Source organism: Luteibacter sp. UNC138MFCol5.1 (genome assembly GCF_900110505.1).
GTDB lineage: Bacteria > Pseudomonadota > Gammaproteobacteria > Xanthomonadales > Rhodanobacteraceae > Luteibacter.
On the sequence record NZ_FODZ01000005.1, the window covers coordinates 284,198 to 366,649 of the forward strand.

At 67.6% G+C, this 82,452-nt stretch carries 70 protein-coding genes and 2 rRNA genes (1 of these 72 running past the window's edge); 34 read left to right on the forward strand and 38 right to left on the reverse strand.

Going from position 1 to position 82,452, the window contains the following annotated elements; genetic code table 11:
* The 3 genes from arfB to BMY69_RS15480 all read left to right on the forward strand — a co-directional run.
* On the forward strand, positions 1–382 hold the 3' portion of the coding sequence (gene arfB / locus BMY69_RS15470; protein WP_090179865.1) for an alternative ribosome rescue aminoacyl-tRNA hydrolase ArfB. It extends 41 nt beyond the left edge of the window; 382 of the gene's 423 nt are visible here — the last part of the coding sequence; its start codon lies off the left edge, out of view; the stop codon is at positions 380–382.
* Positions 379–966 (forward strand): 1-acyl-sn-glycerol-3-phosphate acyltransferase, encoded by a 588-nt coding sequence (locus BMY69_RS15475; RefSeq protein ID WP_255364578.1) that lies wholly within the window; start codon positions 379–381, stop codon positions 964–966. Before arfB ends, BMY69_RS15475 begins: the two co-directional genes overlap by 4 nt.
* Positions 967–1,771: 805 nt before the next feature.
* Positions 1,772–2,197 carry a hypothetical protein gene (locus tag BMY69_RS15480; protein ID WP_090179871.1) on the forward strand — a complete coding sequence of 142 codons (426 nt, stop codon included), beginning with the start codon at positions 1,772–1,774 and terminating at the stop codon, positions 2,195–2,197.
* Positions 2,198–2,213: 16 nt separating this feature from the next.
* On the opposite strand, the gene BMY69_RS15485 is transcribed toward BMY69_RS15480, so the two are convergent.
* Positions 2,214–3,233 carry a LysR family transcriptional regulator gene (locus BMY69_RS15485; RefSeq protein WP_177191199.1) on the reverse strand — a complete coding sequence of 340 codons (1,020 nt, stop codon included), beginning with the start codon at positions 3,231–3,233 and terminating at the stop codon, positions 2,214–2,216.
* A gap of 146 nt (positions 3,234–3,379) precedes the next feature.
* On the opposite strand from BMY69_RS15485, the gene aceB reads away from it, so the two are divergent.
* Both aceB and aceA read left to right on the forward strand, forming a co-directional pair.
* Positions 3,380–4,978 (forward strand): malate synthase A, encoded by a 1,599-nt coding sequence (aceB, locus tag BMY69_RS15490; protein WP_090179876.1) that lies wholly within the window; start codon positions 3,380–3,382, stop codon positions 4,976–4,978.
* A 26-nt stretch (positions 4,979–5,004) separates the two neighbouring features.
* On the forward strand, positions 5,005–6,294 hold the full coding sequence (gene aceA, locus BMY69_RS15495; RefSeq protein ID WP_090179877.1) for an isocitrate lyase: 1,290 nt from the start codon (positions 5,005–5,007) through the stop codon (positions 6,292–6,294).
* 247 nt (positions 6,295–6,541) lie between these two features.
* Here the strand turns inward: aceA and BMY69_RS15500 are convergent, their stop codons facing one another.
* On the reverse strand, positions 6,542–7,525 hold the full coding sequence (locus BMY69_RS15500) for an amidohydrolase family protein (RefSeq protein ID WP_090179880.1): 984 nt from the start codon (positions 7,523–7,525) through the stop codon (positions 6,542–6,544).
* A 119-nt stretch (positions 7,526–7,644) separates the two neighbouring features.
* On the opposite strand from BMY69_RS15500, the gene BMY69_RS15505 reads away from it, so the two are divergent.
* A complete protein-coding gene (locus BMY69_RS15505; RefSeq protein WP_090179883.1) occupies positions 7,645–8,559 on the forward strand; it encodes a LysR family transcriptional regulator in 915 nt (304 codons plus the stop codon).
* 5 nt (positions 8,560–8,564) lie between these two features.
* On the opposite strand, the gene BMY69_RS15510 is transcribed toward BMY69_RS15505, so the two are convergent.
* Positions 8,565–9,608: an alpha/beta fold hydrolase gene (locus BMY69_RS15510; RefSeq protein WP_218143207.1), complete on the reverse strand. Its 1,044-nt coding sequence runs from the start codon at positions 9,606–9,608 to the stop codon at positions 8,565–8,567.
* 106 nt (positions 9,609–9,714) lie between these two features.
* Here BMY69_RS15510 and BMY69_RS15515 point away from each other — a divergent pair, with 106 nt between their 5' ends.
* Entirely contained in the window at positions 9,715–10,584 is an 870-nt protein-coding gene (locus BMY69_RS15515; RefSeq protein ID WP_090179885.1) for a LysR family transcriptional regulator, read from the forward strand.
* A 9-nt stretch (positions 10,585–10,593) separates the two neighbouring features.
* Here BMY69_RS15515 and BMY69_RS15520 read toward each other — a convergent pair whose 3' ends face one another.
* Both BMY69_RS15520 and BMY69_RS15525 read right to left on the reverse strand, forming a co-directional pair.
* Positions 10,594–10,896 carry an EthD family reductase gene (locus BMY69_RS15520; RefSeq protein ID WP_090057691.1) on the reverse strand — a complete coding sequence of 101 codons (303 nt, stop codon included), beginning with the start codon at positions 10,894–10,896 and terminating at the stop codon, positions 10,594–10,596.
* A gap of 29 nt (positions 10,897–10,925) precedes the next feature.
* A complete protein-coding gene (locus tag BMY69_RS15525; RefSeq protein ID WP_090179888.1) occupies positions 10,926–11,678 on the reverse strand; it encodes an SDR family oxidoreductase in 753 nt (250 codons plus the stop codon).
* Positions 11,679–11,791: 113 nt separating this feature from the next.
* Between BMY69_RS15525 and BMY69_RS15530 the strand changes: the two genes are divergently transcribed.
* Positions 11,792–12,424 carry a TetR/AcrR family transcriptional regulator gene (locus tag BMY69_RS15530; RefSeq protein ID WP_090179890.1) on the forward strand — a complete coding sequence of 211 codons (633 nt, stop codon included), beginning with the start codon at positions 11,792–11,794 and terminating at the stop codon, positions 12,422–12,424.
* Here the strand turns inward: BMY69_RS15530 and BMY69_RS15535 are convergent.
* Positions 12,405–13,724: a retropepsin-like aspartic protease gene (locus BMY69_RS15535; RefSeq protein WP_177191200.1), complete on the reverse strand. Its 1,320-nt coding sequence runs from the start codon at positions 13,722–13,724 to the stop codon at positions 12,405–12,407. The genes BMY69_RS15530 and BMY69_RS15535 overlap by 20 nt on opposite strands.
* A gap of 183 nt (positions 13,725–13,907) precedes the next feature.
* Here BMY69_RS15535 and BMY69_RS15540 point away from each other — a divergent pair, with 183 nt between their 5' ends.
* Both BMY69_RS15540 and BMY69_RS15545 read left to right on the forward strand, forming a co-directional pair.
* Positions 13,908–14,390 carry a DUF2975 domain-containing protein gene (locus BMY69_RS15540; protein WP_177191201.1) on the forward strand — a complete coding sequence of 161 codons (483 nt, stop codon included), beginning with the start codon at positions 13,908–13,910 and terminating at the stop codon, positions 14,388–14,390.
* Between the two features lie 8 nt (positions 14,391–14,398).
* Entirely contained in the window at positions 14,399–14,638 is a 240-nt protein-coding gene (locus BMY69_RS15545) for a helix-turn-helix domain-containing protein (RefSeq protein ID WP_090057704.1), read from the forward strand.
* A gap of 48 nt (positions 14,639–14,686) precedes the next feature.
* On the opposite strand, the gene BMY69_RS15550 is transcribed toward BMY69_RS15545, so the two are convergent.
* The 4 genes from BMY69_RS15550 to BMY69_RS15570 form a co-directional block, all read right to left on the reverse strand.
* Complete coding sequence (locus tag BMY69_RS15550) at positions 14,687–14,932, reverse strand: hypothetical protein (protein WP_090179898.1); 246 nt, start codon at positions 14,930–14,932, stop codon at positions 14,687–14,689.
* 395 nt (positions 14,933–15,327) lie between these two features.
* Positions 15,328–15,615 (reverse strand): hypothetical protein, encoded by a 288-nt coding sequence (locus BMY69_RS19410; protein WP_143070493.1) that lies wholly within the window; start codon positions 15,613–15,615, stop codon positions 15,328–15,330.
* Between the two features lie 149 nt (positions 15,616–15,764).
* Entirely contained in the window at positions 15,765–17,264 is a 1,500-nt protein-coding gene (locus BMY69_RS15565) for a YifB family Mg chelatase-like AAA ATPase (RefSeq protein WP_090179906.1), read from the reverse strand.
* Between the two features lie 174 nt (positions 17,265–17,438).
* A complete protein-coding gene (locus BMY69_RS15570; RefSeq protein ID WP_090057710.1) occupies positions 17,439–17,693 on the reverse strand; it encodes an accessory factor UbiK family protein in 255 nt (84 codons plus the stop codon).
* A gap of 180 nt (positions 17,694–17,873) precedes the next feature.
* On the opposite strand from BMY69_RS15570, the gene glnK reads away from it, so the two are divergent.
* Complete coding sequence (gene glnK / locus BMY69_RS15575) at positions 17,874–18,212, forward strand: P-II family nitrogen regulator (protein WP_089981492.1); 339 nt, start codon at positions 17,874–17,876, stop codon at positions 18,210–18,212.
* 18 nt (positions 18,213–18,230) lie between these two features.
* Here glnK and BMY69_RS15580 read toward each other — a convergent pair whose 3' ends face one another.
* Together BMY69_RS15580 and gpmA are read right to left on the reverse strand one after the other, a co-directional pair.
* Entirely contained in the window at positions 18,231–18,764 is a 534-nt protein-coding gene (locus BMY69_RS15580; protein ID WP_090179909.1) for a CcdC protein domain-containing protein, read from the reverse strand.
* Positions 18,765–18,871: 107 nt separating this feature from the next.
* Positions 18,872–19,606 carry a 2,3-diphosphoglycerate-dependent phosphoglycerate mutase gene (gpmA, locus tag BMY69_RS15585; protein ID WP_090057716.1) on the reverse strand — a complete coding sequence of 245 codons (735 nt, stop codon included), beginning with the start codon at positions 19,604–19,606 and terminating at the stop codon, positions 18,872–18,874.
* 158 nt (positions 19,607–19,764) lie between these two features.
* Here gpmA and BMY69_RS15590 point away from each other — a divergent pair, with 158 nt between their 5' ends.
* Positions 19,765–20,418, forward strand: a complete 654-nt coding sequence (locus BMY69_RS15590; protein ID WP_090179911.1) for a DUF4097 family beta strand repeat-containing protein — start codon at positions 19,765–19,767, stop codon at positions 20,416–20,418.
* A gap of 13 nt (positions 20,419–20,431) precedes the next feature.
* Here the strand turns inward: BMY69_RS15590 and hemF are convergent, their stop codons facing one another.
* Together hemF and BMY69_RS15600 are read right to left on the reverse strand one after the other, a co-directional pair.
* Positions 20,432–21,334, reverse strand: coding sequence for an oxygen-dependent coproporphyrinogen oxidase (gene hemF, locus BMY69_RS15595; RefSeq protein ID WP_090179914.1), 903 nt, complete (start codon positions 21,332–21,334; stop codon positions 20,432–20,434).
* Positions 21,335–21,415: 81 nt separating this feature from the next.
* Entirely contained in the window at positions 21,416–22,126 is a 711-nt protein-coding gene (locus tag BMY69_RS15600; protein ID WP_090179915.1) for a YdcF family protein, read from the reverse strand.
* Between the two features lie 114 nt (positions 22,127–22,240).
* On the opposite strand from BMY69_RS15600, the gene BMY69_RS15605 reads away from it, so the two are divergent.
* Genes BMY69_RS15605 through BMY69_RS15620 form a run of 4 tightly spaced genes read left to right on the forward strand, consistent with a single transcriptional unit; the run spans position 22,241 to position 26,625 of the window.
* The gene (locus tag BMY69_RS15605; RefSeq protein ID WP_255364580.1) at positions 22,241–23,443 is read left to right on the forward strand and encodes a beta-ketoacyl-[acyl-carrier-protein] synthase family protein; all 1,203 of its coding nucleotides are present in this window, start codon (positions 22,241–22,243) and stop codon (positions 23,441–23,443) included.
* Complete coding sequence (locus BMY69_RS15610) at positions 23,440–24,240, forward strand: beta-ketoacyl synthase chain length factor (protein WP_090179919.1); 801 nt, start codon at positions 23,440–23,442, stop codon at positions 24,238–24,240. Before BMY69_RS15605 ends, BMY69_RS15610 begins: the two co-directional genes overlap by 4 nt.
* Complete coding sequence (locus tag BMY69_RS15615; RefSeq protein ID WP_090057729.1) at positions 24,237–24,998, forward strand: glycosyltransferase family 2 protein; 762 nt, start codon at positions 24,237–24,239, stop codon at positions 24,996–24,998. Before BMY69_RS15610 ends, BMY69_RS15615 begins: the two co-directional genes overlap by 4 nt.
* A gap of 31 nt (positions 24,999–25,029) precedes the next feature.
* A complete protein-coding gene (locus BMY69_RS15620) occupies positions 25,030–26,625 on the forward strand; it encodes an NAD(P)/FAD-dependent oxidoreductase (protein ID WP_090179922.1) in 1,596 nt (531 codons plus the stop codon).
* A 187-nt stretch (positions 26,626–26,812) separates the two neighbouring features.
* Here BMY69_RS15620 and BMY69_RS15625 read toward each other — a convergent pair whose 3' ends face one another.
* The 6 genes from BMY69_RS15625 to BMY69_RS15650 all read right to left on the reverse strand — a co-directional run bounded on the left by BMY69_RS15625 (position 26,813) and on the right by BMY69_RS15650 (position 31,731).
* Positions 26,813–27,247, reverse strand: a complete 435-nt coding sequence (locus BMY69_RS15625; RefSeq protein WP_090179925.1) for a hotdog family protein — start codon at positions 27,245–27,247, stop codon at positions 26,813–26,815.
* On the reverse strand, positions 27,231–29,546 hold the full coding sequence (locus tag BMY69_RS15630) for an MMPL family transporter (protein ID WP_255364581.1): 2,316 nt from the start codon (positions 29,544–29,546) through the stop codon (positions 27,231–27,233). The genes BMY69_RS15625 and BMY69_RS15630 overlap by 17 nt, the downstream gene beginning before the upstream one ends.
* Positions 29,543–30,190 (reverse strand): LolA-related protein, encoded by a 648-nt coding sequence (locus tag BMY69_RS15635; protein WP_090179930.1) that lies wholly within the window; start codon positions 30,188–30,190, stop codon positions 29,543–29,545. The genes BMY69_RS15630 and BMY69_RS15635 overlap by 4 nt, the downstream gene beginning before the upstream one ends.
* On the reverse strand, positions 30,111–31,061 hold the full coding sequence (locus BMY69_RS15640) for an LpxL/LpxP family acyltransferase (RefSeq protein WP_090057741.1): 951 nt from the start codon (positions 31,059–31,061) through the stop codon (positions 30,111–30,113). The genes BMY69_RS15635 and BMY69_RS15640 overlap by 80 nt, the downstream gene beginning before the upstream one ends.
* Positions 31,061–31,372: an ApeI family dehydratase gene (locus tag BMY69_RS15645; RefSeq protein ID WP_090180037.1), complete on the reverse strand. Its 312-nt coding sequence runs from the start codon at positions 31,370–31,372 to the stop codon at positions 31,061–31,063. The genes BMY69_RS15640 and BMY69_RS15645 overlap by 1 nt, the downstream gene beginning before the upstream one ends.
* 86 nt (positions 31,373–31,458) lie before the next feature.
* Entirely contained in the window at positions 31,459–31,731 is a 273-nt protein-coding gene (locus BMY69_RS15650) for a phosphopantetheine-binding protein (RefSeq protein ID WP_090057743.1), read from the reverse strand.
* Positions 31,732–31,906: 175 nt separating this feature from the next.
* On the opposite strand from BMY69_RS15650, the gene BMY69_RS15655 reads away from it, so the two are divergent.
* Entirely contained in the window at positions 31,907–32,893 is a 987-nt protein-coding gene (locus BMY69_RS15655; RefSeq protein ID WP_255364582.1) for a chorismate transformation FkbO/Hyg5 family protein, read from the forward strand.
* Between the two features lie 4 nt (positions 32,894–32,897).
* On the opposite strand, the gene glmU is transcribed toward BMY69_RS15655, so the two are convergent.
* Positions 32,898–34,277: a bifunctional UDP-N-acetylglucosamine diphosphorylase/glucosamine-1-phosphate N-acetyltransferase GlmU gene (gene glmU, locus BMY69_RS15660; RefSeq protein WP_090179932.1), complete on the reverse strand. Its 1,380-nt coding sequence runs from the start codon at positions 34,275–34,277 to the stop codon at positions 32,898–32,900.
* 67 nt (positions 34,278–34,344) lie between these two features.
* Positions 34,345–35,421, reverse strand: coding sequence for an AsmA family protein (locus BMY69_RS15665; RefSeq protein ID WP_090057749.1), 1,077 nt, complete (start codon positions 35,419–35,421; stop codon positions 34,345–34,347).
* 215 nt (positions 35,422–35,636) lie between these two features.
* Between BMY69_RS15665 and ubiA the strand changes: the two genes are divergently transcribed.
* From ubiA to BMY69_RS15680, 3 genes are all read left to right on the forward strand, one after another.
* Positions 35,637–36,527: a 4-hydroxybenzoate octaprenyltransferase gene (ubiA, locus tag BMY69_RS15670; protein ID WP_255364584.1), complete on the forward strand. Its 891-nt coding sequence runs from the start codon at positions 35,637–35,639 to the stop codon at positions 36,525–36,527.
* 192 nt (positions 36,528–36,719) lie between these two features.
* A complete protein-coding gene (locus BMY69_RS15675; protein WP_090179937.1) occupies positions 36,720–39,209 on the forward strand; it encodes a TonB-dependent receptor in 2,490 nt (829 codons plus the stop codon).
* On the forward strand, positions 39,209–40,702 hold the full coding sequence (locus BMY69_RS15680; protein ID WP_090179939.1) for a CehA/McbA family metallohydrolase: 1,494 nt from the start codon (positions 39,209–39,211) through the stop codon (positions 40,700–40,702). The genes BMY69_RS15675 and BMY69_RS15680 overlap by 1 nt, the downstream gene beginning before the upstream one ends.
* Before the next feature lie 23 nt (positions 40,703–40,725).
* Here the strand turns inward: BMY69_RS15680 and BMY69_RS15685 are convergent, their stop codons facing one another.
* Positions 40,726–41,439, reverse strand: a complete 714-nt coding sequence (locus BMY69_RS15685) for a ComF family protein (protein ID WP_090179942.1) — start codon at positions 41,437–41,439, stop codon at positions 40,726–40,728.
* A 13-nt stretch (positions 41,440–41,452) separates the two neighbouring features.
* On the reverse strand, positions 41,453–41,656 hold the full coding sequence (locus BMY69_RS15690) for a hypothetical protein (protein ID WP_090057763.1): 204 nt from the start codon (positions 41,654–41,656) through the stop codon (positions 41,453–41,455).
* A gap of 136 nt (positions 41,657–41,792) precedes the next feature.
* Between BMY69_RS15690 and bioB the strand changes: the two genes are divergently transcribed.
* The 5 genes from bioB to bioC are packed head-to-tail and all read left to right on the forward strand — an operon-like array spanning position 41,793 to position 46,434.
* Positions 41,793–42,797 (forward strand): biotin synthase BioB, encoded by a 1,005-nt coding sequence (bioB, locus tag BMY69_RS15695; protein ID WP_090057766.1) that lies wholly within the window; start codon positions 41,793–41,795, stop codon positions 42,795–42,797.
* Entirely contained in the window at positions 42,794–44,014 is a 1,221-nt protein-coding gene (locus tag BMY69_RS15700) for an aminotransferase class I/II-fold pyridoxal phosphate-dependent enzyme (RefSeq protein ID WP_090179944.1), read from the forward strand. The genes bioB and BMY69_RS15700 overlap by 4 nt, the downstream gene beginning before the upstream one ends.
* Positions 44,015–44,042: 28 nt before the next feature.
* Positions 44,043–44,780: a sulfurtransferase gene (locus BMY69_RS15705; protein WP_090179947.1), complete on the forward strand. Its 738-nt coding sequence runs from the start codon at positions 44,043–44,045 to the stop codon at positions 44,778–44,780.
* Positions 44,777–45,550 (forward strand): pimeloyl-ACP methyl ester esterase BioH, encoded by a 774-nt coding sequence (bioH, locus tag BMY69_RS15710; protein ID WP_090179950.1) that lies wholly within the window; start codon positions 44,777–44,779, stop codon positions 45,548–45,550. The genes BMY69_RS15705 and bioH overlap by 4 nt, the downstream gene beginning before the upstream one ends.
* Positions 45,547–46,434, forward strand: a complete 888-nt coding sequence (bioC, locus tag BMY69_RS15715; protein WP_090179952.1) for a malonyl-ACP O-methyltransferase BioC — start codon at positions 45,547–45,549, stop codon at positions 46,432–46,434. Before bioH ends, bioC begins: the two co-directional genes overlap by 4 nt.
* Before the next feature lie 99 nt (positions 46,435–46,533).
* Here the strand turns inward: bioC and BMY69_RS15720 are convergent, their stop codons facing one another.
* From BMY69_RS15720 to BMY69_RS15735, 4 genes are all read right to left on the reverse strand, one after another.
* A complete protein-coding gene (locus BMY69_RS15720) occupies positions 46,534–47,397 on the reverse strand; it encodes a DUF72 domain-containing protein (RefSeq protein WP_090179956.1) in 864 nt (287 codons plus the stop codon).
* A 46-nt stretch (positions 47,398–47,443) separates the two neighbouring features.
* On the reverse strand, positions 47,444–47,992 hold the full coding sequence (locus tag BMY69_RS15725; protein ID WP_090179958.1) for a DNA-3-methyladenine glycosylase I: 549 nt from the start codon (positions 47,990–47,992) through the stop codon (positions 47,444–47,446).
* Between the two features lie 159 nt (positions 47,993–48,151).
* A complete protein-coding gene (locus tag BMY69_RS15730; protein WP_090179961.1) occupies positions 48,152–49,096 on the reverse strand; it encodes a pyridoxal-phosphate dependent enzyme in 945 nt (314 codons plus the stop codon).
* Positions 49,093–50,094 (reverse strand): aldose 1-epimerase, encoded by a 1,002-nt coding sequence (locus BMY69_RS15735; RefSeq protein ID WP_090179964.1) that lies wholly within the window; start codon positions 50,092–50,094, stop codon positions 49,093–49,095. The genes BMY69_RS15730 and BMY69_RS15735 overlap by 4 nt, the downstream gene beginning before the upstream one ends.
* Before the next feature lie 75 nt (positions 50,095–50,169).
* On the opposite strand from BMY69_RS15735, the gene pepN reads away from it, so the two are divergent.
* The 5 genes from pepN to BMY69_RS15760 all read left to right on the forward strand — a co-directional run bounded on the left by pepN (position 50,170) and on the right by BMY69_RS15760 (position 60,461).
* Positions 50,170–52,818 carry an aminopeptidase N gene (pepN, locus tag BMY69_RS15740; protein WP_090179967.1) on the forward strand — a complete coding sequence of 883 codons (2,649 nt, stop codon included), beginning with the start codon at positions 50,170–50,172 and terminating at the stop codon, positions 52,816–52,818.
* A gap of 493 nt (positions 52,819–53,311) precedes the next feature.
* Positions 53,312–55,186 (forward strand): tRNA uridine-5-carboxymethylaminomethyl(34) synthesis enzyme MnmG, encoded by a 1,875-nt coding sequence (gene mnmG, locus BMY69_RS15745; protein ID WP_090179971.1) that lies wholly within the window; start codon positions 53,312–53,314, stop codon positions 55,184–55,186.
* Between the two features lie 82 nt (positions 55,187–55,268).
* Positions 55,269–56,030 carry an RDD family protein gene (locus tag BMY69_RS15750; protein ID WP_090179973.1) on the forward strand — a complete coding sequence of 254 codons (762 nt, stop codon included), beginning with the start codon at positions 55,269–55,271 and terminating at the stop codon, positions 56,028–56,030.
* A 102-nt stretch (positions 56,031–56,132) separates the two neighbouring features.
* Positions 56,133–58,463 carry a Tex family protein gene (locus BMY69_RS15755; protein WP_090179974.1) on the forward strand — a complete coding sequence of 777 codons (2,331 nt, stop codon included), beginning with the start codon at positions 56,133–56,135 and terminating at the stop codon, positions 58,461–58,463.
* Positions 58,464–58,664: 201 nt separating this feature from the next.
* On the forward strand, positions 58,665–60,461 hold the full coding sequence (locus tag BMY69_RS15760) for an autotransporter outer membrane beta-barrel domain-containing protein (RefSeq protein ID WP_090179977.1): 1,797 nt from the start codon (positions 58,665–58,667) through the stop codon (positions 60,459–60,461).
* Between the two features lie 200 nt (positions 60,462–60,661).
* Here the strand turns inward: BMY69_RS15760 and BMY69_RS15765 are convergent, their stop codons facing one another.
* Entirely contained in the window at positions 60,662–61,528 is an 867-nt protein-coding gene (locus tag BMY69_RS15765) for a DUF1481 domain-containing protein (RefSeq protein ID WP_090057797.1), read from the reverse strand.
* 357 nt (positions 61,529–61,885) lie between these two features.
* Between BMY69_RS15765 and BMY69_RS15770 the strand changes: the two genes are divergently transcribed.
* Complete coding sequence (locus BMY69_RS15770) at positions 61,886–62,263, forward strand: hypothetical protein (protein ID WP_090179980.1); 378 nt, start codon at positions 61,886–61,888, stop codon at positions 62,261–62,263.
* A gap of 147 nt (positions 62,264–62,410) precedes the next feature.
* Here the strand turns inward: BMY69_RS15770 and BMY69_RS15775 are convergent, their stop codons facing one another.
* The 3 genes from BMY69_RS15775 to BMY69_RS15785 all read right to left on the reverse strand — a co-directional run bounded on the left by BMY69_RS15775 (position 62,411) and on the right by BMY69_RS15785 (position 72,556).
* Positions 62,411–65,455, reverse strand: a complete 3,045-nt coding sequence (locus BMY69_RS15775) for a TonB-dependent receptor (RefSeq protein WP_090179983.1) — start codon at positions 65,453–65,455, stop codon at positions 62,411–62,413.
* A 508-nt stretch (positions 65,456–65,963) separates the two neighbouring features.
* Positions 65,964–68,993, reverse strand: coding sequence for a TonB-dependent receptor (locus BMY69_RS15780; RefSeq protein WP_090179985.1), 3,030 nt, complete (start codon positions 68,991–68,993; stop codon positions 65,964–65,966).
* A 485-nt stretch (positions 68,994–69,478) separates the two neighbouring features.
* Positions 69,479–72,556 carry a TonB-dependent receptor gene (locus tag BMY69_RS15785; protein WP_090179988.1) on the reverse strand — a complete coding sequence of 1,026 codons (3,078 nt, stop codon included), beginning with the start codon at positions 72,554–72,556 and terminating at the stop codon, positions 69,479–69,481.
* 552 nt (positions 72,557–73,108) lie between these two features.
* On the opposite strand from BMY69_RS15785, the gene BMY69_RS15790 reads away from it, so the two are divergent.
* Positions 73,109–73,702, forward strand: coding sequence for a helix-turn-helix domain-containing protein (locus tag BMY69_RS15790; RefSeq protein ID WP_255364583.1), 594 nt, complete (start codon positions 73,109–73,111; stop codon positions 73,700–73,702).
* Between the two features lie 48 nt (positions 73,703–73,750).
* Here BMY69_RS15790 and glyS read toward each other — a convergent pair whose 3' ends face one another.
* Positions 73,751–75,895: a glycine--tRNA ligase subunit beta gene (gene glyS / locus BMY69_RS15795; protein ID WP_090179990.1), complete on the reverse strand. Its 2,145-nt coding sequence runs from the start codon at positions 75,893–75,895 to the stop codon at positions 73,751–73,753.
* Entirely contained in the window at positions 75,885–76,799 is a 915-nt protein-coding gene (glyQ, locus tag BMY69_RS15800) for a glycine--tRNA ligase subunit alpha (protein ID WP_090057809.1), read from the reverse strand. The genes glyS and glyQ overlap by 11 nt, the downstream gene beginning before the upstream one ends.
* Before the next feature lie 66 nt (positions 76,800–76,865).
* Between glyQ and BMY69_RS15805 the strand changes: the two genes are divergently transcribed.
* Positions 76,866–78,680, forward strand: a complete 1,815-nt coding sequence (locus BMY69_RS15805; RefSeq protein ID WP_090179993.1) for a type IV pilus assembly ATPase TfpB — start codon at positions 76,866–76,868, stop codon at positions 78,678–78,680.
* Positions 78,677–79,414, forward strand: coding sequence for a glutamine amidotransferase (locus BMY69_RS15810; RefSeq protein ID WP_090179995.1), 738 nt, complete (start codon positions 78,677–78,679; stop codon positions 79,412–79,414). The genes BMY69_RS15805 and BMY69_RS15810 overlap by 4 nt, the downstream gene beginning before the upstream one ends.
* Here the strand turns inward: BMY69_RS15810 and BMY69_RS15815 are convergent.
* From BMY69_RS15815 to BMY69_RS15830, 4 genes are all read right to left on the reverse strand, one after another.
* Positions 79,403–80,086, reverse strand: coding sequence for a rhomboid family intramembrane serine protease (locus BMY69_RS15815; RefSeq protein ID WP_090057817.1), 684 nt, complete (start codon positions 80,084–80,086; stop codon positions 79,403–79,405). The genes BMY69_RS15810 and BMY69_RS15815 overlap by 12 nt on opposite strands.
* Positions 80,087–80,088: 2 nt before the next feature.
* Entirely contained in the window at positions 80,089–81,693 is a 1,605-nt protein-coding gene (locus BMY69_RS15820; protein WP_090179998.1) for an ExeA family protein, read from the reverse strand.
* Between the two features lie 412 nt (positions 81,694–82,105).
* Positions 82,106–82,220 (reverse strand): 5S ribosomal RNA (gene rrf / locus BMY69_RS15825).
* A 114-nt stretch (positions 82,221–82,334) separates the two neighbouring features.
* A 23S ribosomal RNA gene (locus BMY69_RS15830) occupies positions 82,335–82,452 on the reverse strand; the annotation flags it as partial.

An 82,452-nucleotide genomic window follows, 5' to 3' on the forward strand; every position in this document is an offset into this window, starting at 1 on the left:
ACTCGTCGAACGCTTCACGCGCGCCGATGGCCCCGGCGGCCAGCACGTGAACCGGACGGAGAGCGCGGTCGAACTACGCTTCGACGTCGCCGGATCGCCGTCGCTGCCGGAGGACGTGCGCGCGCGCCTGCTCGCGCGCAAGGACCGGCGCATGACGGATGCCGGCGTGCTGGTGATCCAGGCGCGGCGCTTTCGCGACCAGGCGCGCAACCGCGACGACGCGCGCGACCGCCTCGCGGAGATCCTCCGGGAGGGCACCGTGGTGGCGAAGAAGCGCGTCGCCACCAAGCCCACGCGCGCATCGAAGGAGCGTCGCCTGACGGGCAAGGCGCAACGCGGTCAGACCAAGCGCGCACGCTCGCGCGACTGGAGCCACGATTGACTCCGTATCCCGAACGGCTCGGTCCGGAGATCCCGTCGCTTCCCGACTCGTGGTGGAAGCGCTTCAGCCGCTGGGCGATCCGGCGCAGCGGCTGGCGGCTCGTCGGCGAACTGCCGAACCTACCGAAGGTGATCGTGATCGGCGCTCCGCATTCGTCCTATTGGGACGGCGTGTGGGGCCTGCTGATGAAGTCCGCGATGGGCCTGGACCTCGGCGTGATGATCAAACGCGAGGTGCTCAACGGCCCCTTCGGCCCGATCGTCCGCCGTCTCGGCATGGTGCCGATCGATCGCAAGGCCGCGACGGATGTCGTCGCGCAGATGGTGGACCGCTTCGCGACCCGCGACCGCATGTGGCTCGGCATCGCGCCCGAAGGCACGCGCAAACCGGTGAAGCAATGGAAGTCGGGCTTCCTCCGCATCGCCCGCGCAGCCGGCGTCCCCATCCTCCCCATCTTCATCGATTACCCGTCGAAGACGTTCACGGTCGGCCCGCTGGTCCACGCCACCGACACGCCAGACGCCGACATGTCGCGCATCCGCGCGATGTTCGTCGGCTACACCGGCAAACACCGCGGCGCCTGAGCAAGGTTGTTTGCGTCGGGGCAGGAACGCACCCTGAGCCACCGAGTGCCGCGAGACGTACGACAGAAAGCGTTCGTCGCGACGTGGCGCAATCGCATCTTACCGTCGCTCAACCCATACCACGTCGATGCTTCACCGCGAAATCGGTGGCATTGAACATGAGATTCCTCACAACGATTCGATACGTCCCCGGCCCGAGCGATGGCACGTACGCGGAGACCCCCGATGACTTCATTTCCCAACCCCTCGCGGTACGCTCTTCGACGGTGACTACGACGCCACCCGTCGCAGAAGCATAGAAGGCACTCGTGCATGTAGTGGTCCATGCAAGGACTTCCTGCTGCCCTTGGCCGGGAACCGTGCCCCGTATCGTCATTTCGGGTAGATAGCCGATGCAGTTGATCCCTCGCCCATGAGAAGGATTTCGGGCACCAGCTGTAGGCATAGTCGCCATCAGCGCCACGCTGACCGCCATGCATAGTAGAGATCGAATGGTCATGGAGCTTCTCCCGGCCGCGCGGAGGTGCGCTCGAGAAAAATTACGCGCAGGGCCGTAGCGGTGACAGCGGTAAGAGCCTTCCCATCATGTAGGACGTGCCAAGGCGCCAGGCGTGGAGCGCCCTCAATCAAGTCGCGGCCGAAACGGACACAAGTCAGGAGCTGCCTGAGTGCACACCGGACTCGGACGGCCGAAAGTGACAGCCTGGGGCGACATACTCCGCCTCGCAAAGTGCCGATCCTTACGACTGGCAAATCTGGCGAGATGTAACTCGTGGTCATTCCGTCCTGGTTCGCACGTTTCGAAATGCAGCCCAAGAAGGTGGATCCGCTAGGCAAGCTGGGGCAACGCCGTAGTGACCCGGCTAAAGTCGCGCAGAACCTTTCACAGGGCTTGCAGCAGACCATCAGGCAACTTGACCTCACGAACGTTCGCCCGTCGGAGCTGGTGCAGATCGCCGGAGCTCTTCGCCGCGAGGGACTGATGTCACGCGATGTTTACTGGCAGTTCCGCAACTCGGCGACTCAACCCGATGGAACGCCGCGACCCGATGCGCCGATCGATTTCCTGCGGGAAGTCCGGGATCGGGCAAGGGAGGTCAAAGCCATGTCTCGCGGCTCGGGAAGTCTGGAGGCTGAGCAGATTTACGCGGAGTTCTCGTTCAGCGCACGCGGGCTGAACCTACTTGCGGCTTCGATGAAAGGCATCAAGGTCGTGGATATTCGCGTCTAGCCGAACGCGGAGCGGCTCACCGTTCCGAGTGCCCCGGCTCGTCGTAGTCGCGGTGTGTCAGGAGTCCCGGGCGGATCAGGTCGATGAACGCGCGTGCTTCGGGGCTGAGGAATTTTCCCTTACGCATCACGACGCCGTAGCTGCGCTGGGGGAAGTAGCGGCGCAGGTTGCGCACGGCGAGCCGCTCGCGATCGGCATCGGTGATGCAGATGCCGGTGACGATCGAGATGCCGAGACCCATCGCCACGTATTGCTTGATCACGTCCCAGCCGCCGACCTCGATCGCGACCGTGTACGGCACACGGCGTTGCTGAAAGACCATGTCGACGAGACGGAACGTGGTGAGGCGTTGCGGCGGGAGGATCAGGCCGTAGGGTGAAAGATCTTCGAGGCGGATGTCGTCGCGCGCGGCCAGCGGATGGTCGGGCGGCATGATGAGCATCGGGTCGTAGTGGTAGACGGGCGCCCATGCGATGTCGTTCGGCACGTCGAGCATCGAGCCGATGGCGATGTCCGCTTCGTCGGCACGTAGCAGCGCCAGCCCGTCCTTGCCCGTCACGTTGGCGAGCTGCAGGTGGACCGTGGGATACCGTTCGCGGTACGCCTTCACCAGTTCCGGAAGCAGGTACTGGATCGTCGACGATCCCGCCGCCACGGTGAGCTTGCCCGCCTGTGCGCCGCGCGTTTTCGTGTGGAACTCCCGGTCGAGCCCCTCGAATCCTTCCACCAGCGGGCGTGCCATCTCGTAGAGCGCCTCGCCGGCATCCGTCAGCGTCACGCGCCGCCGGGTGCGCTCGAGCAGGACCGCGCCGAGCTCGCGCTCGAGCGCCTTGATCTGGAGGCTGATCGACGGCTGGGACAGGAACAGCGCTTCGGCGGCGCGGCTCAATGTGCCCAGGCGGGTGGTGTAGACGAATGCCCTGAGCTGCTTGAGGCGGTTGCCCTTGTAGTAGAACCGGCCAGCCTCGTCCCCGGCGCCGCGCGGCGCCGGCGTCGCTGTCGGAGGCCGCGAGGCACTCTTTCTGGCTGGATTCACCTTTCGGACCACTCTTTTTCCTCTATTGAGACAATGGCTTGCACTAGTTATTTATTTCGTTAATGCATCCCTTTGAAACATATGCTTTGTCAAAAGCATAGCGCCGGTCCTAGCGTGACCTCCAGACCCGATCCGGAGACACGTCCATGGCAGTTCCCCAGAGCGCGATCGATCCGCTGGCCGGCACCCGCTTCGGCGACGGGACCGACGCCTATGCCGACATCCTGACGCCGGGCGCGGTGGGCTTCGTCGCCGACCTCCACCGTCGCTTCGAACGCCGTCGTCTCGCCCTGCTCACCGAGCGCGCCGCCCGCCAGCAGCGCTACGACGCCGGCGACCTCCCGGACTTCCGCCCGGACACGGTCGCCATCCGCGAGGGCGACTGGACCGTCGCCCCCATTCCGGCGGCCCTGCAGGATCGTCGCGTGGAGATCACCGGTCCCGTCGAGCGCAAGATGATCATCAACGCGCTGAATTCCGGCGCGAAAGTGTTCATGGCCGACTTCGAGGATTCCAGCGCGCCGACCTGGGCGAACCAGATGGAGGGCCAGCGCAACCTGCGCGACGCGGTCGACGGCAGCATCGAATTCGTCAATGCCGACGGCAAGCAATATCGCGTGGGCGACAATCCGGCCGTGCTGGTGGTGCGCCCGCGCGGGTGGCACCTGCCGGAGCGCCACGCCGAGGTGGATGGCGACACGATGTCCGGCTCGCTGGTCGACTTCGGCTTCTTCGCGTTCCTCAACGCGAAGACGCTGCACGAGCGCGACCGGGGCCCCTACTTCTACCTGCCCAAGCTGCAGAGCATGGAAGAGGCGGCGCTCTGGAACGACGTGATGGCGCACTCGGAAAGCGTGCTCGGGCTGCCGCGCGGAACCATGAAGGTGACGGTGCTCATCGAGACGCTGCCGGCCGTGTTCCAGATGCACGAGATCCTGCATGCGCTGCGCGAACGCGTCGTCGGCCTCAACTGCGGGCGCTGGGACTACATCTTCTCGTACCTGAAAACGTTCCGCGCGCACGCCGACCGCCTGCTTCCCGAGCGCGGCCAGGTGCTGATGACGGTGCCCTTCCTCAAGGCGTACTCCGAACTGCTCATCCGCACGTGCCACCGCCGTGGCGCCTTCGCGATGGGTGGCATGGCGGCGCAGATTCCCATCAAGGGCGACGACGCGGCGAACGAGGCCGCGATGGCGAAGGTTCGCGCGGACAAGCTGCGCGAGGTCACGGCGGGCCACGACGGTACCTGGGTCGCCCACCCCGCCCTCGTTCCCATCGCGCAGGCGATCTTCGACGCGCACATGCCGACGCCGAACCAGCTGCACGTCACACGCGACGATGTCGAGGTCAGCCGCGACCAGCTGATCGCGCCGGCCATCGGCACGATCACTCGCCAGGGCTTCGACAACAACGTGGAAGTCTGCCTGCGCTACACGGCCGCGTGGCTCGATGGCCTCGGTTGCGTGCCGATCCACAACCTCATGGAGGATGCCGCCACGGCGGAGATCGCGCGCGCGCAGCTCTGGCAATGGCTGCATCACGGCCCGGTGGAATTCAGCGACCACGCGCCGATCACGCGCAGCCTTTTCGACCACGCGCTCGCGCGACACGCACACCTGCTCGCCGGCAGCACGCACCCCGGTGCCGCCCGGGCGAAGGAGGCGGCGGAACTGATCGCCGCGCTCACGCACGCCGACGAGTTCCGCGACTTCCTCACCCTGCCCGCCTACGAACACCTCGCCTGATCACCCGTTTCCCCAAGGAGCCTTCGATGAAGACGCATACCGCCGAACAGATCACGCTCGACTGGACCAACAACGACCGCTGGAACGGCGTCGAGCGCCCTTACACCGCCGAGGACGTCGTCCGTCTGCGCGGCACCGTGCAGGTGGAGTACACCCTCGCCCGTCGCGGCGCCGAACGCCTGTGGCGCTCGATCCACGACAAACCGTACGTCAACGCGCTGGGCGCATTGACGGGCAACCAGGCCATGCAGCAGGTGAAGGCCGGCCTCCAGGCGATCTATCTCTCCGGCTGGCAGGTGGCCGCCGACGCCAATACCGCTGGCACGATGTACCCCGATCAGTCGTTGTATCCGGTCGACTCCGTGCCGAACGTCGTGCGCAAGATCAACAAGACGCTGCTTCGCGCCGACCAGATCCATCACGCGGAAGGCAAGGACGGCATCGACTGGCTCGTGCCGATCGTCGCCGACGCGGAGGCCGGCTTCGGCGGTGTGCTCAACGCGTACGAGCTGATGTCGCACATGATCGAAGCCGGTGCGGCAGGGGTGCATTTCGAAGACCAGCTCGCCAGCGCGAAGAAGTGCGGCCACATGGGGGGCAAGGTGCTGGTGCCGACGCAGGAAGCGGTGCAGAAACTGGTCGCCGCGCGTCTCGCCGCCGACGTCGCCGGCGTGCCGACCCTCATCGTGGCGCGCACGGACGCGATGGGCGCCGGCCTCGTCACGTCCGACGTCGACGATCACGACAAGCCGTTCCTCACCGGCAAGCGCACGGTGGAAGGCTTTTACGAATCGCGCCAGGGCATCGACCAGGCGATCAGCCGCGGCCTCGCCTATGCGCCCTACGCGGACCTGATCTGGTGCGAGACCTCCACGCCGGACATGGACGAGGCGCGCCGCTTCGCCGAGGCGATCCACGCGAAGTACCCGGGCAAGAAGCTCGCGTACAACTGCTCGCCGAGCTTCAACTGGAAGAAGAACCTGGACGAAACCACGATCGCCCAGTTCCAGAAGCGCCTGGGCGAGATGGGCTACGCGTTCCAGTTCATCACCCTCGCCGGCTTCCACGCGCTGAACTACTCGATGTTCCAGCTCGCGCGCGGCTACCGCGATCGTCAGATGGCGGCCTACGTCGAACTGCAGGAAGCGGAATTCGCGGCCGAGAAGGACGGCTACACCGCGGCCAAGCATCAGCGCGAGGTGGGCACGGGCTACTTCGACACGGTCAACCAGGTCATCGCCGGTTCGCTCAGCTCGTTGTCGGCACTCACGGGCTCGACCGAGGAAGACCAGTTCCACCCCGCCTCGGCGGCGTGATCCCGGACCCCAAAAGGAAAAATCGGCCGGCGCCAAGGATGGCGGGCCGATATGCGGGCGAAGGGGTGGCCGCTCGAAGAAGGCCGGGCTCCGGTGCTGGAGCGGGGGGAGGGAGGGGTATCCAGCACCGGAGCGGGGCGGGCAGCCCTTTAGAGAACCGCCTGGTACAGAATTCTCCGCCCCGACCCCCTATTTGTCAACTATCCAGTACATGAAATAAGTATTAACTCTTTCGGGGCATGCCGGATCACCGCACCATCGCCGCCGTCAGGCGCTCCCAGTTGCCGGAGGCGAATGCGGCCATGTCCTCGGGGGCAAGGCCGCAGCGCTCGAGAAACGATCTCGCATCGTTGCCTTCGCGGTACTGATACGGAAAGTCCGTCGAGAACAGCAGGCGGTCGGTGCCCACGATGTCGGCGGCGCGCCTCAGATAGTGCGGAAGGAACATGCCGCTGGCCGTGACGTACAGGTTGTTCCGCAGGTAATACGCGATGGGGTGCGCCAGCCCGGAAACGCGGTCCATCGCCGCCAGCCGTTCGGCGTAGAAGAGCACCACCTCGCCCCAGTGCCCGAGGATCACCTGCAGCTTCGGCAGGCGATCGAAGGTACCGGCGAGCACGAGCCGGACGAACTGGAGCCCCGCGTCGTAGTGCCAGCCGAGGCCATACGTGGCGAAGGCGGCGTCGACCGTCGGCGCGAATCCCGAGTAGCAGGCCTCGCGCACCGCGGCGTCCGGCGTGCGCGGATGAATCAGGATCGGCGCACCCAACGCCTCCGCGCTCTGGAAGATCGGGAAAAGACTGGCGTCGTCGAGATGGCGCCGGCCGACCTTGCCGCACAGCACCGTGCCCTTGAAGCCGAGCGTCCGAACGCAGCGATCCAGTTCGAGGGCCGCCTCCTCCGGCATCGAGACCGGCAACGTGGCCATCGCCTGGAAGCGGTCCGGGTGACGTGCCACCGCGGCGGCCAGCGCGTCGTTGGTCCGCCGCGCCAGCTCGACGCTCTCGGGACCGAGATCGTGCAGCGCCGGGGTGGTGAGCGACAGCACCTGAACGTCCAGCCCGGTCTCGTCCATCAACGCGAGGCGGCCCTGCGCGAGGTCGAGAAGCCGCCCCTCGATCGGACCGGCGTGGAAGGCCACGCTCGGATCGGTCGCTTCCAGACCCGCGGCCCTCCATGCGTGGAGGACCTCCGTCGTCACGAAGTGCTCTTCGATGCCAACTCGTTTCATGGGACCTCCTCGGTGCGGACGAAACCAGTCTGCGTCCGCCCTCGTCGTTGCACCAGACGCGCGGCGAGCAATGGTAGATTGCGTCGGACGCAAGGCTCGGGCGCTTTCGGGGACATGGCATGCAGGACGTGGATCTGAATCTGCTCACGACGCTCGACGTGCTGCTGACCGAGCGCAGCGTGACGAAGGCCGCGCAGCGCCTGGGACTGAGCCCGTCGGCCATGAGCCGGGCGCTGTCGCGGCTGCGGGACGCCACCGGCGATCCGCTGCTCGTGCTCGCGGGCCGGACGCTGGTGCCGACGCCCTACGCCGAACGGATCGCGGGACGGGTGCACGACATCACGCGCGATGCGCGCGCGGTGCTCCAGCCAGCGAGCGATGTCCTGGACCTGGCGTCGCTGGAGCGGACGTTCACCATCCGCGCCAACGACAGCTTCGTCGGGCTGGTCGGTCCGATGCTCATGGCCAGGATCGTGACCGTCGCACCGCACGTGCTCGTCCGGTTCGTGCCGAAGCCCGACAAGGACGCGCTCCCGCTTCGGGACGGCACGATCGATCTGGAAATCGGCGTGCTCGGTAGCGCGGCGCCCGAGCTGAAAACGCGCATGCTGTTCCGCGACCGTTTCGTCGGCGTGTGCCGCACCGGGCACCCGCTGCTCACGAAGCTGACCGCGAAACGCTACGTCGCCTATCCGCATGTGGTGGTGTCGCGTAAAGCGTCGTTCGCCAGTCCCGTCGACGACGCGCTGGCGCGACTCGGCCTCCGGCGGAACGTCGCGATGGTGGTGCCTTCGCATGCGAATGCGATCGATATCGCCCGGCGCTCCGACGTGCTGGGGCTCGTACCGCGGTCGGCGCTCCTCGGCGGCTTCGGCGACATCCACCGCCCTCCCCTCGACGGCGTCGCGCCGTTCGAACTGCCCGTGACGACGCCCGACATCACGGTGACGGCCATCTGGCATCCCCGCCTCCATGCGGACGCCGCGCATCGCTGGCTGCGCGAAACGATCTTCGATCTCTGCGCCGTGGAATGAACCGGTCAGCGGGTGCGAAGACCGTCGAGCCACGCGAGCACGACGGCGAGCACGTCGTCGGAATTCTTTTCGTAGATCATCCCGTGCCCGTTTCCGCGGATGCCATGCGCGGGCATGTGCAGATGGTCGACACGCGCGCCCGCGTGCTCCAGGAAACCGATGATGGACGGGGCGAAGGTCGCGAACACCGACGTTTCCCCGGTGACCAGCGCGACGGGCAATCCGGTGAGCGACGGGATGCGCAGCGTCTCCGCCGCGGCCGCGCGCACCTCGTCCGGCGTGGCGCGCGGAGGATCGAAGCGCATGGGCGCCGCGGTCAGGCCCCAGGTGAGCGTGCCGATACCGGGCGTGTGTCCGAACGCCGGCCCCATGGGCTCGACGGTGACGATCGCGCGGACGAGATCCGGGCGCCGATCCACCAGCAGCCAGCCATCGGGCCCCGAAGCGGAATGCGTCACGACGATGGCCGGGCCGATGCGATCGAGCAGACGCGCGAGGCGATCGGCGTCGAGGCTTTGCGCATGCGCGAGATCGGCGGGCATGGGACCGTACGCCGCGATGAACGCGTCGAAGGCGTCCGCATCGGACGGATCGAACGGCCACTGCGTTTCGCCACCGCCCTCGGGAAAATACACGGCACGGCCGCGCTCGTAGGAGAACGGTGGACTGGTCGGCCCGAGGATGTCCGGATGGTACGGCGAGCGGCCGTGACCGGGCCGGTCGACGACGAACACGGCATGACCCGCTTCGACGAATCGCTGCGCCCAGCCCGGACGCCCGTCGGGCGTGTCGCCCCATTCGGTTCCCTGCAGCGTGCCGCCGTGGACGAGCACGATCGGCAGTGCCTGCGTGACATCGACGGGCGCCTCCCAGGCGACGTACATCGGGCCCGCCTGGTAGTGCGCGCCATCCTTCTCGACGCGATCGCCCGTGATCCAGAAGTCGCCGCGGCGCGACGTGCGCGCGGGCACGTCGGCCCAGACCGGTGTGGTCGGCGAGCCCGGATGTGGCCGCGCCGGAGAACGTCCGGCATTCGATGCGGATGGCATGGTGACCTCGGCGAAAGAAACGGTGCGAACCATGTTGGCGCGTACAGGATTGTCCGGGCACTGCCATTGCTGCATATTCATCGTTCACTTTTGAACGGCCGACGAGATGGAATGGAGCGATGTCCGGATCTTCCTGGCGGTGACCCGCGGTGGGTCCCTTGGCGAAGCGGCGCGCCGTCTCGGCGTCAGCCATCCGACCGTCGGCCGCCGGGTGAAGGCGCTGGAGGACGAAGCGGGACAGCCCCTCTTCCGCCGCACGCGCGACGGGCTCCTGCTCACGGACGCGGGCGACGCCGTCATGGCCCTCGCCGAGTCCATGGAGAACGCCGCCCTGTCGATGGAGCGGCGCCTCGCCGGTAACCAGGAACGCCTCGAGGGCATCCTGCGGATATCGTCCGCGGAGTGGTTCGCCGGCTACGTCCTCGCACCCGTCCTTAGCGAGATGAGCCGGCTGCATCCGGCCGTCGTGCCCGAGGTCATCGCGAGCTATCGGTTGCTGGATCTCTCTCGTCGCGACGCCGACGTCGCGTTCCGCATCGTGCCCTTCAGCGAACCGGACATCGTGCAGCGCCGCCTGATGACGATGCCTTACGGTCTCTACGGTTCGGCGGAGACCGTGCGCGCCATGCATGACGATCCGGCATCCGTCGGCCTCATCCTCATGAACACCGCGCAGGCGCACTTCCCCGATGTCGCGTGGCTGCTCGACCGTTTCCCGCGCGCGCGTCGCGCCTTCACCAGCACGAGCCGCAGCGTGCAGTCGCGCATGTGCCTGCGCGGCATGGGCCTCGCGGTGCTGCCGCGACCGCTGGGCGACGCCGTCACGGGGTTGCAGCGCATCGACACCGATACGCCGCCCCCGTCGCGCGACATCTGGGTCGGTTACCACCAGGACCTGAGGCACATGGATCGACTGCGCGCGATGCTCGATCTCGCCGACCGCATGCTTGCCGACGAGCCGCTCGCGGAACGCTGACCGCGTCGCTCAGAACGGCGTGAACAGACTTCTGAGCACCACGGTCGCGTCGGTGAAGTTCGTCACGTCGTCCATCACCTGCTGGGTTTCGGGACTCGCCAGCGCGTCGTGCACACCCTGTTCGGAAGCGAAGGTGTAGACGCCGATGGAGATCCATTCGGCGGAGCCGGCGTAGGGGAAGAACGCCTCGGCGGACTGAAGGCCGTACTTGCCCCACGATGCCATCGCCACGCGGAAGTGCTCCGTGGCGTAGTAGTCGCGATCGAATCGGGTGCCTTCGTCGCCGGTGCAGACCACGATCATCTTCGTCATGTCTTATCTCCTTCGATGCTTTCGGACGCTCAGGCGCTGATGCCGCCGTCGACGAGGATGCCGGAGCCCGTGACATAGGCGGCGCCCGGTCCGGCGAGGAAAGCCACGGCCTCGGCGACTTCGCGCGTCTTGCCGTAGCGGGCGATGGAAAGGCTCGGCAGGATCGACGCCGCGAGCGGACCTTCCGCCGGGTTCATGTCGGTGTCGATCGGGCCGGGCCGGACGAGATTGACGGTGATGTGGCGCGGGCCGAGCTCGCGAGCGAGTCCTCGCGTGAAGCTCTCCATGGCGGACTTGGTCGCCGCGTAGACGGCGATGCCGGGGAATGGCACCGACAGCCCCGCGTTGCTGCCGATGGTGATGATGCGACCGCCGTCCGGAATGTGGTTGAGCGCCGCCTGGGTGATCACGAACACGCCGCGCACGTTGACGTTCAGCTGCAGGTCCATCTGTTCCAGCGTCAGGTCCGCGAACGCACCCGCCACCAGCACGCCGGCGTTATTCACCAGGATGTCGAGGCCGCCGAGTTCCGCGACGGTACGGTGCACCGCGGCGACGGATGCATCCGGGCTCGCCGCGTCGGCCTGGATCGCGACGGCCTGGCGCCCGAGGCGACGAATCTCGGCCACCAGCGCCTCGGCCCTTGCGGCCGACTTCTCGTACGTGATCGCGACATCGGCGCCGTCTTCGGCGAGCTTCAGGGCAATGGCCGCACCGATGCCGCGGGCCGCGCCGGTAACGAGCGCCCGTTTTCCGGCGAGCGGGAGGGTCGAAGAAGTCATGGGCGGGTCCTCTGGTTGATTTATGTGTCGATCGATACATAAATCCTACCGGCGCTGTTTTCCGGCTGCAAGCAATTTATGTAATGATCGACAAATAAATCAGGAGCAGGACGATGCCCCGTCAACCGAAGTCCCCCGCCCCGAGGCGCGGCCGCCCCGTCACCTTCGACCGGGACGCCGTGCTCGAGCGGGCCATGCGCGTGTTCTGGGCGAAGGGCTTCGCGGCGACGTCCATGAACGACCTCATCGGCGCCATGGAGATCGCCTCGCCCAGCCTCTACGCGGCGTTCGGTTCGAAGGCGGGCCTCTACCGGGCGGCCGTCGACCGCTACGTCGCGCTCCACGCGGACCTCGTATCGGGCGCGATGGCGCTGCCCACCGCGCGCGCGAGCGTCGAGGCGTTGTTGCGAAACGCCGTGACCGTCTTTTCCCGCACCGATTTCCCGAGCGGCTGCATGGTCGAGCAGACGGCGGGCGAGGCGGGCGACCTGCCTCCCGATGTCGAGGCCGGTCTCCGCGCCTTGCGCGAGGCCAACAACGAGAACTTCTCGGCGCGGCTGCGCAAGGGCGTCGCCGACGGTGACGTCCCCGCCGGAACCGACATCGCGGCCGTGGCCGCGTTCTACGCCACGGTCTACAGGGGCCTGAGCCTCAGCGCGCGAGGCGGAACGACGACGGACGAACTGCATTCCGTCGTCGCCTCCGCCATGGCGGCGTGGCCGCTGCTCACCGCAGCGCGGCCGTAGACCCGGCCGTGGTCTTGTCGATGCGGAAGCGCATCGACCGGAAGTCGAGCGTGAAGCCGGCGGCGTTCGCCCAGAGATCCTGCCCCAGGATGCCGAACATCGGGGCGCTGCCCACGCCGGCGCGACTGACCGTCTCGACGCGCACGTTCTTCAGCACCACGTCGCCGCCGCCGACGGCGACCTTCCATTCCGGCTGCCTGACCGTGTCGTAGCTGCGCGTTCCTCCCGCGCCCGCCGTCGCATGCTGGGCGTGCGGCCAGTCTTTCGCGCGTGCTTTCACCCTCTTCCAGTACGGATACGTCAGACCGGTCGCGCTGGCACCCGTGTCGAGGATGAAGGGAAGCATGTCCCCCTCCACGCGCAGCAGGACGGCCGGACTCAGGTCGGCCATGAAGAGCGGCGTGCCGTCGTCGACGGCATCGGCCTCCGAACCGATCGCGATCGCCTTGTCGCCGATGAAGCGGATCCGGCCCAGGCCCTGAAAGACAGGGAACCCGAAGGCCGCCGAAATCTGATGCTGGGCCGTCGGCAGCTTCATCATCAGCTGCTCGTCGGGAACGACGAGCACGGCGACGTGACGGAGCGTGGCGCTGCCGAGACGAATCTCATCGACGACGGCCACCTTGCTCTGGAACGTGGCATCCGTACTACTCGCAAGTCCGTCGATCGCGCCCGTCGCGGAAAGCCCGAGCTGCCTGGCGAAGCTCTCGCTGACGACGGAGTAGTTGGCGCCGGAGTCGAGCATCCATGACCCGCTGACCCCGTTCGCCACGGCCTCTACGTCCAGGGTGCCCAGGGGATTGCGCCGGATGGGCACCTGCGACGGCCCGGAGAAGGTGACGGTCTGCGGCGGCGAGCCGGCCAGCCCGCTTGCCAGCGCCAGGACGCTCTTCACCCCCGGGACGTTCCCGGGCGTGAGTTCGGCACCGTGGTCCTGCAACACGTCGCGCAGGACGCGTGCCTGGTCGGCGTAGGCGTAACTCTTCTGGTAGTCGTCGGCGAGGGCGAACAGCGTATTCAGCGCCAGCGGGGAATGCGCCTGCTCCAGCCGCGGCAGCGCACGCAGAAGATAGCGCTTCGACCCCTCGATGTCGTTCACGCGGTTCGCGGCGACCCCGCGCACGTAATCGGCCGCGGCCGTCTCGGGTAGCGTCGGCAACAGCGCGCTCACCTCGTTCATTCGCCACGCGTCGAGCGCATCCTCGGCGCGACGGGTGGGATCGGACTGATGAGCCATGGCACCGAGCGAGCCCGCGCATGCGAGCAAGGCCATGAGGTGCCGGACATAACGTGTTTTCATGAGAAGCAACCTGTCGTCAGGGTCAGGGTTCGCGCCGCGGGCGGCGCAGCTGAATTCGTCGGGCACGGCGCTACGTCGCACCGACGGTTGCGCCGCCGCCATGCGTTCGGTAATCTTCGTTAAACCGACTTTATTTACTGTAATACAGAAAACAATGGCCGTTCAACAATGAGATCGCAATTCGTGCAACGCCGGGCTCGGCAGCTGCGCTGGCTAACGCTCGCGGCGAGCACATTGCTCGTGCTGATGCTGCTCGGCGTATCCGTGGTGTCGGACAACAGCGTGATCCAGGTCACCGGGCAGGCGCTGCCGCGCGTGTGGCGTCTGGTCGCCAGCGGCGTCGTGATCGCGTTGGCCGTGCTGAGCCTGCTATCCCTCGCCACGACGTTGCGGGCGGTCGAGGCGGGCGATCCGTTCGGTCGCTCGATGACGCGGAGCTTCCGGCGCTTCGCGCTGTTCTACCTGCTGTCCGTCGTCGCCGACCTGCTCCTGCCGCCGATCATGCAGCTGAGCCTGTTCGTCGCGCATGGTGGGCATGGACTCATCACCGTCGGCTTCGACGACGGGCGCGTGCTCGCCCTCATCGTCGCCGCCCTCCTGTTCTTCATCGCGCGCCTGTTCGACGAGGCACGACGCCTCGAAGACGACAACCGCGGCTTCGTCTGAGACCACGCATGGGAATCGTTGTTCGCCTGGATGTGATGCTGGCGCTGCGCAAGGTGCGATCGCGCGACCTCGCCGCCCATGTCGGCATCACCGAGAGCAATCTGTCGCTGTTGAAGTCGGGAAAAGTGCGCGGCATCCGTTTCGGCACCCTCGCCGCCATCTGCGAGTACCTGCAATGCCAGCCGGGCGACATCCTCGTCTTCGACCCCGATGCGCCGGAATGGCCGGCGTCGACCTCGGAGGAATAGGTCGACGTCCGCTGTCCGCCCCCACATCTACGGATTCGCCCGGTCCGTCTATCCGAAGTACAGCAGTACGATGGCCAGGGCCGCTACTTCGAAAATGAAGAACGTCACCAGCCGTATCACCAGGATCCCTTCGCCTTTCTTGCAGAACATGTACGCAAGGAAAGCGTTGGCTACGGGCCACACGGCCTCGAACACATAGCTCGCTGGCGAGCCTCCCTTGAAAAGGATCGCGGAAAGCACATGCCCCAGCACGATCACTGGAAGCCACATCAGGACCAGCAAGGCGGTCTGCATGCTTCGAATCCATCTGGCGCCAAGAAATAAGACCGGGTGGGCTGCGCGTCACTAAAGCGAACCGACCTCGTCTTCGAACAGTTTATCGATGAGATCCTCGAGCATTCGCCCGGTAGCGTTCGGGTTGAAGTCGTCGTCGAAACCGATCCTGACAAGCAGGTCCCCGCATGCTTCTCGCAGCATGGCGAGCTGATAACCCGTGCCCTCCAGCACCAGCCTATGCGCCCGGACGACGACAGTTCGCGTGAGATCCTTCGTCTCATCGTGAGACTCCAGTAATCGAAGCTCCTGGGGAGATATCGTTACTCTCATATGCACCGGCACCTCGCTAGAGCGTAATCTCATTTCTTTGACGATGCTGCCTACGCGCACATCGCGACGTGCCCGTCGAGCAGTCATCGGGGCTTGAGAGTTTTCCAGTTCGGCTTCAACAGGGGTTTCGCGTCTGGACGGAGAATCTCGAGCTCGTAGATCCGATCATCGACGTGATAAATGTAGACCTCGGCGCTTGCCCCACCCGCGTCGTTCACCGTTCCCTCGACGGGAAAACGGTCTGCGCCACGAAAAGTGTCTTGGCCCTTGCACGGACCTCGCTGCAATTCGAGGATATGAAAGATAAGGCGCGCACCATCGGGCGCCTCTTCATCGACCGTGGCACCTTCGAGATCAGCAAAGAACTGCACTCGTGATGCATCGTCTCCGATACAGGCGCCCAGAATCCGGAGAGCAGCCCGCTCCGCATCCGTAAGGTTCTCATCGCGGCATTTGCCTCAGCACGGCGGACGTCGTCCCGACGCGAACATAGCAGACCGCGTGGTGCGTATTCCGATCTTCAGAAGCGGCGGTAATGCAGCGCCTCGGCGAGGTGCGATTGCTCGACGCAACCGCTGCCGCCTTCGAGGTCGGCGATGGTGCGGGCGACGCGGAGGATGCGGTGGTAGGCGCGTGCCGATGCGCCGAGCTTGTCGAGGGCGGCTTCGAGCCATTCGCGTTCGTCGGAGAGCAGCGCGCAGTCGCGCTCGAGGTTGACGACGCTGAGTTCGGCGTTCGGTTGCCCTGCCCTCGCCAACGCCTTGTCGCGCGCGTGCATCACGCGCTCGCGCACCGTGGCGCTGTCGTCGTCGTGCGGTCCGCGTGGGGCCGAAAGTTCGGAGATCGGTACGCGCGGCACTTGCACGCACAGGTCGATGCGATCCAGGAGCGGACCGGAGATGCGTGCGCGGTAGCGCTGCACCTGATCGGGCGTGCAGCGGCACTCGTGGAGAGGGTCGCCGGCGTAGCCGCACGGGCAGGGATTCATCGCGGCGACGAGCTGGAACTCCGCCGGGAACGTCGATTGCCGCGCCGCGCGCGAGATGACGATCTGTCCCGACTCGAGCGGCTCGCGCAGGACCTCCAGCACGTGGCGGGTGAACTCGGGCAGTTCGTCGAGGAAGAGCACGCCATTGTGCGCCAGCGATATCTCGCCCGGGCGCGGCGAGGATCCGCCACCGACGAGCGCGGCACCGGACGCCGTGTGGTGCGGCGCGCGGAACGGGCGCCGGCGCCAGCAACGCGGATCGATGTCCTCGCCGGACAGGGAGCGCACGGCGCAGCTGGCCAGCGCTTCGGTTTCGCTCATCGGCGGCAGGATGCCCGGCAGGCGCTCGGCCAGCATCGTCTTGCCGGTACCGGGTGGGCCGACGAGGAGGATGTGGTGACCGCCGGCGGCCGCGATTTCCAGCGCGCGGCGCGCCTGGTGCTGGCCGCGGATGTCGCGCATGTCCGGGCCGCAGGTCGGCATCTGGTAGAAGTCGGCCGCCGCGGGGCTCGTCAGCTCGGCCTGCCCCCGCAGCCAGGCGCAGACCTCGGCCAGGCTTTCGGCCAGGAGGACGTCGCCCTCGCCGATCAGCGCCGCTTCGGCGGCGTTGGCCATCGGAACAACGATGCGCCGGCCGCTACGCCGGGCGCGTATCAGCGCGGGCAGGATGCCGGGCACGGCGCGCAGTTCGCCCGAGAGCGCCAGCTCGCCGAGGAATTCGCAGTCGTCGAGACGTTCGCGCGGCACCTGGGAGCCGGCGGCGAGGATGCCCAGAGCGATGGCGAGATCGAAGCGGCCGCCGTCCTTCGGCAGCTCCGCCGGCGCGAGGTTCACGGTGACGCGCCGGTTCGGGTAGTCGAAGGCGGTGCTCTGAATGGCCACGCGCACGCGGTCGCGCGCCTCGCGCACGGCCGCTTCGGGCAGGCCGACGATGGAGGTGGATGGCAGGCCGCCGGACAGGTGGACCTCGACGACGACCTGCGGCGCGGTGACACCTTCCTGCGCGCGAGAGAGGGTGACGGCGAGGCTCATGGCGCCGGGAATCGTAACCGGTAACGGATCGGGCGCCAAAGGGCGTGGACGAGGTGTTCGCGGGCTCCGTTCCGCATACGCACTCCCTTGCGGTCGCTGGGAAAATAACCGCCCCCGACCGCTCTCGGGGTGAGGGTGACGGATCGGGGGCGGTCCCGGGCTGTGCAGCCGTCCTTACTGGCCGCGGTGCGCCGCGCTGATTTCGAGATCGGCGAGGCGCTTTTCCAACTGCTCGAGCCGGTCGCGCGTGCGCGCCAGGACCTGACTCTGTACATCGAATTCTTCGCGGGTTACGAGATCGAGGCGGCGTAGTCCCTGCGCCAGAATATCTTTGAAGTTGGCATGCATATCCTCACGCGCTTGCGCCAACCCTGGCGGAACCAACGATGCCAATCGCTGTGCGAGTTGATCGATACCCTGCACATCCATCTTGCGCACCTCGATGTCGTGGAATGAATTTAGAGTGATGGGATTGTAGGCGCTATAGGTCGTTGCCTACACGTGTTGTAGGGGTTTTCCTACAGATCACCGTATGGACACGATCCCGCGGCCGGATGGCACAATGCTCGTCCGCGCGCCGGCAACCGGCGCGTCCCCCAGGAGTACTACATGAAGCTGGTCGTCGCCATCATCAAGCCTTTCAAGCTGGACGACGTCCGCGAGGCCCTTGCCGATGTGGGCGTCCAGGGGGTGACGGTGACCGAGGTGAAGGGTTTCGGTCGGCAGAAAGGCCACACGGAGCTCTATCGTGGCGCCGAGTACGTGGTCGACTTCCTGCCCAAGATCAAGCTCGAGGTCGCGGTGGCCGACGATCAGATCGAGCGCGTCGTCGAAGCGATCCAGCAGGCGGCCCGTACGGGCAAGATCGGCGACGGCAAGATCTTTGTCAGCCCGCTGGAGCAGGTGGTGCGCATCCGTACGGGCGAACTGGACAACGACGCCCTCTGACGGACGCCGTCGCGCCGGTCAGGCCGGCTGCGCCCGGGAGCGCAGGAAGCGGCGATGGTGGACGAGGATGCCCGCGTAGTAGGCGAGGTAATAGCCCAGCGTAAGACCGATCACGGCCATCGTCAGCGGGCTGTTGCCGGGGGCCGGCCCATGCGCCGCGGCGACCGTGCCACCGGCCAGCGCGGGAGCGAACATCAGGAAGCGCCAGGCGAGCCGCCCCACCAGCAGCGCGGTCAGCGCGCCGCCCATCCAGGGGTTCGGGATATAGAAGTCGGTGCCGCCGGCGCCTGCCTCGAAGCGCGTCAGGCGCAGGCCGACGAATGTGGCGAGCGCCGCGCCCGCCAGGGCTCCCCCGAGAACGCCCTCGGCCAGACGGATGTCCTGCAGCCCCGAGAGCATCGCGAGGCCGATCACCACGGCGAAGATCCCGATGCGGACCTTCATCCGCGTCGTCCGGATCGGCTGCCGCCCGAAGCTGCCGCGGACGCGGCGGTAGACGGCGAAGGCCATGAGCGGGGCGACGAGCAGCGGGAGGGCGGATGGGGCGAGCATGGCGATGGCCTCGTGGACGGTGTGGTACCAGATTCGCGCGAACCGCCCTTCGGTACGAGGGGCGGTTGTGAGGCATCGGGGATGACGGATGTCACCCAGCCCTGCGATTACTTCGCCTTGCCCTGGTTGGCCACGGCGGCCATCTTCGCCTCGATTTCCGCCTGGTCGCCCAGGTAGTAGTGCTTCACCGGCTTCAGCTCGGCGTCGAATTCATAGACGAGCGGGATGCCGTTGGGGATGTTGAGGTCGGCGATGTCGTCGTCGGAGATGTCGTCGAAGAACTTCACCAGCGCGCGCATGGAATTGCCGTGGGCCGCCATGACGACGTTCTTACCCGACCGGATCGCCGGCGCCAGCACCTCGTGCCAGTATGGGAGCACACGGGCCACGGTGTCCTTGAGGCACTCGGTCAGCGGCACGTCGATGCCCTCGTAGCGCGCGTCGTCCGCGAACGACTTCGCGCCGGCCTCGAGCGCCGGCGGCGGCGTGTCGTAGCTGCGACGCCAGATGTGCACCTGCTCGTTGCCGTACTTCGCGGCCGTCTCGGCCTTGTTGAGGCCGGTCAGTGCGCCGTAGTGACGCTCGTTGAGGCGCCAGTCGGTCACCACCGGCACCCACATCAGGTCCATCTCGTCCTGCACGTGCCACAGCGTGCGCACGGCGCGCTTCAGGTACGACGTGTGCGCCAGGTCGAAGGTGAAGCCGGCTTCCTTCAGGAGACGGCCGGCCTCGCGGGCTTCGGCGATACCCTGCTCGCTGAGGTCGACGTCGGCCCAGCCGCTGAAGCGGTTTTCGAGGTTCCAGGCCGACTGGCCGTGGCGAATCATGACGAGCTTGTACATGGCGTTCGTTTCGATGCGAGGGAAAAAGCCATGGTGGGGCGAGGGGTCGGTCGCGTCAACTTGATCGCCTCCGGCCCGCCCCCCCTGCCGTCAGTCACGCTAAACCTTGCGCCGGAGGGGTGCATCCTAGGGGCTCAGTCACCCGTGGAGTCCGACCCATGCGCCGCACGCTTCTCTCGATCCTCATCGCCCTGTCCGTCTCCGGCGCCGCCTTCGCGGACGATGGCGATGTCAGCAAGGTCAACGGCACCGCCTCGGTCGAGGCCGGACAGCGGGCCGGGGACGTCAGTTCGGTGAACGGCTCCGTTCGTATCGGCGACCGTGCCGTGGTGAAGGAAGCCAGCACCGTGAACGGCGCCGTCGAGCTGGGCGAAGGCGCGTCGGCCACCAAGGCGGAGACGGTCAACGGCGCGGTGACGCTGCACGAGAAGGCCCAGGTCTCGGGCACGGTGGAAACCGTCAACGGCCGCCTGAAGCTGGAGAAGGGCGCCGATGTAAAGGGCCAGCTGTCGAACGTCAACGGCGACATCACCGTCGAGGGGGCGCACGTCGGCGGCGGGATCGAGACGACCAACTCGGACATCACCATCGGCGAGGGCGCGCGGATCGATGGCGGCATCGTCGTCAAGAAGCCGAGCATGAGCTGGTTCAACGGCAACAGCCGCGTGCCCAGGGTGGTGATCGGTCCGCATGCCGTCGTGCAGGGCACGCTCCGGTTCGAACGCGAGGTCGAGCTCTACGTCAGCGACTCGGCCACCGTCGGCCGCATCGATGGCGCGACCGCGAAGAAGTTCTCGGGCGCCTCGCCCTGATCGGCGTTTCGCCTCACAGCCACTCGCGCGGCTTGAGGTATTCGGACAGCTTCGCCTCGGGGCTGTCCGGCTCCGGCGTGTAGGCGTATTCGAAGCGCACGCGGGGCGGCAGGCTCATCAGGATCGACTCAGTGCGCCCGCCGGACTGCAGCCCGAAGAGGGTGCCGCGGTCGTAGACGAGGTTGAACTCGACGTAGCGGCCACGGCGGTACAGCTGGAACTCCCGCTCGCGTTCGCCGTAGCGCATGTCGCGACGACGCTCGACGATAGGCAGATAGGCCTCGAGGAATCCGTCGCCGACGTCGCGGGTGAAGTCGAGGCAGCGGTCGAAGCCGCCCTCGTTGACGTCGTCGTAGAACAGCCCGCCCACGCCGCGCGTCTCGCCACGGTGCTTGAGGTAGAAGTACTCGTCGCACCAGCGCTTGTAGCGGTCGTAGACGTCGTCGCCGTAAGGCTCGCAGAGGTCCCTCGCCACGCGGTGCCAGTGACGCACGTCCTCGTCGAACGGGTAGTACGGGGTCAGGTCGAAACCGCCGCCGAACCACCAGACGGGCTCCACGCCTTCCTTCGAGGCTTCGAAGTAGCGCACGTTGGCGTGCGTGGTCGGGATGTACGGGTTGCGCGGATGCAGCACCAGCGAAACACCGGTCGCCACGAAGCTGCCGCCGACGAGATCGGGCCGGTGCGCCGTGGCGCTCGGGGGCAACGGCGATCCCGACACCCGCGAGAAATTGACGCCCGCCTGCTCGAAGATGCCGCCGTCGCGAAGCACGCGGGTGCGTCCGCCACCGCCCGCGGGACGGGTCCACGCGTCTTCCTCGAACCGTGCCTTGCCGTCGATGGACTCGATGGCGGCGCAGATCCGGTCCTGGAGTCCGTGCAGGTAGGCTTCGGCGAGATCGGCTTGATCGGACATGGGTGGCGCCGCTTCGTGAGGGGAACAGGCGGGGAGCTTAGCAAGTGGACGCGGCGGCACCGCTGCGGCAAGCCGCCACGGTCAGGTGATACGCGCCGCCATCCGATGGTTGCCCGTGAGCGCGGCCCAGCGCATGCCGGTGTCGATCCACATCAGATACCCGGCCTCCATCGCGAGACGGATCGCGTAGCGCGGGGTCCACGGAACATGCGACTCGGCGGCGACCGGCCCGGCGTCGAAACCCAGCCGCCGGGCGAGGTATAGGCATCGCGCCAGATGGTAGCGGCTGGTCACGAGCCACACCGGCGGCAACGGGTCGTCGTCGCGCTCCCGGAGCAGCACGCGCGCATGGCGCAGGTTCTCCAGCGAGTCGATCGACATCTGTTCCAGCGCCAGCGGCACCGCCCGCGGCCAGCCTTCGCCCAGCAGCCAGCGCCGCCCCGCCTCGGCCTCGCTCACCGACCCGCCACTGAAACCGCCGAGGAGATACACCCGCGAGGCGAAACCCGCCAGCGCATCATCCCGCGCGCGCGCCAGACGCTGGCGAAAATCGGCCTCGGGCCGGTCGTCCACCAGACGGCGACCGAACACCAGCAACGTGCGGCGTGACGGCGCGCTCGCCGGGCTACGCGTGGCCAGCCACACCACCCGGGCGACGTGGGCCACGTAGAGCAGCCCGGCCGTGGCGGCGAACGCGATCGCGGTGACGAACGCCGCCACGAGGATGTCGCGGTCGCTGAGGTATCGCCATACGCCTCGGCGCAGGATTTTCGGTGCCTGGATACCGGACATCGCTCGGGTCCGCGGGAAGACGCACAGTCTGCGTACTGTCGCTCCGGGGTGCAATCGCTGAACGACGATTTGCGTTCACGCGACGCTACCGAGCAAAAAGGATAGGCTCGCGGCATGCCCCATCCCATGCCTCCTCTCGCCATCCGCGCGTACACCGCCACATCCGCCCTCGGCCGGGGGCTCAGCGCCCACGCAGACGCCCTCGCCGCCTCGCGCGGTGGCCTCGCCCCGAACGACTTCAGCGTCGCCCCGCTCGCGTGCTGGATCGGCCGCGTCGCCGGGGTCGAGGACGAACCGCTGCCCGCCCGCTTCGCCGAGTGGGAATGCCGCAACAACCGCCTCGCCTGGCTGGCTCTTCAGCAGGACGGCTTCGCCGACGCGGTCCACGCCGCGCGCGAACGCTACGGCTCGGCACGCGTGGCCGTGCTGCTCGGTACGTCCACCGCGAGCATCGGCTCCACCGAGGAAGGCTACCGCCGCCTCGAGGACGGCCGGATGCCGGCCGACCTGCACCGGGCGGTCATCCACACGCCGCATTCGCTGGCGGGTTTCGTCGCCGCCGCGTTCGATCTGGACGGCCCCTGCCTCACGGTGGCCACCGCCTGTTCGTCGAGCGCGAAGGTCTTCGCCAACGCCGAGCGCATGATCCGCCTCGGCCTCATCGACGCCGCCGTGGTCGGCGGCACCGACACCCTCTGCGACAGCGTGCTCTTCGGCTTCAACGCGCTGGAGCTCGTGTCGCCCGAACCGTGCCGTCCCTTCGACGCCCGGCGCAGCGGCATCTCCATCGGCGAAGCCGCCGGATTCGCGCTGCTCGAGCGCGCCGTCGGCGACGACGATGCGCCGCTGCTGATCGGTTACGGCGAGGCGAGCGACGCGCACCACATGTCCACGCCGCATCCCGAAGGCCTCGGCGCCGAGCTCGCCCTGCGCGACGCGCTGGCGCGCGCGGGCATCGAGCCGAGCGACGTCGATTACATCAACCTGCACGGCACGGCCAGCCAGAAGAACGACGAGGTGGAGGCGGCCCTGGTCGCCCGCGCGTTCCCGGCGTCCACACGGGCGAGCTCGACCAAGGGCTTCACCGGGCACACGCTCGGCGCCGCCGGCATCCTGGAGACGGCGATCACCCTGCTCGCGATGCGCGACGGCAGCGTGCCGGGCAACCTCGGCGCCGACGCGCCCGATCCACTCTGCGGGCCGCAGATGGCATGGACGCGCGAGGAGCGCGACATCCGCATCGCACTGAGCAACTCGTTCGGCTTCGGTGGCAACAACGCCTGCCTCGCCTTCGCCCGCGCGGGGTATCTCGCATGAGCGCGGCACTCTCCGTCTGGGTCGGCGGCATCGGCCTGTGGGCACCCGGCGCCGGCGACTGGCATGCCTTCCGCGAGATCGTGAGCGGTGCCGCGACGGCTGGCGAAACGGCACGACCCGCCGCGGACGTGCTGCCGCCCAACGAACGCCGTCGCGCGCCCGAAAGCGTACTGCTGGCGGCGGCCGCCGCCGGTCAGGCCGTCCGCATGAGCGGACGCGAAGCCGACACGCTGCCGTGCGTTTTCGCGTCCGCGCACGGCGACCAGGTGATCACCGACTACATGTGCCAGACGCTGGCCACCGCGCCGGCCGAGCTCTCGCCCACGAAGTTCCACAACTCGGTGCACAACGCGCCCGCCGGTTACTGGACGATCGCCACGCACTGCCATGCGAGTTCGAGCGCCGTCTCCGGTGGCGAGTACGCCTTCGGCGCGGGGCTGCTGGAAGCGGCCACGCTGGCGGTCGCCGACGATCGCGACGTGCTCCTGGCCAGCTACGACATCGCGGGCAGCGGACCGCTCGGCGAGATGACCACGACGACCGGCCCGTTCGCCGTGGCGCTCGTGCTGTCGCCACGCGCCGATGGCGCGGCCGTCCGGCTCGACATCACCCCCGAGCCCGGCAACAGCGGCGGCGAGCCGTTGGGTGACGCATGGCTCGACGGCATCGCCGCCAGCAACCCGTCGGCCCGCGCGATACCGTTGATGCGCGCGCTGGCGTTGACGCGCCCGACGGCGCTCCGCGTCGCGGCCGCCCAAGGCCTCGATCTGCACATCGATGTCGGAGTCGCAGGATGAGCGCCGCGACCCCTCGCTATTGCATCCTGATTCCCTGCCTCAACGAGGAACGGGCCATCGGGCGCGTGGTCGGCGAGGCGGTGGCGCTCGGCCTCCCGGTGATCGTGGTGGACGACGGGTCGGACGATGGCACGCCGGCGATCGTGCGCTCTCTTCCCGTGACGCTGCTTCGCCACGACACGCGGCGAGGCAAGGGCGAAGCGCTGCGCACGGGCTTTCGCGAGGTCATCCGCCAGGGCTACGACGGCGTGGTCACCATGGACGGCGACGGCCAGCACCTCGCTTCCGACATACCCGCCATCCTCGCCGCGGCCGAGCGGCATCCCGGCAGCATCGTCATCGGCGCCCGGCTGCTGGAACGCGAGCAGCAGCCCAACGGGCGGCGCCGCGCGAACGCGGTCGCCGACTGGGGCATCTCGTGGGCATGCGGGCGCCCCGTCGCGGACACGCAGAGCGGCCAGCGTTTCTATCCACGCGCGGTGCTCGATCTCGTCGACGTACCGGCGGAGCATTTCGTCTTCGAGGCCGCCGTCCTGATCACCGCCTGCCGCGAGCGCGGCATCGGTGTCGTTTCCGTGCCGATCGCCTCGCGCTACCAGGGCGACTTCCGCATGAGCCACTTCAAGCCGGTGCGCGACGTGTCGCGCATCACCCTCTACACGATCGGCCGCATTTTTCATTACGGGAGCGTGGTGGGCAGTTACCGCCGTTCGCTCGGCGCGCCGACGATCATCGGTGGCGGCCGCAACGGCCACTGATCCGGACCAATCGCACCAGGGGTTGCATCGAATGGATGGGAAGACGCACGACGCGGTGGTACTTGGCGGTGGACTCGCGGGGCTCTCCCTCGCGATGCAGCTCAAGGGCGCGTATCCGGACATGGATATCGTCGTGCTCGAACGCCAGGGCCGCCCCCTGCCCGAGGCCGCGCACAAGGTGGGCGAGTCGACGGTCGAGATCGCCGCGCATTACTTCGCGGACGTGATCGGCCTGCGCGACCATCTCGAGACCCGGCACATCCGCAAGTTCGGCTTCCGCTTCTTCTTCTCCGAAGGCCTCGACGACATCGCCGACATCACCGAACTCGGCGTCAGCGCGGTGCTTCCCACGCCCAGTTACCAGATCGACCGCGGCATCCTCGAGAACTTCCTCGGCGAGGAAGCCCGGCGTCGCGGGATCGACTTCCGCGAAGGCGTGACCGTGCGCGGCTTCGACGTGGGACCGGGCGAGGACGACCATACGATCCGCGTGTCGACGGCCGAGGGCGACGACGTGCTTCGCGCCCGCTGGCTGCTCGACGCCTCGGGCCGCGCAGGGCTGATGCGACGCAAGCTCGACCTCACCCGCGACAACGGTCACCACGCGAACGCCGTGTGGTTCCGCATCGACGACCGCCTCGCCATCGACGACTGGTGCGACGACGCCGAATGGAAGGACCGTTGCCATCCGCCCGAACGCTGGCGTTCCACGAACCATCTCGTCGGCCCGGGCTATTGGGTATGGCTCATTCCGCTGGCTTCCGGTGCGCACTCGGTTGGCATCGTCGCGGACGCCGCGATGCATCCGCTCGAAGGCATGAAGACGTTCGACCTCGCGCTGGAATGGCTGCGCGAACATCAGCCGCTGGTCGCGCGGCATGTCGAGTCGCGGCGCGAAAAGCTGCTCGACTTCGCCTTCTTCCGCCACTTCTCGTACGGCTGCTCGCGGATGTTCTCGCCGGACCGTTGGGCGCTCACGGGCGAAGCGGGTGCGTTCCTCGATCCCTTCTATTCGCCCGGCAGCGACTTCATCGCGATCGCGAACACGTACATCACGCTGCTGGTCGGACTCGATCGCCGTGGCGAGAAACTCGCACCCCACGCGCGCCACTACGAACGGCTGTTCTTCTCGTTCTACGAAGGCACGCTGCGCATGTACCGCGGGCAGTACAACCTGTTCGGCGATCCCGAGGTGCTTCCGGTCAAGGTGATCTGGGATTACGCGTACTACTGGGGCGTCCTCTGCCAGATCGTGTTCCAGGGCCGCCTCGGCGACTCGGATTTCATCGCGCGCATGGGGCCGGAGTTCGCGGAGGCCACCGAGCTCAACACAACGATGCAGGCGTTCTTCCAGCGCTGGCACGAGGTCTCGGAGCGGCGCAACCCGCGCGCGATGCTCGACCAGCGCGACCTGGCCTGGTTCGCCGACATGAACGGCACGCTCCACGACCGCCTCGACGACGAAGCGCTGGTCGCGCGCCTGCGGCGCAATGTGAGCATGATGCGCGCGCTGGCGGCGACGATCGTTGAACGTGCCGCGGTGGATCATCCTTCCGTGCGCGAGGGGTATGGGCATCTCGCGGACACGGAGTCGGAGCGGATGGCGCTGTTTCCCGCGGTGGCCTGATACGTCGCCGCGCCGGGCCCGCTGCCGCGGGATCGCCGATACGATCGGCTCCCACCCTTCGCCCGCGGCGCGAGGTTCGGCGTCGCGATCCATGAGACGCCCTGCGGCCACACTTGTCTCCGTCGGTCCGGAGGGTGGCGGTCAGGCTCCTCATCAGTCACCTTTCAAGCCCCTCCGGGCCGGCGATTCACCCTTCGGGATGGATCACCGCGGCGCGGCCGGAGGCGATTTCCCGACCTTCGTGCAGGATGCGGAACGCGTACTGCGCGCCGGAGGCATCGGCGATCAGGCATTCGGCGTGCACGTCGAGCGCGCCGTCCAGCGTATCGACGCGATCCACCGCCAGCTTCACGCCGCGCAGGCTCACGAGCATGCCGGGACGCGGCGCCGTGCGGCCCTCGTCGCGCCCACGCAGGGCGCCATGCACGGCCATCGCCTGCGCACCGTATTCCGCGAGGTGCACGGCGTGCATGCCGTCGGCGCCCCGCAGCGGGTGCGTGGCGAGCACGTGGCTCGTGCTGCGCGCATGGATGGATCCCTCGTCCCAGGCGACGACGGCATCCAGCAGGCACATGTCGCCGGCATGCGGGATGAGATCGACGAAGTCAGTCTTTGCGAGCATGCGGGGCCATGAGGATCGACAGGCAGAAATGGAAGCCGACGCCGAGCGCCACCGTGAGGCCGATGGCGCGCAACACGGGGATCGAGGACCACGCCAGCATGCCGAACACCAGCAGGGCCGCGATCACGCAGACCACGGTGGCGTGCAAGGTGCGCCGCTGTTCCGCCGGATCGCCGGTGTCGCGCTCGAAGAACAGCGCGTAATGCAGTCCCAGACCGGCCGCGAGGATCAGCGCCACGAGGTGGAACAGCGAAATCGGAATGCCGAGCATGCGCTCGACGGCGAGCACGAGGAACGTGGCCAGCGTCATCGGCGCGAGCACGTGCCACGCGCGTCGCACGCTGCGCAGGGCGAGCGTGATCGTGAGGAAGAGCAACGCCGTCGCGGCCAGCACGGCGTGGAGGATGCGCGTGCGGTACGCCGCGACCAGCGATTCCGACGCGTCCTTCAGGTCGAGCAGGCGCGCGTCGACGCCGGCCGATGCGACGGCGGCGGCCACGGCGGACGCGTCGTGCACGCCGCTCAGCGTGGACAGACCGACCCAGTGACCGTCGCGGTGCGCGAGCATCGACGCGATGCGCTGGCCCAGGGGCGAACGGGCGAACATCGCCGGCGTCAGCAATGCGGCGTGGCGTGCCGTCTCGACGTCGTCCTCGAACGGCGCGAACAGATCCTTGCGGAACGGCATGCCGTCGAGCGCGGCGCCGAGGCTCGCGTCGAGGGTGGCGCGGTCGGGAAGCTTCGCCTGGCGCGCGCGCTGGGTCGCGAGATCGGGCAGGTAGATCGAGGCCAGCTCGAACCCGTCGAGGTGCTTCGCCGCGACCTGCTCGCGCAACCGCGGCTCGAGCGCCGCCGAGGCGCGGAGCACGCCATCGGCATCCGGTGCCTGCACGACGAGCAGGTAGCGCACGTCGGGGGCGCCGAGTTCACCGCGCAGCTGCGCGTCCCTCATCAGCAGGTCGCGCGGAAGCGGCGTCAGCGCGGAAAGATCGTTCTGCCAGAACGGACCCGGCGCGAAGAACAGCATCGCCAGCACGGCGGCGACGATCGGCAGCGGTAGCCAGCGCGGTCGCGGCAACGCGTCGAGCCAATCGCGGAACGACGCGAGCCACGGCATGCCGGACACGTCGCGCGCGTGCTCCGGCAGCACGTACGGCAGCATGTAGCGGGTGCTGAAGCCCGCGGCGAGCAATCCTGCGATGGTGAACACCGCCAGCTGCTTCAGGCCGCCGACGCCGGATGCGTAGAACGCGAGGTAGGCGATGCACGCCGAGGCGATCGCCGTGAGCAGCAGGGGCCACAGGCCGCGCACGGCGGCGACGGCCGATTCGCCCGCGCGGCGATGGCTCAGCAGCCGGATGGGATATTCCTGCGCCACGCCGAGCAGCGTGAAGCCGAACGCGAGCGTGATGCCGTGGACCTCCGGGAAGCTCAGCGTCAGCGCCACGATGCCGACCAGCGCACCGGTCGCCACCGGCAGCGCGCCGAGGAGCAGCGCACCGATGCTGCGATAGGCCACGAGCATCAGCACGATGAAGCCGATGGTCGAGATGCGGCCGATCCAGTCGGCCTGGTCGCGCGTCTGGGCGTTCACCAGCACGGTGAAGTAGCCGGGTCCGCTGATCGTGAGGTGGGAGCCGCCGCTGCCGGGCAGCGCGGCGAACGCGGCGCGCAACCGGCCGATCGCGGCTTCCTGCGCGCCCGGATCGAAACCCGCGCCACGCGTCTGCGCGAGCAGCAGCGCCTCGCCCTTCGACGAGAACCACACGCCTTCGCGAACCTCGGGCGAGCGCGCCGGCGTCCAGCGCTCCGCGAGCTTCAGCGTTTCGAGCGTGGGATCGCGCGGCAGCAGGCCTTTCAGCAGCGTCGCGGCGGGTGAACCGAGGTCGTCGAGGCGTTGCTGCAGTTCGTCCGCGAGGTACGTCTCGTCGAGCGCGCCGTGATCGAGCGTCGGCGAGAGCAGGAACCGGTACGGCAGCAGCGAACTGTCGAGCATGCCGAGGTCGAAGTCGCCGTTGACGACCTGGGTGAAGCCGTCGTCCTTGCGCAGCGCCGACGCGAGGCCGCGGCTGAGCGCCGCCTTGGTCGCGTCGTCGCCGCCGTCGATGGCGACGAGCAGCAATCGCGAGCCCGGGCCCTCACCCACCTGGTCCATCAACAGTTTCTGATCGGGCGTCGTCGGCGCGGGCATGAAGCTGCGCAGGTCGGTGCCGACCTTCAGATGCGTGGCGACGACCGCGCCGAGCAGCGCGAGCGCGACGAGCCAGCCGATGAGGATGCCGAGGCGACGCCCCCTCACATCGCGCCGCCGCACTGGGCGATCAGGCCTTCGCGAGTCGGCGCCGCGGGCATGCTCCCGGCGAGCTCGCCGAGGAGATCGATGGACATGTCGCCATCGGCCTCGTCCATCCGCATGCAGCGCGCGACCGTGCCGCTGCCATAGACCTGGATGCGCGCGATCTGCTTCGCGACGCGCGCGTCGCGCGGCGTCAGCGTGAGCGCCCAGCGATCCGCGTCACGACCAAGGGTGACGTCGAACGACTGGGACAACCGCGACGGATCGCCGGCGAGCAGCGCCACGAAGCTGTCGAGCAGCACCTTGAGCTGCGGCGCGCGATTGAGGGAGAAGCTGCGCGGCTTCTTGCCTTCGCGCTCCTGCGTCACCTCGCCGTCGGCGATCGTGGAGACCTCCTTCGCCGGCTTCTCGACGCGACGCTCCAGCTTGTCGCCACCCAGCCAGCCGAGTTCGCCGGAAACCACCAGCGGCTTGTCCAGCACGCGCATGAAGCGCGCCTCGGCGAACGGCGTGCGTGCCGGCGCCGGCCGGTGCAGGCTGGCGATCAGCGCGTTCGCGTCGTCGGCATCAGGCGTCGGAGTGGCGAGGGAGGCGAGCGGAAGCAGCAGGCTCGTCAGCAGCAGGACCCATTTCTTGCCAGAAGTCATAGAAATTGAACCAGTTGAAGGGATAGACGCGTGCGTAGTGTTCCACGCGGGCCGCGTAACGGGCGACGATGTCTTCGAGCACGGCCTTGCGCTGGGCGCGCGGGATCTCGATGCCATCGGAGAAGGCCTCGAAGATCAGCCGGTAGCGATTGCCGCCGAGGTAGATGCCCATGCACAGCACCACCGGAATCTTCAGCGCGGACGCCAGCAGCCAGGGGCCGACCGGGAACGGCGCCGGTTTGCCGAGGAACGGCACATCGAGCGTCGCCTCGCCCGCATGCCCGCGATCGGCCAGCAGCGCCACCATGCCGCCCTGCGCCGCACCTTCGGCCATCGCCAGGGCGACGGACGCGCCACCCAGCGAGGCGTCGATGACCGCGGCGCCGACGTCCGGCGCGAGCGCTTCGAGCACGGTCGTCAGCGCGGGCGTCTTCTGCTTGTCGAGCACCACGCGCAGCGGCACGTCGGGGCGGCGCGCGCCCAGCGCGCGCAGGGCCTCGAAACTGCCCTGGTGCGAGCCGATCAGGAGCACCCCACGGCCGGCGTCGATGCATCGGTCGAGCTCGGCGAGGCCTTCGACCTCGACCCGGAAGTCCTTCTCGCCACGCGCGAGGAAGAACATCCGGTCGAGCAGCGTCGCGGCGAACATGTGGATGTGCCGGAACACGTCGCGTCCGGTCACGGGACGGCCGAGCACGCGCGAGAGGTAGAGCCGCGACGCGGCGCGCTCGTGCGCGCGGCGCAGGAAGAAATACAGGGTGATCGGATAGAGCAGCAGCCGCGCGACCGACCGGCCGAGCACCAGGGCGATCGTGCGGATCGTCCAGATGGCGAACATGCCGCCGCCTTCGCGCTGCTTCCAGTGGCTCATCAGCCGGCCTCGAACGTGCCGCGCACCAGCGTCTCGCCGGCACGGCGCACCGTGAAGCGGACGCGGCCGGCATCCTGGGCGACCAGCTCGACGTCGGCGTCCTCGCCCGGCAGCAGCGGCGCGAGAAATTTCGCGTCGACGACCTGACGGATCCCGACGCCACGCCATTCACGCAGCGCGGCGGCCGCTTCCTCGAGCAGCAGGACGCCCGCCACGATCGGACGGCCGGGAAAGTGACCGGCGAAGCTCGGGTGCGCGGCGTCGAAGCGCAGCGGACGCACGAAGGATGCGGTGTCGACGGATTCGGTCATCGGCATCTACGGCCCACGAGCATGGCGGACGACGTCCGCCGTTGAGGTTCGGGGCGAAACGTTCCGCCCCGGCGCACGCGCGAGGCTCAGGCGGCCGCGCGGTGCTGCTCGATATGCTCGGACAGTGAGCGCAGGCTCGTGAAGATCGTGCGGTTGTCCGGGTTGTCGGACTTCAGCTGGAAGCCGTAGCGCTTGGAAACGGCGAGGGCGATCTCGAGGGCATCGATGGAGTCCAGGCCCAGGTCGCCGCCGAACAGGGGCGCCTCCGGGTCGATGTCAGCCGGCTTCACCGTCTCCAGGTTGAGGCTGGTGACGATGAGTTCTGCGAGTTCTTGCTGTGCTGCGGTCTGCGTTGCCATGTTCGTTTCCAGGTCCTGGATGTTCCTGCCTCCCCCCGGATGGCAGCGGCCGCGGAGTTTATCACACGGCTTCCGCGGCCCTCCGCGGAGCGTTCAGGCTCCTGAAGGGCGGCTTCACGCTTCCGCCCGGCGGGGGGACGATATGATGGGACGAAGCGTCAGAACGGAAGACTCCATGCTCGAAGCCAGTGACATGCGCGCGTCCGCGCCGTCGACAGCCCCCGCGGCGCCACGCGTCCGCTACCGCACCGGACCGGTCGAGCCCGGTCCCACGACGCTGGCGGCCTTCGGCTTCGGCGACGGCCCGGACGCCGTCGACGATCCGCGCTGGTTCCGCGTCGCGCTGGAGCCGTTCGGCGACGCGGTGGTCGAAACCTGGGAAGTCGACGCGGAGGTGACCCATGGCCGCGACGGCGACCTGCGCTGGTCGCGCGGCGGCGGATGGCTCTTCGCGGCGGTCGAGTGCCGTGAATCGGCCTATGGCGGCATCGAAGGTGCCGCCCGGCACGCGTACGAGCTGCTCTCGCGCTTCGTCGCCCGAGGCCCCGAGCGTCATGTCCAGCGGATCTGGAACTACCTCGGCGCGATCAACGCCGGTGACGATGACGACGAGCGCTACAAGCATTTCTGCACGGGCCGCATCGGCGGCATGGGCGATGTCTTCGCGCAGGGCTTTCCCGCGGCCACCGCCATCGGTCACCACGCGGACCGCGACGTGCTGCAGGTGTACCTGCTCGCCACCGACCGCCCGGGCACGCGGGTGGAGAACCCCCGCCAGGTGAGCGCGTGGCAGTATCCGCGCCAGTACGGCCGCACGCCGCCGAGCTTCGCGCGCGCCACCTTGCTGCCGGCCGACGACGTGCTGGCGATTTCCGGCACGGCCGCCGTGGTCGGCCATGCGTCGGCACACGCCGGCGACATCGACGCCCAGCTTGCCGAAACGCTGCGCAACCTCGAAGCGCTGCTCGTCGCGGGCGGCCTGCCGCCGGGTTTCAACGCGGACGCGCCACTGAAGGCGTACGTGCGGCATCCGGCGCACGCCGAGGCCGTGCGCGCTTTCGCGGCGAAGCACCTGCCGCGAGCGCCGATGCTCCTGCTCCACGGCGATATCTGCCGCGAGGAACTGCTGGTGGAAATCGACGGCTGGCGTTACCGGAGCTAGGCGCTCAGGATTTCTTCACCGGTCGCTGCCAGCCGTCGATGGACGCCTGTCGCGCGCGCGACAACGTGAGGGTGTCCGCCGGCGCGTCCTTGGTGATCACCGAGCCGGCGCCGATCGTCGCGCCGTCGTGCAGCGTCACCGGTGCGACGAGCGAACTGTTCGAGCCGACGAAGACGCGGTCGCCGATCGTGGTGCGGCTCTTGTTCACGCCGTCGTAGTTGCAGGTGATCGTGCCCGCGCCGATGTTGACCTTGCTGCCGATGACGGCATCGCCGAGGTACGTGAGGTGGTTCGCCTTGGAGCCTTCGGCGATCGTCGCGTTTTTCGTTTCCACGAAGTTGCCGATGTGCACGCCGGCGGCGAGATCGGTACCGGGCCGCAGGCGCGCGAACGGACCGATGGTGCATGGGCCGTGCGTGGCCACGCCATCGAGATCGCAATGGGCGAGCACCACCGTGCCGGCCGCGAGCCGCGCGTTGCGCACCCGCGTGAACGGACCGATGCGCACGTCGTCGCCGAGGGTCACGTCGCCTTCGAAGATGACGTTGACATCGATCTCGACGTCGCGGCCCGTGGTCACGGTGCCGCGCACGTCGAGGCGCGACGGGTCCGCCAGGCGGACGCCGGCGAGCGCGAGCGCGCGTGCGCTGCGTTCGCGATACAGCGCCTCGAGCCCGGCCAGCTGCCAGGGATCATTGGCACCCGACGCCTCGACGGGATCGCAATCCACGCACGCCGCCGGCTCGCCTTCGTCCGCGGCCATCTCGAACACGTCGGTGAGGTAGTACTCGCCCTGGGCGTTCTCGTTGCGCAGGCGCCGCGTCCAGTCGAGCAGGCGATTCGCATCGGCGGCGACGATGCCCGTGTTGACGATGTCGATCGCGCGTTGCGCGGCGCTGGCGTCCTTTTCCTCGACGACGTGGCGCACGCGGCCCGACGCGTCGAGCACGACGCGCCCATAGCCCTTCGGATCGGCGAGGCGCGTGGCGAGCATCGCGAGGCCCTGGTCCGACCCGACGAGCGCGGCGAGCGTTTCGGCGCGGATCAGCGGCACGTCGCCGTAGAGCACGAGCACGCGCCCTTCCAGCTTGCCGTCGGCCTGGAGCGCCTCCAGCGCGGTTCGTACCGCGTGCCCCGTGCCATGGCGCTCGCGCTGTTCGATCCAGCCGAGCCCCGTGTCGGAGGCGAACGCCTCGCGCACCTGCTCGCCGTTGTGACCGTAGACCACGTGCACGCCCTGCGGATCGAGCGCCCGCGCGGCGGCGACGACGTGCGCCAGCAGGGGCCGGCCCGCGAGCGGCATCAGCACCTTGGCGGAGGCGGACTTCATCCGCTTGCCCTCGCCGGCGGCGAGGATCAGGACGTGGAGGGGTGTCGCGGTCATGGAGTCGGCTGCCTGCCTGGAAAACTGGCCCGCACTTTCGCGCGTTTGGCCGCCCCTGCCAAGTCGGCTATTCGTCTTTCGGCCGCGTCGTCAGGTGTTCGAGGTTCGGCTTGTATGCCTCGACGAACGCGTTGCGAAGCACACCGACGATGGCCTCCATGGCCGAGACGTTCTTCGCGTCGATGCTGCCCGAGATCGGCACCCGGGTCGCGAACTGGTCCTTCGACTGGTTCTTGAACAGCTTCGTGACGCCTTCGGCGACCGCCTCGTAGGCGAGCTTCACCGGATTCTTCTTTTCCTCGACGACATCCTGCTTCCAGCTGAAGATCTTCAGGCCGCGGAACAGCGGCTTGGCATAACCGTTGAGCTGGCGGTCCTTCGCCTGCAGCTCCATGAAGAAGTCGCCTTCACCGCCTGCGAAATCGAGCCCGCTATAGGCACGGGCCAGGTCGTTGGCCTTCACCAGCTTGATGTTGCGGACGCTCAACTCGTAACGGAAATCGCCGAGACGCTCCAGCGGATCGAATTCGGCCCTGGTTTCCAGAGGCGCGTCACCGAGCACCTTGGCGGTGGCATGCAGATGGGCCACGCGGGAGCCACCCTCGCCCTGTACGTTCGTCAGATTGCTCGCCGCCGCGTTCACGTCGGTCATCTTCAGATCCACCTTCGGACGGGAGACGAAGTTGTGGAAGGTGACCGTGCCGTTCATGACGTTGACTTCGTCGAGCCGGATGGGCGCGAGCGCCTTGAGCTGCGCGCGCCAGTCGACGCCCTTACCCGTCTGCGTGTCCCCCTCGCCACGGCCGTCGACGAAGTTGAGCACGGGATCGTAGAAATCGATCTTTCCGCGCAGACGGCCCCGAGCGAGCGCTCGCCAGCTCAGCGAGATGTCGGCACGGGCGGTGTTGAACAGCGGCACGGGCACCTTGCCGTCGACCTTGGTGATGGTCAGCCCGTCGATCGAATAGGCGCCACGCCACAGGTGGATGTCGATGTCGGCGATGTGCCCGGAATACGCGCCCATCCGCGCGAGGCGCCCGTTGAGGTAATCGAGGACGAGGTACGGCATCGCGATGCGCGCCGCGACGAGCACGATGGCGATGACGCCGACGATCCAGAGACTGCGGCGGTAGCGGGTTCTCATGGGGTGGCACCGGACAAGCGCATGTCGCCCAGTGTTGCGCTGCGGGAGTCATGATTCCATGAACGGGGGCCCCGGCGTCCATTAGACTTCCGCCCATGAGCCCCACGTCCCGAAAAGCCGCCCCGCGGCGGAAGGCGCCCGCCCCGGTGCCGCGCCGCCCGGCCGCGCCGCCGCCCGCCGCACGCCCCGCCGACGCCTCGACCACCGCCGAGCGCGTGCTCGCCTTCCTGGTCCGGGGCCTGCCGCCGCGCTGGCGCGAAAAGGCCCATGCCTACCTCGTCCTGACCCGCATGGACCGGCCCATCGGCGCCCTGCTCCTGCTTTGGCCCACCTGGTGGGCGCTGTGGCTGGCGGCGAAGGATTTCCCGCCCGTGGGGCCCCTGGTCATCTTCACGCTCGGCGTGTTCGCGATGCGCTCCGCCGGTTGCGCGATCAACGACTACGCCGATCGCAAGCTCGATCCGCAGGTCGCGCGCACCGCCGGCCGTCCCATCGCCAGCGGGAGGGTGACGCCGCGCGAGGCGCTGTACGTGTTCGGCGCCTTGCTCGCCTTCGCGTTCATCCTCGTGCTGTTCACCAATCCGCTGACCATCGGGCTTTCGTTCGTCGGCGCGGCCCTCGCGGCGGCCTATCCGTTCTCGAAGCGCTACACGCACCTGGCCCAGGTGGTGCTCGGCGCGGCGTTCGGCTGGTCGATCCCGATGGCCTTCGCGGCGGTGACGAACGAGGTGCCGCCCATCGCCTGGCTGCTCTTCATCGGCAACGTGCTGTGGTCGGTCATCTACGACACCGAATACGCCATCATCGATCGCGAGGAGGACATCAAGGCCGGCGCGAAGTCCACCGCGATCCTGTTCGGCGACGCCGACCTTCCGATCCTCGGCATCCTGATGGCGACGTTCCTGCTCACGATGCTCCTGGTGGGCACGCGCGCGTCGCTGGCCTGGCCTTACTGGATCGCGCTCGTCGTCACGGCGGGCCTGTTCGCGTACCAGCAGTGGCTCATCCGCCACCACGATCGTGCCGCCTGCCTGACCGCGTTCCGTCACAACAATTGGGTCGGACTCGCGTTGTGGCTCGGCATCGTGATCGCATCCGCACTGTGATCGTGATCACGCCGTGAGCGGTCGATGACCATTTGTCTCGATTGAAATGCGGTCGTAACGTAAGTTGAGTCGATCCGTCATCGGTGACGCATAACGTTCGGGGGTCGCGGACCCACGGAGAGGCCGCGGACCGACGCACATGTACGGTCCGGGGGGAGGGTTCGCGCAGCCCCTTCCCCGGATGACACAACGATGCGAAATACCCAGCTCAGCCGCGCCGTGCGCGCGGCGCTCGTCGGCGCGCTGCTCGTTTCCGCCGCCGCCCATGGCCAGGACAGCGCCCCCGAGAAGAAAGCCACCGACCTCGACAACGTGGTGGTGACGGCCCGCTCGGGCGTCGAATCGCGCACGAAGGCCGAGACGAGCTATTCGATCACCACCATCGACGAGGATCGCCTGCGCATGCAGGCGCCGACGAGCGTGACGGAGGCCGTGAAGTCCGTGCCCGGCTTCTGGGTCGAATCGTCGGGCGGCGAGGCCTCGGGCAACATTCGCGCGCGCGGCATTCCCGTGGACGGTTACGGCTCGGTCACGCTGCTCGAGGACGGCGTCCCCGTGCAGCACGACCCGGCGCTGGGCTACCTCAACGCCGACCAGGCCTTCCGCCTGGACGAAACGATCGAGCGCGTGGAAGTGGTACGCGGCGGCCCGTCGTCGGTGTTCTATTCGAACGCACCGGCGGGCGCCATCAACTTCATCCCGCGCAAGGCCGGCGACACGCCGGAGGGGCTGATCAAGTACACCGTCGGCAACTATTCGCTCAACCGGCTCGACTTCTGGTACGGCACGCCGGTCGGCGGCGGCTGGAAGCTCGGCGTCGGCGGGTTCTGGCGCGTCGACGACGGCGTGCGTCGTCCGGGCTTCCATGCGGACGATGGCGGGCAGCTGCGCGCCACGCTGTCGAAGGACCTGGAGCACGGCGACATCAGCTTCGACGTGAAGCACCTCGACGACAAGGTCGCGCTCTACCTCGGCATCCCGATGCGCACCAACGCCAACGGCGACATCCGCCCCGTCCCCGGCTTCAACGGCAACTACGGCACGCTGGCGGGACCGGAGACGCAGCACCTGAACATGCGCGAGGCCGGCGGTGGCCTCTACGACTTCGACAACACCGAAGGCACGCACGTCAAGCGCACGCAGGCGACGTTCAAGTTCGACCACGACCTCGGCGACGACTGGAAGCTCGCCGAGTCGATGCGTTACGACACCACCGACACGCAGCGCAACGGTGTCTTCCCGAACTCGCTGCAGAGCGCCAGCTCGTTCCTCGCGCAGGACAGCAAGCGGCTGGGCCTGATTCCCGGCGCGACAGCGCTGCAGTTCCGCTACGTCGACAACCCGTCGCAGGTCTACGACGTGGCCAACCAGAACGGCAACGGCCTCGTCGTGACGGGTGGCCTGCGCGGCGTGACGGCCCCGGTGGACGAATTCATCAACGACACGCGCGTCCTGCGCAAGTTCGAGTTCGGCGACCAGACGCACGACGTCACCTTCGGCTACTACCACGCGAACTTCGAGCAGGATTTCGACCGTTACTCGTCCACCGTGCTCACCGACGTGCGCGACAACGCTCGGCTGATCGACCTCGTCGGCGTCGACGCCAATGGCAACGTCCGCGGCTCGCTGACCGACCATGGCTTCTACCGCTACGGCTACGAGTGGGAGCACGCGAGCGGCAAGTCGAAAACCAACGCTTTCTACGCCTCGGACGAGTGGCAGATCACGCCGGAGCTTCGCATCGACGGCGGTGTGCGCTGGGAGAAGGTGAACGTGGAGGGCTACACCGAAGGCAAGCAGACCGTGAACCTCGGCGGCTCGCCCGCGGCCGCGCAGGTGCTGACCGGCAACGGCCAGTTCACGCATTACGACCAGTCGTTCGACAAGACCGGCTGGACGCTCGGCGCGAACTGGCAGTTCTCGCCGCGGCAGGGCGTGTTCGCGCGCTGGACCTCGGCCTTCCGCCTGCCCAACCTGAGCACCTACATCACCAACCCGAGCGCGACGCCGCTGTTGCAGACGATGGACCTCGCGGAAGCCGGCTGGAAGTACAGCGACCGCACGATGGACCTCTACGCGACGGCGTTCTACACGAAGTACGACAACGTGAGCTTCACCAACAACGTCTTCGATCGCAATGGCAACACGTCCACCCCGCAGACCGGCTACGCGAACACGAAGACCTACGGCCTCGAACTCGAAGGCACGCTCTACCCGAGCCGCTGGTTCGACGTGCAGTTCAACGCGACGCTGCAGGACCCGAAGTACAAGGGCCTTAGCTATACCGACGTGGTGGCCGGTGCGCCGGTGCTGCGCGACTACGACGGCAACCAGCTCATCCGCGTACCCAAGGTCAGCTACCGCGTCGTGCCGGGCGTGAACCTGCTCGACGGCCGCCTCCGCCTGCAGGTCTCGTACGAGCACGAGGGCAAGCGTTACGTCGACACCGCGAACTCGGTGGTGCTGCCGTCGTACCACGTCGTCGGCGCCAGCGCGCGCTTCGACGCGACGCGGCAGCTGTCGCTGTTCCTCTACGCGGACAACCTGACCAATTCGCTCGGCCTGACGGAAGGCAACCCGCGCGCCGGCGAGATCGCCAGTGCCGATGCCGGCGCGAACACGTTCATCGCGCGTCCGCTGCTCGGCCGCTCGTTCCGCGCCGCCGCGATGTACCGCTTCTGATGCGCGCGCTGATCGCCATCGCGCTGGCCTGCCTCGCCGCCGCCCCGGTGTCGGCGGAGCGCGCTCCGGACCTCGTGCTCACCGGCGCGCTGTCCGGGCGCGACCAGCACACGTATCGCGAGCTGCCGTTCGACGTGCCGAAGGGCACGTCGCGCATCACGGTCGATGTCGACTACACGGGCCGCGCCGAGAAGACCACGATCGACCTGGGCCTGCTCGGCCCGGGCGGGTTCGAGGCGCAGGATGGCTTCCGCGGCTGGAGCGGCGGCGGCAAGCACCGCTTCACCGTGTCCGCCACCGACGCCACCGCGTCCTATCTGCCGGGCGCGATCGAACCCGGCCGATGGCGGATCCTTCTCGGCATCCCCAACATCCGGTCCGCGGCGAACGCCACGTTCACGGCGAAGGTCTGGCTGTCGAAGGACGACGAGGGGTTCGGCCCGGAACACGGACTCACCGCCGCGCTGTCCACGCAGGATCGTTGGTATCGCGGCGACCTGCACATGCACTCCGCGCACAGCGACGGCAACTGCACGAGCGCCTCGGGCACGCGGAAGGTCGGTTGCCCGCTGTTCCTCACCGTGGCCTCGGCGGCGAAGCGCGGCCTCGACTTCATCGCGGTGTCGGAGCACAACACGATGTCGCACGTGTCCGAGCTGCGCGAGCTGCAGCCCTACTTCGACACGATGCTGCTCATCCCCGCGCGCGAGGTGACGACCTTCGAGGGACACGCCAACCTGTTCGGCGTGTCGCGCACGGTGGACTTCCGTCTCGGCGGCAAGGCCGTCCCGGACTGGAACGCGCTGCTCGCGGACGTGGCGCGTGCCCACGGCGTGATCTCGATCAACCATCCGCGCCGACCGAACGACGAGACCTGCATGGGCTGCGGTTTCACGCCGCGTGGCCCCGTCGACATGCGCGGCTTCCAGGCAATCGAAGTCGTGAACGGCCGCGATGCGCAGCGTGCCGACTCGGGACTGCCTTTCTGGGAGGCGCAGCTCAACGAGGGCCTGCGCATCACGGCCATCGGCGGCAGCGACAGCCATGACGGCAGCGACGATCCGCGCGACGCCTACGCCGGCGCGATCGGCACGCCGACGACGGTGGTGCGTGCCCGCGAGCAGTCGATGGAAGGCATCCTCGACGGCATCCGCGCGGGCCACGTCTTCGTGGACGCCGAAGGCACGCGTGACCGCCTGCTCGATGTCGTCGCGACGGCGGGCGGCGCGCGTGCGTCCATGGGCGATGCGATCGCGGTGCCCGCGGGCGCGCCGCTGCACGTCGACGTTAAGACGGCAGGCGTCATCGGCGCGGTCCTGACGGTGACGGTCGACGGGAAGCGCATGGATCGGTCCGGCAAGGCGATTCCCGTCGATGGCGCGGTGTCGTTCGACTGGCCGGGCGACGGCGGCCGCCACTGGCTCCGCGTGGATGTCCGCGCGCCGGACGGAGGCCTGCTCGTGCTCGGCAATCCCGTGTACATCAACCACTGAGCGCGAACGGACGCCCGGCCCGGTCAGCCCGGCCGCGGCGTCCGCGCCAGCGCCCAGACATCGACGCGCCGCACGCCCGACGCGAGCAGCACGCGCGCGCACTCGGCCAGGGTGGAACCCGTCGTCATCACGTCGTCGACCACCGCGACGTGCGCGGCGCCCGTTGAACGATGCATCGCGAACGCGCCGCGCACGTTCTTCCGCCGCTCGACCGCGTCGAGGTCCGACTGCGCCTCGGTGACACGGAGGCGCCGCAACGCGTCGTGCGCCACCGCCACGCCGAGGTGCCGCGCCAGCGGGCGCACGAGCTCCAGTGCCTGGTTGTATCCGCGCGCACGCAGTCGCGCCGGGTGTAGCGGCACCGGCACGATGGCATCGGGTATCGCCGGTGGTGGGCCTGCGTCGATCCAGCACGACGACAGGGCGCGTCCGGCGGCGAGGCTTCCCGAAAACTTGAAGCGCGCCTCGAGCCGGTCGAGCGGCCATGCGTAGACGAGCGGCACCCAGATGTCGTTCCACGGCGGCGGCCGCCGCTGGCACGTCCCGCAGGCCGCCGCGGGTAGGGGCAGCGGTATCGCGCAACGTGCGCATCGCGAGGGGTTGCTCACCAGCGACGACCGGCAGCCATCGCAGAGTTCCACGTCGCCCTGCCCGTCCCCACCGCAGACGAGGCAGCGGGACGGGAGGGCGAATGCCCTTACGGCGGCGGCCATCCGCCGGAGGTCGAACGCGTCCATGCGTGCGCTCGCGTCAGTCGCGACGGAACATCGCGGCGTCGATGATCGACCACAGGTGGATGATCCAGCCGAGCCAGATGATCCACAGCACCGCGGCGAGGACGAACATGATCAGGGCCTTGAACACGCGACCCTGCACGAGCTGGCCGAGGCCCGGGATGAAGAGGCTGCAGATCGCGGCAAGAACGTTGCCGGCACTGCCTTGTCCGGTAGACATGCGATTTCTCCGCTGGGGGATGATTTCATCGTACGGCAGCGAGCGCGAGGCAACCGTCAACTTAAGTTGTGCCGTTAAGGTTGACAGTGGCGCCGGTCGTTTCCACACTGCGCGCCTTCGCCCCGGGAACGCCACCATGACCGCAGCCATCCGCCACGACTGGTCCCGCGAGGAGGTCGAGAGCCTTTTCGCCCTGCCTTTCAACGACCTGCTCTTCCAGGCGCAGACCGTCCATCGCGCGCACCACGATCCCAACGCCGTGCAGGTGTCGACGCTGCTGTCCATCAAGACCGGTGGCTGCCCCGAGGACTGCGCCTACTGCCCGCAGGCGGCGCGCTACGCCACGGGCGTCAAGGCCGAAAAGCTCATGAGCGTCGAGGCCGTGCTCGCGAGGGCGCAGGCCGCGAAGGACGCCGGTGCGAGCCGGTTCTGCATGGGCGCGGCCTGGCGCTCGCCGAAAGACCGCGACGTGGCGAAGGTCGCCGAGATCGTGACCGCCGTGAAGTCGCTCGGCCTGCAGACCTGCGCGACGCTCGGCATGCTTTCCCAGCCGCAGGCCGACACGCTCAAGGCCGCGGGACTCGACTTCTACAACCACAACCTCGACACCTCGCCGGATTTCTATGGCGAGATCATCCACACCCGCGAGTACCAGGATCGCTTGGACACGCTGGAGCACGTGCGCGAGGCGGGCCTGAAGACCTGCTGCGGCGGCATCGTCGGCATGGGCGAATCCCGCGCGCAGCGCGCGGGCCTGCTGGCCACGCTGGCCAACTTGCCGGAGCATCCGGAGTCCGTGCCGATCAACCGGCTGGTCCAGGTGGCCGGCACGCCGCTCGCCGGTACCGAGGCACTCGACCCGTTCGAGTTCGTGCGCAGCATCGCGGTCGCCCGCATCCTCATGCCGGCCTCGGTCGTGCGCCTCTCGGCCGGGCGCGAGACGATGGACGACGCCCTGCAGGCGCTGTGCTTCGCCGCCGGCGCCAATTCCATCTTCTACGGCGAAAAGCTGCTCACGACCGGCAATCCCGATGTCGAGCACGACCGCCAACTCTTCGCGCGCCTCGGCCTGAAGCCGATGGAGGTCGAGATCGAGCCAGGCACCGTCCACGCGGACATCGTCGAGCACGCCGCGGCGTGACCCGGCCGGACCTGCTGGCCCGCGCGGAGCAGGCGCGGGCCGGGCGTGAACGCGCCGGCCTGCTCCGGCGAGCGCGGACGTGCGACGTGCTGGCCGACGGGAAGCGCCTCGTACAGGGCCGCGCCCTCGTCGACTTCTGCGGCAACGACTACCTTGGGCTGGCGAGCCACCCGGACCTCGTCCGCGCGCTCACGCGCGCCGCGGCCGCCGAAGGCGTCGGCAGCGGTGCCGCGCACCTGGTCTCCGGCCATCGCGGCGAACACGCCGCGCTGGAAGAAGAGCTAGCCGCCTGGACCGGCCGCGAGCGGGCGCTCCTGTTCTCGACCGGCGTGATGGCCAACCTGGGCGCACTGCAGGCGCTGCTCGCCGCGGGCACCCCGCCCGCCGGCGGCGTCGCCACGGCGCTGTGCGTCCAGGACAAGCTCAACCACGCGAGCCTCATCGACGGTGCGCAGCTCGCCGGCGCGGACCTGCGTCGCTACCCGCACGGCGACGTGGAGGCCGCGGGGCGGCAACTCGACACGCGGCCGGCGCTGCCGGCCCTGCTGGCGACCGATGGCGTCTTCAGCATGGACGGCGACGTGGCGCCGCTGCGGGACCTCGCCGCCGTCTGCCGTACCCACCGCGCGACCCTGTATGTCGATGACGCTCACGGACTGGGCGTGCTGGGGCCGGAAGGCGCCGGCTCGGTGTCGGCAGCGGGACTGGGTAGCGCGGACGTGCCGGTCCTGATGGGTACGCTGGGGAAAGCCCTGGGATGCGCCGGCGCCTTCGTCGCGGGCGATGCCGCGGTGATCGACGCGATCGCCCAGTTCGCGCGCACCGCCATCTACACCACCGCGATGCCGGCCGCGCTCGCCGCGGCCACGCGCGCCGCGGTCCGCCTGGTACGGACGGATGCGGAAGGACGGCGGGAGCGCCTCGCTGCCAACATCGCTCGCTTCCGGGCGGGCGCGGCTCAGCTCGGCCTGCCGCTGCTTCCCTCGGCCACGGCGATCCAGCCGCTGCCCATGGTCGGCGCCCGTGCGGCGGCGGCCGCCGCGGCCGCCCTCGAGGACGAGGGGTACCTCGTCGTCGCGATCCGTCCACCGACCGTCCCCCAGGGCGGCGCCCGCCTGCGCATCACGCTGTCGGCGGTCCACACCGACGACCGGATCGACGGCCTGCTGGACGCATTGGGCCGCCTGCCCCGCCCCGCGGAAGGCGCGGTCGTATAATGAGCGGTCGCATTCCCCCGGCCCCGCCATGACGATCCTCAACATCTCCGCCTACAAGTTCGTCGGCCTCGACGACCTGGACGCCCTGCGCGCGCGGATCGTGGAGCGCTGCGAGGCCCTGGCGCTGAAAGGCACGATCCTGCTCGCTCCGGAAGGCATCAACGTCTTCCTGGCCGCGCCGCGGGAGGCGATCGACACGTTCGTCGCCTGGCTGCGCCAGGACCCGCGCTTCGCGGACCTCGCGGCGAAGGAGAGCTGGTCCGACACCGTACCGTTCGGACGCATGCGCGTGCGGCTGAAGAAGGAAATCATCACGATGCACGCGCCGGCGATCCGTCCTGCCGACGGACGCGCGCCGCACGTGCTGCCCGTCGACCTGCGCCGCTGGCTGGATCAGGGCTACGACGACGCCGGCCGGCCGGTGGTGTTGCTGGACACGCGCAACGACTACGAAGTGGCCGAAGGCACGTTCGAGGGCACGGTGGAGTACGGCCTGACCAGCTTCACGGCATTCCCCGCGGCGGTCGCCGCCGACCGCGAGCGCTTCGACGGCAAGACCGTCGTGTCGTTCTGCACGGGCGGCATCCGCTGCGAGAAGGCCGCCATCCACATGCGCGAGATCGGCATCGAGAACGTCTTCCAGCTCGAAGGCGGCATCCTGAAGTATTTCGAGGAAGTGGGCGGCGCGCACTGGCGAGGCGAGTGCTTCGTCTTCGACGGTCGCGGTACCGTCGATCCCGCGCTCGCACCGGGAACGCCCGCATGACGGGCCTGCACATCGAAACGCGTGGCGACGGGCCGGAACCGCTCGTCATGATCCATGGATGGGCCATGCACGGCGGCATCCTCGAGCCGCTCGTCGACGAACTCGCCTCGCGCTACACGATGTACCTCGTCGACCTCCCCGGTCACGGCTACTCCCGCCAGTCCGACATCCCACTCGACCCGCTCGCGTGCGCCCGCGCCATCGCCGCCGCGACGCCTCGCGCGACGTGGCTGGGCTGGTCGCTCGGCGGGCTCGTCGCCCTCACCGCGGCGCTCGACGTACCGGAGGCCGTGGGTGCCTTGGTTCCCGTGTGCTCCACGCCGCGCTTCGTCCGTGCCGCCGATTGGTCGCAGGGGAACGACGCCGCCGTCGTTCGCCAGCTCGCCGCCGACCTGGAAGCGGACTACAAGGCGACGGTGGAACGCTTCATCGCGCTGGAAGCGATGGGCAGCCCCGATCCGGTCGCGGAGACGCGGCGGCTCAAGGCCGACGCGTTCTCGCGCGGCGAGCCCGATCCACGCGTGCTGATGGAAGGCATCCGTCTGCTCGAGACGGCCGACCTGCGGCCGCGCCTGCACGACATCCGTCAGCCCAGCCTCTGGATTGCCGGCCGTCGCGACCGCATTGTCCATCCCGAGGCCATGCGCTGGTCCGCCGAAGCCGCCCACGGCCGTTTCGAGGAGATCGCGCACGCCGGGCACGCTCCCTTCATCGGACACGCCGCCGCCATGGCGGATGTCCTGACACGGTTCACCGACGGCAATCCATGAGCGACTTCCATTTCGACCGGCGCCAGGTCCGGCGCAACTTCGGCCGTGCGGCCGGCACTTACGAAAAGCACGACGCGCTCCAGCGCGAAGTGCAGTCGACGCTGGTCGAGCGCCTCGAACTCTACGAGCAGGTGCCCGAGGTCGTGCTGGACGTCGGCGCCGGCACGGGCCGCGGCAGCGCCGCGCTGAAGAAGCGTTACCCGAAGGCGCAGGTCATCGCCGTGGATCTGGCATTGCCCATGCTGAAGCAGGCGAAGCAGCACGCGAGCTGGCTGAAGCCGTTCGGCCGGGTCGTCGCCGACGCCTATGCGCTGCCGGTGCCCGATCGCAGCGTCGACGTGCTGTTCTCGAACCTCTGCTTCCAGTGGTGCGAGGACGTCTCGCGCCTGTTCGCCGAATGCGCGCGCGTGCTGAAGCCCGGCGGCCTGCTGCTGTTCTCCACCTTCGGGCCGGACACGCTCAAGGAACTTCGTGCCGCATGGGCCGAGGCCGATCAGCAGGCGCACGTGGCGCGCTTTCTCGACATGCACGATGTCGGCGACGCGATGCTCGCGCAGGGCCTGAAGGATCCCGTGCTCTTCGCCGAACGCTACACCCTCACCTACCCGACGCCGCGCGCGCTGCTCGACGAGTTGAAGGGCCTGGGTGCCAACAACGCCGATGCAGGGCGCCCGCGCGGTCTCACCGGCAAGACGCATTACCGGCGCATGCTCGACGCCTACGAGGCCATGCGCAGCGACGGCGTCATTCCGTCGACGTGGGAAGTCGTCACGGGTCACGCCTGGGGCCCGCCCGCGGGACAGTCGCGGCGCGAAGGCGCCGGAGAGATCGCGAGTTTCCCGATCGAAAACCTGCGCGGCTCGCGGCGGAAAACGCCGTTCTGATGAGCGTGGTGCCGCGGCGCCCTTCGCTCACGAGGGCGCCGGAACACTCCGCAGGCTTGTGGGAGCGCGCTCGCGCGCGAATGGGTGCTCGCGAAAACGCTACACCAACGCGATGAGCGAACGGGCATCGCGCGGCGCCTTCACCTTCATGTCGTTATCGAAGTACACGTAGACATCGCGACTCGCACGCTTCGCGGGAGCCACGCGCGAGATGCGCGGATCGCCCGATGGCTGCGCACCACGCCGCCACGCGCGGATGCGGCGTGCCCAGTCGGCGAGCGCGGCATCGCCGTAGCCGCTGGCATACAGCTTCTTGTCGCCGTGCAGCCGCACATAGACGAAGGGTGCGGTGACGTCGAAGTAGCGCGGAAATTTGCCGGCGGTGTCGGCGACGACGAAGCCCACGCCGTATTTCCGTAGCAACGCGATGAACGCCGGATCCACGAAACTCTCGTGCCGGATCTCCACCGCGTGACGCATGCGGTGATTCGTCTCCACCTGCAACCAGGGCTCGCGCTTCAGGTGCGCGTCGTGGCCGCGCCCGAGCCTGGCGGCCGCCTCCATCGACGAAGGCAACATGGCGAGGAACGCCTCGAACGTGGAAGGATCGAAACGGAAATTCGGCGGAAACTGCCAGAGCATCGGGCCGAGCTTCTCGCGCAGCGCGAGCACGCCCGAAGCGAAGAAATTCGCCAGTGGCGCGTCGATGTTCTTCAGCCGGAGCATGTGAGTGATGAACCGCGGCCCCTTCACCGCGAAGACGAACCCCTTGGGCGTCTCGTCGTACCACGCCTGGTAGTTTTCCGGTCGTTGCAACGAGTAGAACGAGCCATTGAGCTCGATCGTCGGAAACTGCCGCGATGCGAACTCCAGCTCGCGCCGCTGCGCGAGATCCGTCGGGTAGAACACGCCGCGCCACGGCGTGTAGCGCCAGCCGGAAATGCCGATTCGCGTCTTTGCCATCGGGACATGGCACCGCGGTGACGGTGCATCGGCGGTGAACGGAGCGTCATCGGTAACGGAAGCATTCGACCGCGTGATCGTTCACCATGCCCGCGGACTGCATCAGGGCATGGCAGATCGCCGTGCCCGCGAAGCGAAAACCACGTTGCCGCAAGGCCTCGCTCATCAGATCCGACGCGTCGCTGCGACCGGGTAGCGGCTCGCTGTCCGGTCGCGCCCGCGGAGGTTCGGCGGGCCGCGCGAACGTCCACAGGAAGTCGGAAAACGAGCCGGTCGCTTCGACGATCCGCCGCGCGGCGCGGGCGTTGTTGCGGATCGACTCCACCTTCAGCCGGTGCCGGATGACACCGCGATCGGCGAGGACGACGGCGATGTCGGCATCGGTCATCGCCGCCACGCGGTCGATGTCGAACTCGTGAAAGGCGGCCCGCAACGATGCCCGCTTCGCCAGCACGGTGCGCAGGGCGAGGCCCGCCTGCACCGTGGACAGCGCCAGGCGCTCGAACAGCGTCCGGTCGTCATGCACGGGCACGCCCCACTCGTCATCGTGGTAAGCGCGCTCCACTTCGCTTCGCTCTGCCCAGCTGCAACGCATGTCCCGCCCCGTCGTCCTGTAGGAGCGGCGAGGATAGGGCTACGGGAACGGCCGGCCTGTCCGTTGAATTCGCGATGCGCTGTCCGTGCGCACGACCGGCGATACCCGTGTCCTGCCGTCAGCGCGATGGGCGCGGCTCACAGAAGCGACGCTTCCCTGTCACCAGGGGAGCGCGTCGAGATCGACGTTGCCGCCCGTGAGAACGGCGCCGATGCGACGGCCGGCGAAGTGCTCCGGATAACGCAGCGCGGCCGCGAGCACCGTGGCGCTCGACACCTCGACGACGATCCGCAATTCACTCCAGAGCAGGCGCATGGCGGCGATCGCCTCGGCGTCGCTGATACGCAGCACCTGGACACCATGTTCGCGCAGCACGTGGAAGTTCGGCTCGCCGATCAGCGTGCGCAGTCCGTCGCAGACGGTGTCGGGAGTGAAAGGCCCAACGCGCGCGTCGGCTTCGAGCGAGCGCGCCGCGTCGTCGGCCCCTTCGGGCTCCGCCCCGAACAGCTTCACCGCGGGGTCGATGCCGTGCGCGGCGATCGAACAGCCCGAGCCGAGGCCGCCGCCACCGACGGGGAACAGCAGCGTGTCGAGTCCCGGTGCCTGGCGGAAGAGTTCAGGCACGAGCGTGCCCTGCCCCGCCATGACGAGGGGATCGGCGTAGGGATGCACGAGTCGCGCGCCCGTCCGCGCCTGCACCTCCGCCGCCATGGCCTCGCGCGCGGCCGTGGTGGGGGCGCAACGGTGCACGGTCGCGCCGGCGGCGACGATCGCATCGACCTTCGCCTTGACCGCGCCCTCCGGAATCACGACGTGCGCGGGGATGCCACGCGTGCGTGCGGCCATCGACAGCGCGTTGCCGTGGTTGCCCGAGGAATGCGTGACGACGCCACGCGCGGCCTCGTCGTCGCCGAGCGACCATACGGCGTTCGTCGCGCCGCGGAACTTGAACGCTCCGCCGCGCTGCAGGTTCTCGCATTTGAAGACGATGGTGGCGCCGAGGAGCGCGTCGATACGGTCGCTACGCAGCACCGGGGTGACCAGGGCATGGGGTGCGATGCGCGCCGCCGCGTCGCGCACGTCGGCGAAGGTCGGCAGGGTCATGCGTCGAACTCCACGCCGCAGACGAAGCTGCGCTTTTCGCGGGGCTTGAGCGTGATCAGCGGTGCGCAGTCCTCGCGGTTGAAGGCGTTGGGCATGCATTCCATCGGCTCGAGGGCGACCGACTTGCGCGCGTCGCGCTCGGCGGTGTCGGACGTGAAGGCAAGCATGACGCCGCGCTCCTGCCAGAGGGCGATGCACTGGCCCGTCGCGGGATCGCGCAGGCGGGTGCGCGCGCGCCCGTCGGGATCGAACTGGAGATCGGCGTAGGTGTTGTTGAGTTCCGTGTCCCCGATGAGCCTTGGCTTCCGGAAGTCGAGCTTGCGGTCGGCGCGATCGAGCGACATCCACGCGGCCGTCCCGGGCAGCGGGATGAAATCCTCCCGGGCGGCGATGACCGTGTCGGCGGGGATATGCAGTTCCCATGTTTTGATCGGATGGGACGAGATCCGGAAGTACGGGTGCCAGCCGAAGAACGTCGGCGCGTCGCGGTGACCGGTGTTGGTGGTCGTCGCTTCGAGCGTGAGACCGTTGGCGTCCAGCGTGTACGTGATCGAGAAAGCGAGGCTGAACGGATAACCGGGATGCTCGTCCGGAGCGATGTTCGTCGAGAACGTCACTGTCGCGGCGCTCTCGCCGCCTTGCTCGGCCGTCACATCGAAGATGACACCGCGGAGAAAACCATGGCGCGCGGCGCGGTCGGCGCCCACGGCACCTGGCTGCAAGTCATAGGATGATCCTTCAAAGGTAAAGCGTGCATCGTCGACGCGGTTGGCGAAGGGCGTCATGACGGCGAATCGCGAGCCCTTGTGGCCGAGGAGCTCCTTCTCGTTTCTGAATCCGTCGACGATGTCGTGCGTTTTGCCGCCCGTTTCGGTGGTGATCGACAGCACGGTGGCGCCACTTCGGGCGATGCGGACCGCGCGGTCGTCGTCGAGATCGCGCAGGACCACGATTTCCTGCGCCCCGAGCGAGGCGCGCGTCACGGTGAAACGGGACATGGTGGGACTTCCTTTTGACGGGTTCGACCGCATGTTAGCCTGCCAGACACACCAGACAAACGTTGCCCTGCCGCCATGAGCGATCGTTCCGACGCCCCCACCGCCGTCATCCGCCTCGCCGACTATCGGCCTCCGGCCTGGACCGTCGAGCATGTCGCGCTCGAGTTCGACCTCGGCATCGACCGCACCGAGGTACTCGCGACAATCGATCTCGTCCGCCAGGCCGACGAACCTGTGCGCCTGCAGGGCGAGGGCATGGAACTGCTGTCGATCGACGTCGACGGGCGGCCGCTGGCCGAAGGCGAATACATCCTCAACAACGGGACGCTCGAATTCGCCGTCGCCGCCGCGGCATGCACGGTGACCACCCGGGTGGCGTTGCTGCCCGCTGAGAACACGGCGTTCGAGGGGCTTTATCTTTCGGGCAGTCGCGATAAAGGTTTCCTGCTGACCCAATGCGAGGCGGAGGGGTTCCGTCACATCACCTTCTTCCCCGATCGTCCGGACGTGCTTTCGCGTTACACGGTGACGCTGCGCGCAGACAAGGCGCGCTTTCCCGTGCTGCTGGCCGGCGGCAACCCGGACGGCGAAGGCGACCTTCCCGACGGCCGCCACTGGGCCCGCTTCGTCGATCCGCATCCGAAGCCGAGCTACCTGTTCGCGCTGGTGGCCGGCCGCCTGGAGCGCATCAGCCACGACTACACCACCGCCGACGGGCGTGCCGTCGCCCTGCACATCTGGGCGGAGGCCGACGTCATCGACCGCTGCGGCTACGCGATGGACTCGCTGATCCGATCGATGCAGTGGGACGAGCGCACCTACGGACGCAACTACGACCTGGACGTGTTCCACGTCGTCGCCACGCACGACTTCAACATGGGCGCGATGGAGAACAAGGGCCTCAACATCTTCAACGCGAAGTACCTGCTCGCCGATCCGGACTCCAGCACCGACGACGAGTACCGTCACGTCGAGGCCGTCGTGGCCCATGAGTATTTCCACAACTGGAGCGGCAACCGCGTCACGTGCCGCGACTGGTTCCAGCTCAGCCTGAAGGAAGGCCTCACGGTCTTCCGCGAGCAGAGCTTCTCGGCCGACATGAATTCCGCGTCCCTCAAGCGCATCGAGGACGTCGCGCTGCTTCGTCGCGCGCAGTTTCCCGAGGATGCCGGTCCGCTGTCGCATCCGGTGCGCCCCTCGCAGTACAGCGAGATCAACAACTTCTATACCGCCACCGTCTACGAGAAGGGCTCCGAGCTGGTGCGGATGCTCGCCGGCCGGCTGGGGGAAGAAGGCTTTCGCAAGGGCATGGACCTGTACTTCGACCGCAACGACGGTCGCGCCGCGACGATCGAGGATTTCCTCGGCGCGCTCGGCGAAGCCAATGGCATCGACCTCACGCCCTACCTCGCGTGGTACGGCCAGGCCGGCACCCCGCGCCTCACGGCGGATGGCCGACACGATCCCGCGACCCGGCGCTACCGGCTGACATTGCGCCAGCGCACGCCGGCCACCGCGGGTCAGGTCAACAAGCAGCCGTTGCCGATCCCCGTGCGCCTCTCGCTGTTCGATCGCGAAGGCCGGGCGTTGCCGCTGCGCCTCGAGGGCGAGCCGGCGGCGGAAGGAACCGAACGTACCGTGGTGCTCGACACCGCCGAGCGCAGCTACGTGTTCGAAGACGTCGATACGGTACCGGTGCCGTCCCTGCTGCGTGGTTTCTCGGCGCCGGTCATTCTCGAGTGCGATTACGCCCCGGCCGAGCTCGCGGTGCTCCTTCGCCACGATCCGGACGGCTTCAATCGCTGGGAGGCCGGCCAGCAGCTCGCCGCCCTGGCCTACGACGACTGCCGCGACGGGCGCCCCGATGGCCTGGCCCTGGACGCGTGGACCCGGGCTCTCGCCGATCTCTTCGCCGACCCGTCGCTCGACGACGCGCTGCTTGCCGAACTGCTGACGCCGCCTGGCGAAATCGAGCTGGTCGAACGCCAGGCCGAACGCGATCCGGACCGCATCCGCGCGGCGCGCCAGGCGATGCTCCGCGCGCTCGCGCAGCGGATCGGCGCCGACGCGCTCCGTACCCGCTACGAGAAGCTGCGCGCCGCCACGAGCGCCGCGCTGGACGCGAAGAGCCAGGCCCGCCGGCAGCTCAAGCGGCGCGTCCTCGACCTGATCGCGTTGGTCGACAAGGACACGGCCGTCGCGCTCGCCGCCGCGCAGTACGCCGAGGCACCGGGCATGACCGACCGTCTCGCGGCGCAGTCCACGCTCGCCCTGCACGATCCGGCAAGCGCGGCCACGACCATCGCGCACTTCCGCCAGCGCTACGACGGCAACGCGCTCGCGCTGGACAAGTGGTTCGCACTCCAGGCGGCGCTGCCGGGCGACGGCGCGCTGGCGCGGGTCCAGGCGCTGGAGGCCGACAACGCCTTCACGCTGAAGAATCCGAACCGCGTGCAGTCGCTCATCGGCACCTTCGCCCGCGCGAATCCAACGGGCTTCCATCGCGCCGATGGCGCGGCGTACCGGTGGCTCGCCGACCGCCTCGTCGCCATCGACGGGTTGAATCCCCAGGTCGCGGCCCGCGTGGCCACGGCATTCAACGGCTGGAAACGCCTCGAACCGGTGAGGCGCGAAGCCGCCCATGCCGTGGTGTCGGAACTGGCTGCGCGGAAGGACCTCTCCCGCGACCTGACCGACATCCTGGCGCGCGTCGCACTCGGCTGAATTTGTGCGGCGCGTCACGCCGGGTCTCGTCCAGCGTTAGAAACTGACGTACTGCGTCACTGTTTGCCGGAACGGAGCAGTTTTTTGACGCAAAAGTCACACACGGTTCATTCGAACGGTGTATGTTGGCAACAACGAAAAAAAGCCGCGACATCGGTCGCGGCTGTTCGTGCCAGTCACTCGGTTTCTGGCGCCCGGCAGCACGGTCATCCTGGATTCCCCCTGTTCCTGAGACCGCCGGGCGCCAGATCTCATTCGTCGAACCGAATGGGGCATCCTTGCCCACATCCCGCTTCCTTCCCCCGGCACGCGGCCAAACCCCTGCGTTCGGCCTCGGCGCGCGTCTGATCGCGCAGCGTCTGCCCGGTGGAAGTGCACGAATACGGATGCATGAGTCGTGCCACCGAGGTTCCCGTTGCCGTATCCGGGCGCGAGCGGCCACGGCCCGACCGGCGTAAAATCGCGATCCTGGCCCATCGAGCCCACCCTTCCCATGCTGCATAAAGAAACCTACGACGTGATCGTGGTCGGTGGCGGACACGCCGGCACCGAGGCCGCGCTTGCCGCCGCCCGCGCGGGCGCGCGCACCCTCCTGCTCAGCCACAACATCGAGACGATCGGCCAGATGAGCTGCAATCCCGCGATCGGCGGGATCGGCAAGGGCCATCTGGTCAAGGAGATCGATGCGCTGGGCGGTGCCATGGGCATGGCGGCGGACCGGGCGGGCATCCAGTGGCGCACGCTCAACGCGTCGAAGGGACCTGCCGTGCGGGCGACGCGCTGCCAGGCGGACCGCGCCCTGTACAAGGCGGCCATCCGTTCGATCGTCGAAACGCAGGCCAACCTGTCGCTGTTCCAGCAGGCGGTGGACGACCTCATCCTCGTCGATGGGCGCGTCGCCGGTGTGCGGACGCAGATGGGCCTCGATTTCCATGCGCCCGCCGTCGTGCTGACGGCAGGCACCTTCCTCGCCGGCAAGATCCACATCGGACAGGCCCAGTACGCGGGCGGCCGTGCCGGCGACCCGCCGGCGTCCACCCTCGCGGCGAAGCTGCGCGAGCTTCCCGTCGCCGCGGACCGGCTGAAGACCGGCACGCCGCCGCGCATCGACAGCCGCACGATCGACTTCTCCGTGCTCGACGAGCAGCCGGGCGACGATCCGATGCCGCATTTCTCCTTCATGGGATCGGCCGCGGACCATCCGCGCCAGGTCAGTTGCTGGATCACGCAGACCACCGAGGCGACGCACGACCTGATCCGTGGCGCCCTCGATCGCTCTCCGCTCTACAGCGGCCAGATCGAAGGCGTCGGGCCGCGCTACTGCCCGTCCATCGAAGACAAGGTGGTGCGCTTCGCCGACAAGACCTCGCATCAGATCTTCGTCGAACCCGAAGGACTCGACACCTTCGAGATCTACCCGAACGGCATCTCGACGTCGCTCCCCTTCGACGTGCAGTACGCGCTGGTGCGCTCCATTCCCGGCTTCGAACGCGCGCACATCACGCGCCCCGGCTACGCGATCGAGTACGACTACTTCGACCCACGCGGCCTGCATCCGTCGCTGGAGACCAAGGGCATCCCCGGGCTGTATTTCGCGGGCCAGATCAACGGCACGACGGGTTACGAGGAAGCCGGCGCCCAGGGCCTGATCGCGGGCATGAACGCCGCGCTGGCGGTCCGCGGCGATGCGCCGTGGTGCCCGCGTCGCGACGAGGCCTACATCGGCGTCCTGATCGACGACCTGACCACCAACGGCACGATCGAGCCGTATCGCATGTTCACCTCGCGCGCCGAGTTCCGGCTGCACCTGCGCGAGGACAACGCGGATCTTCGTCTCACGCCGCAGGGCCATGCGCGCGGCATCGTGCCGGACGAACGCTTCCGCCGGCTCGAAGCGAAGCGCGACGCCAGCGAGCGCGAGACCGCGCGCCTGCGCGGTCTCTGGGCGGCGCCGACGAACGCGCTCGGCGCCGCCGTCGAACGCTCGCTCGGCATCGCCGTCAGCCGCGAGACCCATGCGCTCGACCTGCTCCGCCGCCCCGAGATGGATTACGCGACGCTCACCTCGATGCCGGAGCTCGGCCCGGCCGTCGACGATCCCGAGGTCGCGACGCAGGTCGAGGTGCAGGCGAAGTATTCCGGCTACCTCGAGCGCCAGCGCGAGGAGATCGAACGCCAGCGCCGGCACGAATCGACGGCGATCCCCGAGGGCTTCGACTACGACCGCGTGCGCGGCCTTTCGGCCGAGGTGCTCCTCAAGCTCAAACGCTCGTTGCCCGCGACGATCGGCCAGGCGTCGCGCATCAGCGGCGTGACACCGGCCGCGATCTCGCTCCTGCTGGTGCATCTGAAGCGCCGGGCGGCGTAACCGCTGCCTTCCTGCCCTCGGCGGCCGCCGGGGCCATCTGGCATCATGCCGGGCATCGAGTCAGGTTATCGGAAGGAACACCATGCAGGTCTGGATCGGACGAAACGGCGAGCGCTTCGGCCCCTATCGGGACGACGAGATCCGGCAATGGCTGCGCGACGGCACGTGTCGCCCGGAAGAGCTGGGCTGGTACGAGGGCATGACCGATTGGCGTCCGCTCGGCGAACTGTTCCCGGACGACCGGCCGGCACCGGGCGGCATTCCGCCCGTCCCGCCGGCGCCGCCTCCGTTCATGGGCATCACCGACGTGGCGGAGCCGGAGTACGCGGGTTTCTGGCTGCGCTTTGGCGCGTGGGTGATCGACTACGTGATCCTCATGGTGCCGTTCACCATCATCAGCCTGAGCATGGGCCTTGGCGCGGTGATGAACACCTTCTTCAAGCAGATGGAGACCGATCGCTCCGCCGCGATCACGGCGTATGCCGAGGCGGTGCAGCCGATCACCCTCGTGCTCCTCGTGCTCGGCTTCATCTATTACGCGTTCTTCGAAAGTTCGAAGTGGCAGGCCACGCCAGGCAAGATGGCCGTCGGCATCCGCGTCACGGACAGCGACGGCCGGCGCATCAGCGTGGGCCGCGCCGCGGGACGCAACGCGGTGCGCCTCGTGAACGCGTTCAGCTTCCTCATTCCGATGGTGTTCTACATCGTCGCGGCCTTTACCCAGCGCAAGCAGGGCGTGCACGACCTCCTCGCGGGCACCTATGTCCTGATGGGCCGCGCCGACGCGGCTCCGGTAGCCACTCCCGCGCCGCGCGGCGGCCCGGGCGGTTCGTTCGACGCGTGAGGCGACGCGCGCGCCGGCCTCGCGGCCGGCGCGTCACCCGTGCTTGCTATCATCGGCGGCCCGGCCCGACCTCCGGCCGGCCGAGCAACGCACAGGAACGACATGCAGAGCATCGAACAACGTATTGCCCAGGACATCGCCGCGAAGACCGAACAGGTGCGCGCGGCGGTGGAGCTTCTCGACGGCGGCGCCACCGTGCCGTTCATCGCGCGCTACCGCAAGGAAGTCACCGGCGGTCTCGACGACACGCAGCTTCGCCTGCTGGAAGAACGCCTGCGCTACCTGCGCGAACTCGAAGACCGTCGCGCCGCGATCCTCGACAGCATCGTCGAGCAGGGCAAGATGACCGATGCGCTGCGCGCCGACATCCTCACCGCCGACACCAAGGCGCGCCTGGAAGACCTCTACCTGCCGTACAAGCCCAAGCGCCGCACCAAGGCGCAGATCGCGCGCGAAGCCGGCCTGGAACCGCTCGCGCTGGGTCTACGCGACGATCCGACGCTCGAGCCCGAGGCCTTCGCCGCCGGTTTCGTCGACGCGGAGAAGGGCGTCGCCGATACGCGCGCCGCGCTGGACGGCGCGCGCGCGATCCTGATGGAGACCATCGCCGAGGACGCCGCGCTCGTGGGCGAGCTGCGCGACTGGCTGTGGGAGAAGGGACAGATCCGCGCGACGGTCGTCGCGGGCAAGGAGAACGAAGGCGCGAAGTTCCGCGACTACTTCGACCACGCGGAGCCGGTGGCGAAGATTCCGTCGCATCGCCTGCTCGCGCTGATGCGCGCGCGCAACGAAGGCGTGCTCGAGATCGACCTCAACCCCGGCCTCGATCCCGAACAGGGCCACGCCGAGGGCGAGGGCCGCGTCGCGGCGCGCGCGGGCATCCATGATCGCGGCCGCGCCGCCGATGCCTGGCTGCGCGAGACCGTGCGCCTCACGTGGCGCGTCAAGCTGCACCTGCACCTCACGCTCGATCTGTTCGGCCGCGTGCGCGAAGGCGCGGAGGACGAAGCGATCCGCGTGTTCGGCGAGAACCTGAAGGACCTGCTGCTCGCCGCGCCCGCCGGCACCAAGACGGTCATGGGCCTCGACCCGGGCATCCGCACCGGCTGCAAGCTCGCGATCGTCGACGCCACCGGCAAGCTGCTCGCCTACGACACGATCTACCCGCACGAGCCGCGCAACCAGTGGGACCAGTCCATCGCGCGCCTCGCGCAGCTGTCGAAGCAGCACGGCGTCAATCTCGTCGCGATCGGCAACGGCACCGCCTCGCGCGAGACCGACAAGCTCGTCGGTGAAGTGATCCGCAAGCATCCGGACCTCCAGCTGTCGAAGGTCGTCGTCAGCGAAGCGGGCGCATCGGTGTATTCAGCCTCCGAACTGGCGTCGAAGGAATTCCCCGAACTCGACGTGTCGATCCGCGGCGCCGTGTCCATCGCGCGACGCCTGCAGGATCCGCTCGCCGAGCTGGTGAAGATCGAGCCCAAGGCGATCGGCGTGGGCCAGTACCAGCACGACGTCAACCAGGTGAAGCTCGCTCGCGCGCTCGACGCGCGCGTCGAGGACTGCGTGAACGCGGTCGGCGTCGACGTCAACACGGCGTCCGCCCCGCTGCTCGCGCGCGTCGCCGGCCTGTCGTCGAGCGTGGCGGAGAACGTCGTGAAGCATCGCGACGCGAACGGCCCCTTCCCCAGCCGCAAGGACCTGCTCAAGGTGCCGCGCCTCGGTGACAAGGCGTTCGAACAGTGCGCGGGCTTCCTGCGCATCCGCGACGGCAGCAACCCGCTCGATGCCAGCTCGGTGCATCCCGAGGCCTACCCCGTCGTCGAACGCATCCTCAAGCAGTGCGGCCGCGAGGTGAAGCAGGTCATCGGCGACACCGCGTTCCTGCGTTCCCTCAAGCCCGAGGACTTCACCGACGAGACGTTCGGCGTGCCGACCGTGCGCGACATCCTCAAGGAACTGGAAAAGCCCGGCCGCGATCCGCGCCCCGAGTTCGTCGCGCCGAGCTTCGCCGAAGGCGTCGAGGATCTGAAGGACCTGACCGTGGGCATGGTGCTGGAAGGCCGCGTGACCAACGTCGCCGCCTTCGGCGCGTTCGTCGACATCGGCGTGCACCAGGACGGGCTCGTGCACGTCTCCGCGCTCTCGCACACGTTCGTCAAGGATCCGCGCGACGCGGTGAAGGCGGGCGACATCGTCAAGGTGAAGGTCATGGAGGTCGACCTGCCGCGCAAGCGCATCGCCCTCAGCATGCGCCTCGACGACGTCCCCGGCGAAGCCCGCACGGGTCGCCCGGCACAGCGCGACGACGCCCCCGGCGGCAACCGTCGCGGAGGCGGCCAGGGCGGTCGCGGTCCGCAGCCGCCCAAGGCGACGCCGGCACCCGCCAACAGCGCCTTCGCTGACGCGTTCTCGCGCGCCCTGAAGAAATAAGCGGATCCGGCCATCGGGGGCGAGCAGCCCCCGATTTTCCTCAGGGGACAGACACGGCGGCGACGCAGTCCGCCAAGGCCGGCAGGCCGCCATGACGCTATCCGACACCGCAGAGCCCGACCTGCGGCGGCGCAGCATGCGCTGCCGTATGGCTTTCCATTACCGTAACGATTCTCTAACGCCCCACACGGAGTGAAACACATGCGTATTCGCCACCTCGCCGGTGCCATCGGTGCCGCCCTTCTCTTCAGTGCCGGGGCGCACGCCGACGGATACCAGCAGATCGTCTCGTTCGGCGACAGCCTGAGCGACAACGGCAACGTCGCGATCCTTTCCGGCTCGCCGGTCGTCTCGCGCTTCACCACGAATCCCGGCACCGTCGCCGTGGAGAACATCGCGAAGCACTTCAACCTGACGCTGACCCCGTCGCTCGCTGGCGGCACCGACTACGCCTTCGGCGGCGCCCGTGCGGCGATCGCCAACCCGGTGCCGGCGACCTCCACGCAGGTCCAGCAGTATCTGGCCGCCAACGGTGGCAAGGCGAACCCGAACGCGCTGTACACGATGTGGATCGGCGCCAACGACCTGCTCGCCGCCGCCGGCAACCCGGCCACGGCGCAGACCGTCGTCGCCACCGCGGCGACGAACGAGGTGGGCCAGATCAAGGCGCTGCAGGCCGCCGGCGCGAAGACGATCGTCGTGTTCAATCTGCCCGATGTCGGCAAGACCCCGGCGGCTCGCTCGCAGGGCGCCGCCGCGTCGGCGGGCATCACGCAGCTGGCGCAGGTGTACAACGGCGTCCTGTCGGGTGGCCTCGCGCAGGCGAACAAGGGCATCGTGCCGATCGACACGTACGGCCTGCTCAACGAAGTGATCGCGAGCCCCAGCACGTACGGCTTCACCAACGTGACCGTCCCGGCGTGCACGACGGCCAGCTCGATCACCTGCTCGCCGGCCACGCTGCGCGATCCGAACGCGGCCGCGACCTACCTGTTCGCCGACGGCATCCATCCGACCAACGCGGCGCACGCGCTGCTCGGCCAGTACGCGATCGCCGTGATCACGGCGCCCCAGCAGATCTCGCTGCTCGGCGAAGCCGGCCTGGCGTCGAACGCCGCGCACGTGCGCACGCTGCGCAACCAGATGATGGCCGACAACTTCGGCGCCGAGTCGCGCGTGTTCGCGGCGGTCGATTACGGCCAGCAGAAGTTCAAGACCACCGACACCTCGCCCAAGACCGACAGCGACAACGTCAACCTGACGATCGGCGCCGACGCGCGCGTCAACGACAACGTCTCCGTGGGCGTCGCGATGGGCATCGCCCAGTCGAAGGCGGACTTCCAGGGCGGCGGCGGCTACAAGATGCAGGACATCGCCGGCTCGGGCTACGCGTTCTACCATGCGGGCGGCGGCTACGTCGGCAGCTACGTCAGCTTCGGCCAGCTGAGCTTCACCGACATCGATCGCCGCATCGACCTCGGCGCCGCTCGCCGCACCGAGACCGGCAAGACCGACGGCTCGCACGTCGGTGCGGGCCTCACGGGTGGCTGGTGGTTCGGCAGCGACACGCTGAAGACCGGCCCGTACGTGTCGGTCGAGTGGGAGCAGCTGCGCGTGTTCGGCTACACGGAGCGCAGCAACGCCAGCACGGCGATGCGTTTCGACAAGCAGACCCGCAATGCCCGCATCGAGACCGCCGGCTGGCGCCTGCAGGGTGCATGGCAGTCGGGCAACACGACGCTGCATCCGTTCGTCGAAGTCGCCTACAACCACGACGGCCGCGCCGACGATCGCTTCGTCACCGCCGGCCTGGTCAACATGGCGGGCCGTTTCAGCATCCAGGGCTTCACCCCGGACAAGACCTGGGCGACCGCCGACGTGGGCGTCACGGCCGACTTCAACCAGACCTGGAGCGGCTGGGTCAGCTACACGGGCCGCTTCGCCGACGACACGCAGCGCTACAACGGCCTGAACCTCGGGCTGAAGATGGCGTTCTGATCCAACGCGCTTCGCACGATGAAAAACGCCGGCCATGTGCCGGCGTTTTTCGTTGCGCCGCTACCGGAGGGTAGGAGCGGATCGCATCCGCGATGGGTGCTTGCGGCGAGATTGCCCGCTGCCGCGGGATCGCCGATACGATCGGCTCCCACAAAAAAAGCCGGCACTTGGCCGGCTTTTTCTTGCACCGCGAATGGCGCTTACTTCTTGCCGCCGGCCTTCGAGTACATCGCCTCGGCCTGCTTGCGCAGGTTGTTGGCGTCGTCGTCGGAGAGCGTGTCGACCTTGCCGCCCGCTTCGTTCTGCTTCAGCACGAGTTCGCCGGCATCGTTCCAGCCCGCGCGCTCGATCGAGTTCGGCTTCGCGTCCTTGCTGGACTTCTTCTCCTGCACGATCACCCAGGCCTTGCCGTCCTTGTAGGCGTAGTTGGTCGAGGTGAAGCCCTTGTCGCCGTAGTCGACGAGTTCGATCACGAACACGACGTCGTTGCCCTTCTTGAAGATCTGCCAGCCGCGCGATTCGCCTTCCTTCAGCGCGGTGCCCTGGGTGACCTTCATGCCGCCGATGTTCTTCTTGACGCTATTGAAGCCCGCCAGTTCCTTCTCGCCCGGGGTGGCTTCACCGACGAGCTGGATGTTGGCGACGTTCTTCGCGCCCTTGGTGAGGACCGGGGTCTTCAGCGGCGAGGAGTAGTGGCGCTCGCCGTCCTGCAGCGAGGCCTCGAGGATGTACATGTCGTTCGGGTTGAGGTCCGACGGGTTGAAGTCCAGCTGGAACTGCTGCGGAATCGTGACCGGCGCGAACGTCTTGGTGGCGAGCGGCTGCGAGCCTTCGGCCGAGACGTCGAGGAGCTTGAGCTCCAGCTTGGCGTCCGGGCTGAGCTGTGCGCCCGCGTCGCGCAGCGTCACCGTGCCGGTGACGGCATTGGCCGGCGCGGCCGGGGCGGCATCGCCGCCGCTGGTGCTGGCGGACGCGGCCGTGGACTGGCCGTTGTTGTCGGAGCCGCTGCAGCCGGCGAGGGCCGCCAGTGCGGCCACGGATGCGAGCGACAAGATAATCCTGCGCATGGTCGAACCTCGTTAAGGAGCGGAACGGTCGTGGGTCACGGAAGATACGCCGGCGCATGGCCGCAAGGACTTCCGGGGGGAACCTTGGAGCATACCGGCAAATGCGCCGCTGTAAAAGTCAAGTGACGGACCGGACAGACCTCGCGTTTCGCGAACGGGTCGGCAAGCTTCCGCTCAGGTTTGCCGAAAACCGCTAAACGTTTGAAGCGTCGGCCAATTCGGCCGGAAACCGTGCGCCCGTCCACACAAACCTGCCATGTAAGGTTTCTCCGACAGACACAGGCGGTGGTGTGGTCTAGTTTCGAGGGGCATCCTGCACTGATGCAGGCGGCAATCCCTCACGAATGGAATAGTGAAATGATGAAACGCGTCTATGTCTCCCTGTTGGCACTCGCGATGTCCGGCTCTGCCGCCGCGGCGATCGAACAGGCACGCTCGACGAAATTCTTCGATGAATCCGGTGCTCTCGTCGGCCAGCAGCTCGCGCTCTGCAGCAACTTCCAGGGGTCGTATGGAAATATCCACACGGCCTATCACATGACGGAAGTGTCGAACTGCATCGGGCGTGACCAACATCCGGCGTCGATCGTTCCGGGCACGCATATAACGGCCTACACCTTGCCTGGCGGGCTTACCATCCAGCAGGTATGCACCTATGCGCAATGTGCTCCTGCCAGCCAGACGGAACTCGAGGCCTACTGGAACATTGCGGATTACGGTCCCTACAACCAGTAAAGCCTGTTCGTCCGCTGGCTAGTCGCCGGCGTGGCGGGCCGACGTCGCTCCGGTCGCGACCAAAAAAAACGCCGCCCTTTCGGGCGGCGTTTTTTTGTTGCCGATACCACGCCATGGAGCGTGGCACCGACTTACGACTCACCAGGATCAGAAGTCGTAGCTGACACCGAAGCGCGCATAACGCGGGGTGGTCTGGAACAGCGCCGTGCGGTAGTTCGGATCCACTGCGGTCGTCGTGCCCGCCTGCGGGTACGTGGCGAGACGCTCGCGCTGGTTGAGGGCGTTGAACACCGTGATGTTGAACGCGAGCTTCTTGTCGGCCCACATCGGACGGTACTCGGCGCTCAGGTCGAGCAGGAACGTCCAGGGGTTGTGACCCGCGGCACCCGGAGGCGACGGCTGACCGTAGCAGAAGTGGTAGTACGAGCCGTAACCGGTCGGGTCGGACTCATCCGCACCGAACTGACCCAGGCAGGACTTCGGCGAACCCGAAGCGGCCGTCAGGTTACCCGAGAGCATGAACTCCTCGGTCAGCTGGTACGAGCCGTAGGCCTTGAACACGTGCTTGCGGCTGTTCGACAGCTCGCCGCCCGAGTAGACCTGCAGCGCCGGGAAGTCCCAGTCGACCGTGGCCGACACGTCGGTCTGGCCGATATCCGAACGGACCTGGCCTTCCGAGTTGCCGTAGCTCTTCGAGTACAGGTAGTCCAGCTTGCCGTACCACTTACCGTCGAACGGATGCTCGAGGTACAGCTCGAGGCCGTAGTAGTTACGCTTCAGGTGCGGGAAGCCGAAGTCGGCGTTCGTCACGTGCGCGGTGTAGTAACCACCGTTGAGGTTCGGCACGAGGAAGTCCGAAGCGCGACCCGGGTTGAACAGGTAGCTACCCTGGATCTGGCCGACCGTCGAGGTGTCGATGCCCTGGCGCTCGAGCGCGGCGAGGATCGCATCCGAATCGCCAACGTCGTCGATCGCGTTCTTCAGCTTGCGAACGGTCGCCTTCGCACCGTACACCCACTTGTCGCCGAGGGTCTTGTCGAAGCCGAGGATGAACTCGTCCTGGTACTCCGACTTCAGACCACGCGAGGCAGCCGTCTTCGGATCGCGCAGGATGCCGTACTCGCGGTTCGACGAGATCGGGCCGCCCGTGGCGGTCTCGATCGGCGTGAGGCCGGTCGGGATGCCATTCGCGTCGATACCCGTGTAGTTGAAGTACTCGCGGGTGTACAGCGAGGCACCGGCCGAGCGCAGGGCGACCGACGCCGGCATGGCCAGGTAGTAGCGGCCAGCGTTGGCGTAGATCTTCAGGCTCGAATCGCCGTTAACGTCCCAGGTCGCACCGAGGCGCGGCGCCCACTGCGGGCTGGTCAGGCGCAGGTACGGCTGCGAGACACCGTTGTAGTTGGTGAACTGGTCGTTACGCAGACCGACCTTCACCAGCCAGCGATCGCTGACCTGCCAGGAGTCTTCGATGTACTGGGCGCGCTGCTTCACGCGAACCGAGGCGCGCGCGTCGTAGACGTAGCGATCGACGTAGTAGCCGTCGCCGCCCGGCGGCGCCACGTAGGTCGAGCCACCCGGAACGCCGGCGATCGGCTTGTCCGGATCGTTCGTGCGGTATTCCCAGGCGTAACCCGGACCCGACGTGCCCTGACCGTCGTTGCTGTCGCGGACGTCCTGGTTGTCGATACCGGCCGTGATCGTGTGATCGCCGATGTGGTAGCTCAGGTCGACGCGAAGATTGGTGTTCGTCGACTTGTGCTGCGGATCATAAACGCGCGTGCTGGGGTTCGCGTTGTTGATGGGCGAGCCACCGTTCAACGACGGATCCTGCAGCGTCGGGTTGATGATGTGCGGCAGATCGGTCTGCGGGATCTGGCTGTAGTAGGTGCCCTTCATCTTGCCGTAAAGGGCCGTCAGCGTCAGGTCGTCGGTGATGTAGCTCGTGAACTTCGCGGTGTACAGCGACGCACCGGTCTTGTTCAGCGGGTTACCCGAAGTGTCCTTGCCGATGTAGTCGCCGCGCGTCAGGTTCGAGTAGTCGAAGTCGTAGACGCTCGCGCTGTAGTTCTGCTTGTTCGACGCACCCGTGACTTCGAGGATGTTGCTGTCGTTGATGTTCCAGTCCAGCTTTCCGTAGAACTTCGGATTGCGGTACGAACGATCGTAGTAAGCCGGGCTGTCCTGCGACGTGACGCGATCCTGGTCGACGCGCTCCTGCTCCGCCGCAAGGAAGATGTACAGCGTGTCCTTGATCAGCGGACCACCCGCGTAGGCCGACTCGACCGTGCGCATCTGGGTGTCTTTCTTGTTGTAGTTGTAGATCTCACCGGCGGAAGTGTTGTCGCCGTTGATGATGTAGTGATCGTTCACCGGCTTCGAACGGGTGCCACGCGGCTCCCACAGGACCTGCGCACCGAAGTGCCAGTCGTTCGTGCCGCGCTTGCCGACCTGGCTGATGACACCGCCGGCCGAACGGCCATAAGCCGCGCCGTAGCCGCCGGCCAGCACTTCCTGCTGGTCGATCGCGCCATACGGCAGCGTGATGCCGCCGAAACCGCTGAGCGGATCGGTCGTGTTGAAGCCGTTGATGTAGTACGCGTTCTCGGTGACCGAGCCGCCACCGATCGACACCAGCGCGTTGCCGGTGGGACCGCTGAAGTAGCCGCTACCCGCCACGGCGCCCGGCGCCAGCAGCGCGATGGCTTCGGCGGTGCGCGCCAGCGGCAGCTTGGCGAGCTGCTCGGACGTGATGACGGTGCGCGAATCGACGGTGGACACGTCGACCGGGGGCAGGCTGTTGGCGGTGACCGTCACCGAATCCAGCGACTGCGCGTCGCCGGCGGTAGCCGGGGTCGTGCCGAACGAGACGTCCGAGCCCTTGCCGACGGTCAGGCCGACGTTCTTGCGGCTGTCGACGACGGCGCCGCCACGCTTGAGCGTGACGTCATAGCTGCCGACCGGCAGGTTGTTGATCTGGTAGCGACCCTGCGCGTCGACCGGCACTTCACGGTTGATACCCGTGGAGCCGCTGATCTGCACGGTGTCGCCCGGCTGGGCGCCCGAACCGAAAATGTTACCGGTGGTCGACTGGGCGAGGACGACGCCCGTACCACCAAGACCAACCGCGAGGGCCAGGGCCAGCGCGGAGTGACGCAGGACGGATGCCTGCCGGATGCTGCGAGAACTCATGCAAATCTCCCCAGATCGGCCCGAACCGGGCCCAAAAAAACAAGCAAAACCGACCGAGGCCGGAAAAAAAGTGGCTTCCTCGGTTCGCGTGTTCTTGGGGGACCAACCGGCGACGGACTCCTCCCAGAGCCGCGGCACCACCCTTCAGGAAACGCTCCCGACAAGCCTTGGACTTCGCTGAACGCCAGCCTTTCAAGTGGTGCAGGAAAGGGGAACTCAGCATCGTCGACGCCGAACATAGGCGTACGCCGACCACCGTGTCAACAAATTATTTACACGGGATCGGCGTTTTTTCTAACGCCATATCGGCTCCAGAGGCGGGAGCAATTCCCTGAATATCAGGGATTTTTACTTAGAATTGAAACAGTTCCGTCAAAAAAGCGCCCTCGTCCGCAGGGGCGAGGGCGATCTGGGGAGGCATGGATGCCTTTGCCGGCGGGAGGCCTCCCTTCCCCGCCGCCGACCTTTCTTCTTGTAGCTGCTTACCTACGTTCTGCGAGCTTCCCGATCAGAAGTCGTACGTGATGCCGACGCGGGCATAACGCGGAGTCGTCTGATACAGCGGGATGCCGTAGCGCGGGTTGATGGAATCGGAGGCACCGTGGATCGGGTAAACCTGCGTCTCCTTGCGCTGGTTGAAGATGTTGAACACCGTCACGTTGAAACCGAGCTTGCTGTCGGCCCACGTCGGGCGGTATTCGATCGAGCCCGTCGCGATGTACGTCCAAGGATTGTGACCCGCCTTGCCCGGGGGCGACGGCTGGCCGTCGCACCAGTGGTAGTACGAGCCATAACCGAGGTTCGGATTCGTTTCATCCGGACCGTAGAAGCCAAGGCAGCTCTTCGGCGCGCCGGACGAGATCAGGACGTTCGCCGAGGCGAGCCATTCCGGAGCGATCTGGTACGAGCCGTAGATCTTGAACTGGTGCTTGCGCGTGTTGGCCAGTTCGCCGTTGGCGTACTGCATGACTTCGGCGTAATCCCAGTCGACCGTCGCGGAGACCGTGTCCTGACGGATGTCCGAACGAACCTGGCCTTCCGAGTTGCCGTAGCTCTTCGAGTAGACGTAGTCGAAGCGGACCTGGTACTTGCCGTCCCACGCGTGATCGAGGTACAGCTCGAGGCCGTAGTAATTACGCTTGCTGTGCGGGAACCCGAAGTCCTCGTTGTTCATGTCGACGCTGTAGTAGCCGCCGTTGGTGTTCGGGACGAGGAACGTGTTGGCGCGCCCCGGATTGAACAGGTAGCTGCCCTGGATGTCGCCGATGGTGTCGGGGTCGATACCCTGACGGATCATCTTCGCTTCGATGGCGCCGGCGTCGCCGACGTCGTCGATCGCGTTGCGCAGCTTGCGCACGGTCGCCTTCGCGCCGTAGGTCCACTTGTCGGTCAACGCCGCGTCGAAGCCGAGGATGAACTCATCCTGGTACTGCGACTTGATGTTGGTACCGGCGGCGGTCTTCGGGTCGCGCGGGATGCCGTACTCGCGGTTGGCCGAGATCGGGCCGCCCGTGCTGCTGAAGATCGGAGTCAGGCCCGTCGGGATGCCGTTCGCGTCGATGCCCGTGTAGTTGAAGTATTCACGGGTGTAGAGCGACGCACCGGCGGAACGCAGGGCGACGGACGCCGGCAGCGCGAGGAAGTAACGGCCGGCGTTGGCGTAGATCTTCAGGCTCGAGTCGCCGTTGACGTCCCAGGTGGCGCCGAGGCGCGGCGCCCACTGCGGCGTGGTCAGGCGGAGGTACGGCTCGCCGTTCTGGTTGTAGTTCGTGAACTGGTCGTTACGCAGACCCAGCTTCACCAACCAGCGGTCGTCGACCTGCCAAGAGTCTTCGATGTACTGGGCGCGCTGCGTCGTGCGCACCGAGGCGGCGGTGCTGTAGACGTAACGGGCCACGTAGTAGCCGCGGCCACCCGGCGGTGCGACATAAGCCGCGTCGGTCGGGTTGCGACCGATGATCGGCGTGCCCGGCGTGCCCTTGGTGTATTCCCAGGCATAACCCGGGCCCGAGGTGGTGATGCCGTCGTTCTTGTCGAGCACCTTCTGGTTATCGATACCGGCGGTGATCGTGTGATCGCCGGCGCGATAGCTCAGGTCGATGCGCAGGTTGGTGTTGGTCGACTTGTGGCGCGGATCGGCGACCTGCGCGGACGGGTTCTCGTTGCTGATGGCGCCGCCGCCGGTCAGCAGGGGATCCTGCTGCGTGGCCTGGAGGATCGCCGGCAGCGTCGAATTCGACGTCGCGGTGTAGTACGTGCCCTTCATCTTGCCGTAGAGGGCGGTCAGCGTCAGGTCATCGGTGATGTAGCTCGTGAACTTGGCGCTGTAGACGTCCGCACCGGACTTGTTCTGCGGTGCGCCAGCCGTGTCCTTGCCAACATAATCGCCGCGGGTGTGCGTGGCGTAGTCGAAATCGTAGATCGAAGCGTCGTAGTTCTGCTTGTTCGACGCACCGGTCAATTCAAGGATGTTGCTGTCGTTGATGTTCCAGTCGATCTTCGCGTAGTACTTCGGATTGCGGTAGTTCTGCTTGTAGACGAACGGTGCCGCGACGCTGGTGGTGACGTCACCCTGGCGACGCTCCTGCTCGGCGGCGAGGAAGACGTAGAGGGTGTCCTTGATCAGCGGACCGCCCGCGTAGGCGGAATACGTGGTACGCCAGAACTTGTCGTCCTTGTTGTCATCGTAGACCTGACCCGCGAGCGGGCCGTACTTGCGGTAGTAGTTGTTCGGGCTGGCCTTCGCGCCCTTCGGCTCCCACAGCACCTGGCCACCGAAGTGCCATTCGTTCGTGCCGCGCTTACCGACCTGGCTGATGACGCCGCCCGACGAACGGCCGTACGCCGCGCCGTAGCCGCCGGCCAGCACTTCCTGCTGGTCGATCGCGCCGTACGGCAGCGTGATGCCGCCGAAGCCGCTGAGCGGATCGGTCGTGTTGAAGCCGTTGATGTAGTACGCGTTCTCGGTGACCGCGCTACCCGCGATCGAAACGAGCGGGTTGCCGGTCGGGCCGACGAAGAACGAGCTACCCGCCACGGCGCCCGGCGCGAGCAGCGCGATGGCTTCGGCGGTGCGCGCCAGCGGCAGCTTGGCGAGCTGCTCGGACGTGATGACGGTGCGCGAATCGACGGTGGACACGTCGATCGACGGCAGCGCGTTGGCCGAGACGGTCACGCCTTCGAGATTCGAGGTGTCGGCGGCCGTGGTGGCGCCAGCGAAATTCACGGTGGTACCGGCGCCGACGACAATGCCGACGTTGTCACGCGAGTCGACCACGGCACCGCCGCGGCTGACCGAAACCTTGTAGGTACCCGTCTGCAGGTTGTCGACCGTGTACTTGCCCGACGGATCGACCGTGGTCGAGCGGGTCACGCCGGTGTTGCTCGTCACGGTGACGGTGTCGCCCGACTGGGCCTGACCGGTGATGCGGCCGACCGTGGACTGCGCGAAGACCGCGCCCGACATGGTGACGAGGCCGATGGCCATGGCCAGAGCAGTCCGGCGCCCCAGCGCGGATCGATATTGACGCGAACTCATGTTGCTTCTCCCCGAGAAAAATACCGCATCGCCAAACGGGCGATTTCCGGCAAGCCGAACCCGCCCCGGCCTGCGCCAGGTTTGCTTACGGTTCGGTACTGAAAAGGTCCCTCAAAACAACGGTATCCGTGAAAGGATCCCGCCCCCGAAATGCCACGGGTGACGTGGCCTGCATCACATATACGAAAGCGGTCACATATTCGCAATACGCATTTTTCACGGAAACTTTACTTGTCGACGCAGCTATTTGCGTGACAGCATCGCTGCGCCGCGCGTGAATCGTGGTTCGTCACAAACACTTACGCATGCAACAAGTTTCGGGAACGCCGACGAGAGCGAATTCGGCCTAGGAATCATTCCTAGAAAAAAAGCCCCCGACCGGGCGGCCGAGGGCGATCTGGGGAGAGCTTTTTTGTCGCCCGCGGGGTGGAACACCACCCCGGGACTCTTCTTGTTTTACGAACTTTCGTGTCTTGCTTGCCCGATCAGAAGTCGTAGCGGGCGGTGAAGCGGACGGTACGCGGATCCGTGAAGTTCAGCTTGCGGTCGTACAGCGGGCTGACCGTGGAGCGCGACGAGGCGTAGCGCGGATAGAACGCGGTCGGCGTCTGCTTGTTGAGGACGTTGAGCACGTCGATCTGGAAGGTCAGGTTCTTGTCCAGCCAGCTCGGCGTGTAGGCCGCGTTGAGATTGACGATGTACGTCCACGGCGTGCTGCCGTGCGAACCGCGCGGCGAACGCTCGTAGCCCGCCGTGCCCGGGAGACCGCACCAGTAGTAGAACGCGCCGTTGTACAAGCCCGCATCCGGGGTCGGATAGAAGCTCGTGCAGTTCTTCGGACGGCCCGACGCGATGTTCACGTTGGCGCCGAAACGCAGGTCGTCGGTCATCTGGTAGTAGCCGAAGGCCTTGATCTGGTGCGTGCGATTGTTCGGCAGCTTGCCGTTCGCGCCCACCATCAGCTGCGGGAGATCCCAGTCCTGCGTGACCGAAACGTCGGCCTGGCCACCGTTACCGGTGTCGAGATCCGAGGCCAGCTGACCTTCCGTGTTGCCGTAGCTACGCGACCAGGTGTAGTCGATGCGGCCGTACCACTTGTTGGCGAACGGATGCTCGAGGTACAGATCGACGGCGTAGTACTTGCGCTTCAGATCCGGGAGCTGCAGCTCTTCCTTCGTGTAATGGCGCGCGACGAACGTACCGTCGTCCTGCTGCTGCAGGAACGTGTTGCCGGTGCCGGGGTTGAACAGGAAGCACGAGCCACCGAGGGCGGGGGTGCAGGTATCGTCGATCGCGCTGCGCAGCTGGCGCCACGTCAGCTTGGCGCCCCAGTTCAGGCTCGGCGTGATCGCCTGGTCGAGACCGGCGATGTACTCGTCCTGGTAATGCGACTTGAGGCCCTTCGCCGCGACCGTGCGCGGATCCGGTGCGACGCCGCACTCGAGGTTGGCCGACACGGCGTTGGTGCCGCCGCAGGTGTAGCCCACCGACTGGTCCACCGCCACCGGAACGAGCCCGGTCGGCGCACCGGTGCGCGGATCGACGCCCGTGTAGGTGAAGTACTCGGACGTGCCGAGCGAACCCGAAGCGGCGCGCACAGCGACGTTGTTGGGCATCGCCAGGTGGTAACGACCGGCGTTGGCGTAGAGCTTCAGGGTGGAGTCGCCGTAGACGTCCCACGACACACCGAGGCGCGGCGCGAGCTGGTGGCGCTGCTTCGCGTAGACCTGGTTGGCGCCGTTGTAGTTCTTGAACTGTTCGTTACGCAGGCCGGCGTAGATCAGCCAGCGATCGGTCAGCTGCCAGTGGTCTTCGAGGTACTGCGATTCCTGAACCGTCTTCACCTTGGCGACGGCGGTCTGGAAGTTGCGATTGACGTAGTAACCCTGGGTGCCCAGGCCGCCCGCCGAGGCAGGCGAGCCGACGCCGTGGCCTTCGTCGATCGGATCGTCCGGATCGTTCTGGACGTTGTAGTTCCAGCTGTAGCCGCCCGGGAGGGCCGTGCCGGTGAACGACTTCGCTTCCTGGTGATCGGCACCGAAGCGGATGTCGTGATCGCCGAGGCGGTACTCGAGGTCGACGCGCCAGCCGTTGGTCTTGTCGTTCGAGCCCGGGACGCGGACCAGCGTCGAGGTGCTCTGGCAGCTACCGTAGGCGATGCCCGGCGCATTCGCGTTGTTCGCGACGGTGACCAGCGGGCATTCCGGGTTGTAGTTGTACGGCGTCTGGACGTGATTGACCTTCTGCGTGCCGTACAGGGCCGACACCGTGAAGTTGTCGGTGATGTAGCCGGTGTACTTGCCGATGTACAGGTCGCCGCCGTCCTTCGTGTACACACCGCCGTTCTGCGTCGTGCCGTGCGTCTGCGTGGCGTAGTTGAACGCGTACGTTTCCGAGGTGTACTCGGACTTGTCCGAAACGCCGGTCAGTTCGATGTGGTGGTCGTCGGTGATGTTCCAGTCGATCTTCGCCAACCAGCGCGGGATCTTGTACCGGTATTCGTTCCAGCCGTTGGTGCGGCCAGCGACCGAGGTGATCGCGCCCGCGGTCGGGTTCGAAGCGATGCCCGCACCCTCGCGACGATTCATTTCGGCGTCGACGTAGAAGAACAGCTTGTCCTTGATCAGCGGGCCGCTGACATAGGCACCCACCGTCGAGCGCCAGAACTCGTTGCCCGCGAAGTACTGGTAGAGCGTCTTGTCGGTAGCCGGATAGAAGCCGGTATCGCCATAGTTCGCGTTACGCGGCTTGGCGCGCGTGCCGGTCGGCTCCCAGATCGTGTAGACGCCGCCGTGCCACTCGTTGGTACCACGCTTGGTCACGATGTTGATGACGCCGCCGGTGGAGCGGCCGAATTCGGCGCCGTATCCGCCGAGGAGCACCTGCTGCTGGTCGATCGCGTCGAACGGCAGCTGGGTCAGGCCGATCGAGGTCAGCGGGTTGGTGACCGCGTAGCCGTTGATGAAGTACGCGTTCTCGGACGACGCCGAACCGCCGAAGCTGGGCACCGGGTTACCGAGCGCATCCTTGTAGCTGTTGTTGCCGATGACGCCCGGCGCCAGCAGCGCGGCGGCGAGCACGTCGCGCGTGATCGGCAGCTTGTTGAGCTGCTCGGCCGTGAGCACCGTGCGCGTATCGACCGACGACACGTCGATCGACGGCATGGCCGTGGCGCTGACGGACACGCCCTCGAGCGTGCTGGCTTCGGTGGCCGACGCCGGCGAACCGAAGGAAACTTCCGAGCCCTGCGAGATCGTCACCGCGACGTCGTCGCGCGTGCTGACGACCGTGCCGTTGTTCTCCAGGGTTACCTTGTAGGTACCCGGCTGGAGCGAGCTGAAGCGATAGCGACCGTTCGCATCGACCGGAATCGAACGCGAGAAACCCGTCTGCGGATTCGTCACGGTGACGGTCGTGCCCTGCTGCGGATTGGCCTGGCCGAAGATCGAACCGGTCACGTTCGACTGGGCAAGCGCGCCGCCCGAGATGGCGCCCATGCTGATGGCGAGGGCCAGTGCGGTGCGGCGACCGAAGGTCGTCGCCCGATGGTTACGCGAGTTCATCAATACCTCTCCCCTAGAAAAAGTCACGAATCGCAACAAAATGCGATGCCATTTATGGCAAGCCGATCCCGTCCTGGCAGAGCCAGGATTTGCGTGAACGGTCTTTGCGTTTTCCCCTTGCAATGCGCCGTCCCGGCAGGACGGACGCACCCCTCACACCGCGATCGTGCGCGGATGCGTTCACATATACGTAAGGTTTAGCGGTTCGGCAACCACAAATTTCACGCCTGGATAACCTGTTTTCGCAATGACTTACACGACAGGTTCGGCGGATACGCAAAATTGTGCGGCATGGCAGGCACTTACGCGGTCGCCAACCATGACCTTTGGCATAGGTGCGAATCTGGCCTAGGAAACATTCCTAATGGAATCAGCCGTAAAGATGCCGCGATCGAATGAATTTCGAGCCTCATCGCAAGCGACGCACCGCAAGTTTGCGAAACTTCTCAAGCGAAAGGCTTTCGAAGGGAAATTCCTGTACACCGAAGCCGTGGGTCGCGCGTTGTGCGCGAGACGCCGGGGGGCGATTTCCGAATGACGAGGTTCCATCGCATGAATGACAACTCACGGGGCTCCATCCTGGCCGACGCCGCCAGCGGCGGCATGGACGTCCGGCCCCACGATGGCTCCGCCCAGCCTTCATCGTTCGCGACCCGCGTACGGGCGGTGATCAAGATGTCCGGCAGCGTCAGCGAGATCGCCCGCCGCTGCGGGTTCTCGGAGGGCGTGGTCCGTAGCTGGCGCGACGGCAACACCGACCCGTCGCGCGGCCGTTGCGTCACGATGGCCAAGACCCTGGGCCTGTCGCTGGTCTGGCTGGCCGCCGGCGAGGGACCGATGATCCTCGACGGTTCGAGCGAAGATGTCGCGCGTACCGATACGTCCGAATCGCGTGAGCGCAGCGGCGGCCCGGCGCAGGCCGGCACGCTCGACGCGTCGCGCCTCGCGGCCGCGATGAAGCTGCTGCAGTCCGACATCGAGATGGCGGGAAGCCGGTTCTCGCCCGTCCGGCATGCGGACCTCGTGGCGGAGATGTATGCGATCCTCGGCCGTTCGGGCGACGCCGACTACGCGGACCGCATCGTCGCGTTCCGGCGCACGGTCGTCGGCCGCGTGCAGAGCGAGCCGGGCGCGGCGGCGGCCTGAAGGTTTCCGCGAAGCCGCGGTGCCGGGACAACCGGCACCGCTCGCCTCTCAAAGCCGCGAGATATCCGCGATAGCGCCGAAGCTGGCCTTCAGCTGCGCCAGCAGCGCCAGGCGGTTCGCACGCACCGCCGGGTTCTCCGCGTTGACCAGCACGTCGTCGAAGAAGCGATCCACGGGCGCCTGTAGCGCCGCGAGGCGGGCGAGCGTGCCGGTATAGTCGCGCGCGGCCAGCAGGCCCCGCGTTTCCGCACGGGCGGCATCCAGCGCGGCATGCAGTTCGCGCTCGGCATCGACTTCGAAGTGCGCCGGATCGACCGTGCCGGGAATGGCGGGCGCGCCGGCTTCCTCGGCCTGCTTGCGCAGGATGTTGGCGACGCGCTTGTTCGCGGCCGCGAGGCTCGCCGCCTCCGGGCGGCGAGCGAACTCGCCCACGGCGCGAAGCCGCTGGTCGAAGTCGGGCAGCGTGGCGGGCGCCACGGCCAGCACCGATTCGAACTGATCGGGCGAGAAGCCCTGATCGGCGTAATAGCCACGCAGGCGCTCGAGCACGAAGCCGTGCACCTCGTCGCCGAGTTCGCGGCGGCGGGCGCCGATGTCGACGGGCGGCGCCTTGCCGTCCTTGCCCGGCTTCACGCCGGCCACGAGGGCGGCCTCCGGCACGAGATCGAAAGCCTCGGTGAGTGCGGCGCGCAGGTCGATGTCGATGCCGCCCTCGATCAGCGTACGGGCCAGGCCGAGCGCGGCGCGGCGCAGCGCGAAGGGGTCCTTGTTGCCGCTGGGCTTCAGGCCCACGGCGAAGATGCCCGCCAGCGTGTCGAGGCGTTCGGCCACGGCCAGCACCTGGCCGACCTTGCCCGCGGCGATCGCGTCGCCACCGAAGCGCGGCTGGTAGAAGCTGTCGAGGGCGTCGGCGACCTCGGTCGCGATGCCCTGGCGCGTCGCGTAGTAGCGACCCATCACGCCCTGCAGCTCCGGGAATTCACCGACCATGCGGGTGAGCAGGTCGCACTTCGCGAGCGCGGCGGCGTGGGTGGCCTGCCCGGCGTCGACACCGACGCGGTTGGCGACCACGCGCGCGAGCTCGGCGACGCGAACGGTCTTGTCCCACAGGCTGCCGAGCGACTGCTGGTAGGTGACCGTCTTCAGGCCCTCCTGCAGATCGGCCAGCGGCGTCTTGAGATCGGCGTCCCAGAAGAACTTCGCGTCGGCGAAACGCGGACGGATCACGCGCTCGTAGCCTTTGCGGATCTCCGCCGGGTCGCGGCTCTCGATGTTGGCCACACCGATGAAATGTTCCGTCAGGCGGCCATCGGCATCGAACACGGGCACGAACTTCTGGTTCGTTTCCATCGTGGTCACGAGCGCCTCCGGCGGCACGTCGAGGAACTCGCGCTCGAAGGTGCAGGCGATGGCGACGGGCCACTCGGTGAGGTTGGCGATTTCATCGAGCAGCGCTTCCGACAGCCGCGGCACGCCGCCAGTGGCCACGCGGGCCACCTCGTCGCGCACGCGCCGGCGCCGCTCCGCCGGATCGGCGATGACGTGCGCGCCACGCAGCGCGTCGAGCCAGCTGTCGGCATCGGCGACATGCACCGGCTGCGGATGGTGGAAGCGGTGGCCGTTGCTGATCCGGCCGCTCTTCAGGCCGAGGATCTCGCCCTCGACGATGTCGGCACCGTGGAGCATCAGGAGCGTGTGCACCGGACGCACGAAGGTGTCGTCGCGGTCGCCCCAGCGCATGGCCTTCGGGATCGGCAGGGCCTTGAGGGACTCGGTGACGATCTCGGGCAGCAACGCGGCGGTCGGCTGCCCCGCCTTCACGGCGCGGTACACGAACCACGCGCCCTTGTCGGTTTCCAGCGTCTCGAGCGCCGCGACGTCGACCCCGCAGGATTGCGCGAAGCCCACGAGCGCCTTGCCCGGCTCACCGTCGGGACCGACGCTGGCGGCGACGGCGGGGCCGCGACGCTCGACCGTCTGTTCGGGCTGCGCGGTCGCGACGTCGGGAATGTGCACGGCGAGGCGACGCGGAGAGGCATACGCCTTCGCCGCCGCGAAATCGCCAGCCACGCCGCGCTTTTCCAGCCCTTCCACGACGCCGCGCGCGAACGCGGCGGCGAGATCGTCGAGCGCCTTCGGCGGCAGTTCTTCGGTGCCGAGCTCGATGACGAGCGGCAGTCGCTTATCGGCCATGGACGGCCTCCTTGTCTTTCTTCAGGCCGGGGAACCCGAGTTTCTCGCGCTGGGCGACGTAGGCCTCCGCGACGCTACGCGCCAGGGTGCGCACGCGCAGGATGAAGCGCTGGCGCTCCGTCACGCTGATGGCGCGGCGCGCGTCGAGCAGGTTGAACGCATGGCTGGCCTTGCAGACCTGCTCGTAAGCGGGAAGCGGCAGGCCCGCGCCGATGAGCTTCACGGCCTCGCCTTCGCACACGTCGAACCAGTGGAAGAGCTCCGGAACGTTGGCGTATTCGAAGTTGTAGGTGCTCTGCTCCACCTCGTTCTGGTGGAACACGTCGCCATAGGTCACCACGCCGTGGGGCGCGTGCGTCCAGACGATGTCGTAGATGCTGTCGACGTTCTGCAGGTACATCACGAGGCGTTCGAGGCCGTACGTGATCTCGCCCGTGACGGGCCGGCATTCCAGGCCGCCGGCCTGCTGGAAATAGGTGAACTGGGTCACCTCCATCCCGTTGAGCCAGACCTCCCAGCCGAGACCCCAGGCGCCGAGCGTCGGCGATTCCCAGTTGTCTTCCACGAAGCGCAGGTCGTGCACCAGCGGATCGATGCCGAGCGCCTTCAGGGAGCCGATGTAGCGCTCCAGGATGTCGTCAGGATTCGGCTTCAGCACCACCTGGTACTGGTAGTAGTGCTGCAGGCGGTTCGGGTTGTCGCCGTAGCGGCCGTCGGTCGGGCGGCGGCAGGGCTGCACGTAGGCGGCGGCCCAGGGTTCCGGTCCGAGAGCGCGCAGGAAGGTTGCCGGGTGGAACGTGCCCGCGCCGACCTCGGTGTCGAGGGGCTGCACCAGCACGCAGCCCTGCTCCGCCCAGTAGCGGTTCAGGGTCTGGATCACGTCTTGGAAAGTGGGCGCGGACATGGTTCCCGGGTCCTTTGGAAAGCGGGCTAGTATAGCGGCGTGGGATTCACACGGGGTCGGACGTCAATGGCAGTCAATCCGCAGAACGGCGCGCTACTGGGCCGCCGCGGCAGGTTGGAACTGGACGAGGTGCTTGCCTCGCTGGTGGTCGACGGATACCTCACGGGCGAGGACGCCAAGCGCGTCCGCCTGGGTTCGCGCAGCGGGAAATCGGCGATCGAGCTGCATCCCCTCGTGCTCATCGCCAACGGCAAGGTGGAGAACGGACGCGATCCGGGCCGGCCGCTCAGCCTCGAGACCCTCGTGGAGTGGCTCGCCGGCAAGGCCGGCCTGCCGTACCTGAAGATCGACCCGATGAAGGTGAACGTCGCGCAGGCGACCCAGGCCGTCAGCAGCGCATACGCGCAGCGGCACCGCATCCTGCCCGTGGCGGCGTCGCCCTCCGAGGTCACCTTCGCCACCGCGGAGCCCTTCGACACCGGCTGGGCGAACGACCTCGCCCACATGCTCCGCCGCGACGTCCGCCGCGTCGTCTCGAATCCGATCGACATCAATCGCTACCTGCTCGAGTTCTACGGGGTGCAGCGATCGATCCAGCTCGCGCAGGACGCGAAGGGTAACGAACCTTCGAAGATCATCAACTTCGAACAGCTCGTCGAACTGGGCAAGACCGGCGAAGTCGGCGCGGACGATCGCCATGTCGTCCACATCGTCGACTGGTTGCTGCAGTACGCGTTCGAACAGCGCGCGTCGGACATCCACCTCGAACCCCGCCGCGACGCCGGACAGATGCGCTTCCGCATCGACGGCGTGATGCAGAAGGTGTTCGAACTGCCGCCGCCGGTGATGGCGGCGGTCACGGCGCGCGTGAAGATCCTCGCGCGCATGGACGTCGCCGAGAAGCGCCGGCCGCAGGATGGCCGCATCAAGACGCGTTCGGCCGGCGGGCGTGAGGTCGAGCTGCGTATCTCCACGATGCCGACGGCGTTCGGGGAGAAGGTCGTGATGCGAATCTTCGATCCCGATCTCGTGATGAAGGACTTCGCCCAGCTCGGCTTCTCGCCCGACGAGGATGCGATCTGGCGCGGCATGGTCGAGCGGCCGCACGGCATCGTGCTGGTCACCGGGCCGACAGGCTCCGGCAAGACGACCACGCTGTACTCCACGCTGAAGCACCTGGCGCGGCCGGAACTCAACGTCTGCACCGTGGAAGACCCCATCGAGATGGTGTCCCCGGACCTCAACCAGATGCAGGTGCAGCCGGCGATCGACCTCGACTTCGCCGCGGGCGTCCGCACGCTTCTGCGCCAGGACCCGGACATCATCATGATCGGCGAGATCCGCGATCTCGAGACCGCGCAGATGGCGGTCCAGGCGTCGCTCACCGGTCACCTCGTGCTGTCGACGCTGCACACCAACGATTCGCCGAGCGCGGTCACCCGCCTGCTCGACCTGGGCGTGCCGCATTACCTCATCCAGTCGACGCTGACCGGCGTGGTGGCCCAGCGCCTGGTGCGCACGCTGTGTCCGCACTGCAAGACGGTGGCGACGCAGGACCCGGAGGCATGGCGGGTGCTCACACATGGGTGGGACGTGCCGGTACCCGACCGCGTGTACGAGGCCGTCGGATGCCTCGAGTGTCGCAAAACCGGCTTCCTCGGCCGCACGGGCGTGTACGAGATGATGCCGATGTCGGGACGTTTGCGTGCGCTGATCGCCGCGGACCTCGACCTCGGACGCTTTGGTGCCGCCGCCCTGAAGGAAGGCATGAAGCCGCTGCGGATATCGGCGGCGATGCAGGTCGCGGCCGGACTGACCACCGTGCGCGAAGTCCTCAACGTGCTCCCGCCCACCGAGATCGAAGAAAACAGTACGTCATGAAGCCCGTCCTCATCGTTCGCACCGGTCGCGCACCCGACGTCATCGCGGGACGCCATGGTGATTTTCCCCGCTGGTTCCGGCTCGGCCTCCGCCTTCGCGACGTTCATCTGCGCGTGGTGGATGTGCAGCACGGCGACTCCCTCCCCGATCCGGACGAATGCGCCGGCGCGGTGATCACGGGGTCGGCCTCGATGGTCACGGAAAAACTTCCCTGGAGCGAGCGCACCGCGGGATGGATACGCGATGCGATGGACGTCGACTTGCCGATGCTGGGCGTCTGCTACGGCCACCAGCTGATGTCGCACGCCCTCGGTGGCCGCGTCGACTACCTGAGCGGCGGCCGCGAGATGGGTACGGTGACACTGACGACACAGGATGCCGCCAGCTCGGATGTGCTGGGTGCCGGCCTGCCGGCGACGTTCGGTGCCCACGCGACGCACGAGCAGAGCGTGCTGGAACTGCCTCCCGGCGCACGCACCCTCGCCGGATCGGATCGCGATCCCAACCATCTCGTGCGCTACGGGACGCACGCGCTGAGCACGCAGTTCCATCCGGAGTTTTCCGCGGAAGTGATGCGCGCGTACATCCGCCGAAAGCACGACGCGTTGCGGGACGAAGGCCAATGCCCCGACCGCTTGCTCGCGAGCGTCGCGCCGACGCCGGTCGCGACGAGCCTTCTTCGCTTCTTCGTGCGCGAGCACCTCCTCGCGCGGCGCGAGACGTCAGCCGCGTAGCCGCCGGGCGATCGCCCCGCGCGAGAACAACGCGAAGACGATGCCGAAGACGAAGCCGCCGATGTGGGTCCACCAGACGACGGCGCCATAGCTGGCTCCCGCGTAGCTGAAGAGCAACTGCACCAGCGCCCAGATGCCGATGAGCACGAAGGCGGGGACGCGCACGAACTCGAGATACAACCCGAGCGGCAACACGAGACCGAGGCGGGTGCGCGGGAACAGGGTCACGTAGGCTCCGACCACCGCCGATACCGCGCCACTGCAACCGATGATCGCGACCCGCGCGCCGGTCAGGGAAATCGCACCGATCAGGTTGCCCACCACGCCGCCAAGCAGGAACAGGAGCAGGAAGCGCGGCGAGCCAAGGCTACGCTCGGCCGGGAGGCTGAAGATGACGAGGAAGAGCAGGTTGCTGAGCAGGTGCAGCCAGCCGGCATGGATGAATGTCGCCGTGAAGAGCCGCAGCAATGCCGGGTCGCTGATCTGCTCCCACAGCGGCAGGCCCGTGCCGAACAGATGGGCGGGGACCGTACCCCACCGGAGCATGAACGCCGTTCGCTCGTCGCGACTGCTCAGTGCGAGCGCGACGAAGCTGACCACGCAGACGATCACCACGAGTATCGTCGCCCAGCACAACCGCGAGCGCCGGCGCGTGTCGACGTGAACGAACATGCTCAGGGCACGCCGCGTGCGAGGTGTGGTCCGTTCGTGTCGAGGGACGACAACGCGAACATGGTTTCCGGCCCGATCACGCCATCGGCGGCGATGCCGAAACGGCGCTGCAGCGTCAGCACGCGCGTTTCCACGGAACGGTCGAACGTCGTCGGCGATGTGCCGGATGCCGCCGCCGGGTCCGGAGGCAAACGCTCGAGTGCCCATGCCAGCCCGTCGCCACTGCTGCCGCGCGACAGCTTGCCGGGCATGTCGGGATCCACCCGGAAAACGGCGTAGAAGCGGCCGTTCCAGACCTGTTCGAAGGCCTCACGCGTCAGTTCGACGTACTTCCCGCCGAGGTAAAGCCGGACCGCCTCGTCGCCCGCGCCTACCAGCAACACTTGTTGCTTCGCGTTGGCGTCGTCGAGCTCCAGCACGATCGGCCGGTCGAATCGCCGAAGCTGGTCGAGCGAGCCCCGACCACTGACGCATGCGAAGCCCGGGAAGATCACGGCGTCGCAGTTGATGGCGTTGGCGACGGACGTCTCTTTGGACGACACCTGCCAGCGGGCGAGGAGCTCACCCCAGACACGGACTTTGCCGACGTCGGGCAAGGGGAGCGCATCGTGGAACTTCGCGAGTGCCTGCTCGGGCGTGGCGGTCACGAGACTCTTCGGCCGCGAAGGACTGTGGCCCGTGAAGAACCAGGTCGCCGCGCCGCCGATGACGATGATCGCGACCAGCACGGCGGCCGCCAGCAACGCCTTGCGATAGCGCCGGATCCAGTAGAGCGCGTGCTCGGGCAACGCTTCGCGCACGACGAACCCCAGCGCGCGCTCGCCGATCGATTGTTCGCCCCGCTCGGCCGCTCGCTCGAGGGCGCGCTGAGCCAGGGTATTCAGACGACGGGGATTACCTCTGCCGTCGTCGCGCAGGCTACGCAGCCCGAGGCGGCTGAAGGGCATCTGCGTCGTGCCAGCGACATGCAGGCGGTGCCGGACGTAGCGCTCGCTTTCCTCATCGGTCAGGGGCGGCAGGCTCAGACGACGCTGGATGTGCGCCGAAATCGTGGGCGCCCCGTCCGTGGACAAGCGCTCCAGCAGGGTCGACTCGCCTGCGAGGACCACATGAAACGGAGCGCCCGCTTTCTCGCTCGCCTTGAGAATCCGCTCGACCAGGGACAGATCGTCGTCGCCAAGTACTTCGGCGTCGTCGAGAATCCAGAGGTAACGGTGATTGACGTGGTGCGACAGGCGCGCCAGACCCGCGGCGAGCCCGTCGACGAGATGCTCGCGCGTGTTGGCATCGGCGCTCAGGGGCAGCGGGAGCCCGAAACCGGCGTACAGCGAACGGAGCCAGGCGACGGTCTCGAGCGCATAGTCGCCGGCGCCATGACGCACGGCGCGGACACCGTGATTCGGCGCATCGGCTTCAATCAGCAGGCACGACAGCGTCTTACCCACGCCAGCATCGCCGGTGATCAGCGTGACACTGGAGGTTCCCGCACCCACCTCGTATTCCACGTGCGCCAGGATCTCCCGCTCACGTGCGAACAGGCACGCGAAGCGCGGATCCGGTGCGTCGCCGAACGGCGGCTCGCGAAGTCCGAATGTCTGTAGATACATGGGCCTACTGTAGCGGATTCGCTGGGAAAGATCGGCACGGTAGCGCCGTGGGCGCGGCGTTGAGGACGATGGCTGTCGCGATACCCGTGACCGCAGGACCTGCGGCGTGCGGCGAGGAGCGGTCGCGGCCAGGTCCGCTCCTACACAAGCGCGCGACACGGCGGCCTGTGGGAGCGCACCTGGGCGCGACGGCTCGTCGCGAGGCGACGCAGGACCTGCGGCGTTCGGCGAGAAGCGGTCGCGGCCGGGTCCGCTCCCACAGCGCAAAAGAAAAAACCCGGCCTCATTGAGACCGGGTTTTTGGGATAAAGCCCCTGGCGGTGACCTGTTGCAGTGCGTGCCCTCCGGGCACGACAGCAACAGCGGAAAAGACGAAGGCCTCCCCGATCGGGGAGGCCTTCTTGGATAAAGCCCCTGGCGGTGACCTACTCTTGCATGGCTTGAGCCACACTACCATCGGCGCATGCGCGTTTCACTTCTGAGTTCGGGATGGGATCAGGTGGTACCACGCCGCTATGGCCGCCAGGGAAGGGGTGGGAGCAGCGCAGGTGCGCCGGCTCCACAGAGGGATGTAAACGAGTGACAAGCGTCCGGGAACGACCGGAGGATTGTATTAAGACGGTGAAGCGTCTTGGGGTTATATGGTCAAGCCTCACGGCTCATTAGTACGCGTAAGCTCAATGCATTGCTGCACTTCCACACCGCGCCTATCAACCACCTAGTCTTGATGGTGCCTTAAGGAGAGTCAAGCTCTCGGGA

Bases quoted from the DNA above. Each gene is read 5' to 3' on its own strand.
- BMY69_RS15480 (WP_090179871.1), top strand. From the start codon at position 1,772: ATGCAGCCCAAGAAGGTGGATCCGCTAGGCAAGCTGGGGCAACGCCGT.
- aceB (WP_090179876.1), top strand. From the start codon at position 3,380: ATGGCAGTTCCCCAGAGCGCGATCGATCCGCTGGCCGGCACCCGCTTC.
- aceA (WP_090179877.1), top strand. From the start codon at position 5,005: ATGAAGACGCATACCGCCGAACAGATCACGCTCGACTGGACCAACAAC.
- BMY69_RS15500 (WP_090179880.1), bottom strand. From the start codon at position 7,525: ATGAAACGAGTTGGCATCGAAGAGCACTTCGTGACGACGGAGGTCCTC.
- BMY69_RS15505 (WP_090179883.1), top strand. From the start codon at position 7,645: ATGCAGGACGTGGATCTGAATCTGCTCACGACGCTCGACGTGCTGCTG.
- BMY69_RS15510 (WP_218143207.1), bottom strand. From the start codon at position 9,608: ATGCCATCCGCATCGAATGCCGGACGTTCTCCGGCGCGGCCACATCCG.
- BMY69_RS15515 (WP_090179885.1), top strand. From the start codon at position 9,715: ATGGAATGGAGCGATGTCCGGATCTTCCTGGCGGTGACCCGCGGTGGG.
- BMY69_RS15520 (WP_090057691.1), bottom strand. From the start codon at position 10,896: ATGACGAAGATGATCGTGGTCTGCACCGGCGACGAAGGCACCCGATTC.
- BMY69_RS15525 (WP_090179888.1), bottom strand. From the start codon at position 11,678: ATGACTTCTTCGACCCTCCCGCTCGCCGGAAAACGGGCGCTCGTTACC.
- BMY69_RS15530 (WP_090179890.1), top strand. From the start codon at position 11,792: ATGCCCCGTCAACCGAAGTCCCCCGCCCCGAGGCGCGGCCGCCCCGTC.
- BMY69_RS15535 (WP_177191200.1), bottom strand. From the start codon at position 13,724: ATGAAAACACGTTATGTCCGGCACCTCATGGCCTTGCTCGCATGCGCG.
- BMY69_RS15545 (WP_090057704.1), top strand. From the start codon at position 14,399: ATGGGAATCGTTGTTCGCCTGGATGTGATGCTGGCGCTGCGCAAGGTG.
- BMY69_RS15550 (WP_090179898.1), bottom strand. From the start codon at position 14,932: ATGCAGACCGCCTTGCTGGTCCTGATGTGGCTTCCAGTGATCGTGCTG.
- BMY69_RS15565 (WP_090179906.1), bottom strand. From the start codon at position 17,264: ATGAGCCTCGCCGTCACCCTCTCTCGCGCGCAGGAAGGTGTCACCGCG.
- BMY69_RS15570 (WP_090057710.1), bottom strand. From the start codon at position 17,693: ATGGATGTGCAGGGTATCGATCAACTCGCACAGCGATTGGCATCGTTG.
- glnK (WP_089981492.1), top strand. From the start codon at position 17,874: ATGAAGCTGGTCGTCGCCATCATCAAGCCTTTCAAGCTGGACGACGTC.
- BMY69_RS15580 (WP_090179909.1), bottom strand. From the start codon at position 18,764: ATGCTCGCCCCATCCGCCCTCCCGCTGCTCGTCGCCCCGCTCATGGCC.
- gpmA (WP_090057716.1), bottom strand. From the start codon at position 19,606: ATGTACAAGCTCGTCATGATTCGCCACGGCCAGTCGGCCTGGAACCTC.
- BMY69_RS15590 (WP_090179911.1), top strand. From the start codon at position 19,765: ATGCGCCGCACGCTTCTCTCGATCCTCATCGCCCTGTCCGTCTCCGGC.
- hemF (WP_090179914.1), bottom strand. From the start codon at position 21,334: ATGTCCGATCAAGCCGATCTCGCCGAAGCCTACCTGCACGGACTCCAG.
- BMY69_RS15600 (WP_090179915.1), bottom strand. From the start codon at position 22,126: ATGTCCGGTATCCAGGCACCGAAAATCCTGCGCCGAGGCGTATGGCGA.
- BMY69_RS15605 (WP_255364580.1), top strand. From the start codon at position 22,241: ATGCCCCATCCCATGCCTCCTCTCGCCATCCGCGCGTACACCGCCACA.
- BMY69_RS15610 (WP_090179919.1), top strand. From the start codon at position 23,440: ATGAGCGCGGCACTCTCCGTCTGGGTCGGCGGCATCGGCCTGTGGGCA.
- BMY69_RS15615 (WP_090057729.1), top strand. From the start codon at position 24,237: ATGAGCGCCGCGACCCCTCGCTATTGCATCCTGATTCCCTGCCTCAAC.
- BMY69_RS15620 (WP_090179922.1), top strand. From the start codon at position 25,030: ATGGATGGGAAGACGCACGACGCGGTGGTACTTGGCGGTGGACTCGCG.
- BMY69_RS15625 (WP_090179925.1), bottom strand. From the start codon at position 27,247: ATGCTCGCAAAGACTGACTTCGTCGATCTCATCCCGCATGCCGGCGAC.
- BMY69_RS15635 (WP_090179930.1), bottom strand. From the start codon at position 30,190: ATGACTTCTGGCAAGAAATGGGTCCTGCTGCTGACGAGCCTGCTGCTT.
- BMY69_RS15640 (WP_090057741.1), bottom strand. From the start codon at position 31,061: ATGAGCCACTGGAAGCAGCGCGAAGGCGGCGGCATGTTCGCCATCTGG.
- BMY69_RS15645 (WP_090180037.1), bottom strand. From the start codon at position 31,372: ATGACCGAATCCGTCGACACCGCATCCTTCGTGCGTCCGCTGCGCTTC.
- BMY69_RS15650 (WP_090057743.1), bottom strand. From the start codon at position 31,731: ATGGCAACGCAGACCGCAGCACAGCAAGAACTCGCAGAACTCATCGTC.
- BMY69_RS15655 (WP_255364582.1), top strand. From the start codon at position 31,907: ATGCTCGAAGCCAGTGACATGCGCGCGTCCGCGCCGTCGACAGCCCCC.
- glmU (WP_090179932.1), bottom strand. From the start codon at position 34,277: ATGACCGCGACACCCCTCCACGTCCTGATCCTCGCCGCCGGCGAGGGC.
- BMY69_RS15665 (WP_090057749.1), bottom strand. From the start codon at position 35,421: ATGAGAACCCGCTACCGCCGCAGTCTCTGGATCGTCGGCGTCATCGCC.
- BMY69_RS15675 (WP_090179937.1), top strand. From the start codon at position 36,720: ATGCGAAATACCCAGCTCAGCCGCGCCGTGCGCGCGGCGCTCGTCGGC.
- BMY69_RS15680 (WP_090179939.1), top strand. From the start codon at position 39,209: ATGCGCGCGCTGATCGCCATCGCGCTGGCCTGCCTCGCCGCCGCCCCG.
- BMY69_RS15685 (WP_090179942.1), bottom strand. From the start codon at position 41,439: ATGGACGCGTTCGACCTCCGGCGGATGGCCGCCGCCGTAAGGGCATTC.
- BMY69_RS15690 (WP_090057763.1), bottom strand. From the start codon at position 41,656: ATGTCTACCGGACAAGGCAGTGCCGGCAACGTTCTTGCCGCGATCTGC.
- bioB (WP_090057766.1), top strand. From the start codon at position 41,793: ATGACCGCAGCCATCCGCCACGACTGGTCCCGCGAGGAGGTCGAGAGC.
- BMY69_RS15705 (WP_090179947.1), top strand. From the start codon at position 44,043: ATGACGATCCTCAACATCTCCGCCTACAAGTTCGTCGGCCTCGACGAC.
- bioH (WP_090179950.1), top strand. From the start codon at position 44,777: ATGACGGGCCTGCACATCGAAACGCGTGGCGACGGGCCGGAACCGCTC.
- bioC (WP_090179952.1), top strand. From the start codon at position 45,547: ATGAGCGACTTCCATTTCGACCGGCGCCAGGTCCGGCGCAACTTCGGC.
- BMY69_RS15720 (WP_090179956.1), bottom strand. From the start codon at position 47,397: ATGGCAAAGACGCGAATCGGCATTTCCGGCTGGCGCTACACGCCGTGG.
- BMY69_RS15725 (WP_090179958.1), bottom strand. From the start codon at position 47,992: ATGCGTTGCAGCTGGGCAGAGCGAAGCGAAGTGGAGCGCGCTTACCAC.
- BMY69_RS15730 (WP_090179961.1), bottom strand. From the start codon at position 49,096: ATGACCCTGCCGACCTTCGCCGACGTGCGCGACGCGGCGGCGCGCATC.
- BMY69_RS15735 (WP_090179964.1), bottom strand. From the start codon at position 50,094: ATGTCCCGTTTCACCGTGACGCGCGCCTCGCTCGGGGCGCAGGAAATC.
- pepN (WP_090179967.1), top strand. From the start codon at position 50,170: ATGAGCGATCGTTCCGACGCCCCCACCGCCGTCATCCGCCTCGCCGAC.
- mnmG (WP_090179971.1), top strand. From the start codon at position 53,312: ATGCTGCATAAAGAAACCTACGACGTGATCGTGGTCGGTGGCGGACAC.
- BMY69_RS15750 (WP_090179973.1), top strand. From the start codon at position 55,269: ATGCAGGTCTGGATCGGACGAAACGGCGAGCGCTTCGGCCCCTATCGG.
- BMY69_RS15755 (WP_090179974.1), top strand. From the start codon at position 56,133: ATGCAGAGCATCGAACAACGTATTGCCCAGGACATCGCCGCGAAGACC.
- BMY69_RS15760 (WP_090179977.1), top strand. From the start codon at position 58,665: ATGCGTATTCGCCACCTCGCCGGTGCCATCGGTGCCGCCCTTCTCTTC.
- BMY69_RS15765 (WP_090057797.1), bottom strand. From the start codon at position 61,528: ATGCGCAGGATTATCTTGTCGCTCGCATCCGTGGCCGCACTGGCGGCC.
- BMY69_RS15770 (WP_090179980.1), top strand. From the start codon at position 61,886: ATGATGAAACGCGTCTATGTCTCCCTGTTGGCACTCGCGATGTCCGGC.
- BMY69_RS15775 (WP_090179983.1), bottom strand. From the start codon at position 65,455: ATGAGTTCTCGCAGCATCCGGCAGGCATCCGTCCTGCGTCACTCCGCG.
- BMY69_RS15780 (WP_090179985.1), bottom strand. From the start codon at position 68,993: ATGAGTTCGCGTCAATATCGATCCGCGCTGGGGCGCCGGACTGCTCTG.
- BMY69_RS15785 (WP_090179988.1), bottom strand. From the start codon at position 72,556: ATGAACTCGCGTAACCATCGGGCGACGACCTTCGGTCGCCGCACCGCA.
- BMY69_RS15790 (WP_255364583.1), top strand. From the start codon at position 73,109: ATGAATGACAACTCACGGGGCTCCATCCTGGCCGACGCCGCCAGCGGC.
- glyS (WP_090179990.1), bottom strand. From the start codon at position 75,895: ATGGCCGATAAGCGACTGCCGCTCGTCATCGAGCTCGGCACCGAAGAA.
- glyQ (WP_090057809.1), bottom strand. From the start codon at position 76,799: ATGTCCGCGCCCACTTTCCAAGACGTGATCCAGACCCTGAACCGCTAC.
- BMY69_RS15805 (WP_090179993.1), top strand. From the start codon at position 76,866: ATGGCAGTCAATCCGCAGAACGGCGCGCTACTGGGCCGCCGCGGCAGG.
- BMY69_RS15810 (WP_090179995.1), top strand. From the start codon at position 78,677: ATGAAGCCCGTCCTCATCGTTCGCACCGGTCGCGCACCCGACGTCATC.
- BMY69_RS15815 (WP_090057817.1), bottom strand. From the start codon at position 80,086: ATGTTCGTTCACGTCGACACGCGCCGGCGCTCGCGGTTGTGCTGGGCG.
- BMY69_RS15820 (WP_090179998.1), bottom strand. From the start codon at position 81,693: ATGTATCTACAGACATTCGGACTTCGCGAGCCGCCGTTCGGCGACGCA.